Origin of the sequence: Streptomyces sp. NPDC001678, assembly GCF_042892945.1 — a bacterium.
Taxonomy (GTDB): Bacteria; Actinomycetota; Actinomycetes; order Streptomycetales; family Streptomycetaceae; genus Streptomyces.
Genome location: NZ_JBIAUP010000004.1, coordinates 277409 through 390367 on the forward strand (window position 1 = coordinate 277409; position 112959 = coordinate 390367).

98 protein-coding genes and 1 pseudogene (2 of these 99 only partly in view) are annotated in these 112959 nt (G+C 71.9%); 47 read left to right on the forward strand and 52 right to left on the reverse strand.

The window, feature by feature from the left end; genetic code table 11:
- The 3 genes from ACFYZR_RS10615 to ACFYZR_RS10625 all read right to left on the reverse strand — a co-directional run.
- Positions 1-682, reverse strand: partial view of a DUF1702 family protein gene (locus tag ACFYZR_RS10615; protein WP_391907940.1) — the 5' portion only. It extends 305 nt beyond the left edge of the window; only the first 682 of its 987 coding nucleotides appear in the window; it begins with the start codon at positions 680-682; its stop codon lies beyond the left edge, outside the window.
- A gap of 199 nt (positions 683-881) precedes the next feature.
- Positions 882-1646: an SDR family NAD(P)-dependent oxidoreductase gene (locus ACFYZR_RS10620; protein ID WP_391907942.1), complete on the reverse strand. Its 765-nt coding sequence runs from the start codon at positions 1644-1646 to the stop codon at positions 882-884.
- Positions 1647-1696: 50 nt separating this feature from the next.
- Positions 1697-2410 carry a winged helix-turn-helix transcriptional regulator gene (locus tag ACFYZR_RS10625; protein WP_391907945.1) on the reverse strand — a complete coding sequence of 238 codons (714 nt, stop codon included), beginning with the start codon at positions 2408-2410 and terminating at the stop codon, positions 1697-1699.
- Positions 2411-2526: 116 nt separating this feature from the next.
- Here ACFYZR_RS10625 and ACFYZR_RS10630 point away from each other — a divergent pair, with 116 nt between their 5' ends.
- The 4 genes from ACFYZR_RS10630 (at position 2527) to ACFYZR_RS10645 (ending at position 7851) form a co-directional block, all read left to right on the forward strand.
- Positions 2527-3603, forward strand: a complete 1077-nt coding sequence (locus tag ACFYZR_RS10630; RefSeq protein ID WP_391907948.1) for a methyltransferase — start codon at positions 2527-2529, stop codon at positions 3601-3603.
- Positions 3604-3725: 122 nt separating this feature from the next.
- On the forward strand, positions 3726-5144 hold the full coding sequence (locus ACFYZR_RS10635) for an alpha/beta fold hydrolase (protein WP_391907951.1): 1419 nt from the start codon (positions 3726-3728) through the stop codon (positions 5142-5144).
- A complete protein-coding gene (locus ACFYZR_RS10640; protein WP_391907954.1) occupies positions 5141-6586 on the forward strand; it encodes an alpha/beta fold hydrolase in 1446 nt (481 codons plus the stop codon). The genes ACFYZR_RS10635 and ACFYZR_RS10640 overlap by 4 nt, the downstream gene beginning before the upstream one ends.
- An 11-nt stretch (positions 6587-6597) precedes the next feature.
- A complete protein-coding gene (locus tag ACFYZR_RS10645) occupies positions 6598-7851 on the forward strand; it encodes a cytochrome P450 (RefSeq protein WP_391907957.1) in 1254 nt (417 codons plus the stop codon).
- Here ACFYZR_RS10645 and ACFYZR_RS10650 read toward each other — a convergent pair.
- Together ACFYZR_RS10650 and ACFYZR_RS10655 are read right to left on the reverse strand one after the other, a co-directional pair.
- Complete coding sequence (locus ACFYZR_RS10650; protein ID WP_391907960.1) at positions 7823-8833, reverse strand: Rieske 2Fe-2S domain-containing protein; 1011 nt, start codon at positions 8831-8833, stop codon at positions 7823-7825. The two genes, ACFYZR_RS10645 and ACFYZR_RS10650, sit on opposite strands and share 29 nt — an antisense overlap.
- Positions 8830-9804, reverse strand: a complete 975-nt coding sequence (locus tag ACFYZR_RS10655) for a Rieske 2Fe-2S domain-containing protein (RefSeq protein WP_391907963.1) — start codon at positions 9802-9804, stop codon at positions 8830-8832. Before ACFYZR_RS10655 ends, ACFYZR_RS10650 begins: the two co-directional genes overlap by 4 nt.
- A 153-nt stretch (positions 9805-9957) precedes the next feature.
- On the opposite strand from ACFYZR_RS10655, the gene ACFYZR_RS10660 reads away from it, so the two are divergent.
- The 4 genes from ACFYZR_RS10660 to ACFYZR_RS10675 are packed head-to-tail and all read left to right on the forward strand — an operon-like array spanning position 9958 to position 13329.
- Entirely contained in the window at positions 9958-10395 is a 438-nt protein-coding gene (locus tag ACFYZR_RS10660) for an ester cyclase (RefSeq protein WP_391907965.1), read from the forward strand.
- On the forward strand, positions 10392-10880 hold the full coding sequence (locus ACFYZR_RS10665; protein ID WP_391907968.1) for an ester cyclase: 489 nt from the start codon (positions 10392-10394) through the stop codon (positions 10878-10880). Before ACFYZR_RS10660 ends, ACFYZR_RS10665 begins: the two co-directional genes overlap by 4 nt.
- A complete protein-coding gene (locus tag ACFYZR_RS10670) occupies positions 10877-12034 on the forward strand; it encodes an FAD-dependent monooxygenase (protein ID WP_391907971.1) in 1158 nt (385 codons plus the stop codon). Before ACFYZR_RS10665 ends, ACFYZR_RS10670 begins: the two co-directional genes overlap by 4 nt.
- Positions 12035-12066: 32 nt before the next feature.
- Complete coding sequence (locus ACFYZR_RS10675) at positions 12067-13329, forward strand: ABC1 kinase family protein (RefSeq protein WP_391907974.1); 1263 nt, start codon at positions 12067-12069, stop codon at positions 13327-13329.
- A gap of 85 nt (positions 13330-13414) precedes the next feature.
- On the opposite strand, the gene ACFYZR_RS10680 is transcribed toward ACFYZR_RS10675, so the two are convergent.
- The 6 genes from ACFYZR_RS10680 to cutA form a co-directional block, all read right to left on the reverse strand.
- Positions 13415-13795, reverse strand: a complete 381-nt coding sequence (locus ACFYZR_RS10680; RefSeq protein WP_391907976.1) for a VOC family protein — start codon at positions 13793-13795, stop codon at positions 13415-13417.
- A gap of 40 nt (positions 13796-13835) precedes the next feature.
- Positions 13836-15425 (reverse strand): MFS transporter, encoded by a 1590-nt coding sequence (locus ACFYZR_RS10685; protein WP_391907979.1) that lies wholly within the window; start codon positions 15423-15425, stop codon positions 13836-13838.
- Positions 15426-15468: 43 nt separating this feature from the next.
- A complete protein-coding gene (locus ACFYZR_RS10690) occupies positions 15469-15876 on the reverse strand; it encodes a VOC family protein (RefSeq protein WP_391907981.1) in 408 nt (135 codons plus the stop codon).
- On the reverse strand, positions 15873-16442 hold the full coding sequence (locus ACFYZR_RS10695; RefSeq protein WP_391907983.1) for a helix-turn-helix domain-containing protein: 570 nt from the start codon (positions 16440-16442) through the stop codon (positions 15873-15875). Before ACFYZR_RS10695 ends, ACFYZR_RS10690 begins: the two co-directional genes overlap by 4 nt.
- Positions 16435-18057: an MFS transporter gene (locus ACFYZR_RS10700; RefSeq protein WP_391907986.1), complete on the reverse strand. Its 1623-nt coding sequence runs from the start codon at positions 18055-18057 to the stop codon at positions 16435-16437. Before ACFYZR_RS10700 ends, ACFYZR_RS10695 begins: the two co-directional genes overlap by 8 nt.
- Before the next feature lie 97 nt (positions 18058-18154).
- The gene (cutA, locus tag ACFYZR_RS10705) at positions 18155-18496 is read right to left on the reverse strand and encodes a divalent-cation tolerance protein CutA (RefSeq protein WP_391907989.1); all 342 of its coding nucleotides are present in this window, start codon (positions 18494-18496) and stop codon (positions 18155-18157) included.
- Positions 18497-18562: 66 nt separating this feature from the next.
- Here cutA and ACFYZR_RS10710 point away from each other — a divergent pair, with 66 nt between their 5' ends.
- Entirely contained in the window at positions 18563-18874 is a 312-nt protein-coding gene (locus ACFYZR_RS10710) for a hypothetical protein (protein WP_189451337.1), read from the forward strand.
- Positions 18875-18897: 23 nt separating this feature from the next.
- Here the strand turns inward: ACFYZR_RS10710 and ACFYZR_RS10715 are convergent, their stop codons facing one another.
- From ACFYZR_RS10715 to ACFYZR_RS10740, 6 genes are all read right to left on the reverse strand, one after another.
- Positions 18898-19110: an EF-hand domain-containing protein gene (locus ACFYZR_RS10715; RefSeq protein ID WP_391907991.1), complete on the reverse strand. Its 213-nt coding sequence runs from the start codon at positions 19108-19110 to the stop codon at positions 18898-18900.
- 37 nt (positions 19111-19147) lie between these two features.
- Positions 19148-19639, reverse strand: a complete 492-nt coding sequence (locus ACFYZR_RS10720; protein ID WP_391907994.1) for an N-acetylmuramoyl-L-alanine amidase — start codon at positions 19637-19639, stop codon at positions 19148-19150.
- A 311-nt stretch (positions 19640-19950) separates the two neighbouring features.
- Positions 19951-20466, reverse strand: coding sequence for an ATP-binding protein (locus ACFYZR_RS10725; RefSeq protein ID WP_391907996.1), 516 nt, complete (start codon positions 20464-20466; stop codon positions 19951-19953).
- A 277-nt stretch (positions 20467-20743) separates the two neighbouring features.
- Entirely contained in the window at positions 20744-21511 is a 768-nt protein-coding gene (locus tag ACFYZR_RS10730; protein ID WP_391907999.1) for an enoyl-CoA hydratase/isomerase family protein, read from the reverse strand.
- A 115-nt stretch (positions 21512-21626) separates the two neighbouring features.
- Positions 21627-22841, reverse strand: a complete 1215-nt coding sequence (locus ACFYZR_RS10735) for an Ig-like domain-containing protein (RefSeq protein ID WP_391908001.1) — start codon at positions 22839-22841, stop codon at positions 21627-21629.
- A gap of 312 nt (positions 22842-23153) precedes the next feature.
- Positions 23154-24359: an Ig-like domain-containing protein gene (locus tag ACFYZR_RS10740; protein ID WP_391908004.1), complete on the reverse strand. Its 1206-nt coding sequence runs from the start codon at positions 24357-24359 to the stop codon at positions 23154-23156.
- 183 nt (positions 24360-24542) lie between these two features.
- Between ACFYZR_RS10740 and glgX the strand changes: the two genes are divergently transcribed.
- From glgX to ACFYZR_RS10760, 4 genes are all read left to right on the forward strand, one after another.
- On the forward strand, positions 24543-26936 hold the full coding sequence (glgX, locus tag ACFYZR_RS10745) for a glycogen debranching protein GlgX (protein WP_391908006.1): 2394 nt from the start codon (positions 24543-24545) through the stop codon (positions 26934-26936).
- A gap of 34 nt (positions 26937-26970) precedes the next feature.
- Positions 26971-28866, forward strand: a complete 1896-nt coding sequence (locus ACFYZR_RS10750) for an ABC transporter ATP-binding protein (RefSeq protein ID WP_391908009.1) — start codon at positions 26971-26973, stop codon at positions 28864-28866.
- Positions 28863-30713, forward strand: coding sequence for an ABC transporter ATP-binding protein (locus tag ACFYZR_RS10755; RefSeq protein WP_391908012.1), 1851 nt, complete (start codon positions 28863-28865; stop codon positions 30711-30713). The genes ACFYZR_RS10750 and ACFYZR_RS10755 overlap by 4 nt, the downstream gene beginning before the upstream one ends.
- A gap of 259 nt (positions 30714-30972) precedes the next feature.
- Complete coding sequence (locus tag ACFYZR_RS10760; RefSeq protein ID WP_391908015.1) at positions 30973-33264, forward strand: M4 family metallopeptidase; 2292 nt, start codon at positions 30973-30975, stop codon at positions 33262-33264.
- A 177-nt stretch (positions 33265-33441) separates the two neighbouring features.
- Here the strand turns inward: ACFYZR_RS10760 and glgB are convergent, their stop codons facing one another.
- The 4 genes from glgB to ACFYZR_RS10780 all read right to left on the reverse strand — a co-directional run bounded on the left by glgB (position 33442) and on the right by ACFYZR_RS10780 (position 41205).
- Entirely contained in the window at positions 33442-35760 is a 2319-nt protein-coding gene (gene glgB, locus ACFYZR_RS10765; RefSeq protein WP_391908017.1) for a 1,4-alpha-glucan branching enzyme, read from the reverse strand.
- On the reverse strand, positions 35757-37151 hold the full coding sequence (locus ACFYZR_RS10770; RefSeq protein WP_391908019.1) for a maltokinase: 1395 nt from the start codon (positions 37149-37151) through the stop codon (positions 35757-35759). The genes glgB and ACFYZR_RS10770 overlap by 4 nt, the downstream gene beginning before the upstream one ends.
- Positions 37152-37513: 362 nt before the next feature.
- Positions 37514-39220, reverse strand: a complete 1707-nt coding sequence (gene treS, locus ACFYZR_RS10775) for a maltose alpha-D-glucosyltransferase (protein ID WP_391908022.1) — start codon at positions 39218-39220, stop codon at positions 37514-37516.
- On the reverse strand, positions 39217-41205 hold the full coding sequence (locus ACFYZR_RS10780; RefSeq protein ID WP_391908024.1) for an alpha-1,4-glucan--maltose-1-phosphate maltosyltransferase: 1989 nt from the start codon (positions 41203-41205) through the stop codon (positions 39217-39219). Before ACFYZR_RS10780 ends, treS begins: the two co-directional genes overlap by 4 nt.
- A 552-nt stretch (positions 41206-41757) precedes the next feature.
- Between ACFYZR_RS10780 and glgP the strand changes: the two genes are divergently transcribed.
- Entirely contained in the window at positions 41758-44385 is a 2628-nt protein-coding gene (glgP, locus tag ACFYZR_RS10785) for an alpha-glucan family phosphorylase (RefSeq protein ID WP_391908026.1), read from the forward strand.
- 40 nt (positions 44386-44425) lie between these two features.
- Here glgP and ACFYZR_RS10790 read toward each other — a convergent pair whose 3' ends face one another.
- Positions 44426-45196, reverse strand: a complete 771-nt coding sequence (locus ACFYZR_RS10790; protein ID WP_391908029.1) for a helix-turn-helix domain-containing protein — start codon at positions 45194-45196, stop codon at positions 44426-44428.
- Between the two features lie 235 nt (positions 45197-45431).
- On the opposite strand from ACFYZR_RS10790, the gene ACFYZR_RS10795 reads away from it, so the two are divergent.
- A complete protein-coding gene (locus tag ACFYZR_RS10795; RefSeq protein WP_391908032.1) occupies positions 45432-46097 on the forward strand; it encodes a DUF4097 family beta strand repeat-containing protein in 666 nt (221 codons plus the stop codon).
- Between the two features lie 56 nt (positions 46098-46153).
- Here ACFYZR_RS10795 and ACFYZR_RS10800 read toward each other — a convergent pair whose 3' ends face one another.
- The 4 genes from ACFYZR_RS10800 to ACFYZR_RS10815 form a co-directional block, all read right to left on the reverse strand.
- Positions 46154-46561: a hypothetical protein gene (locus tag ACFYZR_RS10800; RefSeq protein ID WP_391908035.1), complete on the reverse strand. Its 408-nt coding sequence runs from the start codon at positions 46559-46561 to the stop codon at positions 46154-46156.
- Positions 46530-46742: a helix-turn-helix transcriptional regulator gene (locus ACFYZR_RS10805; protein WP_391908037.1), complete on the reverse strand. Its 213-nt coding sequence runs from the start codon at positions 46740-46742 to the stop codon at positions 46530-46532. The genes ACFYZR_RS10800 and ACFYZR_RS10805 overlap by 32 nt, the downstream gene beginning before the upstream one ends.
- A 95-nt stretch (positions 46743-46837) precedes the next feature.
- On the reverse strand, positions 46838-47164 hold the full coding sequence (locus ACFYZR_RS10810) for a DUF397 domain-containing protein (RefSeq protein WP_391908040.1): 327 nt from the start codon (positions 47162-47164) through the stop codon (positions 46838-46840).
- A gap of 10 nt (positions 47165-47174) precedes the next feature.
- Positions 47175-48029, reverse strand: coding sequence for a helix-turn-helix domain-containing protein (locus ACFYZR_RS10815; RefSeq protein ID WP_391908042.1), 855 nt, complete (start codon positions 48027-48029; stop codon positions 47175-47177).
- Positions 48030-48196: 167 nt separating this feature from the next.
- Here ACFYZR_RS10815 and ACFYZR_RS10820 point away from each other — a divergent pair, with 167 nt between their 5' ends.
- The gene (locus tag ACFYZR_RS10820; protein WP_391908045.1) at positions 48197-48655 is read left to right on the forward strand and encodes an ATP-binding protein; all 459 of its coding nucleotides are present in this window, start codon (positions 48197-48199) and stop codon (positions 48653-48655) included.
- A 184-nt stretch (positions 48656-48839) separates the two neighbouring features.
- Here ACFYZR_RS10820 and ACFYZR_RS10825 read toward each other — a convergent pair whose 3' ends face one another.
- Complete coding sequence (locus ACFYZR_RS10825) at positions 48840-50231, reverse strand: cation:dicarboxylate symporter family transporter (RefSeq protein WP_391908554.1); 1392 nt, start codon at positions 50229-50231, stop codon at positions 48840-48842.
- Between the two features lie 146 nt (positions 50232-50377).
- Here ACFYZR_RS10825 and ACFYZR_RS10830 point away from each other — a divergent pair, with 146 nt between their 5' ends.
- From ACFYZR_RS10830 to ACFYZR_RS10845, 4 genes are all read left to right on the forward strand, one after another.
- Positions 50378-52030, forward strand: coding sequence for an ATP-binding protein (locus tag ACFYZR_RS10830; RefSeq protein ID WP_391908048.1), 1653 nt, complete (start codon positions 50378-50380; stop codon positions 52028-52030).
- Positions 52031-52089: 59 nt separating this feature from the next.
- Positions 52090-52809 carry a response regulator gene (locus ACFYZR_RS10835; protein WP_391908557.1) on the forward strand — a complete coding sequence of 240 codons (720 nt, stop codon included), beginning with the start codon at positions 52090-52092 and terminating at the stop codon, positions 52807-52809.
- A gap of 67 nt (positions 52810-52876) precedes the next feature.
- Complete coding sequence (locus tag ACFYZR_RS10840) at positions 52877-54253, forward strand: extracellular solute-binding protein (protein ID WP_391908051.1); 1377 nt, start codon at positions 52877-52879, stop codon at positions 54251-54253.
- Positions 54250-55122, forward strand: coding sequence for a carbohydrate ABC transporter permease (locus ACFYZR_RS10845; RefSeq protein WP_391908054.1), 873 nt, complete (start codon positions 54250-54252; stop codon positions 55120-55122). The genes ACFYZR_RS10840 and ACFYZR_RS10845 overlap by 4 nt, the downstream gene beginning before the upstream one ends.
- Here the strand turns inward: ACFYZR_RS10845 and ACFYZR_RS10850 are convergent.
- Positions 55105-55590, reverse strand: coding sequence for a hypothetical protein (locus ACFYZR_RS10850; RefSeq protein WP_391908057.1), 486 nt, complete (start codon positions 55588-55590; stop codon positions 55105-55107). The genes ACFYZR_RS10845 and ACFYZR_RS10850 overlap by 18 nt on opposite strands.
- Before the next feature lie 232 nt (positions 55591-55822).
- Here ACFYZR_RS10850 and thrS point away from each other — a divergent pair, with 232 nt between their 5' ends.
- Positions 55823-57043: a threonine--tRNA ligase gene (thrS, locus tag ACFYZR_RS10855; RefSeq protein WP_391908060.1), complete on the forward strand. Its 1221-nt coding sequence runs from the start codon at positions 55823-55825 to the stop codon at positions 57041-57043.
- A gap of 25 nt (positions 57044-57068) precedes the next feature.
- Here thrS and ACFYZR_RS10860 read toward each other — a convergent pair whose 3' ends face one another.
- Positions 57069-57860: a VOC family protein gene (locus ACFYZR_RS10860; protein WP_391908062.1), complete on the reverse strand. Its 792-nt coding sequence runs from the start codon at positions 57858-57860 to the stop codon at positions 57069-57071.
- 246 nt (positions 57861-58106) lie between these two features.
- Here ACFYZR_RS10860 and ACFYZR_RS10865 point away from each other — a divergent pair, with 246 nt between their 5' ends.
- The 4 genes from ACFYZR_RS10865 to ACFYZR_RS10880 all read left to right on the forward strand — a co-directional run bounded on the left by ACFYZR_RS10865 (position 58107) and on the right by ACFYZR_RS10880 (position 60924).
- Positions 58107-58556 carry a CBS domain-containing protein gene (locus tag ACFYZR_RS10865; protein ID WP_391908065.1) on the forward strand — a complete coding sequence of 150 codons (450 nt, stop codon included), beginning with the start codon at positions 58107-58109 and terminating at the stop codon, positions 58554-58556.
- A 39-nt stretch (positions 58557-58595) separates the two neighbouring features.
- Positions 58596-59018, forward strand: a complete 423-nt coding sequence (locus ACFYZR_RS10870; RefSeq protein WP_391908067.1) for a CBS domain-containing protein — start codon at positions 58596-58598, stop codon at positions 59016-59018.
- 64 nt (positions 59019-59082) lie between these two features.
- Positions 59083-59946, forward strand: a complete 864-nt coding sequence (locus tag ACFYZR_RS10875) for a hypothetical protein (protein ID WP_391908070.1) — start codon at positions 59083-59085, stop codon at positions 59944-59946.
- A gap of 120 nt (positions 59947-60066) precedes the next feature.
- A complete protein-coding gene (locus ACFYZR_RS10880; protein WP_391908073.1) occupies positions 60067-60924 on the forward strand; it encodes a carbohydrate ABC transporter permease in 858 nt (285 codons plus the stop codon).
- A 7-nt stretch (positions 60925-60931) separates the two neighbouring features.
- Here the strand turns inward: ACFYZR_RS10880 and ACFYZR_RS10885 are convergent, their stop codons facing one another.
- Positions 60932-61207 (reverse strand): hypothetical protein, encoded by a 276-nt coding sequence (locus tag ACFYZR_RS10885; RefSeq protein WP_391908076.1) that lies wholly within the window; start codon positions 61205-61207, stop codon positions 60932-60934.
- Positions 61208-61326: 119 nt separating this feature from the next.
- Positions 61327-61629: a hypothetical protein gene (locus ACFYZR_RS10890; RefSeq protein WP_391908079.1), complete on the reverse strand. Its 303-nt coding sequence runs from the start codon at positions 61627-61629 to the stop codon at positions 61327-61329.
- 230 nt (positions 61630-61859) lie between these two features.
- Here ACFYZR_RS10890 and ACFYZR_RS10895 point away from each other — a divergent pair, with 230 nt between their 5' ends.
- Together ACFYZR_RS10895 and ACFYZR_RS10900 are read left to right on the forward strand one after the other, a co-directional pair.
- Positions 61860-62642: an ABC transporter ATP-binding protein gene (locus ACFYZR_RS10895; protein WP_391908082.1), complete on the forward strand. Its 783-nt coding sequence runs from the start codon at positions 61860-61862 to the stop codon at positions 62640-62642.
- Positions 62643-62679: 37 nt separating this feature from the next.
- Positions 62680-65211, forward strand: a complete 2532-nt coding sequence (locus tag ACFYZR_RS10900; RefSeq protein ID WP_391908085.1) for an ABC transporter permease — start codon at positions 62680-62682, stop codon at positions 65209-65211.
- Positions 65212-65378: 167 nt separating this feature from the next.
- Here the strand turns inward: ACFYZR_RS10900 and ACFYZR_RS10905 are convergent, their stop codons facing one another.
- Positions 65379-66404 carry an ATP-dependent 6-phosphofructokinase gene (locus tag ACFYZR_RS10905; protein ID WP_391908088.1) on the reverse strand — a complete coding sequence of 342 codons (1026 nt, stop codon included), beginning with the start codon at positions 66402-66404 and terminating at the stop codon, positions 65379-65381.
- Between the two features lie 204 nt (positions 66405-66608).
- On the opposite strand from ACFYZR_RS10905, the gene pta reads away from it, so the two are divergent.
- The 3 genes from pta to pyk all read left to right on the forward strand — a co-directional run bounded on the left by pta (position 66609) and on the right by pyk (position 71477).
- A complete protein-coding gene (pta, locus tag ACFYZR_RS10910) occupies positions 66609-68705 on the forward strand; it encodes a phosphate acetyltransferase (protein WP_391908090.1) in 2097 nt (698 codons plus the stop codon).
- Positions 68706-68754: 49 nt separating this feature from the next.
- Positions 68755-69966, forward strand: coding sequence for an acetate kinase (locus ACFYZR_RS10915; protein WP_391908093.1), 1212 nt, complete (start codon positions 68755-68757; stop codon positions 69964-69966).
- An 83-nt stretch (positions 69967-70049) separates the two neighbouring features.
- The gene (gene pyk / locus ACFYZR_RS10920) at positions 70050-71477 is read left to right on the forward strand and encodes a pyruvate kinase (RefSeq protein ID WP_391908095.1); all 1428 of its coding nucleotides are present in this window, start codon (positions 70050-70052) and stop codon (positions 71475-71477) included.
- A gap of 89 nt (positions 71478-71566) precedes the next feature.
- On the opposite strand, the gene ACFYZR_RS10925 is transcribed toward pyk, so the two are convergent.
- On the reverse strand, positions 71567-72883 hold the full coding sequence (locus ACFYZR_RS10925; protein ID WP_391908098.1) for a hypothetical protein: 1317 nt from the start codon (positions 72881-72883) through the stop codon (positions 71567-71569).
- A 22-nt stretch (positions 72884-72905) separates the two neighbouring features.
- Positions 72906-73319 (reverse strand): annotated as a pseudogene (locus tag ACFYZR_RS10930) (DUF6114 domain-containing protein); the annotation flags it as partial.
- 54 nt (positions 73320-73373) lie between these two features.
- Between ACFYZR_RS10930 and ACFYZR_RS10935 the strand changes: the two are divergent.
- Positions 73374-73550, forward strand: coding sequence for a hypothetical protein (locus ACFYZR_RS10935; protein ID WP_391908101.1), 177 nt, complete (start codon positions 73374-73376; stop codon positions 73548-73550).
- Between the two features lie 40 nt (positions 73551-73590).
- Here the strand turns inward: ACFYZR_RS10935 and ACFYZR_RS10940 are convergent, their stop codons facing one another.
- Positions 73591-74238, reverse strand: a complete 648-nt coding sequence (locus tag ACFYZR_RS10940; protein ID WP_391908104.1) for a DUF6230 family protein — start codon at positions 74236-74238, stop codon at positions 73591-73593.
- Positions 74239-74821: 583 nt separating this feature from the next.
- Complete coding sequence (locus ACFYZR_RS10945; protein ID WP_391908106.1) at positions 74822-75784, reverse strand: tetratricopeptide repeat protein; 963 nt, start codon at positions 75782-75784, stop codon at positions 74822-74824.
- A 194-nt stretch (positions 75785-75978) separates the two neighbouring features.
- On the opposite strand from ACFYZR_RS10945, the gene ACFYZR_RS10950 reads away from it, so the two are divergent.
- Positions 75979-76617, forward strand: coding sequence for a TetR/AcrR family transcriptional regulator (locus ACFYZR_RS10950; protein ID WP_391908111.1), 639 nt, complete (start codon positions 75979-75981; stop codon positions 76615-76617).
- Positions 76618-76753: 136 nt separating this feature from the next.
- On the opposite strand, the gene ACFYZR_RS10955 is transcribed toward ACFYZR_RS10950, so the two are convergent.
- The 3 genes from ACFYZR_RS10955 to ACFYZR_RS10965 form a co-directional block, all read right to left on the reverse strand.
- Complete coding sequence (locus tag ACFYZR_RS10955; RefSeq protein WP_391908114.1) at positions 76754-77413, reverse strand: hypothetical protein; 660 nt, start codon at positions 77411-77413, stop codon at positions 76754-76756.
- A gap of 8 nt (positions 77414-77421) precedes the next feature.
- Positions 77422-81792, reverse strand: a complete 4371-nt coding sequence (locus ACFYZR_RS10960) for a polymorphic toxin-type HINT domain-containing protein (protein ID WP_391908117.1) — start codon at positions 81790-81792, stop codon at positions 77422-77424.
- Between the two features lie 185 nt (positions 81793-81977).
- Positions 81978-82853: an FG-GAP repeat domain-containing protein gene (locus ACFYZR_RS10965; protein ID WP_391908120.1), complete on the reverse strand. Its 876-nt coding sequence runs from the start codon at positions 82851-82853 to the stop codon at positions 81978-81980.
- Between the two features lie 642 nt (positions 82854-83495).
- Between ACFYZR_RS10965 and ACFYZR_RS10970 the strand changes: the two genes are divergently transcribed.
- The gene (locus tag ACFYZR_RS10970; protein WP_391908123.1) at positions 83496-83846 is read left to right on the forward strand and encodes a DUF6415 family natural product biosynthesis protein; all 351 of its coding nucleotides are present in this window, start codon (positions 83496-83498) and stop codon (positions 83844-83846) included.
- 530 nt (positions 83847-84376) lie between these two features.
- Here ACFYZR_RS10970 and ACFYZR_RS10975 read toward each other — a convergent pair.
- The 8 genes from ACFYZR_RS10975 to ACFYZR_RS11010 form a co-directional block, all read right to left on the reverse strand.
- Positions 84377-86077: a methylmalonyl-CoA mutase gene (locus ACFYZR_RS10975; protein WP_391908126.1), complete on the reverse strand. Its 1701-nt coding sequence runs from the start codon at positions 86075-86077 to the stop codon at positions 84377-84379.
- Between the two features lie 149 nt (positions 86078-86226).
- Positions 86227-86565, reverse strand: a complete 339-nt coding sequence (locus ACFYZR_RS10980) for a DUF3817 domain-containing protein (protein ID WP_126916123.1) — start codon at positions 86563-86565, stop codon at positions 86227-86229.
- 48 nt (positions 86566-86613) lie between these two features.
- Positions 86614-87162, reverse strand: coding sequence for a MarR family winged helix-turn-helix transcriptional regulator (locus ACFYZR_RS10985; RefSeq protein WP_391908129.1), 549 nt, complete (start codon positions 87160-87162; stop codon positions 86614-86616).
- Positions 87163-87256: 94 nt separating this feature from the next.
- A complete protein-coding gene (locus tag ACFYZR_RS10990) occupies positions 87257-87619 on the reverse strand; it encodes a hypothetical protein (protein ID WP_391908132.1) in 363 nt (120 codons plus the stop codon).
- Between the two features lie 25 nt (positions 87620-87644).
- Complete coding sequence (locus ACFYZR_RS10995) at positions 87645-88859, reverse strand: MFS transporter (protein ID WP_391908135.1); 1215 nt, start codon at positions 88857-88859, stop codon at positions 87645-87647.
- Positions 88860-88927: 68 nt separating this feature from the next.
- The gene (locus ACFYZR_RS11000) at positions 88928-89497 is read right to left on the reverse strand and encodes a Uma2 family endonuclease (protein WP_391908137.1); all 570 of its coding nucleotides are present in this window, start codon (positions 89495-89497) and stop codon (positions 88928-88930) included.
- Positions 89498-89592: 95 nt separating this feature from the next.
- The gene (locus ACFYZR_RS11005) at positions 89593-89886 is read right to left on the reverse strand and encodes an MTH1187 family thiamine-binding protein (RefSeq protein ID WP_229348214.1); all 294 of its coding nucleotides are present in this window, start codon (positions 89884-89886) and stop codon (positions 89593-89595) included.
- Positions 89883-90227 (reverse strand): DUF3817 domain-containing protein, encoded by a 345-nt coding sequence (locus ACFYZR_RS11010; RefSeq protein ID WP_311611957.1) that lies wholly within the window; start codon positions 90225-90227, stop codon positions 89883-89885. Before ACFYZR_RS11010 ends, ACFYZR_RS11005 begins: the two co-directional genes overlap by 4 nt.
- A 170-nt stretch (positions 90228-90397) precedes the next feature.
- On the opposite strand from ACFYZR_RS11010, the gene ACFYZR_RS11015 reads away from it, so the two are divergent.
- From ACFYZR_RS11015 to ACFYZR_RS11030, 4 genes are all read left to right on the forward strand, one after another.
- Positions 90398-91036 (forward strand): AIM24 family protein, encoded by a 639-nt coding sequence (locus ACFYZR_RS11015; protein ID WP_391908141.1) that lies wholly within the window; start codon positions 90398-90400, stop codon positions 91034-91036.
- Positions 91036-91686: an AIM24 family protein gene (locus tag ACFYZR_RS11020; protein ID WP_391908143.1), complete on the forward strand. Its 651-nt coding sequence runs from the start codon at positions 91036-91038 to the stop codon at positions 91684-91686. The genes ACFYZR_RS11015 and ACFYZR_RS11020 overlap by 1 nt, the downstream gene beginning before the upstream one ends.
- Positions 91683-92450, forward strand: a complete 768-nt coding sequence (locus ACFYZR_RS11025; protein ID WP_391908146.1) for an AIM24 family protein — start codon at positions 91683-91685, stop codon at positions 92448-92450. The genes ACFYZR_RS11020 and ACFYZR_RS11025 overlap by 4 nt, the downstream gene beginning before the upstream one ends.
- Positions 92451-92559: 109 nt before the next feature.
- Positions 92560-93033 carry a MarR family winged helix-turn-helix transcriptional regulator gene (locus tag ACFYZR_RS11030; RefSeq protein ID WP_391908149.1) on the forward strand — a complete coding sequence of 158 codons (474 nt, stop codon included), beginning with the start codon at positions 92560-92562 and terminating at the stop codon, positions 93031-93033.
- A 120-nt stretch (positions 93034-93153) separates the two neighbouring features.
- Here the strand turns inward: ACFYZR_RS11030 and meaB are convergent, their stop codons facing one another.
- Complete coding sequence (gene meaB / locus ACFYZR_RS11035; RefSeq protein WP_391908560.1) at positions 93154-94110, reverse strand: methylmalonyl Co-A mutase-associated GTPase MeaB; 957 nt, start codon at positions 94108-94110, stop codon at positions 93154-93156.
- 38 nt (positions 94111-94148) lie between these two features.
- Positions 94149-95366, reverse strand: a complete 1218-nt coding sequence (locus ACFYZR_RS11040) for an acetyl-CoA C-acetyltransferase (RefSeq protein WP_391908151.1) — start codon at positions 95364-95366, stop codon at positions 94149-94151.
- Positions 95367-95506: 140 nt separating this feature from the next.
- Between ACFYZR_RS11040 and mce the strand changes: the two genes are divergently transcribed.
- The 8 genes from mce (at position 95507) to ACFYZR_RS11080 (ending at position 107510) form a co-directional block, all read left to right on the forward strand.
- Positions 95507-95947 carry a methylmalonyl-CoA epimerase gene (mce, locus tag ACFYZR_RS11045; protein WP_189451386.1) on the forward strand — a complete coding sequence of 147 codons (441 nt, stop codon included), beginning with the start codon at positions 95507-95509 and terminating at the stop codon, positions 95945-95947.
- A 173-nt stretch (positions 95948-96120) separates the two neighbouring features.
- Positions 96121-101193: a polarized growth protein Scy gene (scy, locus tag ACFYZR_RS11050; protein WP_391908155.1), complete on the forward strand. Its 5073-nt coding sequence runs from the start codon at positions 96121-96123 to the stop codon at positions 101191-101193.
- Between the two features lie 124 nt (positions 101194-101317).
- Complete coding sequence (locus ACFYZR_RS11055) at positions 101318-102256, forward strand: cellulose-binding protein (RefSeq protein WP_311611975.1); 939 nt, start codon at positions 101318-101320, stop codon at positions 102254-102256.
- A 199-nt stretch (positions 102257-102455) separates the two neighbouring features.
- The gene (locus ACFYZR_RS11060; protein ID WP_391908158.1) at positions 102456-103457 is read left to right on the forward strand and encodes an ABC transporter ATP-binding protein; all 1002 of its coding nucleotides are present in this window, start codon (positions 102456-102458) and stop codon (positions 103455-103457) included.
- 3 nt (positions 103458-103460) lie between these two features.
- A complete protein-coding gene (locus ACFYZR_RS11065) occupies positions 103461-104231 on the forward strand; it encodes an ABC transporter permease (RefSeq protein WP_391908161.1) in 771 nt (256 codons plus the stop codon).
- A 109-nt stretch (positions 104232-104340) separates the two neighbouring features.
- Positions 104341-105267: a hypothetical protein gene (locus tag ACFYZR_RS11070; protein ID WP_391908163.1), complete on the forward strand. Its 927-nt coding sequence runs from the start codon at positions 104341-104343 to the stop codon at positions 105265-105267.
- Between the two features lie 132 nt (positions 105268-105399).
- On the forward strand, positions 105400-106623 hold the full coding sequence (locus ACFYZR_RS11075) for an ABC transporter ATP-binding protein (RefSeq protein ID WP_391908166.1): 1224 nt from the start codon (positions 105400-105402) through the stop codon (positions 106621-106623).
- Positions 106620-107510, forward strand: a complete 891-nt coding sequence (locus ACFYZR_RS11080; protein ID WP_391908168.1) for an ABC transporter permease — start codon at positions 106620-106622, stop codon at positions 107508-107510. Before ACFYZR_RS11075 ends, ACFYZR_RS11080 begins: the two co-directional genes overlap by 4 nt.
- Before the next feature lie 47 nt (positions 107511-107557).
- Here the strand turns inward: ACFYZR_RS11080 and ACFYZR_RS11085 are convergent, their stop codons facing one another.
- A complete protein-coding gene (locus tag ACFYZR_RS11085) occupies positions 107558-107890 on the reverse strand; it encodes an ATP/GTP-binding protein (protein ID WP_391908171.1) in 333 nt (110 codons plus the stop codon).
- A gap of 206 nt (positions 107891-108096) precedes the next feature.
- Between ACFYZR_RS11085 and ACFYZR_RS11090 the strand changes: the two genes are divergently transcribed.
- The gene (locus tag ACFYZR_RS11090; protein WP_391908173.1) at positions 108097-109134 is read left to right on the forward strand and encodes an LLM class flavin-dependent oxidoreductase; all 1038 of its coding nucleotides are present in this window, start codon (positions 108097-108099) and stop codon (positions 109132-109134) included.
- A gap of 83 nt (positions 109135-109217) precedes the next feature.
- Here the strand turns inward: ACFYZR_RS11090 and ACFYZR_RS11095 are convergent, their stop codons facing one another.
- Positions 109218-109610, reverse strand: a complete 393-nt coding sequence (locus ACFYZR_RS11095; RefSeq protein ID WP_391908175.1) for an SCO5389 family protein — start codon at positions 109608-109610, stop codon at positions 109218-109220.
- A 209-nt stretch (positions 109611-109819) separates the two neighbouring features.
- Between ACFYZR_RS11095 and nucS the strand changes: the two genes are divergently transcribed.
- Complete coding sequence (gene nucS / locus ACFYZR_RS11100; RefSeq protein ID WP_311611990.1) at positions 109820-110482, forward strand: endonuclease NucS; 663 nt, start codon at positions 109820-109822, stop codon at positions 110480-110482.
- A gap of 99 nt (positions 110483-110581) precedes the next feature.
- Here the strand turns inward: nucS and ACFYZR_RS11105 are convergent, their stop codons facing one another.
- A protein-coding gene (locus ACFYZR_RS11105; protein ID WP_391908179.1) for an ATP-binding protein crosses the window boundary here: on the reverse strand, positions 110582-112959 show its 3' portion. 289 nt of this gene lie beyond the right edge of the window; 2378 of the gene's 2667 nt are visible here — the last part of the coding sequence; its start codon lies beyond the right edge, outside the window; the stop codon is at positions 110582-110584.

Below are 112959 nucleotides of genomic sequence, written 5' to 3' on the forward strand. Positions count from 1 at the left end.
CGCCGCTCCACAGGTGGGAGCGGCGGTCCTCCGGGAAGGCGGCGACGGTCCCGGCGATGCGGTCGGGGTCGGCCGCCTCGACGAACCACAGGCTCCGGCCGATGCCCTGGTGGCGTACGGTGCCGCCGGGCCGGGGCGGGCGCTTGCGGGCGAGCCGGGCCACGGCGGTACGCCCGCCGAAGTAGCCGTGCGAGAAGCCGAGGCCGTCCAGCGCGAGCCAGCCCAGCAGTGGGTCGAGGCCGAGCAGCCGCCGCGCCCCGGGCAGCGGCGCCTTGGCCAGGGCCCAGCCGGCGCCCACGTGGACGAGGTGGACGTAGTCCCGGCCGGGCCCCCTGAGCAGGGCGCGGACGCGGCGCCCCCGGGTGAGGGCGACGGTGTCGAGCAGGGCGCAGGCCATGCCCGCGCCCTCGTAGGCGAAGCCGCGCTCGACGGCGTCGAGGGCCGTCAGCCGCTCCTGGACGGCGGCGGGGGCCGCCGTCAGGGCCGCGTTGAAGCCGGTGAGGAAGGAACGTCCGTGGCGTTCCAGGACGCGGCGGCTCTCCGGTCTGTCGCAGGGGAAGCCGCGGACCGCGAAATCTGCCGTCTCCTCTCGGAGACTCAGCCGACGGGCCCAGCGGGGGGCCGCCGGGCCGGGCCGGGCACGGGTGCGCGAGCGGGGCGGAGCTGAAGGCTTTCCGGGCATGTGCGACCCCCGTCCTGTCCTCAAGGGTGGTGCGCCGCCGGTGAGTTCTCGGGCGCGGGTCGGCGACCGGACTCGAACACAGTGCGTATTGCTATCAGTTGTGGAAGTGACGGTCAACACATCCGGTTCGCGGCTCCGGGGATTCGGCCGAAAAGCCCGCCCGGTCCCGGCCGCCCCGGCCGCCGTTCACTGGAGCCGTTCATTGAAGCTGTTCGGCCGGGCGGAGCAGCACCTCGCCGATCGCCATGTGGCGGGGCCGGGTGACGACGTGGACGATCGTCCCGGCGACGTCCTCGGGGCGCAGCGGGGTGCCGGGGTCGAAGCCGTCGGCGAGGGCGGCGAGCACCTCGGGCCGGGAGTGGGTGGGCAGTTCGGTGGCGACGAAGCCGGGCTCGACGACGCAGACCCGCACATGGCGGCGGGCGACCTCCTGGCGCAGGGCCTCGCTGAAGCCGTTCACCCCGAATTTGGCGGCGTTGTAGAGGGCCGTGTTCGGGGTGGCGACGCGGCCGGCCAGGGAGCTGACGTTGACGACGTCGGCGACGCGCCGGGGCCCGTCGGCGGCGGCGCGCAGCAGGTGCGGCAGGGCGGCGCGGGTGACGAGGGCGGTGCCCAGCAGGTTGACGCCGACCATGCGCTGCCACTCCTCGGTGGGCGCGCCGTCGACGGGGCCGAGGAGCAGCACCCCGGCGGCGTTCACGACGACGTCCAGCCGGCCGTGGGCGGCGAGGGCCGCCTCGACGGCCGTCGTCGCGCCGGCCTCCGTGGCGAGGTCGGCCTCGGCGACGAACGCCCGGCCGCCCAGCGCCTCGACGGCCTCGGCGACCTTCAGGAGGCGGTCGCCGCGCCGGGCGACGAGCGTCACGCGGGCGCCCTCGGCGGCGAGGGCCAGGGCGGTGGCCTCGCCGATGCCGCTGGAGGCGCCGGTGACCAGGGCGGTGGTGCCCGTCAGTGCGTCGCTCACGTCGGTGATCCCTTCCTCGGGGACGACCGGCCGTGCGGCCGCCCTGTCCGTCAGCCGGGCGGGGCGGCGGCCGCGACCGCCGGGGTGCTCCCCGCGCGGGGCCGGGCGGCGTCCAGCAGCCCCATGAACTCCACGCAGCGCCGGGCGGCCTCCGGATCGCCGTCGATCCGCAGCCGGCCGGAGATCAGCGCCTCGAAGGGCGTGCGCATCTCGGCGCCGATGCTCACGAACGTCTCGGCGTCCGTGACGACGACCAGGGCCGGGGCGACGGCGGGCCCGCGCCGGGTGACGGCGCGCCCGTCGGCCACCTCGATGTGGAACGTCTCGTCGGCCACGCGGAATTCGTAGCTCTCGTCGACCTCGGGCAGCGGACGCCCGTGGATCATCGCCTGGACGGCCAGGATGCCCCAGGCGGCACGGACGGCGCCGCCGCGCGCCTCCTCCTCGCCCAGGAACGCCATCCCCCACCGGGCCAGCGCCAGCAGGGGCTCCCTGAGCTGCTCGCCGCGCGCGGTGAGGCGGTAGCGCCTGCCCCGCCCGTCGCCGGGCACGGCCGCCGATTCCAGCACCCCGCGCGCGGCGAGCGCCCGCAGCCGGTCGGAGAGCAGATTGGGACCGAGGCCGGGCAGGTTGCCCAGGATCTCGTTGAAGCGCGCCGGGCCGATGAGGAGCTCCCGGACGATGAGCAACGCCCAGCGTTCGCCGACGACATCGAGCCCGGCGGCGAGTCCGCAGAACTGCCCGTAGTTCCGTTTGCCCTTCATGACGCACCCTCAGCTTCCGCCCCCATTACTACACTTCATGGTAGCAATGGGCCCGCCGCCGCGTGAGCAACCTGGGAGAAGGCGACCTTCCGGGCCGTTCACTACAGTCGGGCGCCATGGACGGATGCGACAGCACTGCCGTGCAAGCGTTCGCCGGCCGCTTCCTGGACGACGTCAGCGGCGGGATGACCAGCGTCCTCGTCGCCCTGGGCGACCGTCTGGGCCTCTTCCGCGCGCTCGCCGACGGCGGCCCGGCGACGGGCGCGGAGCTCGCCGCCCGTGCCGGCCTGGACGAACGCCCCGTCCGCGAATGGCTCCTCGGACTTCTCAGCGCGGGCTATCTGGACGTCCGGTACACCGGCGAGGACCCCGTCTTCTCGCTGCCCCCGGAGCACGCCGCGGTGCTGGCGCACGACGACTCCCCCTTCTTCCTGGGCGGCGCGGCCGGGCTCGTGCCCGCGCTCGCCGGGATGCTGGAACCCGTCGTCGAGACGTTCCGCTCGGGCGGCGGCGTCCCGCAGGAGGCGTACCCCGAGGCCCTCTACCGGACGATGTGGCGGATGAGCGCCAGCTGGCTGGGCACCCTGCTGCTGCCCCAGTGGATCCCGGCGGTCGACGGCCTGGCCGGACGGCTGGCGGCCGACGGCCGCGTGGCCCACCTGGGCAGCGGCGGCGGCCACGCCCTCGTGCTGATCGCCGGGGCCTTCCCTCGGGCCCGCTGCACGGGCTACGACCGGCTGCGGCTCCACGTCGACCGGGCGCGCCGGGAGGCGGCGGACGCCGGGGTGGCCGACCGCGTGGAGTTCGTCCACGGCGACGCCGCCGACCTGCTGCCCGGTACGGGCGACCACGCGCTCGTCCTCGCCCTCGACGTGCTCCACGACGCCCCCGACCCGGCGGCGGCCCTCCGCGCGGTCCGGGCCGCCCTCGCCGACGACGGGGTGCTGCTCCTCCTGGAGAGCGCGGGCGCGGAGCGCGCCACGGACAACCGCGGCGCGGCGGCGGCCCTGCTGTACGGGGCGAGCGTGCTGTACAGCGTGCCGGTCTCGCTCGCTGCGAAGGGGAGGGCGCCGGGGATGCTGGGGCTGCCGACGGGAGAGTTGCGCACGCTGTGCGCGGATGCGGGGCTGCGGTCGGTGCGGCAGTTGCCACCGCCTACGCCGCTCAACGCGCTGTACGAGATCAGGCCTTGAGAGTGCCCCGAGTCCCGCGCGAGATCAGCCCCGCCGGCGTTTGAGGCGCGGGGTCTGGGGCGGAGCCCCAGGAAACGGTGAAAGGGCGGGGCTGGGGCAAAACCCACCCGGAAGGGGAACCCGTGCGCCCCACCTGGCACCCCGCCACCGAGGAGGCCCTCACCGGCCTCGAAACCACGACGGTGGCCGTCCCCGTCGACCACGCCGACGCCGAAGGCCCGTCCATCGAGCTGACGCTCGCCCGCCACCCCGCCCCCACCCCCACCAGAACCGGCACCCTCCTCATCCCCCCCGACGACCCCGGCAACCGCGGCACCCTGCTCGTCCCCCAGCTCGTCGCCAAGCTCCCGCCCGCCGTACTCGACCAGTACGACATCGTCGGCTTCGACCACCGCTTCAGCGGCCGCAGCGCCCCGCTCTCCTGCGGGCTCACTCCCGACCAATGGCTGTGGATCTTCCACACCCCCGAGGACGCCGACACCGAGGCCCGCTACCAGCAGGACATCGTCGACCGCTGCTTCCGCGAGGCCGGCGATCTCCTCCCCCATCTCACCTCACGCGCGATCGCCCATGACATCGACGCGATCCGCCGTGCCCTCGGCGAGGAGCGGATCTCCTTCCTCGGCTACTCCTACGGGAGTTACCTCGGCGCGGTGTGGACCCAGCTGTACGGCGAGCACGCCGACCGGGTCGTCCTCGACAGCGTGATCGACCCGGATTCCGTGTGGCGGCGGATGTTCCTGGACTACGCGGCGAGCTGCGAGAACGCGCTCGGCCGGTGGGCGGCATGGGCCGCGCGGCGCCACGAGGAGCTCGCGCTGGGCACGACCGCGGCGGCCGTGCGCGAGGCGGTCGCGCGGCTCACCGCGCGCGCGGACCGGGAACGCCGCGTCGAGATGGCCGGCATGCCCGCCGACGGCACGACGCTGCGCCTGCTCACGATGGTGCTGCTCGGCGACGACCTGGCCTGGGGCTTCCTCGGCGACGTGCTGCGCGCCGCCGTCCACGGCGGGCAGGCCTCGGAGCCGACGCGCCGGGCGCTGGGCGCGATGTTCGGGCGCGGCAAGGGGGAGAGCGGGGCCGTCGCCCAGCTCGCGGTGCTCGGCGGCGACGCGGCGTGGCCGCGCGACCCCGCCGGCTACCGCCGGGACATGGCGGCGGCAGCCGTCCGCCACCCCTTCATCGGGCCGGCGATGGCCGCGCCCAAGGCCGGCGCCTTCTGGCCCCGGGAGCTCGACGGGCGCCGAGAGCCCGTCACCGTCTTCGGGCGGGACAACCACGCCGAGAGCCTGCTGCTCGTGCGCTCCGAGCACGCCATGTTCACCCCCGCGCGCGGGGCCGCGCGGCTGAGGGAACTGCTGGCGCACAACTCCCGGCTGGTCACCGCGGCCGGCACCGGCGCCCACCGGGTGTTCCCCTTCCACGGCCACCCCGGCGTCGACGGGACGGTCGCCGAGTATCTGCTCACCGGCAAACTGCCCGACACGGACCTCACCTTCACCGCCACCTTCACCGCCGACCACGGGAGGGACGCCTCGTGAACGACCCCGACCTGCGCGTCGACGCGATCCGGGACTTCCAGAAACAGTCCCTGACCTGGTACCCGGCCGACGAGGAGGCCCTCGCCGGCCTGGAGTGCGCCGAGCTGACCGTACCGCTGGACTACGCCGACCCCACCGGCCGCACCCTGACCCTGGGCCTCGTACGGGCCCCGGCGGCGGCCCCCGAGCGGCGGCGCGGCGTCCTGCTGATCGGGCCCGGCGACGACCTGGGCAACCGGGGCACACTGCTCGGCGCGCAGCTGGCGCGGGCGCTGCCCAAGGAGGTGCTGGCGCGCTACGACGTGGTGGCGTTCGACCACCGGTTCATGGGCCGCTCCAGCCCGGTCGTCGCCGGGCTGGAGCCGGAGGAGCGCTTCTGGGTCTTCCACCAGCCCCTCGACTTCGCCCACGAGGTCCGCTTCCAGGCCGAGGTCGCGGCGAAGGTCGCCGAACACGCCCTGGACGTGCTGCCGTTCGCGAACTCGCGGAACATCGCCCGCGACATCGAGGTCATCCGGGGCGCGCTGGGCGAGGAGCGGCTGTCCTACCTGGGCTACTCCTACGGCACCTATCTGGGCGCGGTGTGGACGCAGATGTTCGGCGAGCACGCCGACCGGGTGGTCCTGGACAGCCTGTGCAGCCCGGACTGGGTGTGGCGCGGGCTGTTCACCGACTTTCCGCCCAACGGCGAACGCGCCCTGGGCCGCTGGACCCACTGGGCCGCCCGGCACCACGACGAGCTGGCGCTCGGCGCCACGCCGCAGGAGGTCCGGGCCTCCTACGACCGGCTGCTGGCCCGGGTCGACGCCGACGAGACGGTGACGGTGAACGGCTTCCCGCTGGACCGCACCCTCGCCCGGCTCGTCGTCGTGGGAATGCTCAACAGCGACCTCAACTACGAGCACCTGGGCGACATCCTGCGCTCCGCCGTGCACGGCGCCCCGCTCACCCCCGCGACCCTCTCCTTCCTCGCGACGATGTTCGGGCAGCCGAAGGAGGAGAGCGGCACGGTGGCCCAGCTGGCCATCCTCGCGGGCGACTGGTCCTGGCCGCGCCGGCTGGGCCCGTACGAACGGGACATGGCCCGCGCGGCGCGGGAGTACCCGTTCACGGGGGCGGCCCTGTCGGGGATCAAGGCGACGGCGTTCTGGCCGGTGCCGCCGAGCGAGCCGGTGACCCGGCTGGGGGCGGGCAACCGCGCCCGGAGCATCCTGCTCGTCCAGTCCGCCGAGGACATGTCCACGCCGCACGCGGCCGCCGTGCGGATGCGCGAGGTGCTGCGGCACAACTCCCGGCTGGTCACCGTCGCCGACACCGCCCACCACCGGGTCTTCCCCTTCTACGGCAACCCCGGCGCCGACGAGCTGGCCACCGCCTACCTCATCGACGGCACCCTGCCGGACACCGACGTCGTCCGCACCGATCCCCGGCCCCGGGTCTGAGGGAGTCACCCATGCCCGAACCCCACGAGGTGTACGCGCCGGAGTCCCGCGTCGACCCCTACCCCGTCTACGCGCGGCTGCGCGCCGAGGCCCCCGTCCAGCCGATCCTCGACCCCAACGGCATCGAGCACTACCTGGTCACCCGCTACGAGGACGCCCGCGCCGCCCTCGCCGACCCCCGGCTCTCCCGCGACCCCAAGCACGCGTGGGAGGCGCTGCGCCGCTCCGGGCTCTACCCCGAGGGCGGGGAGGGCTCGGAGCCGCACATGCTCAACAGCGACCCGCCCGACCACACACGGATGCGCAGGCTGGTCGCCAAGGCGTTCACCCCGCGCCGGGTGGACGCCATGCTGCCGCGCGTCCAGGAGATCACCGACCATCTGATCGACGCCTTCGCCCCGTCCGGCACCGCCGACCTGATCACGGCGCTGGCGTTCCCGCTGCCCATCACCGTGATCTGTGAACTCCTCGGCGTGCCGGAGGCCGACCGGGCGCCGTTCCGCGAGTGGAGCACGGCAGCGCTCACCCCCAACTACACCGAGGGCGCGGCGATGCCGCCGCACGAGGCGAACCGGCTGCTGCGCGAGTACTTCACCGCGCTGGTCGGCGAGCGCCGCCGCGCGCTGCGCTCGGCCGGGGACGACACCGAGGCCCAGCCGGACCTGCTGAGCGCACTCGTCGTCGCCTCCACCGAAGAGGGCCGGCTGACCGAGCGTGAGCTGGTCTCCACGGCGGGGCTGCTGCTGGTGGCCGGGCACGAGACCACGGTGAACCTCATCGGCAACGGCATGCTGGCGCTGCTGCGCCACCGGGACCAGCTGGAGCTGCTGCGCTCCCGGCCGGAGCTGCTGCCGGCGGCCGTCGAGGAGTTCCTGCGCTACGACGGGCCGGTGGAGCGGGCCATGCTGCGGGTGGCCACGGAGGACCTGGAGATCGGCGGCACGCCCGTGCCCAGGGGCGCGATCGTCACCGTGGGCATGGCCTCCGCCCACCGCGATCCGGACCGGTACCCGAACCCCGACCGGCTGGACATCACCCGCGGCGACCGCTCCCACCTGGGCTTCGGGCACGGCATCCACTTCTGTGTGGGCGCGCCCGTGTCCCGGATGGAAGGGCGGGTCGCGGTGGGGACGCTGCTGCGGCGGCTGCCCGACATCGCGCTGGACGAGGCGGTGGGCCCGCTGCGCTGGCGGCCCACGGGCGTGCTGCGCGGCCTGGAGTCGCTCCCGGTGCGGTTCACACCGGAGAAGGAGGCTCTCGGCTGATGTCCTCGCGGGCGGGATGGGCCCGGGGGTGGCGGCAGACGTACTCCAGGAAGCGGGCCAGGGCACGATCGCTGCGGGTGAGCAGGCCGGGCCTGAAGTGGAGGCTGAGGAGGACGGGGGCGTCGTCGGCGAGCATGCCCATCATCACGCCCATGGCCCGGTCGAGGAACGCCGCGTCCGCCGCCTCGTCCGCGCCGCCCTCCGCCCGCCGCGCGCCGAGGACGAAGTACGGGCGGGAGACCCCGGGACGCACGGAGCGGAGCGCCGTGAGCCAGCAGAACCAGCGGCCGTCGAGGGTGCCCGTCTGCCGGAACACGCTGGTTCCGTGAATCTCGACGCGCAGGTCGAGCCGTTGCCCGTCCGGGGTGGTCAGGCGCAGCGGGTAGCCCATGGAGTGGGCGGTGGCGGTGACGGCGTCGTTGGGGTCGTCACCGTCGTCCAGGGCGAACTCGTGCTGGAGGAGGAAGTGCTGGACGTCCATGGTCTGGGCCGCCACCAGCCAGGGGTCGACGGGCGCCTCGTCGAGGACGGTGTGCCGCAGGAGGAGATCGTCAGGGGGGACGGGGAGGCCGGGCACGTCGAACAAGGGCCGCCGCCCGTTGAAGGCCCAGACGATGCCGTGCGATTCCCGCGAGGGAAAAGAGAAGAGCCGCGCACGCGGCGGCACCGGCTCGCCCGTACCGGTCGCCGTGCAGGCGCCACCACCGTCGTACCGCCAGCCGTGGTACCGGCATCGCAGTCGTTCCCCTTCCACGTCCCCCACGGACAGGTCGGCGCCCAGGTGGGCGCAGTAGCCGCTGACGACCCGGGCGGGCCCGCCGGCCGCGCCCCGGAAGACCGCCACGCGGCCGCCGAGGAAGTCCGCTCCCAGCACCCGCCCCGGGGGCAGTTCGGTGGACAGGCACAGCGGGAACCAGCTCTGGCTGTACGTCCCGTCCAGACCCTCGCCGGGGACGGGACGGCCGAGCGGGCGCGCGCTCATGTCAGGTACTCCCGGGCGGGGTTGGCCCGTGGATAGGCGCGGACGTAGTCGAGGTAGCGGGCGAGGGTGCGGTCGCCGTGGGTGAGGTGGCCGGGGCGGAAGCGGATGGTGCCGAGGACGGGTGTGTCGTCGTCGAAGAGGTTCATCATGGCCGTGCGGGCCCGGTCGAGGAAGGCCTCCGTCTCCTTGGGGTCCTCGCCGTCCTCCGGTCGGGCGCCGTAGACGAAGACGGCCCGGGAGCGGCCGGGGCCGGGGATGTTCAGCGGGGCGAGCCAGAAGAACCAGCGGCCGTCGAGGGTGCCGGTCTGCCAGAAGATATTGGTGCCGTGGATGTCGACGCGGACGTCGAAGCGCTCCCCGTCGCGCATCCGGGCCCGCAGGTCGAAGCCGACCGAGTGGGCGCCGATCCGCACCGAGTCGTTGGGGTCGTCGTCGAGGACGAACTCGTGGGGCAGGCACAGGTGCTGGAGGTCCATGGTGTGGGCCTGGACCAGCCAGGGCTCGACGGGCAGCTCCGGGAGGACGGAACGGCGGACGGTCAGCTCGTCCTCCCGGTAGGGCAGTCCGGGCACGCCGAAGAGCGGCTCCTCGCCGTTGAACGCCCAGACGACGCCGTGCCGTTCGACCGAGGGGAAGCGGAACAGCCGGGCCCGGGGCGGCACCGGGTCGCCGATGCCGGTGGCGGCGCACACCCCGCCGCCGTCGTACTGCCAGCCGTGGAAGCGGCACCGCAGATGCTCCCCCACCACCTCGCCCACCGACAGGTCCGCGCCGACGTGGACGCAGTAGCCGCTCAGCACCCGGGCGGGGCCGCCCTCGCGGCCCCGGAAGACCACGGCCTTGCCGCCGAGGAACTCCACGCCCAGGACCGCGCCCGCGGGTACGTCCTCGGACAGGCACAGCGGAAACCAGCTCTGGCTGTACAGGCCGTCCGCGCCCTCGGCGGGAAGGCCGGAGAATCCCTCGGTCATGACGACAACCCTCCGTTGTCCCTGCGGAATTGTTGCCACGGCCCTCCGTGGCGTCAACCCCGCCCGGAAGGGCGATCCGCACCGCAATCTGGGAGAAGTGACCGTCCTGGAATCCCACTAGCCTTTCTGCGAAACCGCGCGGAAGGAGCCGGCATGGGGTCCACCGAGCAGGCGAACAAGGCGCTGGTACGGGAGTTGATCGACACCTGGAACCGGGGCGACCTCGCGGGGATGACCCGGTTCTGGTCCCCGGAGATGGTCCACCACGGCCGCGACGGCGAGCCGCTGCCCGGCACCGACGTCGCCGCCGAGATGGGCCGCTTCATGAACGCCTTCCCCGACCTGCGGCTCACCGTCCACGCCATGGTCGCCGAGGGGGACCTCGTGGCCACCCGGCTGACGGTCGAGGCCACGCACAAGGGCGAGTACCTGGGCCTGCCGGCCACCGGCCGCGCCGTGCGCGTTCCGCTGCTGGGCCAGCTGCGGGTCGTCGACGGCGCCGTCGTGGAACACTGGGGCGTGGCCGACGGGCTGTATCTCCTGGAACAGCTCGGGCTGCTGCCCCCGGAATTACTGCGGGCCACGGCGTGACACGGCCGGACAGGAAATCCGCCTACGAGGAAACCGTCCGGAAATTCCGGGGCGCCGTGCTGTTCACACACGATTTCTCGGCGATTTCCGAAGTCCTCACCCCCGATTTCGTCGACCATTTCGCCCCGCCGTGGGATCCCCCGGGCCGCGAGGGAGTGGCCCACCGCTTCGGGCAGGCGGCCGAGGCGCTGACGACGCGCCGGGTGGAGGTGCTCACGTCGGTGTGCGAGGGCGACGTCCTCGCCCAGGCGATCCTGCTGCACTTCGAGCACACGGGCGCGTTCATGGGGCTGCCGCCCACGGGCCGGGCCTTCGCCATCGGCGGCTCCAACACCTTCCGCTTCCGGGACGGCCGGATCGCCGAGCACTGGGGCGTGTTCGACGTGGCGAAGATCCCCGACCTGCTGGGCGGCCCGATCCCCGGCGGCCCGGCCCCCGGCGGCGCGGGCGGCTGGTCGTCGATGTGGCCGGGCGCGCCCGCGTGAGGGCACGGCGGGCCCTGGTGGTCGGGGCCGGGCCCGCCGGCCTGGCCACCGCCGCCCTGCTGCGCCGCGCCGGGCTGGAGGTCCGCCTGCTGGAGCGCGCCCCGGACGACGCCGACACCGGCACGGCTCTCACCCTGTGGCCCAACGCCTTCTCCGCGCTGACCGAACTCGGCGCCGACGCGCCCGTACGGGCCCGCAGCGCGCCCGCGTCGGGCCTGGCGATGCGCTCGGCGCGCGGCGCCACACTGCTGTTCCTGCCGCCCGGGGTGCTGGACGCCCGGTGCGGGGGCAACGGACGGGCGCTACCGCGCGCCGCCCTGCTGCGGGCCCTCCACGACCTCCAGCCCCCGGACGCGATCCGCTTCGGGGCGCGCTGCGTCGGCGTACGGCAGGAGGGTGCCGTGGTGGCCGCCCGGCTCGTGGACGGCACCGAGGTGGAGGGCGATCTGCTGATCGGCGCCGACGGCGTCCGCTCCCGGGTGCGCGCGGCCCTCTTCGGCGCCCCCGGGGACACGGGCGGCGGCGATCTGCGCTACCTCGGCTACGCGGTGGCCCGGGGCGTCGCCGCGTACTCCTGCCCCGGCCATCCGGCGCTGCTGGCGCTGGGCGCGGGACGGCAGTTCGGGCTGTTTCCGCTGCCGGAGGGGCGGATGTACTGGTTCGCGGCCTTCGCCGTGCCCGAGGGCGGGGCCAGGGCGGGCCCGTCGTGGCTGCCGTTCCTCCGGCGGCACTTCGCCGGGTGGCACGACCCGGTCCCGGACGTGCTGCGGGCCACCGACCCGGCCGCCGTCACCGTCACCGCCATCCACGACCGCGCGCCCCTGCGGCGCTGGGGCCGGGGGGCGGTGGCCCTGGTGGGGGACGCCGCGCACCCCGCCGCGCCGGCCATGGGGCAGGGCACGTGCCAGGCGCTGGAGGACGCGGTGGTGCTGGCGCGGGCGCTGGCGGCGACCGATGACGTTCCGGCCGCCCTCCGCGCGTACGCGGCGCGGCGGCGGGGCCGGGCCCACGCCGTCACCCGCCAGTCCCACTGGGCGGGACGGGTGGGGCAGTGGCGGGCGCCGCTGCTGTGCGCGGTGCGGGACGGGCTGATCAGGGCGACGCCCCGCTCCGCTCTGCTGGGCGCGTTGCGCTCGTCGTTCACGTTCGAGTGAGGACAGGGGCCACCACCCAAAGGAGCAGCCCCATGGACCGAGTGCCCACCCACCGCCTCGCGCTCCGCGCGTGCACCCTCGCCCTGGCGATCCTCGCGGAAGCGACACTGACGTTTCCCGCCCTACTGGCCGTACGGCTACTGCACGGCCGCCAAGCCACCCACCACTTCCTCTACCGCCGCCTCACCCACCGCATCCAGTCCCTCGGCCCCACCTTCGTCAAGTTCGCCCAGATCGCGGGCGCGCGCCGCGACATGCTGCCCGCCGCCCTGTGCGACGAGCTGTCCCGTCTCCACGACTCCGTACGCCCGATCTCGCCGCAGCAGGCGACAAGCGCGCTGCGCGCGGCGTACGGGCGGGCCGTCCCGCCGTTCCTGGCGCGGCTCGACCCCGGCCCCGTGGCGGGCGGCAGCATCGCCTGCGTGTACCGGGGCGTGCTGCCGGACGGCGAGGTCGTGGCGCTGAAGCTGAAGCGCCCCGGCATCGACAGGACCATGCGGGCCGACCTGGCACTGATCCGCGCCCTGACCCGCCGCGCCGAGCGGCTGCCGCTGCTGCGCGGCATGCCGATGGCCGACCTCGTCGGCTACGTCAGCCGGGCCGTCCTCGGCCAGCTGGACTTCCGGCGCGAGGCGGAGAACATCGTCACGCTCCGCGCGAACCTCGCGGACGTCCCCGGCGTGGAGGTGCCCCGGCTGCGTCCCGAGTGGTCCCGGCCGACCTGTCTCGTCTTCGACTACGTCCCGGGGCTGGACACCCGGACGCCCGCGACGCTTCCGGACCCGGTGCGGGCGCGGCTCGCCTCGGCCGTGCTGGCGGCCGCGCACAAGATGATGTTCGTGGACGGTTTCGTGCACTGCGATCCCCACCCGGGCAATGTGTATCTGCTGCCGGAGGGCCGCGCGGCCGTGATCCTGGACGCGGGCTACAGCGTCCGGTTGCCCGACCGGGTGCGGGAGCTGATCGCCGGGTTCTTCGCGGGGCTCGCGACGGGCGACGGGCGGCGGTGCGGGGAGATCATGCTGGCGAGCATGGCCAACGCGGACGGCCGGACGGAGAACGCGGAGCCGTTCGTCGCCGACGTCGCCGAGCTGGTCGAACGATGCGCCGGCCCGGACAAGACCTTCGACATGGCGTCCTTCGGCAACGGCGTCTTCGAGGTGCAGAGCGCCCACCGGCTCTACGCCGCCTCGGACTTCGCCTTCCCCATCATGGCGCTGATGATCCTGGAGAGCACGGTCCGGGGCCTGTGGCCGGGGGCGGACTTCACACGGGTGGGTGTCGCGGCGACGTGAACCGCCGCGCACGCGGTGCTGCCGCCGGCCCCGGGGGAAGGCGGCGGCAGCACGTTCACGGGGGCCCGAGGGCCCGGGGGCCCGCTCAGCCGGCGGGCTGCACCAGGTTGAACTCGTTGCCGTCGGGGTCCGCGAAGGTCGCGGTCGAGCCGCCGAACGGCATCGGCTGGGGGTCGTGGGTGAAGCGCACCCCGCGCCGGACGAGTTCGTCATGGGTGGCCTTGATGTCCTCGGTGACGAACTGGATGTCCGTGAAGCGGCCGATGTTGCCCTCGCGGTAGACGGGGAAGTCCTTGGTGCACAGCACGATGCGGGTCTGGGAGCCCTCGGGGGCGACCTCGATCCAGCGCATGGGGCCGAACCGCAAGTCCTCGCGGAGCTCGAAGCCGAGGGTGTTGACGAAGAAGTCGACGGCCTTGTCCTGGTCGTTGACGAAGACGTCGACGGTACCGATGTGCGAGATCACTGGGTTCTCCTGTCGTCTGAAGGTGAACAGGTGGACGTGCTCAGTGCGTGGGCGCGACGTCCCCGGCGGGCGCGGTCGCCGGCCGCGGTGCCAGCAGGGCTACGGCCGCTCCGACGAGGACGACGACCGCGCCGCCGAGCATCGCCGTGTGGAAGCCGTCCATGAAGGCGGCGTGCCCGGCGCGTACGGCCGCCTCCGCAGCGGTGGGCGCGGTGCCGTCGGGCACGGGCACCACGCCCTGCGCGATGACCTCCGTCATCCGGCGCAGCCCCTGGGCCAGGGCGCCGCCGACGCCCTCGTCGGCGAGGTGTCCGGGCAGGACCCCGGAGACCCGGGACGAGATCAGTGAGCCGAGGACGGCCGTGCCCAGGACGCCGCCCAGCATCAGGGCGGTCTGCTGGAGGCCGGAGGCGACGCCGGCGAGTTCGTCGTGGGCGCTGCCGACGATCATCTCGATGGCCGTGGGCGCGATCATGCCCATGCCCACGCCGAGCGGGGCGAGGAACGGCCACATGGCCTGGTACGAGGAGTCCTCGGTCATCCGGGACAGGCCCAGCAGGGCGACGCTGATGAGGACCATGCCCGCGGCGAGCGGCACCCTGGGCCCGAACCGCTGACCGAGGGCCGCGCCGAGGGGGGCGCCGACCCCGAAGAGGACGGTGAAGGGCAGCAGCCCGAGCCCGGCCCGCATCGGGGAGAAGCCGTGCACCTGCTGGAGGTAGAGGGCGAGGTAGAACGAGGCGCCGAAGGTGGCGAAGCCCCCGATCAGCAGGGTGGCCGTGCCGGTGGAGACGGCCCGCATGCGGAAGAGCGCCGGTGGCAGCAGCGCCTCGCGGGCGCGGCGCTCGCGCAGGACGAACGCGGTGCCGATGACGAGCGCGGCGGCGAACGGGCCGAGGACACGGAACGCGGTCCAGCCGTGGCCGGGCACCTGGATGATGCCCCAGACCAGGGCGAACAGGGTGCCTGTGAGCAGCAGGACGCCGGGGGTGTCGAAGGCCCGGTCGGCGCCCTCGGGCCGGACCGCGCGGATCGCCGGGCCGCCGAGGGCGAGGGCGGCGGCGCACACCACGACGTTGATGAAGAACACCCAGCGCCAGCCCAGCTGGTCGACGGTGACGCCGCCGATGAAGGGGCCGGCGGCCAGCGCGAGGGCGCCGACGCCGCTCCAGACGCCGATGGCGATCTTCAGTTTGTCCTGGGGGAAGGAGGTCTTGAGGACCGCCAGCCCGCTGGGCGCGAGGACGGCGCCGCTGATGCCCTGGAGCACCCGCCAGAAGATCAGGAGGCCGATGCTGTGGGAGAGCCCCGCGAGGACGGAAGTCGCGGCGAAGCCCGTCATCCCGATGAGGAAGACCTTCTTGTGCCCGTAGCGGTCGCCGAGCTTGCCGGCGGTGATCAGGGCGCAGGCGACGGCGAGCATATAGCCGTTGGTGACCCATTGGAGGGTGGTGAGCTCGGTGTCGAGGTCGACGGCGATGACCGGGTTGGCGACCGCGACGACCGTGCCGTCGAGGGCCTCCATCATGGTGCCGAGGGCGACGGCGACGAGCACCACCCAGGGGTTCCCGGTGCCGGGCCGGTCCGGTAACGCCCCGCCGTCCGGGGCCGGTTGCGCTTGGTGAGCCATGGCTGGGCCTGCTCTCTTCTCGGTGCTCCTTCCGGCGTCCGGTTCAGCCGCGGGCGTCGGTGAGGCTGAACCAGTTGCCGGAATCGTCGCGGAAGACGGCCTCGGTGCCGTGCGGCCGCTTCACGGGCTCCTGGACGAACGTCACGCCCGCCGCCTTGAGCCTGCGGTGGAGGGCGCGGACGTCGTCGACGTGCAGCACCCCCACCCCGATCACGCCCTTCGCGACGAGGTCCCGCAGCTGGCCGGCGGTCTCCTCGTCGTACTCGGGCGGCCCCACCCTGCGCAGCACCAGCACCACGTCGGGCTGGTCCTTGGGGCCGACCGTGAGCCAGCGCAGCTCGCCGAGCGTCATGTCGTCGCGGACCTCGAAGCCCAGCTTTTCGGTGTAGAAGGCCTTCGCGGAGTCCTGGTCGAGGACGGGGACGGTGACGTGCGACAGACGCGTGCTCATGGATTTCCTTCCGCCGGTGAGCTGTGATCAGACGCTATCGACGGCTTCCCGGCGGTGACATCTCCTGGATTGCGGTCTTGCGTTCCGCTTCCGCCGGCCCGCCGGGCGCACATGAACAGGTAGCAGCCGGGAATGGGCGGGGGGCCGCCCTCGCGGGCGATCCGCTCGCGGTAGCGGGTGGGCGGCACCCCCATCACCTCGGAGAAACGGGAGCTGAAGGAGCCGACGCTGGAGTAGCCGACGAGGTGACAGATCTCCGCGACCGTCAGGTTGGTGGCGCGCAGCAGGTCGCGCGCCCGCTCGATACGACGCTGTGTCAGATAGCGGCCGGGGGTCTCGCCGAAGGCCGCCTGGAAGGAGCGCAGGAAGTGGAAGCGCGAGCAGCCCGCCTCGGCGGCCAGTGTCGCCAGGTCGAGGGGGTCGGCGTAGGAGCGGTCGATCAGGTCCTTCGCCCGTCGCAGGTACGGTAACAGCGCGGAGGAGAGCGGTTCCTGGCCCTGCGTGACCCCGGTACCGGCCGTCCGCCGGCGCCGCGACCGCCGGTAGGGGTGGTGGCGCTCAGGCACGGGCGGGCACCTGCTCGGGGACGATCTCGTCCAGCCGGCGGCCCCGGGTCTCGGGGCCGTAGAGGGCGAAGGCGACCGCCGCGAGGGCCAGCGGTACGGCCCCAAGCAGGGCCGTCACCCCGAGCGGGGGCACCGCCACGGCGGCCACGGACAGGGCGAGGATCGCCACGCCGCCGGCCTTGCTGGTGCCCGCCGCCCAGCTGGTGCCCAGGGCGCGCAGCGGGGTGGGGTAGGCCTCGGAGCTGTAGGCGGCCAGGACGGCGGCGGTCGCGCTGATGCCCCACAGCGGGACGAGGAGCAGCAGCCGCAGTGTCAGTCCGTGGCCGGCGGTGGTCTCCGCGAGCACCGCGAGGGCGACGAGGGCCGCGGCGGTCAGCGCGGCCAGCGCTATCACGGTGCGTCTGCTGCTCCACAGTCCGTAGAGCAGGGCGGTGAGGACGTTGAGGGGCAGGCTGATCAGGGCGCTGTCGCGCAGGACGCGGTCGGAGGAGACCTCGGCGATGCCGAGGCGGCCGAGGTTGGTGGGCAGCCACATCTGGAAGCCGTAGGTCATCAGCCCGGCGCCGACGGCGAGGACGGTCAGGGCGAGGGTGGGGCCCCGGAAGGAGGCGGCGAACAGTCCGCGGTAGCCGGAGCGGGCCGGGCCCCGGGCCGGCTCCGGTTCGTCCGGTGGCGCCGCCGCGTCCCGCACGACCGAGCCGTACTGGACGGTCGAGCCGTAGCGGGCCAGGACGCGGCGGGCATCCTCGGTGCGGCCGGTGGCCAGGAGGTAGCGGGGGGACTCGGGGATCCAGTGGTTGAGGGCGATCAGCAGCAGCCCGGTCGGCAGTCCGACGAGCCAGAGGATCCGCCAGCTGTAGGTGGGGGTGAGGGTGGCGGCGAGCCAGCTGGTGAGGATGTAGGCGACGGTGACGTTGCCGCCGATGAGCACCATCAGCCAGCCGCGGTGGCGCTGGGGGACGGTCTCCACCAGCAGGGTGAAGGCGATGGGGATCAGCCCGCCCGCCGCCGTGCCCATGAGGAAGCACATGGCGACGTTCCAGCTGAAGCTGGGCATCGCGCCGCAGACGGCGGTGGTAGCGAACAGCACTCCGGCCAGGAGGATGGAGCCGCGCCGCCCGATGCGGTCGCCCAGCCACCCCCAGAGGAACGAGCCGGTCATGGTGCCGGCGATGCCGGACAGCGGCAGCCAGGAGACGGGGACGTCGCCGCCGGGGTTCAGCGGCGAGGCGAGCCCGTACTCCTTGGCGACGCCGGGCACGACGAACGACAGCGTCATCGGTTTCATCACGTCGATGGTCACCGCGAGGGAGAGCACCGCCAGGAGCGCGGCATGGGCCGGGCGCAGCGGGGCGTCGTCGACGGCCCGGACGCGTACGGAGGAGACCTGCCGGCGCAGGGCGGCCGAGCGCCGGGGCAGCAGCCCGTGGACGACGGCGGCCACGCCGGTGACGATCAGCAGCATGCCGGTGAGCATGGGGGTGTCGACGGGCATTCCGGCCATGCGGTAGCCCATGTGGCGGGCGTGGAGGTACATGGGGAGGTGGAGCAGGGCGCCCGCGGTGCAGGCGGCGGCGCCGGCCCAGAAGAACGCGGGGCGGGCGAAGGAGCCCATCCGTTTCCCCTCCCTACGCCGCGTGGCGGACAACGGGGGTGAAGGTGTTGTGCGTTCGCACGACGTTCCTAGCAGCGGCGCGGGGCGGCGGCAAGGGCTACGGTGCGGTCTCCGCCCGCAGCCACGCGAGGTAGTCCGCGCTGCCGGCGGTGATCTCCGCGGCGACGATCTCGGGGACGTCGTAGGAGTGCTCGGCCTTGATCCGGGCCTCCAGCTCGGGGTAGCGGGCCGCGGTGGTCTTGAGGACGACGCGCCATTCGGCGGCGGACTCGATCGCGTCCTTCCAGTGGTAGACGCTGGTGACCGGGCCGTCGATCTGGGCGCAGGCGGCGAGGCGGCGCCCGACGACGGAGGCGACCAGGGCGCGCGCCGCCCGCTCGCTGTCGGTGGTGGTGATCACCATGAGGCAACGGTCGTCCTGCGGGGGCTGCTGCGGCATACCGCCGACCGTATCGCGCCGGGCGGCCGGGGGCCGGTGTCAGTGGTGGCGCGTAGGCTCGCGAGCATGAGTTACGCAGACCTGCGCGAACTCCAGAGCGCGCTGAACACCGCCTCGGACATCGCCTTCTCCCTCGACGCCGCCGCCCCTTCGCCCCATGAGGCCGAACAGCTCCTGGACGCGTTGCGCAGGGCGCTGGCGGCGGCCGGGGCGCTGGGTGCGGGGCTGGGCGCCACGGGGTGCGCGGAGCATCCCAAGGGGCCCGTCGACCCGCTGGCCGGGGACCGGGAGGATCCGCTGCCGCCGGGCTGGGGCCGCTGTCTGCTGTGCAACGACCGGCGGCGCCGGGCGGGCGCGCAGCGCAGGGGCTGGCGCTGACCCGGCGCACGGCCGCGGGGAGGTCAGTGGTCCAGGGAGGCCCAGAACTCCTCGAAGGACAGGACGCCGTCGCCGTTGCCGTCCTTCTTGTTGATGATGGCCTGGGCCACGGTCACGGTGACGTTGTGGTCGCCGAGCTGGGCCATGACGCTCTTGTACTCCTCGGCCGTGATGAACCCGTCGCCGTCGACGTCGAAACGGGCGAAAGCCGTGCGGGCTTCCTCGATGCTGGCCATGTGGGCCTCCCCTTGGTGCTTGGTGGACCGGCACAGATTAGCCGCCGGTCACCAACTCCAGGTAACGGTCCCAGTCCCAGTGCGGACCGGGGTCGGTATGGGTGGATCCGGGCACTTCGATGTGGCCGATGATGTGCTCGCGGGTCGGGGGGATGCCGTAGCGGTCGCAGACGGCGGCGGTGAGCTTCGCGGAGGCGCGGTAGAGGGCGTCGGTGAAGTACTCGGGGCGGTCGATCCAGCCCTCGTGCTCGATGCCGATGCTGCGGGTGTTGTAGTCCCAGTTCCCGGCGTGCCAGGCGATGTCCTTCTCGCGGACGAACTGCGCGATGTAGCCGTCCTGGGAGGCCACCATGTAGTGGGCGGAGACCTTGGAGCGCGCGTCCTGGAAGATTCTCCGCGCGTCCTGGAAGGTCTCCTGGGTGACGTGGACGACGACGAACTCCACGGGGTACGCGCGGGGTCGGTTCGAGACCGTGTAGTTCGCCCTGTTCGCCGGGATCCAGTGGGTGGGGGGATACGGGGCCGTCATGGGGACATCAGACCCGTGGGGGCGACGGTCCGCAAGGACCACAGCGCCACCGCATAAAGATAAGCCGCAACGGCATTTCATTCATGGATTTCAAGGCCAGTGTCACACATCACCTTGGATTGCCCTGGCCTCACTTTGGCCCCGGCACACCACGCGTGACATAGTCGAGGCCAACGACCCCCATTGACCCGGGCCAGGTCGTCATTCGCCGCGGGGGCACACCCCATTCTCCCCGCGGCCACCCGAAGAGGCCCCCGGCCCGTCGCAGGACGACGGATGGGGGCCTCTTCGCGTGCGCGGAACCCGGCGCGTCAGCGCTCGCCGCGCTCCCCGACCCGCATCTCGAACCAGGTCGTCTTCCCGCGCGCCAGCAGGTCCACCCCCCAGCGGTCGGAGAGCTTGTCCACCAGGAACAGCCCGCGACCGTTGATGTCCGTCTCCCGCACCGGCAGCAGACACGGCAGCCCCCGGGAGGGGTCGCGCACCTCGACGCGCACCCAGCCGCGCCGCCGGTCCATCCGCAGCCCGAAGTGGCGCGCCCCGGTGTGCCGGACGGCGTTGCCCACGAGCTCGGAGACCAGCAGCACGGCGTGCTCGGCGAGCTGGGCCGGCAGGCCCCAGTGACGCAGCATCACCGCCTGGGTCAGCCGGCGGGCGGCGGCGGCGGATTCGGGACGGGAGGGCAGCCGGACCTCACCGAGGGCCGGATCACCGAACAGCTCGAAGGCCTTGCGTGTCAGCTCGTCCTCTACCATCGGGGTCCACCGCGCGGGGGCCGCCGTAACGGCCCGCTGCCGCGACTGCTCCATTCCCTCCAGGCCCGCCATGACCCCCATCATGGCCGTCGCCGGAGCGCCAGGGAGTGGAACCCAGGGATTCGGTTCACCGGAGCATCCCGTTCCGGGACCCCGGGGCGACATATGCCAGCGGCCCCGGTCCACCCAGCGCACCCGGACTGACCTGCGCCGACATCCTGTGCGCAAAAGATCGCCGAGGGTGAGCACCGAGGCCCCGCACCCGGTGTCACGGAGCTCCGGGAATTCCCCCACAAGAGGCATGCCCGGGGAGCGGTTCCCCGGGCGCACCGGGCCAACCCCAGGCGGCTCAGACGAACTTGGCCTTGCCCGGACCGTCCTCCACGAAACTGCGCATACCGATCTCGCGGTCCTCGGTGGCGAACAGGCCCGCGAACCAGTTGCGCTCGATGGCGAGGCCGGTGTCGATGTCGGTCTCCAGCCCCGAGTCCACCGCCTCCTTGGCCGCGCGCAGCGCCATGGCGGGCCCGGCCGCGAGCCGGGCGGCCCACGCGTGCGCCTGCTCGTAGACCTCCGCCGCCAGGACCACCCGGTCGACGAGGCCGATGGCGAGCGCCTCGTCGGCCCTGACCTGGCGGCCCGTGAAGATGAGGTCCTTGGCCTTGGAGGGCCCGACGAGCCGGGCGAGCCGCTGGGTGCCGCCGGCGCCCGGGATCAGGCCCAGCAGGATCTCGGGCTGGCCGAGCTTGGCGTTGTCGGCGGCGATCCGGAAGTCGGCGCAGAGGGCCAGCTCGCAACCGCCGCCCAGGGCATAGCCGGTGACGGCGGCGACCACGGGCTTGGGGATGCGGGCCACGGCGGTGAAGGAGTCCTGGAGGCCGCGCGAGCGCGCCACCATGGCGGCGTGGTCGATGTGCTGCATCTCCTTGATGTCCGCGCCGGCCGCGAACACCTTCTCCCCGCCCCACAGGACGACGGCCCGCACGTCGTCGCGGCGGGTCACCTCGTCGGCGAGCTCACGGAGCCGGTCCTGGGTGGCGATGTCGAGGGCGTTCATGGGCGGCCGGTCCAGTCGTACGGTCCCGACGCCCTCGGCTACCTCAAGATGCACAGTCATGACAGCAGGTTAGCGGTGGGGGGGGTTCGGGAGTGTCCCCCGAGAATGCACAGCACGGAAAGCGGCCCGGCGCACTGTCAACCAGTGCGCCGGGCCGCTTCGTACGGGAGGGGCGTCAGGCGACGCTGTCCTTGGTCCACTCCGCCCAGGACAGGTTCCAGCCGTTGAGGCCGTTGTCCGGCTGGATCGTTTTGTCATGGGAGTTCTTGACGATGACGACATCGCCGATGAGGGAGTTGTTGAAGAACCAGGCGGCCGGCGTCGACGGGTCGCCCGCGCCCCGCTGGTCCTCCAGGCCCACGCAGCCGTGGCTGACGTTCTCGGAGCCGAAGGTGGACGAGCCCGACCAGTAGTTGCCGTGGAGGAAGGTGCCCGAGGTCGACAGGCGCATCGCGTGCGGCACGTCCGGGATGTCGTACTCGCCGCCGAAGCCGACGGTGCGGCCGTCCATGCGGGTCACTTCGAGCTTCTCGCTGATGACCATCTGGCCGTTGTACGTCGAGTGGCCCGGGCCTCCGGCGGAGATCGGGACGGTCTTCAGCGGCTTGCCGTCGCGCACGACCGCCATCTGGTGGGTCTCGGCGTCGACCGTGCTCACCTGGGAGCGGCCGACGGTGAACTTCACCGTCTTGTTCTGGGTGCCGTAGACGCCCTCACGGCCCTGGACGCCGTTGAGGTCCATCGTCATCGTCACCTTGGTGCCGGCCGCCCAGTACTTCTCGGGCCGGAAGTCGAGGCGGTCGTTGCCGAACCAGTGGCCCTTGATGTCCACGGCGGGCTCGGCGGTCACCTTGATGGCCTTCTCGACGGCCTTGAGGTCGGTGATGCCACGGCTGAAATTGAGCGACACCGGCATGCCGACGCCGACCGTGCTGCCGTCCTCCGGCGTGAAATAGGCCGCGAAGGTGTTGTCCGGGGTGAGGGTCGTGAACGTCGCGTGCTTCGCGGACGTACGCCCCTCCTTGTCCTTGGCGATCGCGTCGACCGTGTACTTGGTGGAGGAGCCCAGATGGGTCGTCGGCTCCCACACGGCGCCACCGTCGGCGATCTTGCCGTCGACGGTGTGGCCCTTGTCGTCGGCCACCTTGACGGAGGTGATGGTGCCCTTCTCCGCGGTCACCTTCAGGGCGCCGCTGGTGGCCACGTTCCCCGAGCCGTCCTTGGGCGCGATGTTCACCACGGCCTGTGAGGGACCGTCGGGAACCTTCCCGCCCTTCTTGCCGTCGTCGTCACCGCTACAGCCGCTGACCAGCGTCAGCACCGCTCCGAGCAGCAGAGCCGGCAGCGCGCCCCGGCGCACCCGGCTCCCCGATATCGGATGCACGTTCACTACGGATCGTCTCCCCTCGCACGGTCCGCGGCCACGCGGCACCCCGTGAGCACGCCACGCGCGCATTGTCGATAGATAACCACACGCCACCGACAACGCTGACCTCGTGAATGTCACCGTTCAGTCCCAAATGGGAGCGGTGATACGAACCGTGCGCCTGTGGTGAAGGCGGTGACCGAAGTGAAGCGCCTGATTCCAGCCAGGTCAAACTGGTGTTCAAAGGCCGGTTAAAACGCCGCGCCGGCCGGTCCGGAAACCGGCATTCGGGCCGGTTTCCGCTGGGGGATCCGGGGTTGGAATCCGGCGGTGGATTCAGCTCAGCGCCGAGCCCGCCTTCCACTCCTCCCACGTCATGTTCCAGCCACCCAGGCCATTGTCGGGAGCGACCACCCGCTCCGGGGAGCCGACCACCTCCACCACGTCCCCGACCAGGGAGGAGTCATAGAACCAGCCCGCCGGGGTCGACGGTCCGCCACCCTGCACATCGGGCAGCCCGATACAGCCGTGGCTGGTGTTCCGGGTGCCGAAAGCCCCCGGCGGCGCCCAGTAGTTGCCGTGGAGGAAGGTCCCCGAGCCGGTCAGCCGCATCGCGTGGGGGACGTCCGAGATGTCGTACTCGCCGCCGAAGCCGACTGTGTCCCCGTTCATCCGGGTCACCGCGAATTTCTGACTGATGACCATCTTGCCGCGGTAGGTGTCGTTGCCCTGGCCGCCCGCCGTGATGGGCACGGTCGCGAGCATCCTGCCGTCCCGGACCACCCGCATCGTGTGCCCGGCCGCGTCGACCCGGCTCAGCTGGCTCCGGCCGACCGTGAAACCGACCGTCTTGCGCTGGATCCCGTACACCCCGCGCGCGCCCCGGACGTCGCGCAGCCGGAGGTCCAGCGTCACCCGGGTGCCGGGCCGCCAGTACGTCCGGGGCCGGAAGTCCAGCCGGGTGGCGCCGAACCAGTGCCCGGCGATCTCGGCGGGCGGCGAGGAGGTGACCCGGACGGCGCGTTCGACCGCGGCCCGGTCAGTGATCGGCCGGCTGAAGCCGAAAGAAACGATCATCCCCGTGCCGACGACGCTCTCCGGCTCCGGGGAGAAGTAGCCGATGAACCGGTGCTCCGGCACATAGGTGGTGAAGCTCGTGTGGCGGGCCGTGCGCCGCCCGGAGGCGTCCACGGCCACCGCGTCCACGGTGTAGCGCGAGGCGAGCGTGAGCGGCGCGGCGGCGGGCCGCCAGGTGTGGCCGTCGGCGGAGATCCGGCCCGGCACGGCCAGCCGTTCGCCGCCGTGCGACGCGGCGGCGGTCACCCGTTCCAGCCGCCCGCGGGGCACCCGCACCTCGAACGGCTCCGTCGAGATCACGTCGCGCGCCCGGTCGGGCGGGCTGATGTGGATCAGCTCGCGCACCGCGGGGCGGGCGTCGTCCGTGAGCGCGGCCTCCGGGGTGACGGTGGCGCACCCGGAGAGCGTGAGCAGGGACGCCAGCACGACCAGACCCCGTACGGCACGCGAGAGGGCAAGTGTCACACCCGGCCCAACGACGGGCCTCCCCCGGGGAAACGTGCCTGCACTCGCTTGCTGCGGCCGATCACACGTGTGAGCGCATGCGTGGATGCGGGAAGAACGGGGAGAAGGACCCCATCGCCAGACACCCGGTCCCGGGACCCCGGGTGCCCGGCGCGCTACAAGAGAGCCGCCGGAGGCGACAACGTGTCGAGCGCATCCGAGCAAGAGGCACGGCAGCAGGGCGAGTTGGGCGCCGCCCGGACAGAACGGGCGCCGCGCCCCGGGGCCACCGGGCACGGCGGGGCACCCCAGGCGGCCCCGGGAGCCCCCGCGAGCGGCGTCAACGGCCGTCCGCGGCGCGTCCGGGCACCGGAGCCGGAGCCGTCACCCGTGTGGCCGGGTACCCCTGAGCCGCTCGGGGCACGGTTCAAGGACGCGGCCCACACCGTGGACGGCGTGGCGGGCACGAACTTCGCGCTGTGGGCGGGCGGGGCCGAGGCGGTGGAGCTGTGCCTGTTCGACGAGGACGGGCGGGAGACCCGCCACCCGCTGACCGAGCTGACGCACGAGGTGTGGCACGGCTTCGTCCCCGGCGTGCTGCCCGGCCACCGCTACGGCTACCGCGTCCACGGCCGCTGGGACCCCTGGACCGGCGCCCGCTGGAACCCCGCCAAACTCCTCCTGGACCCCTACGCCCGGGCCGTGGACGGCGACTTCCGGCTGCCCGCCGAGGTGTACGGGCATGTGCGCGACTGGCCGCAGCAGCACGTCGCCGACACCGTCCGCGACGAGCGGGACTCGGCCCCCCACGTCCCCAAGGGCGTGGTCGTCGCCGATGACGACGACTGGTCCGACGACCGCCGCCCCAAGACCCCCTGGCCGGACTCGGTCATCTACGAACTGCACGTCAAGGGCTTCACCATGCGCCACCCGGACATCCCCGAACGGCTGCGCGGCACCTACGCCGGCCTGGCCCACCCGGCGGCCGTCGGGCATCTGAGGCGGCTCGGCGTGACGGCCGTGGAGCTGCTGCCTGTACACCAGTTCGCCCACGAGGACCATCTGCTGCGCCGGGGCCTCGCCAACTACTGGGGCTACAACTCCATCGGCTACTTCGCCCCCCACTCCGGCTACGCGGCCTCCGGGACGCGCGGGCAGCAGGTGGGCGAGTTCAAACGGATGGTACGGGCCCTCCACGCGGCCGGCATCGAGGTCATCCTCGACGTCGTCTACAACCACACCGCCGAGAGCGGCGAACTCGGCCCCACGCTCTCCCTGCGCGGCATCGACAACCGCCGCTACTACCGGCTCCAGCCCGACCCCCGGCGCTACGCCGACTACACCGGATGCGGCAACACCCTCCACGTCGTCCAGCCGAACGTCCTGCGGCTGATAACCGACTCGCTGCGCTACTGGGTGACGGAGATGGGCGTCGACGGCTTCCGCTTCGACCTCGCGGCGGCCCTGGTCCGGACCATGCGCGCCGTCGACGGTCCGGACATGCTCTCCCCTTTCCTCGCCGTCATCGCCCAGGACCCCGTGCTGCGCCGGGTCAAACTGATCGCCGAGCCCTGGGACGTGGGCTCCGGCGGCTATCAGGTCGGCGCCTTCCCCCCGCTGTGGACCGAGTGGAACGACCGCTACCGCGACGCCGTGCGCGACTTCTGGCGCGGCGCCCTGCCCGACGTACGGGACCTGGGCTACCGACTGTCGGGCTCCAGCGACCTCTACGCCTGGGGCGGCCGTCGCCCCTACGCCTCCGTCAACTTCGTCACCGCGCACGACGGCTTCACCCTGCGCGACCTGGTCTCCTACGAGCGCAAGCACAACGAGGCCAACGGCGAGGGCAACCGCGACGGCACGAACGACAACCGCTCCTGGAACTGCGGGGTCGAGGGCGAGACGGCCGACGCCCGCGTCACCGCCCTGCGCCGCCGTCAGACGCGCAACCTGCTGACCACCCTGCTGCTGTCCACCGGGGTGCCGATGCTGGTCGCGGGCGATGAGATGGGCCGCACCCAGGGCGGCAACAACAACGCCTACTGCCAGGACAACGAGACCGGCTGGGTCGACTGGTCGCTGCTGGACGACCCCGGCTGGCGGAACCTGGCCGGGCTCTGCTCCCGGCTGCTGGCGCTGCGCCGCGCCCACCCCGTGCTGCGCAGCCGCTCCTTCTTCTCCGGCCGGCCCAGGGGCGCGGACGGCCTGCGCGACCTCGCCTGGTTCACCCCGGGCGGCACCGAGATGACCGAGGCCGACTGGTACGCCCCCACCGCCACCCTGGGCATGTACCTCTCGGGGCGGGACATCCCCCAGCGCGGCCGGCGGGGCGCGCCGGTGACCGACGAGAGCTTCCTGGCCGTGCTGCACGCCGGGCCACGCGCCCTGCGCTTCACCTTGCCCGGGCCGCCGTGGGCCGAATCCTACGAACTCCTCGTCAACACCGCCCTGGAGGACCAGCACACGGCCCCCGGCCTGCGCCGGGAGGGCGGCAGCCGGATCTCGGTCCGGGCCCGCTCGGTGCTGCTGTGGCGAGTGGTACGGGACGGCTCCGAACTCGCCTCGACCACCGAGGACTTACGCCTGAAAGACGAGTGAGCGATGTCGGTGGCTGGCCGTAGTCTCCCCACTGATGGACGTGACCAGTGAACCCTCCAGCACGCCGCCGCGCCCCGGGCGCCACTCCGCCGTGCGGTCCCTGCTGCGCCTGTGGCCGTATGTGCGCCCGGTGCGCGGGTGGCTCATGGCGGGCGCGCTGTCCGCCGTGGTGGGTTCCTGTCTGGGCCTGCTGATCCCGCTGACGCTCAAGTGGATCGTGGACGGGCCGGTGGCCGGCCGCGACCCCTCGGGGGTGTGGCTGGGCGGGCTGGCCCTGCTGGTGCTCGGCGCGGCCGAGGCCGGGCTGTTCGGGGTGCGCCGCATGATCACGGCAGGTCCGCTGGCGCGGGTCGAGGCGGACATGCGGGCGGCGCTCTACGCGCACCTCCAGCGGCTGCCCGTCTCCTTCCACGACCGCTGGCCCTCGGGCCAGTTGCTCTCGCGCGCCACGACGGACCTGATGCTGCTGCGCATCTTCCTGTCCTTCCCCCTGACCTTCTTCCTCGTCAACGGGGTGACGATCGTCGCGGGCTGCGTCATCCTGCTCCTGCAGCAGTGGACGCTGGGGCTGGTGCTGCTGGCGCCGGTCGTCCCGCTGGTGGTGCTGTGCTCCGTCTTCGAGGAGCGCTACGCGCGCACCGCGCGGAGGGCACAGGACCAGATCGGCGATCTGACCACGGTCGTCGAGGAGAGCGTGCTCGGCATCCGCGTCGTCAAGGGTTTCGGCCGGCACCGGGGCCAGGAGCGGGCGTTCCTGGCGCTGTCGCGGCGGCTGCGCGACACCGAGCTGCGCAAGGCGGGTCTGCTCGGCACCCTCTGGGCCCTGATCGTGATCCTTCCCGAGCTGGCCATCGGCGCGGCGCTGGTGCTGGGTGTGCTGATGGTCGGGGACGGCGAGCTGTCCGCGGGGACGCTGGTGGCGTTCCTGTCGACGGCGCTGGCGCTGCGCTGGCCGGTGGAGTCGATCGGTTTCCTGCTGGCCATCACGAACGAGTCGGCGACGGCCACGGACCGCTTCTTCGAGGTCATGGACACGGCCGAGGCGACGGACGCCCCCGGGGCGACGGCCTCGGACCACCCCGGCACCACGGGCCGCCCCCATGATGTCCACGCCGACGACGCCTTCCCGGCGTCTGCCGCGGCCCCGAAGGGCGCCGGCGCGACGCGGCCGAAGGATCCCGGACTCCGCCTGGAAGGCGTCTGGTTCCGCTATCCCGACGCGCCCGCGGACGCCCCGCCCGTGCTGCGCGGCGTCGATCTGCTCGTCCGCCCCGGCGAGACCATGGCTCTGGTCGGCGCCACCGGCAGCGGCAAGACCACCCTCACCGCCCTCATCCCGCGGCTCCACGAGCCGACCGCCGGACGGATCGTCCTCGACGGCCGGGACATCTGCGGGCTGCCCCGCGAGCGGCTGCGGGAGCTGGTGGCGGTGGCCTTCGAGGAGCCGACCCTGTTCTCCGCCGACGCCGCGGAGAACGTCCTGATGGGCGCGCCCGACGCCGGGGAGGCCCGGCTCCTGCGCGCCCTGGCCGTCGCCCAGGCGGAGTTCGTCCACGAGCTCCCCCAGGGCCGGCGCACCCGGCTCGGGGAGCAGGGGCTGAGCCTGTCCGGCGGGCAGCGGCAGCGCCTCGCGCTGGCCCGCGCGGTGATCGGCGACCCCCGCTTCCTCGTCCTGGACGACCCGCTCTCCGCGCTCGACGTCCACACCGAGGCCCTCGTCGAGGCCGCGCTGCGGGAGGTGCTGGCCACCACGACGGCCCTGGTCGTCGCCCACCGTCCCTCCACCGTGCTGCTCGCCGACCGGGTCGCCCTGCTGTCCCGGGGCCGCATAGCCGCGGTGGGCACCCACCACGAACTGCTGCACACCAACCGGGAGTACGCGTCGCTGATGTCCGGCCCGGCGGGGCCCGAAGGGGGCGATCCACGATGACCACCACCGTCTCCGGCCGCCCGGCCGCGGAGGACGACCGGCCGGAGGAGCCGTCCGGCGACCCCTTCGACCGGGACGTCCTGCCCACCCCCAAGGGCGCCTCCCGGGCGCTCCTGCGGTCCCTGCTCGCCCCCGCCCGGGGCCGGGTGCGGCTCGCGGCCGTCCTGCTGCTGCTCCAGCAGGCCGCCGTGCAGGCGGGCCCGCTGCTCGTCGCCTACGCCATCGACTCCGGTGTGCCCGCCGTCCGCCGGCACGACTACGGGCCGCTCACGGCCGTCGCCGTCGGCGCCGTGGTCTGCGCCCTGGCCGCCGGCCTGCTCCAGATGGCGTTCGTCCGGCTGGCGGCGCGGGTGGGCCAGGACGCGCTGCTGGAGCTGCGCGGCCGGATCTTCCGCCACTCCCAGGCGATCGGCATCGACTTCCACGAGCGCTACACCTCCGGGCGGCTGATCTCCCGCGCCACCACCGACGTCGAGTCGATCCGCGAGCTGCTCAACGACGGCCTCCAGGAGCTCATAGGCGTCGCCCTGTCGGTGTTCTACGTCTCCGTCACGCTGCTCTGGCTCGACCCGGCCACCGGGGGCGCGGCGCTACTGTCCTTCGCGCCGCTGGCCCTGCTCGTCCGGTCCTACCGGCGCCGCTCGCTGATCGCCCACCGCCGGCGGTCCACGGCGATCGCGGCGGTCATCGTGAAGTTCACCGAGACGATGAACGGCATCCGGCCCGTGCAGGCCTTCCGCCGCGAGCGGGCCAACGACGCCCACTTCGACGGGCTCAACCGCGTCCACCAGCGGACCAACACCGACACCGCGCTGGCCATGGCCCACTACGTGGTCTGCTCGCGGCTGGTGGCCAACAGCATGGTGGCGGCGATAGTGGTGTGGGGCGCCTACCGGGTCGCCGACGGGAGTCTGGCGCTGGGGGTGCTGGCCGCCTCGGTGCTGTACCTGCGGCGGCTGTACGACCCGATCGACCGGCTGGGGATGTTCCTCAACACCTACCAGTCGGCGGCCGCCTCCCTGGAGAAGATCGCGGGCCTGCTGGCCCGGCGCCCGTCCGTCCGCGAGCCGGAGGCGCCCCTGGCGCTGCCCGTCCGCGCGTCCGGGCGCCCGGGCCGCGAGGTGGTCTTCGACGGGGTGCGCTTCGCCTACCGCGCGGGCGTCGAGGTACTGCCCCGCCTCGATCTGACCCTGCGCGCCGGGGAGACGGTCGCGGTCGTCGGCTCCACGGGGGCAGGGAAGTCCACCCTGGCCAAGCTGCTGGCCCGGTTCTACGACCCCACCGAGGGCCGGATCCTGCTCGACGGCGTGCCGCTCTCCTCCCTGGCCGGGCCGGAGCTGCGGCGCGGGGTGGTGATGGTGACGCAGGAGGCGTTCCTCTTCTCCGGCTCGGTCGCCGGCAACATCGCCGTCGGCCGCCCCGACGCGAGCCGCGCGGAGATCGAGCGCGCGGCCAAGGCCATCGGCGCCCACGACTTCATCACCGCCCTGCCCGACGGCTACGACACGGACGTCCGCAAGCGCGGCGGCCGGATCTCCGCCGGCCAGCGCCAGCTGGTGGCCTTCGCCCGCGCGCTGCTGGCCGACCCGTCGGTGCTGATCCTCGACGAGGCGACGTCCTCCCTGGACATCCCGGGCGAACGGGCCGTGCAGCGCGCCATGCGCACGGTGCTGCGCGGGCGGACGGCCATGGTGATCGCCCACCGGCTGTCGACCGTGGAGATCGCGGACCGGGTGCTGGTGATGGCCGGCGGCAGGGTGGTGGAGGACGGAGTTCCGGCCGAACTCGCGAGAAGCGGCGGGCACTTCGCCGAGCTGCACCGGGCCTGGCGGGACAGCCTGGTCTGAACGCCCGGTATACGGACACCGATCTTTGGCCAACGAACAGTTTCCGGCCAACTTGTTGACGCGCCCCTGACATGCCACGGGCGGCGATGGCACTCTTCACCTCAACTGGCGCGGAGCACCCCCACATCCCCACCCCTCCGCGACGGCGATCTCCCCCCTCTCTCCATGTGTTCTGCCGCGCTCCGCCCGGACGGCCGGTTCGCCGTCCGGCGTTCCATCGGCCCACCCACCCCGTGGTGGCCCCGCAGAAGGAGTCAGAGTGAGACCCACCCCCCATCGCCGCGCCGTCGCCACCGGCGCGCTCGTCGCCGTCACGGCGATGCTCGCCGTCGGGGCCCAGACGGGCACCGCCAACGCCCGCCCCGACGACTCGGCCGCCACCGGCCAGCCCCGGCAGATCATCGCCAAGGCCTCCCCCGGCGCCCAGCCCGCGAAGCTCACGCCCTCCCAGCGCGCGGAACTGATCCGCGAGGCCAACGCCACCACGGCGCAGACGGCGAAGAAGCTGGGCCTCGGCGCCAAGGAGCAGCTGGTCGTCCGCGACGCCACCCGCGACGTCGACGGCACCGTGCACACCCGCTACGAGCGCACCTACGAGGGCCTGCCCGTCCTAGGCGGCGACCTCGTCGTCGACGCGGCCAAGAGCGGCACCGTCAAGTCCGTCGCCAAGGCGAACAAGGCCAAGCTGGCCGTCGCCACGACCGCCCCCTCGTTCGCGGCCGCCACCGCCGAGAAGGACGCCGTCACCTCCGCCCAGGCCAAGGGCTCGAAGGCCGCCAAGGCCGACCGCGCCCCGCGCAAGGTGATCTGGGCCGCGAACGGCACCCCGGTGCTGGCCTACGAGACGGTCGTCGGCGGCCTCCAGGAGGACGGCACGCCCAACGAGCTGCACGTCATCACCGACGCGAAGAGCGGCAAGAAGCTCTTCGAGTTCCAGGGCATCAAGCAGGGCACCGGCAACAGCCAGTACAGCGGCCAGGTCACCATCGGCACCTCCGGCTCGGCCGGCTCGTACCAGATGACCGACACCGGGCGGGGCGGCCACAAGACGTACAACCTCAACCACGGCTCGTCCGGCACCGGCACGCTGTTCACCAACTCCAGCGACGTCTGGGGCAACGGCACCACCGGCGACCCGGCCACGGCGGGCGTCGACGCCGCGTACGGCGCGCAGCTCACCTGGGACTACTACAAGAACGTCCACGGGCGCACCGGCATCAAGGGCGACGGCGCGGGCGCGTACAGCCGCGTCCACTACGGCAACAGCTATGTGAACGCCTTCTGGTCCGACTCCTGCTTCTGCATGACCTACGGCGACGGCTCGGGCAACGCCAAGCCGCTGACCGCGATCGACGTGGCCGCGCACGAGATGACGCACGGCGTCACCTCCGCCACCGCCAACCTCACCTACAGCGGGGAGTCCGGCGGCCTGAACGAGGCCACCTCGGACATCATGGCCACCGCCGTCGAGTTCTGGGCGAACAACCCCAACGACCCCGGTGACTACCTCATCGGCGAGAAGATCGACATCAACGGCAACGGCACCCCGCTGCGCTACCAGGACAAGCCCAGCCGCGACGGCCGGTCCAAGGACAGCTGGTACTCCGGCATCGGCAGCATCGACGTCCACTACTCGTCGGGCCCGGCCAACCACTGGTTCTACCTGGCGTCCGAGGGCAGCGGCCCCAAGGACATCAACGGCGTCCACTACGACAGCCCCACCTCCGACGGGCTGCCGGTCACCGGCATCGGCCGGGACAACGCCGCGAAGATCTGGTTCAAGGCGCTGACCCAGCGCATGCAGTCCAACACCAACTACGCGGGCGCGCGCGACGCCACGCTGTGGGCCGCCGGTGAGCTCTTCGGCGTCGGCAGCGAGACGTACAACAACGCCGCCAACGCGTGGGCGGCCATCAACGTCGGCAGCCGGCTGTCCACCGGGGTCTCCGTCACCAGCCCCGGCGACCAGACGTCCATCGTGAACACGGCCGTCTCCCTCCAGATCAAGGCGTCCAGCTCCACCACGGGCTCCCTGACCTACTCGGCCACCGGCCTGCCCGCCGGCCTCACGATCAACTCCTCGACCGGCCTGATCTCCGGCACCCCGACCACCACCGGCTCCAGCAATGTGACGGTGACGGTCAAGGACGCGGCCGGCAAGACCGGTACCGCCTCCTTCAAGTGGACCGTGAACACCTCGGGCGGCGGCAGCGTCTTCGAGAACACCACCCCCGTGGCCATCCCGGACGCCGGCCCGGCCGTGACCTCGCCGATCGTCGTCACCCGCAGCGGCAACGGCTCCTCGGCGCTGAAGGTCGACGTCAACATCAGCCACACCTACCGCGGTGACGTCCAGATCGACCTGATCGCCCCCGATGGCAAGACGTGGCGCCTGAAGGACGCCGACACGTGGGACTCCGCGGCGGACGTCAAGGAGACCTACACGGTCGACGCGTCCGGCGTCTCGGCCACCGGCACGTGGAAACTCCAGGTCCAGGACCTGTACGCCAACGACGAGGGCACGATCAACAGCTGGAAGCTCAGCTTCTAGCGGCCTTCTCGAACGAAGTCCGGCGCGGCTCGGCAGCGCCCCGAAGGGGCGCGGGGAACTGCGCGATCAGCCACGACGCACCCGCAGATGAAGTACCGAACAGGACCAGGCGCCGTCCGGGGTGAGCTCCGACTCCCCCGGGCGGCGCCTTACTCATGCGGCGGCGCGGCAGCGTCACTACCCCGGCCGCAGCCAAACCGTCGCCAGCGGCGGCAGCACCGCCACCACGCTGGACCGCCGCCCGTGCCAAGCCGTCGGCTCCGCCTTCAGCGGGTCGGGGTTGCCGACGCCGCTGCCGCCGTAGCCGGAGGCGTCGGTGTTGAGGACCTCCTGCCACACCGGTTCGCCGGCCGGCACCCCCAGCCGGTAGCCGTGCCGTACCACCGGGGAGAAGTTGCAGACCGCCAGCAGCGGCGAGCCCTGCGCGTCGTAGCGGGCGAACGCCAGGACGTTGTCGTCCGCCGCGTCGCCGGCGATCCACTCGAAGCCCTCCGGCGCGATGTCCCGCTGCCACAGCGCCGGTGTCGCCCGGTAGCGGGCGTTGAGGTCGCGGACCAGGTCCCGTACGCCCCGGTGGTCGGGCTCGGCGGAGTACGAGGGGTCCAGCAGCCACCAGTCGGGGCCGTGGGCCTCGGACCACTCCGCCCCCTGCGCGAACTCCTGCCCCATGAAGAGGAGCTGCTTGCCCGGGTGGGCCCACATGAAGCCGAGGAACGCCCGGTGGTTCGCGCGCTGCTGCCACCAGTCGCCCGGCATCTTGGAGACCAGCGCCCGCTTGCCGTGCACCACCTCGTCGTGCGAGATCGGCAGGACGTAGTTCTCGCTGTACGCGTAGACCATCGCGAAGGTCATGTCACCGTGGTGGTACTTGCGGTGCACCGGCTCCTTCGTCATGTACTCCAGCGAGTCGTGCATCCACCCCATGTTCCACTTCAGGCCGAAGCCCAGACCGCCGAAGCCGCCCGGGCCCGTGTGGTGGGTGGCACGGGTGACGCCGTCCCAGGCGGTGGACTCCTCGGCGACAGTCACGACACCCGGACAGCGGCGGTAGACCGTCGCGTTCATCTCCTGGAGGAAGGCCACCGCGTCGAGGTTCTCCCGGCCGCCGTGCTCGTTCGGGGTCCACTGGCCCGGTTCCCGCGAGTAGTCGAGGTAGAGCATGGAGGCGACGGCGTCCACGCGCAGCCCGTCGATGTGGAACTCCTCGCACCAGTAGACCGCGTTCGCCACCAGGAAGTTGCGCACCTCCTTGCGGCCGTAGTCGAACTCCAGCGTCCCCCAGTCGGGGTGGGCGGCGCGGACCGGGTCCTGGTGCTCGTACAGCGGCCGTCCGTCGAACTCCGCCAGCGCCCACTCGTCCCTCGGGAAGTGCGCCGGCACCCAGTCCATGATCACACCGATGCCGGCCCGGTGGAGGGAGTCGACGAGGTGCTTGAAGTCGTCCGGGGTGCCCAGGCGGGCCGTGGGCGCGTAGAAGCCGGTGACCTGGTAGCCCCATGAGCCGCCGAAAGGGTGCTCGGCCACCGGCATCAGCTCCACGTGCGTGAAGCCGAGGTCCTTGACGTAGGCGGGCAGTTGCTCGGCCAGCTGGCGGTAGGTCAGGCCCGGGCGCCAGGAGGGGAGGTGCACCTCGTAGACCGAGAACGGCGCCTCGTGGACCGGTCGTGCCGTGCGCCGCGCCATCCAGTCGCCGTCCCGCCACACATGGTGCGAGGCGTCCACGATCGACGCGTTCGCGGGCGGCACCTCGGCGCGCCGCGCCATCGGGTCCGCGCGCAGCGTGCGGGAGCCGTCGGGGCGGGTGATCCCGAATTTGTAGAGCGCCCCTTCGCCGACGCCCGGGAGGAACAGCTCCCACACCCCTGTGCCGCCCAGCGAGCGCATCGGGTGGACCGTCTCGTCCCACACGTTGAAGTCGCCCACGACGCACACGCCCCGGGCGTTCGGCGCCCACACCGTGAACCGGGTGCCCGCCACGCCCTGGTGCGTCATGGGCCTGGCACCCAGCGCCCGCCACAGCTCCTCGTGGCGGCCCTCCCCGATGAGGTGGAGATCCAGCTCCCCGAGGGAGGGCAGGAAGCGGTACGGGTCGTCGAGCGTCAGCTCCGAGTCCTCGTACGTGACGAGGAGGCGGTGGTCGGGCGGGATCCGCTGGAGGGGGAGGGTCGCGGCGAACAGGCCGTCGCCCTCGTCGAGGAGCTCCGCGCGCAGGCCCTTCGCGACGACCGCCACGCCCCTCGCCCACGGGCGCAGGGCGCGCACGACGATCCCGCCGGGCACGTGGTGGGCGCCCAGCACGCCGTGCGGGTCGTGGTGGGTGCCTTGGAGGAGGCGGTCGCGGGTGGTGGCGTCGAGGGGTGGGGCTTGGCGGATGCCGCTTCCCCTGCCGGGGGCTTCGGGGGTTTCGGGGGCTTCGGGGGGTGCGTTCTTGCCGGGGGCTTTGCGGGGTGCCGACGCTGGTAGGAACGTTGCCGGGATCGGTGGTCGCGCTGTCACAGGTGGTCCTCCGGGGGCGTACGGGGCGGGCGGGTCAAGCCGGCGTGAACGCCGGTCGCACGGTGTCCTCCGGCCAGGCGGTGGATCGCGGACATCGGCACGGACAGCCAGTCGGGGCGGTGCCGGGCCTCGTAGAGCACCTCGTAGACGGCCTTGTCCGTCTCGTGCGCCCGCAGCAGCCGGGGATCCTCGCGCGGGTCCTGGTGGACGGTCGCGTAGCCCTCGCAGAACGCGGCCCGGGAGCGCTCGGCCCAGTCCGTGCCGGCGGCGCGGCCCACCGCCGCCGCGTAGTCGAACGACCGCAGCATCCCCGCGATGTCCTGCGCGACCGGTTGCGGGCGGCACCGCTCCGGCAGCGGGCGGGCCGGCTCCCCCTCGAAGTCGATCAGCGACCAGCGGCCGTCGGCGGCCGTGCGCAGCGCCTGCCCCAGGTGGAGGTCGCCGTGGACGCGCTGGGCCCGGCGGGTGTGTCCGTCCCGGCCCAGCGCCGCCAGCTCGTCGTAGGCCTCGCCCAGCGCCCACCGGTACGGGCGCAGCGCCGGGACGGCCTCGGCCGCCGCTTCCAGGCGCTGGGTCATCGTGGCGGCGAGCCGTTCGAGCTGGGGGCGGCGCAGGACGACCGTGGGCAGCGCCTCGGCCAGGGCCAGGTGCACCTCGGCGACGGCGTGGCCGAGGGCGCGCGCGGAGGCGGTGAAGTCGGCCTGGACGGAGAGGGCGCCCAGCGCCAGCTGCCAGCCGTCGGCGGAGCCGGACAGGAAGGGTTGCAGCACGCCCAGGGTCATGGGCGTGGCTCCGTGGAGCTCCGCCTCGAACCAGGCCGCCGGCGCGGGGACGCGGGCGCAGCCGGCCTTCGCCAGCGCGCGCGGCAGTTCGAGATCGGGGTTGGTGCCGGGGCCCACGCGACGGAAGAGCTTGAGGATATACGTTTCGCCGTATACCGCCGAGGAGTTGGACTGCTCGGCGCCCAGGAGGCGGGGTGTCAGGTCCGGTGGGATCTTCGCGTCCGGTTCGCGGCTGAAGCGGAGCGGGCCCAGGCGGCCCGGGATCCTCAGTCGCTCCAGGAGGAGTGCCGCCAGGCGGGGGTCGGCCAGGCCCTCGTAGACGGTGCGGCCGTGCAGGGGGCCGCCCGCCGGGCGGCCGATGCGGGCGGGGGCGAGCTGGGGCGGGAGGACGTCCTGGACGCCGAGCAGCAGCTGGTAGCAGTCGTCGGGGGTGGGGGTGGGCTGGCGTGTTCGTACGAGCAGGTGCAGGAGTCCCGGGGCGAGTTCCGTCACCGCCACCGGTGTGAGGCCGTCGATGGGACGGCCCTTGCCGGCGAACCAGCGCTGCCGGGGCAGCCATTCCGTGAGCAGGGGGGCGAGCGAGGCGAGCAGCGGTGCGGCTTCCGACATGCGTCGCGTCCTTTCCCCGGGGCACACGACGGATGGGGCAAAGTGTCCCGGATGACGGCTTTGGCCAGGGTGTGGTGCGGGACGTGTCGGGCGGGAATCGTCCGGTTGCGGGTGCGCCTTTCGCTTGCGCTTGCGGGGTGGGGCGGGGCCGGGGTGGGACGGACGGGCCCTTATGGGGCTGAGCTCTTCGCGGTGCCTGGTATCGCGTTGCGGGTGCCCTGGATTTGGCACTAGCGGCGAAGAGCTCTTTACGCCCCTGCCAGGGCCCATCCGCCCCACCCCGGCCCCTCCCGTCGGATCTGCGGGTGCGGGCCGGTTCCTGTGGGGCGCCTGCCCCGTCGGTCGGCCGGGAAACGACGCCGTCAGGCGACCGGTGCTGTTCGGCGCAGGCGGAACCAGTAGAAGCCGTGGCCCGCCAGGGTGAGGAGGTAGGGGAGCTCCCCGATCGCCGGGAAGCGGACCCCGCCGATCAGCTCCACCGGGTGACGGCCGCTGAACGCCCTCAGGTCCAGCTCGGTCGGCTGCGCGAACCTTGAGAAGTTGTTCACGCAGAGGACCAGGTCGTCGCCGTGCTCCCGGAGGAAGGCGAGTACTGCCGGGTTGCTCGAGGGGAGTTCCGTGTAGGAGCCCAGGCCGAATGCCGGGTTCTGCTTTCGGATTTCGATCATTCGGCGGGTCCAGTGGAGCAATGAGGACGGCGATGACATCGCCGCTTCCACGTTGGTCACCTGGTAGCCGTAGACCGGGTCCATGATCGTGGGGAGGTACAGCCTTCCCGGGTCGCAGGAGGAGAAGCCCGCGTTGCGGTCGGGGGTCCATTGCATCGGCGTGCGGACCGCGTCCCGGTCGCCCAGCCAGATGTTGTCGCCCATGCCGATCTCGTCGCCGTAGTACAGGATCGGGCTGCCGGGGAGGGAGAGGAGGAGGGCCGTGAAGAGTTCGATCTGGTTGCGGTCGTTGTCCAGGAGGGGTGCCAGCCGGCGGCGGATGCCGATGTTGGCGCGCATGCGGGGGTCCTTGGCGTACTCCGCCCACATGTAGTCGCGCTCTTCGTCCGTCACCATTTCGAGCGTCAGTTCGTCGTGGTTGCGGAGGAAGATTCCCCATTGGCAGCGGGAGGGGATCTCCGGCGTTTTCGCCAGGATTTCCGAGACCGGGTAGCGGGATTCACGGCGGACGGCCATGAAGATGCGCGGCATGACCGGGAAGTGGAACGCCATATGGCATTCGTCCCCGCCGTGCTCGTACGACCCGAAGTAGTCGACCACGTCCTCCGGCCACTGGTTGGCCTCGGCCAGCAGGACCGTGTCCGGGTAGTGGGCGTCGATCTCCGCGCGGACGCGCTTGAGGAATTCGTGGGTGCGGGGGAGGTTCTCGCAGTTCGTGCCCTCCTCCGCGAAGAGGTAGGGCACGGCGTCCAGCCGGAAGCCGTCGATGCCCAGGTCCAGCCAGAAGCGGAGGGAGGCCAGGATCTCCTCCTGGACGGCCGGGTTCTCGTAGTTGAGGTCCGGCTGGTGGGAGAAGAAACGGTGCCAGTAGTACTGCTTGCGCACCGGGTCGAAGGTCCAGTTCGACGTCTCCGTGTCCACGAAGATGACGCGCGCGCCCTGGTACTGCTTGTCGTCGTCGGCCCAGACGTAGTAGTCGCCGTAGGGGCCGTCGGGGTCGGCGCGGGACTGCTGGAACCAGTCGTGCTGATCACTCGTATGGTTCATGACAAAGTCGATGATGACGCGCATGCCGCGGGTGTGAGCGGCGTCCACGAACTCGACGAAGTCGGCCAGGTCACCGAATTCCGGCAGCACCGAGGTGTAGTCGGAGACGTCGTAGCCGCCGTCGCGCAGGGGCGACTGGAAGAACGGCGGAAGCCAGAGGCAGTCGACGCCGAGCCACTGGAGATAGTCCAGTTTCGCGGTCAGCCCCTTGAGGTCGCCGATGCCGTCGCCGTCGCTGTCCTGGAACGAGCGGACGAGGACTTCGTAGAAGACGGCCCGCTTGAACCAGTCGGGATCCAGGTCCTTGGCCGGAGTGTCCTCGAAGGTGTCCTGGACGGGCTCATTGACGATCATGGTGTGGGTGACCCTCCGATCTGTGAGGACGGTCGCAGCGAGAACACGTGCGCGGGCGGGCGGCCCGGCTCCAGGCGCACATAGTTGTCCCTGCCCCAGTGATAGGTCTCCCCGGTGAGCTCGTCGCGCACCGGGACGGTCTCGTGCCAGCCGAGGCCGAGCTCCGGCATGTCCAACGAGACCGTGGCCTCCTGGGTGTGGTGGGGGTCGAGGTTGACGACCGTGAGGACGCAGGAGGGGCCCGAGCGCTTGGAGTAGGCGATGACCGCGTCGTTGTCCGCGTGGTGGAACCGCAGATTGCGGAGGTGCCGGAGGGCCGGGTGACGCCTTCTGAGCCGGTTGAGGGTGGTGATCAGGGGGGCGATGCTTCTTCCTTCGCGCTCCGCGGCCTCCCAGTCCCTGGGGCGGAGTTCGTACTTCTCCGAGTTCAGGTACTCCTCGCTGCCCGCGTGGGCCGGGATGTTCTCGCAGAGTTCGTAGCCGGCGTACATCCCCCAGGTGGGGGCCAGCGTCGCGGCCAGGATCGCGCGTGCCTCGAAGGCCGGGCGGCCGCCCTCCTGGAGGTACGCGTGGAGGATGTCCGGGGTGTTGACGAAGAGGTTGGGGCGCATGTGCGCGGCGGAGGGGCCCGACAGCTCGGTCAGGTAGTCGGTGAGTTCCTGTTTGGTGTTGCGCCAGGTGAAGTACGTGTACGACTGCTGGAAGCCGATCGCCCCCAGGGTGGCCATCATCGCGGGCCGGGTGAACGCCTCGGCCAGGAAGATCACGTCCGGGTCGGTGCGGCCGATCTCGGAGATCACCTTTTCCCAGAAGACGACCGGTTTGGTGTGGGGGTTGTCGACGCGGAAGATCCGTACGTCGTGGGACATCCAGTGGCGCAGGACGCGCAGGGTTTCCGTGACCAGGCCGTCGAAGTCCGCGTCGAAGGCCAGGGGGTAGATGTCCTGGTACTTCTTCGGCGGGTTCTCGGCGTACGCGATGGAACCGTCCGCGCGGTGGTGGAACCACTCGGGGTGTTTGCCGACCCAGGGGTGGTCCGGGGAGCACTGGAGGGCGAAGTCGAGGGCCACCTCCAGGCGCAGGTCGCGCGCCCGGCGGACGAAGTCGTCGAAGTCCGCCAGCGTGCCCAGATCGGGGTGGATCGCGTCGTGGCCGCCCTCCGGGGAGCCGATGGCCCAGGGGCTGCCCACACCGTAAGTACCCGCGCTCAGCGCGTTGTTGGGGCCCTTGCGGTAGGAGGTGCCGATGGGGTGGACCGGGGGGAGGTAGACGACGTCGAATCCCATCGCCGCGATGGCGGGAAGGCGGCGGGCCGCCGTGCGGAGGGTGCCGCTGCGGGGTGGCTGACCAGGAATCAGCCGGGCGCCCTCCGAGCGGGGGAACATCTCGTACCAGGAGCCGAAGAGGGCCCGCTCGCGCTCCACCAGCACCGGCACCGGACGGGAGCTGGTGACCAGCTCACGGAGCGGGTGGCGGGCCAGGGCGGCCTCGGTCTCGGGCGTCAGGGCGGCCGCGAGCCGCGCCGCCGCCGGGCGGGTGGTGTCGCGCAGGGCGTCGACGGCGGACAGGACGGCCTCCCTGCCGTCATTCTTGGGGACGCCCGCTGCCGCCCGTTCATGGAGCCGGGCGCCCTCCTCCAGCACCAGCTCGGTGTCGATGCCCGCCGGGATCTTGATGGAGGCGTGCTCCCGCCAGGTGGTGACCGGATCGCTCCACGCCTCGACCGCGTAGGTCCAGCGGCCCGTCGCGTCCGGGGCGACCGTCGCCCCCCAGCGGTCGGTACCGGGGGCCAGCTCCCGCATCGGCGTCCAGGGCCCGGACCGGCCCGCCGGGCCGCGCAGCACCACATTCGCCCCGACCGCGTCGTGCCCCTCCCGGAAGACCGTGGCGGAGACCTCGAACTCCTCGCCCACCACGGCCTTGACGGGCCTTCGGCCGCAGTCGACGAGCGGGCCGGGGTCCAGGACGGGGATGCGACCGATCATGGGATCACCTGGGGAGTCTCAAGGGTCTTGGGCGAGGGTTCCGTATGTTCTATCTGTTCCGTCGGCGGTCGGGAGGGTGCGGGCATGACTGCTCCTGTCCGCGTTCACTCGGGCGGGCGGAAGAAGGGACGGCGGCCGTCAGCAGGGCGATGGACGGTCGTCCCGGTACACCGGGTGAGCTTTCCCACCGGGTCCGCCCGGGCATGCCCGGACTGTATGAACTACTCGTGCGTAGTTCCCCTGACCCCGCGCACGGAGGGCGGCCTTTCCCCCGTCACCCGTAGGGAGTCTGCTCGATGCTCCGATCGCGTGCAATGTGGCGAAACGGCGCTGTTGAGGGCCGGACGGGGGAACGGACGCCTCGCCGCGACCTTCGAAGGCCGTAGCGGCTTTTGGCCTTGGAGAGTGCTGCTGTACGCGGGGCGTAAATCCGCCTAGTACTAATCGTCTAGTGCGAAGACATCAGTCGGTCTGCGCGCGGGCTCGCCCCGGTGCGGTGGAACCGGTCCATTGCCCCCTCCCGTGCCGACGCCTGCCGCTACCGTCGGATCCGTGAAGGCCATTCGTCGATTCAGCGTGCGTCCCGTCCTTCCGGAACCCCTACGACCGCTCAGCGAACTGGCGCGCAATCTGCGCTGGTCCTGGCATCCCGAGACCCGCGAACTGTTCCAGTCCGTCGACCCCGAGGGCTGGCGGGCCGCCGGGGGCGACCCGCTGCGGCTGCTGGGTTCCGTCTCCGCCGACCGGCTGGCCGCCCTGGCCGAGGACCGCCGGTTCCGGCGGCGGCTGGCGGCGGCCGCCGACGATCTCCACGACTACGCCACCGGCCGGCGCTGGTACCAGGAGCAGCCCGCCGGGCTGCCGGCCGCCGTCGCCTACTTCTCCCCCGAGTTCGGCATCACCGCCGCCCTCCCGCAGTACAGCGGGGGCCTGGGCATCCTCGCCGGCGACCATCTGAAGTCCGCGAGCGATCTGGGTGTTCCGCTCATCGGCGTCGGGCTGCTGTACCGCCACGGCTATTTCCGTCAGTCGCTCTCCCGCGAGGGCTGGCAGCAGGAGCACTATCCCCTGCTCGACCCCAACGAGCTCCCGCTGTCCCTGCTCCGCGAGCCCGACGGCACCCCCGCCCGGGTCACGCTCGCCCTGCCCGGCGGCCGCTGCCTGCGCGCGAACGTCTGGCAGGCGCAGGTCGGCCGGGTGCCGCTGCTGCTCCTCGATTCGGACGTGGAGGACAACGGCTCCGGGGAACGGGATGTCACCGACCGGCTCTACGGCGGCGGCAGCGAGCACCGGCTGCTCCAGGAGATGCTGCTGGGCATCGGCGGGGTACGCGCGGTGCGGGCCTATTGCCGGATCACCGGGCATCCCGAGCCGGAGGTCTTCCACACCAACGAGGGTCACGCGGGCTTCCTGGGGCTGGAGCGGATCCGTGAACTGGCCGAGCAGGGCGCCGACTTCGACTCGGCGCTGGAGTGCGTCCGCGCCGGCGCGGTCTTCACCACCCACACCCCCGTGCCCGCCGGCATCGACCGTTTCGAGGCCGCGCTCGTCGCCCGGCACTTCGCCGACGGCGCGGAGCTGCCCGGCATCGACGTCGAACGGATCCTGGCGCTGGGCCGGGAGGACTATCCCGGCGGCGAGCCCAACCTCTTCAACATGGCCGTGATGGGCCTGCGGCTGGCCCAGCGCGCCAATGGCGTCTCCACGCTGCACGGCAAGGTCAGCCGGGAGATGTTCGCCGGGCTGTGGCCCGGCTTCGACCCGGAGGAAGTGCCCATCGCCTCCGTCACCAACGGGGTCCACGCCCCCACCTGGGTGGCCCCCGAGGTCTTCCGGCTCGGCGCCCGGCAGATCGGCGCCGGGCGCGCCGAGGACGCCCTGGCCGTCGGCGGCTCCCAGCGCTGGGACACCGTCGCCGACATCCCCGACGCCGCCATCTGGGAGCTGCGGCGCACCCTGCGCGAGCAGCTGGTGGAGGAGGTGCGGGAGCGGCTGCGGGCCTCCTGGCGGGAGCGCGGCGCCGGGACGGCCGAGCTCGGCTGGATCGACGGGGTGCTGGACCCGGACGCCCTCACCATCGGCTTCGCCCGGCGCGTGCCGTCGTACAAGCGGCTGACACTGATGCTGCGCGACCGCGAGCGGCTGACCGAGCTGCTGCTCCACCCGCAGCGGCCGGTGCAGATCGTGGTCGCGGGCAAGGCGCACCCGGCCGACGACAGCGGCAAGCGGCTGGTCCAGGAGCTCGTCCGCTTCGCCGACGACCCGCGCGTACGCCATCGCATCGTCTTCCTGCCGGACTACGGCATGGCGATGGCCCAGAAGCTCTATCCCGGCTGCGACGTCTGGCTGAACAACCCCCTGCGCCCGCTGGAGGCCTGTGGTACGTCCGGGATGAAGGCGGCGCTGAACGGCTGTCTCAATCTCTCCGTTCTGGACGGCTGGTGGGACGAGTGGTACGAGCCGGACTTCGGCTGGGCCATCCCCACCGCCGACGGCGCGGCCATGGACGAGGACCGCCGCGACGACCTGGAGGCGACCGCCCTCTACGACCTGCTGGCCCAGCGGGTGGCCCCGCGCTTCTACGACCGGGCCGCGGGCGGGCTGCCGGGCCGCTGGATCGAGATGGTCCGGCGCACGCTGGCGACGCTCGGGCCGAAGGTGCTCGCCGGGCGGATGGTCCGCGAGTACGTCGAGCGGCTCTACGCGCCCGCGGCCGAGGCCCACCGGGCCCTGGACGCCATCGCCGCGCGGGAGTTGGCCGCGTGGAAGGCACGGGTGCGGGCGGCGTGGCCGTCCGTCGCCGTGGACCACGTGGAGGCCGTCTCGGACGGCCCGCTGAACGGCACGGCCGAGCTGGGCTCCACGGTCTCGCTGCGGGTGAGCGTGACCCTGGGCGAGCTCGACCCCTCGGACGTCGAGGTGCAGGCCGTCGCGGGCCGGGTGGACTCGGCCGACCGGCTGGACCGGGCGACGGCGTTCCCGCTGAAGGCGACGGGAGCGGTCGGGCTGGACGGTCGCCGTCTCTACGAGGGTCCGCTGACGCTGGACCGCACCGGCCCCTTCGGTTACACGGTCCGCATCCTGCCCGCGCACCGGCTGCTGGCGGACGGTGCGGAGCTGGGGCTGGTGGCGGTGCCGTCGGAGGGGACGGGGGAGGCGGCGGGGGTGCTGATGCGGTAGCGGGCGGGCCCGTTGGTGGGTGCCGGTGGGGCCGGCCGGATCAGGTCGAGGGATCCGGCGCGGGCCCCGCCGGCTTCCCGGCAGCGCTGCCCGGGGTCGTTTCGTACGTCATGTAGAGGATGTCGCGGGCCTGCTCCGCGGCGCGGGCCATGCTCTCGCTGACGAAGTCGACGAAGCGGGCGATGTTCTCCAGGCGGACGGCGGCCTGGGTGTCGCGGCCGAGGATGCCGACGCCCTGCCGTGCGGTCTCGGCGAGCAGGGCGTTGGAGCGGGCGGCCGCGATCATCCCCTGGTAGAAGACGTCGTTGTCGACGACGTAGCGCTCACGGCGGCGCTCGTCGCGTTCCCGGCGGATGAGGCCCTGGCTGTCGAGGAGCGTCACCGCCTTGGAGACGGACGCGGGGCTGACCTGGAGGCGCTGGGCGAGCTCGGACGCGGTGAGGCTGCCCGCGTCGGTGGTGTAGAGGCAGGTCAGCACGCGGGACACCATCTTGGGCAGGCCCTGTTGCATCAGGAGGGTGGTGAACGCCTCCTCGTACTCGCGCACGGCCTCGGTGTCGCGCCCGTCGGCCTGCGGCGGCACCTGCGCCCCTCGGGGCACGGCCTGCCTGCGCCGGTGGGCGCGGCGTTCGGTGGCACGGTGGGCCAGGTCGGCACGGTAGGCGGTGGGGCCGCCGTTGCGCATCACCTCGCGGGTGACCGTCGAGGTGGGGCGGTCGAGACGCCGGGCGATCTCCGCGTAGGCGAGCCCGTCGGCCACCCCCAGCGCGATCTGCTGGCGTTCCTGCTGGGTGAGTCTGCCTCCCGGCATCGCGGGGCTCCCTTCGCGCGTGCTTGACGCCTCCAGTGTAGCGTTCGATTCCATTTCATTGCAACGGAGGGGATGACTGACGTTGCGTTAAGCACAGAACCGCTGCAACGATTTCTAAGCTGTGACCTGCATAGCTGCACATACTTCGCAACGAACTCGTTGCCAGAGACACAAACGCAACGTAGCGTTTCTGGAGTCGGAAACATCGAGCAGAACGAACAGCCAGGAGCTCATCATGCAGAAGTTCGCCACCGTCGCCCCCATCTCCGCCGTCCTCGACATCCCTGCGGGGCGCGTGCAGTTCATCGCCACCGACCAGGCCGTCACCACCGTCGAGGTCCTGCCCGCGAACGCCTCCAAGAGCCGCGACGTGAAGGCGGTGGAGCAGACCGAGGTCGCCTACGCGGACGGCGTCCTGCGGATCGAGACCCGGGCGGCGAAGAACCAGTACTTCGGCCCCTCCGGTTCCATCGAGGTCACGGTCCAGCTGCCCGCCGGCTCCCGCGTCGACGCGAAGACCGCCTGCGTGGAACTCCGGGGCGTCGGACGACTCGGCGACGTCACCTTCGAGGGCGCGTACCGCCAGATCAAGATCGACGAGGCCGCGAGCCTCCACCTCACCGCGATCGACGGCGACGTCGAGGTCGGCCGGCTCAACGGCCCCGCGAGGATCAGCACCGCGCGGGGCGACATCCGGATCGCCGAGGCCGTGCGCGGCGCGGTCGTGCTCCGCACCCAGTCCGGCAACATCTCGGTCGTCGCCGCCCCCGGCACCTCGGCCGCCCTGGACGCCCGCACCGACTACGGCCGCATCAGCAACGCCCTCAAGAACGACGGCACCGCCGGACTCGACATCCGCGCCACCACGTCGCAGGGCGACATCACCGCCCGCAGCCTGTGAAAGGAACGCCATCCTGGCCGGACATACGGCGGCAAGCCGTTCGAGGTGATGGCGTCTCAGGTACGCCGGGACCAGAAGGCGACGAACGCGATGTAGGAGATGGCGGCGATGGCCACGAACCAGAAGTACGGATCGCCGCTTCGTCCGGATGCCAGCTCACCGATGAAGGCGTAGAGATTCCCCGCGGTGAGCACCACGCCCGTGCCGGCCCAGGCTCGCCCCGAGATCCGGGCGAAGCGCTCGTCGGGAGCCTTCTCGGTGAGGCCCTGATAGGTCTCGTTCCGGCGCCCCAGCAGCACTAAGGCGAGACCGCAGACCGCCAGGATCCCGAACGCCACCAGGCCGAGAGCGAGGCGCCCTCCGAAAGTCGCGGCCACGAGGCAGGCGCCTCCGAGGGCGAGGAAGAAACCGGGGACGGACCACCTGGCCGGGTTACCGGTCGTCCGCAGGGCTCTCATCGGCATGGAACATCTCCTCAACGCTGACCTCGAAGAACTTGGCCATGGACAGGGCGAGCGGCAGGGAAGGTGTGTACCGCTCGGTCTCGATGGCGTTGATCGTCTGCCGTGAGACCCCGAGGGCTGCGCCCAGTTGGCCCTGGGAGAGCCCTAGCGACGACCGCAGTTTCCTGACGCTGTTTCGCACATGTAAAGCCTACTTGTCACCCCTCGGCGACTGTCAAGCTTGCTTTACAGGCGGGGCAAGGCAGGGCTCGCGCAGCGCCTTGGCCGGCGTGTCACCTACGGCCGCGCGTCGGCCTTGAGGGCGGCCAGGAGCGCCCGCAGGCGGGGTGGGGTGGTGGCGAGGACGGTGGTGGGGGCGTCGCTCTCACGGATGGCTATGCGGTCGCCGCGCTTGCGGAGTTCGACGCAGTCGTCTTGATTGCTCGAGAAGGACGACTTCTGCCAGTCGATAAGCGCGGCGACGCTTCGCTTGCGGGCCTGTAAGACCGTCGCTGGCGCGTCGCTCTCACGTAGGGCTACGCGGCCGTCGACGCGGGCCAGCTCGACGCAGTTGCCTTCCGAGTCGGTCGAGAACGAGGACTTACGCCATGGAGTTTCCACCATCGTCACGCCTTCACAACTGTCGTACTACGTCACGGATGAAGTCGCGCGAGCGCCTCGGGCTGAGCGACTGTTCCTCGGTCCGCTCCAGAACGCTCCTGTAGTTGGCGAGGCGCGACTCCGCGTCGATGAAAGCCGACCCTGCGGGCGTATCCAATTGAACGGTGTCGAGCTGTGGAACGGGACCGGACACGTACAGCGTCGAACTGCCCGCGTGCGGAAAGCCACCCACGGAGAACGGAATCACCTTCACGGTGATGTTTTCGCGCTCCGATTCCTTCAGCAAGTGCTCCAACTGGCCTTGCGCGACTCTGCGCCCTCCGAACAACATGCGCAGCGCAGCCTCGTGAATCAAGAAAGTGCAGTCTGGCGCTGCCGGGTGTCGGTCCAACACGTCGCGCCGCCTCATCCGGTGCGAGAGTCTGCGCCGCAGGATCTCGGGGCCGAGAGGCGGTACGGCCTGGCTGAACACGGCACGGGCGTATTCCTCGGTCTGCAATAGCCCAGGCATATGCATGATCTGCACCGCGCGAAACGCAAGCGCATGGTGTTCGAGCTCGGCGAGGTCAAGCGCGCCGCTCGACAACGTACCCCGGTATTCCTCCCACCATCCCTTGCCGCGCTCCTCGGTCATGGCGACCAGCGCGTCGACGTAGGCCGCGTCCGGGCAGCCGTAGTGCGAGGCCCACGCCCGGACCCGCTCGCCGCTCACGCCATGGCGGCCGGATTCGGCGTTGCTGATGTTGGTGCGGTCGGTGCCCAGCAGGGCGGAGGCCTGTACGAGTGACAAGCCCGCTTGCTCACGCATCCTGCGGAGTTCCGTACCCAGCCGCTGCTGACGGGCGGTTGGGGCCTTTCTCGGTGGCATCCGTTCCCCTCCTGTCGGGACTCAGTGTGGCCCGTGTCCGGACGGCGGTCCACTCGTTCCAGTGATTGGACGGAATGAGTAACACACGTTGTACCGCATGCCCTACCGTCGAAGGCACAAAGGCGCCTGCCTATACGGCAGTTGCGCGCTCCCGCCTGGAGGTAACCATGGCCACCGCATCACTCCTCGCCCCCCGCACGGGGATCGATCCCCACCCCGCCGAGCGGTACGAATTCACCGCCCCGGCCACCGCCACAACCGCCCGCGTCGCGCGCGAGTTCGTGACCGCAGTGCTCGTCGCGGCGGAGCGATGCCCGCTGATCGAGAACGCGCGGATCTGCGTGTCCGACACCGTCGCGAACGTCGTGCAGCACGCCCGCGTGGCCGTGCTCTCCGTCGAGGTGGCCGTGCACGGTGACCGGGTCGTCGTCGCCGTGCGCGACGACGACCCGGTGCGGCGGCCGTACCGCCGACAGGGCCAGGCCCCCGCCGGCGACGAGCGCGGCAGGGGCCTGGCCCTCGTGCGCGACCTCGCGTCCGCCTCCGGCGTGACGCTGGTCTGGGACGACCTCCGCGTCGTCGGCAAGCAGGTCTGGTTCGAACTCCGCGAGAGCAGCCACGCGTGAACGAAGCGAAGGTCGACGCCGACGCGGCGGGAGGAGGGTGGGGGGTGGGGATTGCCCCGGGCGGGCCCGGGGCCCTCCTCCCGCCGCGACGGCGGGGAACCCCCACGGCGCGCCCGGTGGTGCCGTTCCGGGCCTGGGGCCGCCGGTTGGGGAGTAGCGGCCACGCCGTGGGGGTGGTCTGGGGTCAGGAGGCCGCGACGGCCCCCATCGCTCCTGGCGCCGGCGGCGCCTCCGGCGCCTGCGGCGCCGCGCCGTGGGCGCCGTCGGCGGCCAGGGCCGCCTCGTCGAACGGCAGCCGCCCCGCGAGGACCTCGCGGGCGCGGGCCGTGTCGATCTCCTTCGTCCACGTCCCGACGAGGACGGTCGCGACCGCGTTGCCCGCGAAGTTCGTCATGGCGCGGGCCTCGCTCATGAAGCGGTCGATGCCGACGATCAGGCCGACCCCGTCGACGAGCTCGGGGCGGTGCGACTGGAGGCCACCCGCGAGGGTGGCCAGGCCCGCGCCCGTGACGCCCGCCGCGCCCTTCGAGGCGACGATCATGAACAGCAGCAGGGAGATCTGCTGGCTCAGTGACAGCGGATTCCCCATCGCCTCGGCCACGAAGAGCGAGGACATCGTGAGGTAGATGGCCGTCCCGTCCAGGTTGAACGAGTAACCCGTCGGCACCGTGATGCCGACCACCGGCTTGCTGACGCCCAGGTGCTCCATCTTCGCGATCAGGCGCGGCAGCGCCGACTCCGACGACGACGTCGACAGGATCAGCAGGAACTCCCGCCCCAGGTACTTCAGCAGGGCGAAGACGTTCACCCCCGCCACCAGCCGCAGCAGGCTCCCGAGCACCACGACGACGAAGATCAGGCACGTCACGTAGAAGCCGAGCATGATGACGGCCAGGGACTTCAGCGCGTCCACGCCCGTCGCCCCGACCAGCGCGGCGATCGCGCCGAACGCGCCCACCGGCGCCGCCCACATGATCATGGAGAGGATTCGGAAGACCAGCTTCTGGATGTGCCCGATCCCTCGCAGCACCGGCTCGCCCACGGGTCCCAGCGCCTGGAGGGCGAAGCCGGTGAGCAGGGCCACGAGGAGCGTCTGGAGCACCTGGCCGCCGGTGAAGGCGGACACGATCGTGGTCGGGATCATGCCGAGCAGGAAGTCCGGCGTGGACTCGTGGGCGCCCTTGGCCTGGGCCTCGCCCGCGTGCCGCAGGGCGTCCGTGAGGTGCAGTCCGCTGCCCGGCTCCAGGATGTTGCCGACCACCAGGCCGATGGCCAGCGCCACCGTGGACATCAGCAGGAAGTACCCCAGCGCCAGCCCGCCGACCGCGCCGACCTTGGCGGCCTTCCGCACGGATCCGATGCCGAGCACGATCGTGCAGAAGACGACCGGCGCGATCATCATCTTGATGAGGTTCACAAAGCCCGTGCCCAGCGGCTTGAGCTCCACGGCCGTGCCCGGCGCGGCGAAGCCGACCACGACACCGACGAGCACCGCGCCGATCACCGCGAGATACAGATAGTGGCTCCGGTCCCGACGGGCCGGTTCGTCAGGTGGCGGGGGTGACTGCGCTCTCACTGTGCTCACGGTGGGTCTCCTCAAAGGTGATCGTGGGGTTCTCCCGAGGAAAAAGTGGGGTCGCGGAGACTATGCATGGCCCTGTGACGGTGGTCACGCTTATGTGCATTACGTTCATGAACCGGCCAACAGGCACACTGTCGGCCATGCGCAGACCTCGCATCCGTCTCCCCCACAGCCTGGCCGGCCGGCTCTTCGCGACACAGATCGCGCTGGTCGCGGCCGTGGTGGCCGGGTGCGCGATCTTCGCGTACCTCGCCGACCGGGACCAGGCCGTGGAGTCCGCACGCCGCCAGGTGACGGCGACCGCCGTCGCCGTCGCCGCCTCCCCGTCCGTACAGACGGCCGTGCGGGAGCGGGACCCGGCCGTCCGTCTCCAGCCGTACGCCGAGCAGGTCCGCAGGGACACGGGCGTCGACTTCGTGACCATCATGAGTCCCGACGGCGTCCGCTGGACCCATCGCGACCCCCTGCGCATCGGCGAGCGCTACCTCGGCCACACCGAGGCCGCCCTGGAGGGCCATACGTTCTCGGAGACGTACACGGGCACGCTCGGCCCGTCCGTACGGACCGTCGCGCCCGTACGGGACGAGGACGGCCGGGTCGCCGCGCTCGTCAGCGCGGGCATCACCGTCGACGCGATCAGCGCCCAGGTGCGCCGTCAGCTCCTGGTGTTCGTCGGCGTGGCCCTGACCGCGCTGGCGTTCGGCGGCGCGGGCACGTATCTGCTGATCGCCCGGCTGCGCCGGCACACCCACGGCATGAACGCCGCCGAGCTCGGCCGGATGCGCGACTACCACGAGGCCGCGCTGCACGCGGTCCGCGAGGGGCTGCTGATGCTCGACGGGCGGCACCGGGTCGCGCTGGTCAACGACGGCGGCCGGGAACTCCTCGGACTGCGCGGGAACGTGATCGGCCTGCCCGTCACCGAGCTGGGGCTGCCGCCGGGGCTGACCGAGGCCCTGCAGGCCCCCGGGCCGCGCGTCGACGAGGTGTACCTGACCGACGAACGGGTCGTCGTCCTCAACACCAAGCCGGTGGCCGGCGGGGAGCGGCACGGCACGGTCGTCACCCTGCGCGACCACACCGAACTCCAGGCGCTCGCGGGCGAGCTGGACTCCGTGCGCGGCTTCACCGAGGCGCTGCGCTCGCAGGCGCACGAGGCCGCCAACCGGCTGCACGCCGTGGTCTCCCTGATCGAACTGGGCCGCGCGGAGGAGGCCGTGGAGTTCGCCACCGCCGAACTCGAGCTCGCCCAGGCCCTCACCGACCGGGTCGTCGCCGCCGTCGCCGAACCGGTCCTCGCCGCGCTGCTGCTGGGCAAGGCCGCCCAGGCCAACGAGCACGGCGTGGAGCTCGTCCTCACCGACGACAGCCGTGTCGACGACGGGCTGCTGCCGCCCGGCCTGTCCGCGCGCGACCTGGTGACGATGCTGGGCAATCTGATCGACAACGCGGTGGACGCGTCCGGCGCGAGCGGCACCCGGCCGCCCCGGGTCACCGTCACGGTCCGGGCGGACGGCGCCGAACTGCTGCTGCGCGTCGCCGACACGGGCCCGGGCGTACCGCCGGAGGCGGCGGACGAGATCTTCCGCCGGGGCTGGTCGACGAAGGACGCCGTGGGCGGCGCGGGCCTCCCCCAAGGCCACGGCCGCGGCCTCGGCCTCGCCCTCGTCCGGCAGGCCGCCCGTCGCAACGGCGGCACCGTCGCCCTGGCCGACGCCCCCGCCGGCGGGGCCGAGTTCACCGTCCGGCTGCCGCTTCAGCACGTCCGCACCACCGAAGGAGTCCCCGTATGACCACCGTGAGCCCGATGGGGCCAATGGGTTCGATGGGTTCGATGGGCCCCATCGGTTCGATGGGGCCCAGCCCAGCGGACCCCGTGAGCCCCCCGCAGGCGATCCGTGTGCTGATCGTCGAGGACGATCCCGTCGCCGCCGACGCCCACGCGCTGTACGTGGGCCGGGTGCCGGGGTTCAGGGTCGCGGGGGTGACCCACTCGCGCGGGGACGCCTCGCAGTTCCTCAAGCGGACGCCGGTCGATCTGCTGCTGCTCGACCTCTACCTCCCCGACGGCCACGGCCTCCAGCTGCTGCGGTCGCTGCGCGCCGCCGGGCACACGGCGGACGTCATCGCGGTGACGTCCGCGCGCGATCTCGCGGTCGTCCGGGAGGGCGTCTCGCTGGGCGTCGTCCAGTACGTGCTCAAGCCCTTCACCTTCGCCACCCTCCGCGACCGCCTCACCCGGTACGCGGAGTTCCGCGCCGCGGCGGGCGAGGCGAGCGGTCAGGAGGAGGTGGACCGCGCCCTCGCCGCCCTGCGTGCCCCGCAGCCCGCCGCGCTGCCGAAGGGACTGGCCGGGGACACCCTCCAGGCGGTCATCGACTCCGTCCGGGCGGCCGGTGCCGAGGGCGTCTCGTCGGGGCAGACCGCCGACGCCGTGGGCGTCTCGCGGATCACCGCCCGGCGCTATCTGGAGCACCTCGTGGAGACCGGCCGCGCCGCCCGCGCCCCGCAGTACGGCCAGATCGGCCGGCCCGAACTGCGCTACCGCTGGCTGGCGTCCACGCCACGCTGAGGGGTTCCGCGCGGCGGCCCGGGGAACGCAGTACTCGACAGGTGCCGTAGGTGCAGGAGGTCGAGCCGTGCGCCCCACCACCCCCGCTCATGCCCCCGTAGTCCTGGTCTCCCTGACCGCTCTCGCCGCCGCGTCCCTCGTGTCGTGCGGGAGCGGTTCCGGTGACGACGACCCGAACACGGTCAAGGTCGCCTACCAGCGCAGCACGGACAACAAGGTCCGGATCATGGACGACTACCTCGCCATGGTCAAGAAGCGGTTCGAGCGGGAGAACCCCGGGAAGAAGCTGCGGCTGCTGCCCGTCCAGGCCTCCCAGGAGGACTACTACGCCAAGATCCAGCAGATGATGCGGTCCGCGAAGACCGCCCCGGACGTCGTCCGCGAGGACACCTTCCTCATCAACTCCGACATCACCAGCGGCTATCTCAGACCTCTGGACGACAAGCTGGCCGGCTGGAAGGACTGGGACCGCTTCGTGCCGGCCGCCAAGGCGTCCGCGCGGGGCGCCGACGGGAAGACGTACGGGGTGCCGGACGGCACCGACACCCGCGCCCTGTGGTTCAACAAGGAGATCTTCGTCAAGGCCGGGCTTCCCGCCGACTGGCGGCCCCGGACCTGGAACGACGTCCTCGACGCCGCCCGCGCCGTCAAGCGCGCCGTCCCCGGTGTCATCCCCCTCAACGTCTACACCGGCAAGGGCGCCGGCGAGGCCGCGGCGATGCAGGGCTTCGAGATGCTGCTGTACGGCACGGGCCCGGACCCGCTGTACGTACCGGCCGAGAGGAAGTGGGTCGCCGGGAGCAAGGGCTTCCGGGACGCCCTGGACTTCGTCCGCACCGTCTACGCCGAGAAGCTCGGCCCGGAGCGCTCCGACGCCCTCGACCCCAACATCTCCACCCACGTCACCACCGAGTGGCTCCCCGCCGGCAGGCTCGCCATCGACCTCGACGGCAACTGGCTCGGCAAGTACTGGATCGCCTCCGGGGCGAAGCCCTGGCCGCGCTGGACGGAGGTCATGGGCCGCACCCCCTTCCCCACCCGGAGCGGCGGCGCCCCGGGGCGGGTGAGCCTCTCCGGCGGCTGGACGTGGTCGATCGGCGCCAAGTCCGCCAAGGCGGACCTCGCCTGGCAGGCCATCGCGTCCATGCAGACGCCGGACAACGCGGTGGAGTGGGACGTGCGCGACGGCGGGATCGCCGTCCGGGACGACGTGGCCGCCTCCGCGAAGTACCGGGCGTCCATGCCGGGCATCGAATTCTTCACCGACCTGGTCAAGGACACCCACTGGCGCCCCGCCCTCCCCGTCTACCCCCGGGTGTCGAACGCGATCCAGGAGGCGATGGAGTCCGTCACGACGGGCGACGCCGACGCGGCGAAGGCGGCGCGGGCCTACGACGAGCGGCTGCGGTCGATCGTGGGCGGGCAGGGTGTGACGACGCGATGACGCGTACGCATCGTGTGCACCGGGCGGCGCGCTGGCTCCCCCTGGCCCCGGCCACGACGCTGCTGCTCCTCTTCCTGGCGGGCCCGGTCGCGTACTGCGTCTGGCTCGCCTTCACCGACACCCAGCTGACGGGCCAGGCCGCCGCGTCCTTCGTGGGCCTCGCCAACTTCCGCCGGGCGTTCGGGGATCCGGACTTCCGTAACGCGGTGGTGCTGACGCTGGTCTTCACCGTGGTTTCCTCCCTCATCGGGCAGAACTCCTTGGGATTCGCGCTGGCGGCTCTGATGCGGCATGCGTCGAAGGCCGTACGGACGGCGACGGGCACGGTCGTCGTCGCGGCCTGGGTGGTGCCGGAGATCGTCGCGGGGTTCCTGCTGTACACGTTCTTCAACCGGCGCGGCACGCTCAACGCGGTACTGGAGTTCCTCCATCTCCCGCAGCAGAACTGGCTGTTCACGCTGCCGATCCTGACGGTGTCGTTCGCGAACGTGTGGCGCGGCACGGCCTTCTCGATGCTGGTCTACTCGGCGGCGCTGGCGGAGATCCCGCAGGACGTGACGGAGGCGGCGGAGGTCGACGGCGCGCGCGGCCTCCGCCGCTTCTGGCACATCACCCTGCCGCTGCTGCGGCGTTCGATCGGCACGAACCTCATGCTCAACACCCTGCAGACGCTGTCGGTCTTCGGCCTGATCTGGGCGATGACGCGCGGCGGCCCGGGGAACCGCAGCCAGACGCTGCCGGTGTTCATGTACGACCAGGCGTTCCTGAAGTCGCTGATCGGCTACGGCACGGCGGTGGCGCTGTTGCTGCTGGTGGTGGGCGCGCTGTTCGCGGCGGTGTACGTACGGCTGCTACGGGAGGAGGTCTGAGGCGGGCGTGGCGTAGTAGTCCTCGTCGGCGACGAGGACGGAGGTGGAGCACAGGGGCAGGCCGTCGCGGTCGCGCGGGACCTCCTGCGAGGTCATGCGCGTGAAGCCCAGGGACACGCCGGTGACGCAGGGGTATTCGTCCTCGGAGTCGTCGACCGTCCAGCCCCGGGCGGCCGCGCGGCGCAGGATGTCCCGGGCCGGGGTGGTGAAGACGTCGTCGCCGTCGAGGAGGACGCGCGTGCTCGACACCCGGACCTCCCCCGGCCACCACAGCTCGACGGCGGTGACGCGGTCGCGCTTCTCCAGCAGCACCTGGAAGCCGATGCCGTCCAGGTCGGCGGCGATGAGCCCCTCACGGGCCTGTCGCGGTGCCCCGAAGGCCTCGGTCACGGCCGCCAGGGCCTCGTCGTAGGTCATGCCGAGGCGTATGGGCGCGACGCCGTGCGGCGGGTCGAGTACGAGATCCATGAGGGGCAAGGGTAATGGGCGGCCGAGGGGAGAAAGTCCGTGTACCGGGAGGCCGGTGCGGTGCTACGCTCCCGGCCATGAAGCGCGCTGGTCAGTTCATGACGACGACGCCGGAGAGTGTCCCGGCGCGCTGACAGCTGTTCTGTCCGAAGCCCCGGGGCGAGTGCCCCGGGGCTTCGCCGTGTGGTCACTCGCCTCACCGGACGCCATCACCGTTCACGAGGAGACCACGATGCACGACCACCGCAAGCTCGGCCGCGAGCTCGAACTGTTCGACACCGACCCGCTGATGGGCGCGGGCCTGCCGTACTGGCTGCCCGACGGCGCCACCGTCCGCCACGCCCTGGAGGAGTACATCCGCGACGCCGAACGCCGGGCCGGCTACCAGCACGTCCACTCGCCCGTACTGGGCAAACGCGAGCTGTACGAGATCTCCGGGCACTGGTCCCACTACAGCGACGACATGTTCCCGCCCATGGACCTCGGCGGCGAGCAGGTCGTCCTCCGTCCGAGCCTCTGCCCCCACCACGCCCTGATCTACCGCTCACGCGCCCACAGCTATCGCGAACTCCCCCTGCGCATGGCCGAACTGGGCGGCATGTACCGCTCGGAGCTCTCCGGCGTCCTCGGCGGCCTCACCCGCGTCCGCGCGATCCAGCTCAACGACGGCCATGTCTTCTGCACCCTCGACCAAGTGGCCGACGAGGCCCGCGCCGCCCTGGAGCTCATCCGGCAGGCGTACGAAGTCCTGGGCATCCGCCCCGCGCGCTACCGGCTGTCCCTGGCCGGCGCGGGCGGGAAGTACGTCGCCGCCCCGGAGATGTGGCGGCGCGCGGCGGACCTGCTGGCCGGGGTCCTGGACGAACTGGGCCTGGAGTACGAGGCCGTCGAGGGCGAGGCGGCCTTCTACGGCCCGAAGATCGACGTCCAGATCACCGACCCGGCGGGGCGCGAGGCGACCCTGTCGACCGTCCAGGTCGACTTCCACCAGCCGGAACGCTTCGGCCTCGAATACGTGGGCGCCGACGGCGCGAAGCACCGGCCGGTGATGGTGCACCGCGCCATCATCGGCAGCGTGGAGCGGCTGGTCGCCCACCTCGTCGAACTCCACGGCGGGGCGTTCCCGGCGTGGCTGGCACCGACCCAGGTGGCGATCCTCCCGGTGTCGGACGAGCAGTGGCCCCGGGCCGAGGAGCTGCGGCGCCGGTGCCTGGACGCGGGCCTGCGGGCCCGGATCGCGGGCCCGCAGGAGGGCACCCTGGGGGCGAGGATCCGCGCGGCACGGCTGGTGCCGTACCAGGCGGTGATCGGCGCGAAGGAGGCGGCGGCCGGCGAGGTGGCGATCCGCCTGCGGGACGGGCGTCAGCTGGCCCCCCGGCCGGTGGACGAAGCGGTCGCGGGGGTGGCCGCGTCGGTGGCGTCCCGCGGCGGCGAACTCTGGGACGGGCGCTGAGCGCTCAGCCGGTGACCGGGGGGGGTTACCCCGCCACCTGCACCGGCGGGTTGGGCTTGATGACGGCGTAGGGCGCCCCGAAGGGGTCCGCGAGCCAGGCCATGCGGCCGACGTCGGGGACGTCGGAGGCGGGCATCAGCACCGTGCCACCCGCACCCTGCGTGTTGGTGACGACCTCGTCGACGTCGGCCACCGCGAAGTACGGGATCCAGCGCGGGATTTCCGACTCGTCCCGCAGGGGGACGACACCGCCGAAGGAGGCGTCCTGGAGCTCGCCCTCCGCCGTGGACAGGACCGTGTACGTCATGCCGGGGACCTTCATGTCCTCGGAGCGCCAGCCGAACAGGCCGCGGTAGAAGGCCTTCGCCGCCGTGGGGTCGCCGGTGTGGAGCTCGGTCCAGCACAGGGCGCCCTCGTCGGAGGCCTTCTCCAGGCCGTCGACGGCCGCGGGCTGCCAGACGGCGAACTCGGCGCCGCCGGGGTCGGTGAAACAGCCCATCCGCCCGGCCTCCATCACGTCGAACGGCGCCACGCGGACCGTGCCGCCGCCCTTCTCGACGGCCTGGGCCGTGGCGTCGGCGTCGGGCGTATGGAAGTAGACCGTCCAGGCGGAGCTCGCGGCCTCGTCGGTGAGGGGGCCGAGGGCGGCGACGGTGGCGCCGCCGAGTTGGAAGAAGCCGTATCCCCCGGACTCGGGGCCGGCCGACTCGAAGGACCAGTCGAAGACCCGCCCGTAGTAGGCGGCGGCCGCCTCCGTGTCGGGGCTGCCGAGGTCCAGCCAGTTGGGGGCGCCGGTGACAAAGTTCGTGGTGAGCATGGTGGCGTGCTCCTTCGGGAGTCCGGGAGACCTCCACCGGGTTTCCCCGGCCGGATCCCAGTCTCGCACCGGCCACTGACACTCGCCCGGCACCGGCGTGCGCACGGGGATCACCCCGGGGGCGGCGGGGCCGGGCCTCACCCGAACGGAGTAACCCTCCGATCGCCGGGCGGCGCGGTGAGGGAGACGATGGAGGTGCCGGGCACACCGGCCGGTCGTGCCCGGGGCGACGAAGGGAGTCCGGTCATGGCCCGTACCGGCGACGAACGACCGCTCAAGTGCCGCGACATCATGCACGAGGGTGTGCGGTGCGTCGGGGCGCACGAGTCCCTCTTCGCGGCCGCCAAGCTGATGCGCGAGCTGAACGTGGGCTCGTTGCCCATCTGCGGCGACGACAACCGGCTCAAGGGCCTGGTCACCGACCGCGACATCGTCGTGGAATGCGTGGCCACCGGGCGCGACCCGGCGTCCGTCGAGGCCGGGGCCCTGGGCGGCGCGCTGCACTGGATCGACGCGGACGCGAACGCCGCGGAGGCGCTGGAGACCATGGAGATCCACCGGATCAAGCGACTGCCGGTGATCGACGTGGCGGACGGTCACCGTCTGATCGGCATGATCAGCGAGTCGGAGCTCGCCAAGAACCTCACGGACGAGCAGATCGCGGAGTTCGCGGGGCGGGTCTACGCGGCCGCCTGAGGACACAAGCATCGGGGAAGTCGATGGAGGCGGGTCATCATGACCAGAGCCAAGGACATCATGCACGAGGGCGCCCAGTGGATCACGCGTGACGAGACGCTGTCCCGGGCCGCCCAGGTGATGCAGATGCTCGACGTGGGCGCCCTGCCCGTCAGCGACGACAACGGGCGGCTGTGCGGCATCATCACCGACCGCGACATCGTGGTGAAGTGCCTCGCCCAGGGACGGGACCCGGACAGGACCACGGCCGGCGACCTCTGCGAGGGAACGCCCCGCTGGATCGACGCCAACGCGGATGTCGAGGACGTCCTCCACGAGATGGAGAGCCACCGGATCCGCCGGCTGCCGGTGATCGACAACAAGCGGCTGGTGGGCATGATCAGCGAGGCGGACGTGGCCCGGCACCTGCCGGACAACCAGGTCGCCGAATTCGCGGGGATGATCTACTCGACGGCCAAGTGACGCTCCGCGCCTTTACGTTCCCGCGTCTCTGTGCAGCGGTGACGGCACGTTCTAGCCTTGGCCCATGAGACGCGAACCGGGCCTGGAAGGGCAGCGGCGGCGCTTCCGGCTGGGCCGGACATGGGCGTTGACCGGGGCGGTCGTCTCCTGCGGTGCGCTCGCGGTGGCCGTGTGGACGGACCCGGACGCCTCTCCGGAAGCTCCCGCGTGGATCGCGGGGCTGGCCGTGGGAGCGGGAACCGTGGCGTTGCTGCTGGGGCGCTCCTTACCCCGGCCTGCCCGGCCGCCCATGGCGCCCGCGCAGCCCCCTGCGCCGCAAGGGCCCGCACCGGCGCCGCCGCCCCGGCCCGCGGCGCCGCGCCGCTCGCGTGCGATACCGCTGACTGCGGTGCTGCTGGCGGCGGCACTGCTGTCAGTCGCCGTCTGGGCGGCCCTGGTCCTCCCCGGCACCACGGGCCCCGGGGAAGGGGCTCCCGCTCCCTCGTCGACGGGCGCCCCGACGCCGGGAGGCCCGGCGTCGGGAGGCCCGGCGTCGGGAGGCCCGGCGTCGGAGACGCCCCCCGCTGACCGCACCGGTCCGCCCCGCACGAAAAAGCCCATGCCGCCGGGTGCCACGTCACCGGACGGCAACGGCACCTCCTCGCCGAGCGCGAATCCGAGTCCGAGCCCGAGTGCCGCCCCCGTCACCGTCACCCCGACGATCGTGCCCGCACAGCCCGTCCCGCCCGTCCCGCCGGACACCGCCACGTCCCCGACCCCCAAGGACACCGGCGCGGACCCGGCCGCGCTGATCACCGCCATGGGCGGTCTGCTGACAGCGGTCAGCGGCTGTGTCACGGCGGCCGCCGCGTTGATGCAGGCCCGCGCGGCGGCGCGGCAGACCGCTCCCGGGACACCGGGAACGCCCCCGGAGCCACCCTCCCCGTAGACCCTCCCCGTAGACCGGCCCCGGGCACGCCCTCTGCTGTCCGGCCCGTGCGCGCGCTACGCTCCGAGCGGCCGACCGCGCGGTTCCGCGCTCGTCGCGCCCGTCGCGCACGGAGGTGCCATGCGCCCGTCCCCCGCCGCCCGAGCCCCCCGCCTCGCCCGCCGGCTCCGCCGGCGGCTGGCCGCCGACGCCGCGCTGCTGGTGCTGCTGGCCGCCTTCGCCGCCCCGCTCGTCTGGCTGCTGCTGGCGTCCGTCGACGCCGAGGCCGGGCTGCGGGTGCGGACGCCCACCGGGCCGACGGCGGAGAACTTCTCCGCCGTCCTCACCGACGAGATCACCTTCACGCCCATGCTCAACAGCCTGCTGCTGTGCGGCGGGGCGACCCTGCTGACGATCGTGTGCGCCGCGCTCGCCGCGTACCCGCTCTCGCGTCACCGGTCGCGCCTCACCAGGCCCTATCTGCTCGGCGTGCTCTTCGCGACGTGTCTGCCGATCACGGCGGTCATGGTGCCGGTGTACGGGCTGTTCGTACGGATCGACCTGATCGACACCATCCAGGGCACCGCGCTCTTCCTCGCCACCGCGCAACTCCCCTTCGCCATCTGGCTGATGAAGAACTTCATGGACGGTGTGCCGGTCGTCCTCGAAGAGGCGGCGTGGACCGACGGCGCGGGCCGCCTCCAGACGCTCGTACGCGTCATCCTGCCGCTGATGGGGCCGGGGCTCGCGGTCGTCACCATCTATTGCTTCATCATGATGTGGGGCAACTTCTTCGTCCCCTTCATGCTGCTGCTCACCCCGGACCGGCTGCCCGCGTCCGTCAGCATCTTCACGTTCTTCGGGAACTACGGTCAGGTGGCCTACGGGCAGCTGGCGGCCTTCTCGATCCTCTACTCGACGCCCGTCGTCCTCCTCTACGCCCTCATCGCCCGCCGCCTGGGCGGCGGCTTCGCGCTGGGCGGGGCGGTGAAGGCGTAGGCCGGGGTCAGTAGAAGCCCAGCATGCCGGGCGAGTCGATGTCCACGGTGACCACACCGGGCGGGTAGGCGTCCTCGTGACCGGTCAACAGGATGGACATGCCGGTGAATTCGGCTCGCGGCAGGGCGCAGTAGAGGGCGTGGCAGGTGTCGGGGCCGCCGTAACCGTCGCGGATCATCTTGCCGACGCTGACAGAGGCGACGGTGTCGAGGGGGTCCACGACGACGGAAGAGTACGAGAGCGCTTGACGGGAGGCGTTCTCCTCGTCCGCTTCAGCCTGCATGAGACACAGCGCAGGAATGATCAGACGGTCGCCAGGCGTGCGGGCCATATTGCCCGCGAGCATGTTCAGCGTCTTATGACCTCGGAAGACCGCCCTGACCGCGCTGGTGTCAAGGATGATCACGCGGCAGTTCCCCGGTCCTCCCGGGTGTTTCCGGCGGCTCGGGCCTTCTCGGCGGCGATCTTGTAGATGTTGCCGAGAATGTCGGGCGCCTGATCGAACTCCTCGTCGCTGATGTCGATGCCGATCAGCTTGCGTGCGTGTTCACGGTCGGCGGCGAGTCGCTCGGCACGCTGCGCGGCGGTCGGCTGCTCGGCGGCCAGGGCCTCGACCAGCTGCCCCAGGGTGATCCCGCGTTCTTTGGCGAGTTCCGCGAGATGATCGCGGGTCTCTCGTGTGACTTGAATCGTCGTGACGGCCATGGTTGCACCGTAGTCCGCCCGTAGCGGTGGACGCGACCCCGTTCACCCCCAAGGGGGCCCGCTGCATCCCCGGGATGACGCCGTCCGTCTGAAGTACTACGCACCCGTGCCACCACGGGACCCCAGACCGACCCCGTATTCCGGTCATTCGGCTGACGTTTCGCGAATGGGCCGCGGAAAGAATTGGAGTCGCTGATTCCCCCCTTTCCCCACCCCTCCGGAGGAGACCCGTGTCCCACACGGCCGCTTACGCCGTCCCCCGCTCGTCCGCCGGCGCCGTCGCCGCCCGTGCCACCGGGCTGAGCAAGGTCTACGGGCAGGGCGAGACCCGGGTGGCCGCCCTGGACTCGGTCTCCGTGGAGTTCCGGCGCGCCGAGTTCACCGCGATCATGGGGCCGTCCGGTTCCGGCAAGTCGACGCTGATGCACTGCATGGCGGGCCTGGACGCCATCTCCTCGGGCTCCGCCCGGATCGGGGACGTCGAGCTCGGCTCGCTCGGCGACCGGCAGCTGACCCGGCTGCGCCGGGACCGGGTGGGCTTCGTCTTCCAGGCGTTCAATCTGCTGCCCACGCTCTCCGCGCTGGAGAACATCACGCTGCCGCTGGACATCGCCGGCCGCAAGGCCGACCCCGAGTGGCTGGAGCGGATCGTCACGACGCTGGGTCTGTCCGGGCGGCTCGCGCACCGGCCGAGCCAGCTGTCCGGCGGGCAGCAGCAGCGCGTGGCCGTGGCCCGGGCGCTGACCGCCAGGCCCGAGATCGTCTTCGCCGACGAGCCGACCGGCAATCTCGACTCCCGCTCCGGCGCCGAACTGCTGGGCTTCCTGCGCGAGTCCGTCCAGGCGCTCGGGCAGACGATCGTCATGGTCACCCACGACCCGGTCGCCGCCTCCTACGCGGACCGCGTGATCTTCCTGGCCGACGGCCGGATCGTCGACGAGCTGCGCCGGCCCACCGCCGACGCCGTGCTGGACAAGATGCGGCGCTTCGACGCCAAGGGCCGTACGAGCTGATCCCCGCCGGAACCGACCTCCAGGACTAGACCACTCCATGTTCCGTACCGCCCTGCGCAATCTCCTCGCGCACAAGACCCGGCTGATGATGACCGCCCTCGCGGTCCTCCTCGGCACCGCCTTCGTCTCCGGCACCCTCGTCTTCAGCGACACCGTCGGCGGCGCCTACCGCGACCGGCTCTCCAAGAGCCTCGACGACGTCGCCGTCTCCGTGACGGCGGGCGGCCCCAGCACCGACGCCAAGGACAAGAACGCCCTCGACGACGGGATGGCACGGCGGATCGCCGCCATTCCGGGCGTCGCGTCCGTACGGCCGTCCGTCTCCGGCATGCCGGTGATCGCGGACCGGCACGGCGACCCCGTCGGCGGCGACTGGGGCAGCGACGGCGCCAACTACGTCCCCGGCAAGGACGGCAAGGACAGCCGCTATCCGCTGGTCAAGGGCCGCGGCCCGGCCGCCGAGGGCGAGATCGCCCTCGATGCGAAGACCGCGAAGAAGCTCGGCGCCACGCTCGGCGGCACCGTACGGCTGGCCGTCGACGGCCCGGTCATGACCAAGAAGCTCGTCGGCGTCGTCACGACCGACAACCCCCGGGTGAGCGCGGGCGCCGGACTGGCGCTCTTCGACACCGCGACCGCGCAGAAGCTCTTCGGCAAGCCCGGCGAGTTCACCGAGCTCGTCGTCTCCGCGACCCCCGGCACCGACCAGACCGCGCTGACCGCGAAGGTCCGCGCGATGCTCCCGAAGTCCTTCGAGGCCCGGAGCGGCCAGGAACTCGCGGCCTCCCAGGCCAAGATGATCGACCAGCAGACGAGCTCGATCCGCAAGACCCTGCTGATCTTCGCGGGCATCTCCCTCTTCGTCGGCGTCTTCATCATCGCCAACACCTTCACCATGCTGATCGCCCAGCGCACCCGTGAGATCGCGCTGCTGCGCGCCGTGGGCGCCTCCCGCCGCCAGGTGGTGCGCTCGGTGCTGATCGAGGCCGGGCTGCTGGGCCTGGTCGCCTCCGCCCTGGGCTTCGTCCTCGGCCTCGGTGTCGCCAAGGGTCTCCACCCGGTGCTCAATCAGACCGGCGGGAGCCTGCCCGACGGCCCGCTGGTCATCGAGCCCTCGGCCGTGCTGTCCGCCCTCGGGGTGGGCGTCGTGGTGACCGTGCTCGCCGCGTGGCTGCCGTCCCGGAAGGCCGCGCGGATCGCCCCGGTCGAGGCGCTGGCCTCCGTCGAGGCGGCGCCGGCCGCCCGTGGCCTGGTGGTGCGCAACTCCATCGGCGCGGCGCTCACCGCCCTGGGCGTGGGCCTCATGCTGTACGTCACGAAGTTCAAGGACAGCGACGGCATCAGCTTTGCGATGGCGGGCTCGGCGCTCACCCTCGCGGGTCTGATCGTCCTGGCCCCGCTGCTCTCCCGCCCGGTCGTGCGGTTCTTCGGCCGCCTCGCGATCCGGCTCGCCGGCGTCAGCGGCAAGCTCGCCCGGGAGAACGCCCTGCGCAACCCGCGCCGCACCGCCGCCACCGCCTCCGCGCTGATGATCGGCCTCACCCTGATCACCGGCCTGACCGTGGGCGCCGTCTCCGCCGACCGGGGCATGTCCACGATGGGCGCCCCGGACATGACGGCCGACTACAAGGTCAGCTCCACCAGTTACCTCGGGCTCTCCCCCGACATCGCCCGGACGCTCGCCGGGCAGCCCGGCGTCGCGGCGGCCGTGCCGCTACGGACGACGGGCTTCCAGCTGGACACGAGCCCGGGGTCGGTCACGGCGACGGACGTCCGGGCCCTCCCCAAGGTGGTCACCGTGACCGTCGTCAGCGGCTCGCTCGCCGACGTCCGGGGCACGACCGGCGTCGCCGTCTCGGACAAGTTCGCGAAGGAACACCGGCTGACGGTGGGATCCACGCTGCCGATGGCGTTCTACGACGGCAAGAAGGCCGCCCCGCGCGTCGTGGCCGTCTACAAGGACAGCAGCATCCTGTCCTCGGTCCTCTCCACCCCCGCCCTCGTCGACCCCCACCAGGACAAGGCGCGCGACGACCAGGTGCTGGTGAAGGCCGCGCCGGGCAAGGCGAAGGAACTCCCCGGGAAGATCAAGGAGACGCTCGGCAACCCGATCATCAAGGTGCAGAGCCAGGACGACCTGCGCCGCAGCGAGGCCGGGAGCGTCGACGACATCCTCTACCTGATGTACGGGCTGCTGGGCATGGCCGTGGTCATCGCCGTCATCGGCGTCGTCAACACCCTCGCCATGTCGGTCTTCGAGCGGACCCGGGAGATAGGGATGCTGCGCGCGATCGGTCTGGACCGGCGCGAGGTCAAGCGGATGGTCCGGCTGGAGTCCGTGATGATCGCGATGTTCGGCGCGGTGCTGGGCGTCGGGGCCGGTGTCTTCCTCGCCTGGTCGGGCGGCCACATGCTGCGCTCGTCCTTCCCGCAGTACGAGATGGTCGTGCCGTGGGGCCGGATCGCGGTGTTCCTGCTGCTGGCCCTCGCGGTCGGTGTGCTGGCCGCGGTCTGGCCGGCCCGCCGCGCGGCGAAGCTCGACACGCTGGAGGCGATCGGGGCGCAGTGAGCCCCGGGACCCCATGAACGAGGGCCCCCGTCCGACTCGGTCGGACGGGGGCCCTCGTTCATACGCGGGGGGGACTAGGGTCTGTCCGGCGGATCTTCGCTCGTGGGTGCGGCGCGCCCCGTCAGGGGCGCCGTGGTGCCGCGTGACGAAGACCCGTCGGACGCGCCCTAGAAGACGGACTCGGCCTCGTCCATCCGGTCCTCCGGCACCCGCTTGAGCTCGGTGACGGCGTCGGCCAGCGGCACCATCCGGATGTCGGTGCCCTTGAGCGCCGTCATCTTGCCGAAGTCGCCCCGGTGGGCGGCCTCGACGGCGTGCCAGCCGAAGCGGGTGGCGAGGACACGGTCGTACGCGGTGGGCGTGCCGCCGCGCTGGACGTGGCCGAGGATGACCGGGCGGGCCTCCTTGCCCAGGCGCTTCTCCAGCTCCACGGCGAGCTTGGTGCCGATGCCGGCGAAGCGCTCGTGGCCGAACTGGTCTATGGCGCCCTTGGCGTAGTCCATGGAACCCTCGACCGGGTGGGCGCCCTCGGCGACACAGATGACGGCGAACTTCTTGCCCCGGGAGAAACGCTCCTCGACCATCTTGACGAGGTCGGCCGGGTCGAAGGGACGCTCGGGCAGGCAGATGCCGTGGGCGCCGCCGGCCATGCCGGACTCCAGCGCGATCCACCCGGCGTGGCGACCCATGACCTCGACGACCATCACCCGCTGGTGGGACTCGGCGGTGGTCTTGAGGCGGTCGATGGCCTCCGTCGCGACGCCGACGGCGGTGTCGAAACCGAAGGTGCGGTCCGTGGAGGAGATGTCGTTGTCGATGGTCTTCGGGACGCCGACGACGGGCAGGCCCGCGTCGGAGAGCATCTTGGACGCGGTGAGCGTGCCCTCGCCGCCGATCGGGATCAGCACGTCGATGCCGAGGTCGCGGGCGAGCTCCTTGGAGCTCTCGCAGGCCTCGCGCAGCCGGGCGCGCTCCAGGCGGGAGGAGCCGAGGATGGTGCCGCCGCGGGCCAGGATGCCGCTGACGGCGTCCAGGTCGAGCTTGCGGTGGCGGCCGTCCAGCAGGCCCTTGAAGCCGTCCTCGAAGCCGATGACCTCGTCGCCGTGGCCGACGAGCGCCCGGTGTACCACCGAGCGGATGACAGCGTTCAGGCCGGGGCAGTCGCCGCCCGCCGTGAGGACTCCGATGCGCATCGTGCTGTGTCTCCTGCTCGCTACTGGTACCTGTGAGCCAGGCCGATTGTTTCATGGGCCGACGTCCTGCGTCGCATTCCGCCGTCACCCTCCTGACGGGCGCTTTATCCACGAGCGCAGGTATTGTCAAGAGGTCAAGCCCACCCTAACGGGTTTATTTTCAGTCGAGAACTAGCCGAGAACTAGCCGAGTAGGAGAGCACGCGTGACGCGCAGCGTGTACGTGACCGGGACCGACCGGGGCGACGGGCGCCAGGTCATCGAGCTGGGAGTCATGGAGCTCCTCACCCGCCATGTCGAGAAGGTGGGTGTCTTCCGCCCGCTCTTCCACGGCGACGGCCCCGACCGCCTCGTCGACCTGCTGCGGTCGCGCTACCGGATGGCACAGTCCCCCGAGAGCGTGGTCGGCATGACCTACAACGAGGCGGCCGCCCTCCAGGCCGAGCGGGGCACGGACGAGCTGGTCTCCCAGCTCGTCGAGCGCTTCCACGCGGTCGCCCGCGACCACGAGTACGTGCTCGTCCTCGGCACCGACTTCGTGGGCACCACCCTCCCCGACGAGCTGGCCCTCAACGCCCGGCTGGCCAACGAGTTCGCCGCGTCCGTGATCACGGTCGTCGGCGGCCAGGAGCAGTCGGCCGAGTCGGTGCGCTCCGAGGCCCGCAACGCCGTCCGCGCCTACCAGTCGCTGGGCTGCGACGTCGTCGCCCTGGTCGTCAACCGGGTGGCCCCGGCCGACCGCGAGGCCGTCGCCCAGCGACTGTCCGCGAGCCTGCCGGTGCCCTGCTACGCCCTCCCCGAGGACAGCGCGCTGTCCGCGCCGACCGTGCGCCAGATCGTCCAGCAGCTGGACGCCGAGGTGCTGCTCGGCGACGACTCCGGGCTCGCCCGCGACGCCAAGGACTTCGTCTTCGGCGGCGCCATGCTGCCGGTCTTCCTGCCCGCCCTGACCGAGGGCTGCCTGGTGGTCACCCCCGGCGACCGCGTGGACCTGATCGTCGGCGCGCTGGCCGCGCACAGCGCGGGCGCCCCGGCCATCGCCGGTGTGCTGCTGACCCTGGACGAGCGCCCGGGCCCGGACATCCTGGCGCTGGCCGGCCGGCTGGCCCCGGGCACTCCGGTGGTCTCCGTGCCGGGCGGGTCCTTCCCGACCGCCGCCGAGCTCTTCGCCGTCGAGGGCAAGCTGGAGGCGTCCTCGCCGCGCAAGGCGGAGACCGCCCTCGGCCTCTTCGAGCGCCACGTGGACACCGCCGAGCTGACGAACCGTATCTCCGTGGCCCGCTCCGAGCGCGTCACGCCGATGATGTTCGAGCACGAGCTGATCGAGCGCTCCCGCTCCGCCCGCCGCCGGGTCGTCCTCCCCGAGGGCACCGAGGAGCGCGTGCTGCGCGCCGCCGACGTGCTGCTGCGCCGGGACGTCTGCGACATCGTCCTGCTGGGCGAGGAGGACGCGATCCGCAAGCGCGCCGCCGAGCTGAGCATCGACCTGGCCGACGCCCAGCTGATCGACCCGGCGACCTCGCCGCTGCGCGAGCGCTTCGCCGAGCTCTACGCCAAGGTCCGCGCCCACAAGGGCATGACCGTCGAGCTGGCCCACGACGTCGTCGCCGACGTCTCCTACTTCGGCACCCTGATGGTCCAGGAGGGCCTGGCCGACGGCATGGTCTCCGGCGCGGTGCACTCCACCGCCGCCACCATCCGCCCCGCCTTCGAGATCATCAAGACGGCGCCGGGCGCCCAGATCGTCTCCTCGGTCTTCTTCATGTGCCTGGCCGACCGGGTCCTGGTCTACGGCGACTGCGCGGTCAACCCCGACCCGAACGCCGAGCAGCTCGCGGACATCGCCATCCAGTCCGCCGAGACCGCCGCGCAGTTCGGCGTCGAGCCGCGCGTGGCGATGCTGTCGTACTCCACCGGCACCTCCGGCTCCGGCGCGGACGTCGACAAGGTCCGCAAGGCCACCGAGCTGGTCCGCGAGCGCCGCCCCGACCTCCTGGTCGAGGGCCCGATCCAGTACGACGCCGCCGTCGACGCCCGCGTCGCCGCGACCAAGCTGCCCGGCTCCGAGGTCGCGGGCAAGGCCACGGTGCTGGTCTTCCCCGACCTGAACACCGGCAACAACACCTACAAGGCCGTCCAGCGCTCGGCCGGCGCGGTCGCGGTGGGCCCGGTCCTCCAGGGCCTGCGCAAGCCCGTCAACGACCTGTCGCGCGGCGCGCTGGTCCAGGACATCGTCAACACCGTGGCGATCACCGCCATCCAGGCCCAGGGCGAGCAGCGCGGCGAGCGCGTCGAGCCCTGATCCGCCCCGCGCCCGTACCCCCCTCGGAACCCCCACACGGAAAGCCCAGATGACTTCCAACGCCACCCGAGTCCTCGTCCTCAACTCCGGTTCGTCCTCGCTCAAGTACCAGCTGCTCGACATGGCCGACGGTGCCCGGCTGGCCGTCGGTCTGGTCGAGCGCATCGGCGAGGAGACCTCGCGGCTGGCGCACACCCCGCTGGCCTCCGGTGGCGCCAAGCGCGAGCGCACCGGCCCGATCGCCGACCACGACGCCGCGCTCCAGGCCGTCGCGGCGGAGCTGGCCGCCGACGGGCTGGGCCTGGACTCCCCGGAGCTGGCCGCGATCGGCCACCGCGTCGTCCACGGCGGCAGCGAGTTCACCGAGCCGACCCTGATCACCGACGAGGTCGTCGCGGAGATCGAGCGCCTGATCCCGGTGGCACCCCTGCACAACCCGGCCAACATCACCGGCATCCGCACGGCGCAGCACCTGCGCCCCGACCTGCCGCAGGTCGCGGTCTTCGACACCGCCTTCCACACCACGATGCCGGAGTCGGCCGCGCGCTACGCGATCGACACCGAGACGGCCGACGCGCACATGATCCGCCGCTACGGCTTCCACGGCACCTCCCACGCCTACGTCTCCCGCGAGACCGCCAAGCTGCTGGGCAAGGCCCCTGAGGAGGTCAACGTCATCGTCCTCCACCTGGGCAACGGCGCCTCGGCCTCCGCGGTCAAGGGCGGCCGCTGCGTCGACACCTCCATGGGCCTCACCCCGCTGGAGGGCCTGGTCATGGGCACCCGCTCCGGCGACCTGGACCCGGCGGTGCTGCTGCACCTGTCCCGCAACGCGGGGATGTCCGTCGACGAGATCGACTCGCTCCTCAACAAGAAGAGCGGTCTGATCGGACTGTGCGGCGACAACGACATGCGCGAGATCCGCCGGCGCATCGACGAGGGCGACGAGCGGGCGGCGCTCGCCTTCGACATCTACGTCCACCGGCTGAAGAAGTACATCGGCGCCTACTACGCGGTCCTGGGCAAGGTCGACGCCGTGGCCTTCACCGCCGGCGTGGGCGAGAACGCGGCCCCGGTGCGCGAGGCCGCCGTGGCGGGCCTGGAGGAGCTGGGCCTGGTCGTGGACGCCGGGCTCAACGAAATCCGTTCGGGCGAGCCGCGGCTGATCTCCCCCGAGTACGCGCGGGTGGCGGTGGCCGTGGTCCCGACGGACGAGGAGCTGGAGATCGCCACGCAGGCGTACGCGCTGGTCAGCTCTTGATCGGCGGATCGTCATGATCCGTTCCTTGGTCTTTCCCACAGCTCGAATATTCCGCTCCGAAACAAACCGATAGGATCTGCCCCATGCGCCGTTCCAAAATCGTCTGCACCCTGGGCCCTGCCGTCGACTCCTTCGACCAGCTGAAGTCGCTGATCGAGGCCGGTATGAACGTGGCCCGTTTCAACATGAGCCACGGGTCCCACTCGGAGCACGAGGAGCGGTACAACCGCCTCCGCAAGGCCTCGGAGGAGACCGGCCGCGCCGTGGGCGTCCTGGCCGACCTCCAGGGCCCCAAGATCCGCCTGGAGACCTTCGCGGACGGCCCCGTGGAGCTGGTGCGCGGTGACGAGTTCGTCATCACCACCGAGGACGTCCCGGGCGACCGGACGATCTGCGGCACGACCTACAAGGGCCTGCCCGGCGACGTCGTCAAGGGCGACCAGGTCCTGATCAACGACGGCAACGTCGAGCTGCGGGTCACCGAGGTCGACGGCCCGCGCGTGAAGACGATCGTCATCGAGGGCGGCGTCATCTCCGACCACAAGGGCATCAACCTGCCCGGCGCGGCGGTGAACGTCCCGGCGCTGTCCGAGAAGGACATCGAGGACCTGAAGTTCGCGCTCGCCATGGGCTGCGACATGGTGGCGCTGTCCTTCGTCCGCGACGCCAAGGACGTCCAGGACGTCCACCGCGTCATGGACCAGGTCGGCCGCCGGGTGCCGGTCATCGCCAAGGTCGAGAAGCCGCAGGCCGTCGAGAACATGCACGAGGTCGTCATGGCCTTCGACGGTGTGATGGTGGCCCGTGGCGACCTGGCGGTGGAGTACCCGCTGGAGCGCGTCCCGCTGGTGCAGAAGCGCCTGATCGAGATGTGCCGCCGCAACGCCAAGCCGGTGATCGTCGCGACCCAGATGATGGAGTCGATGATCACCAACTCCCGTCCCACGCGCGCCGAGGCGTCCGACGTCGCCAACGCCATCCTGGACGGCGCGGACGCGGTCATGCTCTCCGCCGAGTCCTCGGTCGGCGCGTACCCGATCGAGACCGTCAAGACGATGTCCCGCATCGTCGAGGCGGCCGAGCAGGAGCTGCTCTCCAAGGGCCTCCAGCCGCTGGTCCCGGGCAAGAAGCCGCGCACGCAGGGTGGTTCCGTCGCCCGCGCCGCGTGCGAGATCGCGGACTTCCTGGGCGGCAAGGCGCTGGTCGCCTTCACCAAGTCCGGTGACACCGCCCGCCGCCTGTCCCGCTACCGCACGGCGCAGCCGATCCTGGCCTTCACCACGGACGCCGCGACCCGCAACCAGCTCACGCTGAGCTGGGGCGTCGAGACCTTCGTGGTCCCGCACGTGGACAACACGGACGCGATGGTCGACCTGGTCGACGCCGAGCTGCTCAAGCTCAAGCGCTACACCGAGGGCGACATCATGATCATCACGGCGGGCTCCCCGCCCGGCATCCCCGGCACCACCAACATGGTGCGGGTGCACCACCTGGGCGGCGAGAACCGCTAGGTTCCGGCGCGCCGACAGGCGTACGACGGCGGCCGTCGCTCCCGGTTTCCCGGGGCGGCGGCCGCCGTCGTCGTACCGGCCCGCCCGGCCTACGGATACGTGCCGTCGGTCACGTACTGGTGGAGGTTCGGGATGTGCAGCGTCCCCCCGAACTGCCCTGCCTGCCGGATCTTCACATGGGTGAAGAAGATCGGGATCGGCAGCTTCAGCCCTGGGATCAGCGGCGGCAGGCTGGTCGGCGACTGGGTCGACGGAATGATCCCGAGGAGATTCCCCTTCAACTCCTCCGTGTACATGGTGACCTTGCCGCCCTTGAGCGTCGAGGTCGTTCCCATCCCCGCCACGTGGTACTGCTTCCCCTGGCTGTTGACGATCTGGTGGAGATCCCTGATCTCCAGGGCGTCCGCGGTGAACTTGAGCACGGGCTTCTGCTGACCGTTCGCCGTCGTGATGCGCTTGACGCCCTCGTAGGTGAGACCGGTCAGGGTCAGCTTGCTCGCCTCCAGATACCAGGGGTTGCTGGGGAAGGCGCGGTGCTCGTTCTCGTCGACGACCGTGCCCTTGGGGCAGGGGCCGGGCTGCTTGCCGCCGGTCTCGCCAGTGGGCGAGGGAGTGGGCGAGGGCGATTCCGAAGCGGAAGCGGAAGGCGAAGTGGTCACGGACGCGGAAGGAGTCGCGGACGGCTTCGGCTCGGCCGTCGGCCCCGACGCGGCCTTGTCCGAACTCGGCGGCCCCGGCGGCTTCGGCTGCTTCGGCGGCGTCCGCCGCTCCGACGGCGAGGGTGAGGGCGAGGGCGACGTCGACGGGCCGGTCCCGGCGGTCGGCCCGGCCGGCTGCGTCCCGCTCTTCCCGCCGGTCAGGATGTCGGTGAGCTTCTTGCCGAGACCCAGCGGATCCAGCGGGTCGACCGTCCCGGAGGGCGGGGTGACCGGTGCCGGATCGCGGTCCGGTACGGGCGGGGTCTTCGCGGGCCGCGGGCCGGACGACGGGGTGGGGGGCTCCTGGCCCCGGTCCGCCGGTGCCGACGACTTCTCCTCGGCGCCGGGCGTGGTCTTCGGCCGGGGCGTGCCCCCGGCCCCGGGGCGCTCGTTCGCGGCCGGGTCCGTACCGGGACTCGCGGCCGGCGGCGCCGGCGAGGGCGTCCCGCTCCGCGCCGCGTCCGGCTCCGGAACCGTGTCCGGCGCGATCACGCACCCCGCGTCCCCGAAGGGGTTCAGCGGCTGTGCGGGCTTGGCCTGCGCCAGTGTCGGCGTGAGGCCCATGCCCATCAGTACGGCGCCCGGCATCGCCGCGAGGGCGACCGCCTTGCCGGCCGGCATGTTCAGCCGGGCCAGCAGCGGCTTTCTCGGCGCGGCATGGCGCGGGCCGCTCCCGCCGCCGCGGCCGCCCGTGTGGTCAGTCGGCACGGTGCCTCCCCGCGGGCTCGTCGGCCGGCGCGGGCTGCGGCTGCCCCGGTGCCCAGGACACTCCCAAGCCACCGCCGATCAGCGCCAGCAGGAATCCCACCAGGAAGGCGCCGAAATTGGAGACGACGAGGGAGACCAGCGCGAGGAGGATCGCCGCGACACCGGCGAAGACCCTCGACTGCGGCTGGTACCACATGGTCAGGCCCAGCACGATCAGCAGCACGCCGATGATCAGCGATCCGGCGCCGGCCGTCGTGGCCATCCGGAACTGGAGATCGCCCAGCGAGACCGTCTGGTACGGGATGTACATGACCGGGACACCGGCCAGGATGCACAACAGCCCGCCCCAGAAGGGGCGTCGGCCCCGCCAGTCCCAGAACGAACGGCGGATGCGGCCGAGCGTGTCGATCAGCCGTGGTCGCGTATCGGCGCTCATGGTGTACAGCTCCTCGGGACTGGCGAATCGGTGGTGCGTGGCGCTCAGTGACGCGTGGCGCGCACGGGCGCGGTCGTGCTCACGGGCGCGGTCGTGGTCGCGGGCGCGGTCATGGTCGCGGGCGCGGTCATGGTCGCGGGCGCGGTCATGGTCGCGGGCGCGGTCATGGTCGCGGGCGCGGTCATGGTCGCGGGCGCGGTCGTGGTCGCGGTCGCGGAAGGCGGCCGGTGACGGGCGTGGGGCCGGGCGGCCCGGTCCCACGCCCGTCCCGTCAGTCGAGCTCCGAGTCCTTGAAGCACTCGTCCTTGCCGAAGCCGACCTTCATCTTCAGGCCCTTGAGGGTGAAGGTGCCCGCGGTGGTCGCCCACGCCCGCTGCTTGGCGTCGGTGAAGGTGACCCGCCTGGCCTGCTGGGCGAACGAGCCCGGCACATACTTGTCGCCGGCGTGCGGGCCGGGGCCCTTGCCGGCACCCTTGCCCTTGAGGGTGTCGTCCACCGAGACGCCGATGTCGATGTCCTCGAACACCGCGTCGGCCTTGAGGGCTTCCGCGTCGATGTAGAGCTGCTTGGCGTCGACGGCTTCCTTGTCGCCCGCCTTGAGCACCATCGACACGTCCCCGATGCCCGGGACGGGCACGACGACGGACTGGCAGAGGTTGTTGATCGTCGCGTGGTTCACGCCGACGACCGCCACCGGGTGGGCACCCTTCGAGTTCTGGTCGAGGGCGCCGTACTGGACGAAGTCCTCGCCCACCATCTTCCCGGCCTGGACCTTGAACTGCTGGCCCGAAACACTGAACGACGCCGCGAGGGCGCCCTGCGCGACGGCCACACCGACCGCGGCCGACGCCGCGACACCGGGCACCATCACGACGGCGAACCTGCGCCATCTGGTCCCGCCACGAGTCCGGTCCTTCACGACTGTCCTCCTTCTCGGACGTACATCCCCGGTACGGGCCGGCTGCCCGTGCGGGGATGGGAGAAGAGCTACGTCCTCGGGAAGAAGAGCGCCGTCGCATCCGCTGGCGCCTGCCGCGCCCGTCACACACCGGCGATCACCCCCGAGCGACAACCACTGGCCACGCCTTCGCGCAACCTCCGGAACAGGCCCCGCCGTTGACGCACGGGGACCCCCCTGTCCCAGGACCGGCGGACGGTGCCGCCGGCCCGCCCGGCGGGGACCCGCGACCCGCGCACGACCGATGGCCGGGCGGGGAGCGGACCGGGCTGGCCCGATCGTGGTCCATCGGGGGCCGGGGCACAAGAGGTTGATTACTTGCGAGTAACGAGCGGATAACCAACGAGCGGCCGGTATGTATCGCCACCGGACCGCCCGGCGCCGGAACGTGATCGCGGCCGAGGGGGCACAACAGAAAAACCCGGGCGAAAGCCCGGGTTTTCCTTACCGCGCGTAACAGGGACCACGTTTACCAAGTTTTGGTAAAGCGCGGTCGCCCGTTCCGCATGTGACGCGGGAGGGACGAGTGCCCGTCGAGCGTCTGTCAGAACAGGGCGCGCGACAGCGCGGTACGCGCCGCCGTCACCCGGGGATCGTCAGGGCCGATCACCTCGAAGAGCTCCAGCAGCCGCATCCGCGCGGCGTCGCGGTCCTCCCCGGCCGTCCGCTTCACGGTGTCGATCAACCGCCCGAAGGCGTCCTGGACATGGCCGCCGACGAGATCGAGGTCGGCCGCCGCGATCTGCGCGGCCGCGTCGCCCGGCGCGTCGGCGGCGGCCTTGCGCACCGCCTGCGGGTCCACGCCCTGGACACGCTGGAGGAGCCGCGCCTGGGCGAGGCCCAGCTTGGCCTCGGCGTTGGCCGGGTCGTCGGTCAGCACGTTCTCGTAGGCACGGACGGCACCGCCCAGGTCACCCGCGTCCAGCGCGTCGTGCGCGGCGGACAGGGCGGCGTCATGCGGGCCGGCGGGCACCTTCGGGGCGGCCGCCTCTTCGCCCTCACCCGGCGCGACGGGCGCGCCCACGATGCCGAAGCGCTGCTCCGCCACCGCGATCAGCTGGTCCAGCACCTGACGGATCTGGGCCTCGGGCGCCGCGCCCTGGAACAGCGGCAGGGCCTGGCCGGCCACCACGGCGAAGACGGCCGGAATGGACTGGACGCCGAACTGCTGGAAGAGCAGCTGGTTGGCCTCGACGTCCACCTTGGCGAGGACGAAGCGCCCCGCGTACTCGTCGGCCAGCCGCTCCAGCAGCGGGCCCAGCTGCTTGCACGGCTCGCACCAGTCGGCCCAGAAGTCGATGACGACGGGCACCTCGGCGGACCGCTGGAGGACCTCCGTCTCGAAGCCGGCCTCGTCGACGTCGAAGACGAGGCGGCCCGCGGCCGGGGCCACGCCGTGGCGCGCCGCCTCCGCGCGCGCCTGCTCCGCCTTCTGCCTGGCTTCTCCGGCCGCCTTCACCGCGGCGAGGTCGACCACTCCACTCATGGACATGTTCCGTGGCTGCATGGCCCTATCCTCCCCCCTCGGCACGGCGAACCGGAAAACCGGCGGACGGCGGCTGACTGTTCCGCGCCGGGTCCCCACCCGGCGCCAGTGGCTGTCGCTCTTACGCTACGACCCGTAGCGTAACCGCAACGCCCCCTCCCCAACCCTGTGATCTGCCTCATACCCCGGCGCCTACTCGGCGGTAAGGTCCCTCCATGAGCTCCGCCGCCCCTCCCCCGGCCCGCCGCACGGGCCGCCCACGCAGCGCCGAGGCCGATCGCGCCATCCTCGACGCGACCCGCGCGGCCCTGGTCGAGCTGGGCTGGGGCAAGCTGACGCTCGGCGACGTCGCGACCCGCGCCGGGGTCGCCAAGACCACCCTCTACCGCCGCTGGGCGGGCAAGAACGAACTGGTCGTGGACGCGGTGGCCGCCCTCTTCGACGAGCACCTGGAGCTCCCCGACCGCGGCAGCCTCCGGGCGGACATCGAGGGCGTCGTCCTGCAGTTCGCCTCGCTCCTGGAACGCCCGGAGACCAGGACGGCCCTGATGGCGGTGGTGGCCGAATCCACCCGCGACGACGCGCTGCGGAGGCGCATCCGCTCCGCGATCGTCGACCGCCAGAAGTCCCTCGTCCTCCTCGGCCGAGCCCGCGCCCAGGCCCGAGGAGAGCTCCCCCACGAACCCGACCCCGCCTCGGCGGCCCGCAACGCCGACCTCATCTTCGACGTCATCGCGGGCGCGGTCGTCCACCGCACCCTGGTGAGCGCGGAGCCGGTGGACGACGAATGGGCGCGGGGGTTTGCGGCGATCCTGATCGGCGGCCTGATGGCGGCTGCGACCGGCCCAGCCTGAACGAAGCGCCGCCCCATCCAAACAGCAACGTCGGTCTTCACGACCACAACCACGTCATGAAGACCGACGTCACACCAGAGCCCGAATTAACCCACTGCACCCCGTAATGGGTGCAAGCCGTGGCTAGAAGCTACGGTCAGCCCCGGGGCAGGTCCCTCAGCCAGTCAGTGTCGGAAACGTGAAATTCACCGTACCCAAAACGCTCACCGAGGGCTTCGTACCTGGAGTACTGAGCTTCACTGATCGGCACCCGGTACACGATCAGGGTCCGGAGGAAGAGCCGGAACCCAAGATCCGGGTCGACCTGAGTGACGACCTGCTCGAGCGCCGGCACCACTCCCTCGATCTCGTAGCCCTTCCGGCTTGCGACCTTGGCCGTCAGCTCTGGCGCTACCAGCCTGAGTTCATCCAGGACAGCACTGGCTGCCGTATCCGGGGCGGGCTCCGGAGCGGCCACCGTGTATGCCGGATCAACCTGTCGCAGCCGTTCAACGGAGACGTCGATGATCTGGCGCAGCCAGTCCCGGGTATCGATCCCAAAGTACGGCAGGTTGTAGCCGCGACCTGACGCCGCCAGCCAGATTGTGGTGAGCGCTTCGGTGGAAAGAGGCGACTCCAGCAGCCGCAGCGTATCCTCCAGGATCGCCTCGGCTGCGGCACCCGGAGGATCGTCAAGATGGCCCTCGGCTGCGTCCCCGACGGTTTCGAGCGCAGTCCGTTCGTGCCGCCAGGGGCCATAGAAGAACTTGGTCAGACTGCTGAACCCAAAGTCCCAGTCGGATCGAAACCGTGTCATGTTCCCTCTCAGTTCGGATACGCCGTGTAGACGAGGAATCCGCCCCGGCCCTTATGCGGCCACTTCTTGAGGAGAACCGTCACCCCATTTCCGGCCGTCGTCACGCTACCGTCCGGATGGTATGTCTTGCCCAGTGAGGGGTAGGCATCCCATGAGCCTTCAATGGGGAAATAGTCATTCGTCCCAGCCGTTTTCCGCCAGTTCAGGAACTTGTTCCACCGAGCCGTGTCCAGGGCGCGGCCCCGGCCCGGCTTGTAGGGGTAGAAGTAGTCCGAGACGACCCGGTCCACCGCTTGCTGGGCGATCTCCGCGCTGCTCCAGACGCCGTTGGGCTTGCCGGTGCCGCCAGCGATCCGGGCTGCCTCGGTGGGCGTCACATTGACGTGCTTGGACAGCGTGTGAGCGCCGCTCGACGGCATCGCCGTCTCGTCGGACAGGTTCAGACAGTTGTGTACCAGCACGTCCTGCGGGCGGGCACCCTCGGTGCTCACATAGAAGGTGTGGAACTGATCTACCGTGAGGTCGAACACCAACTCCGGCGCGAGACCCGAACGGTCGCGCAGATCGCTCACGGCGTGCAGGGCTCCGTCAGGGCCGCGCAGCCGATCCCCGGTGCGGAGCTCCGAGACGAGTGTCCAGCCGTGCTCAACGGTGTAGACCCGGTGCCCCGCGGTGCTGGTCAAGCTGGAACCACCGGTGAACGAGATGTCCACCAGCCGCTCGGTGTCGTGCTTGAAGGCAGCGGTCACCGGCTCGGCCCTCCGCTCACCGGTCTCCGGGTCGGTCGCGAGGACCACGTCGCCCACCCGGAGCGACCTGATCGGGCGGTGCGAGCCGTCAGCCATGAGCACCCGCGTACTCCCAGGGAAGCTGTTCCTGGTGCAGGTTGTGAGGACGTCCTCGGCCATATTGGCCTCGCGCTCGACTGTAGCTATCACCTCGGCGTCGAGGCCGAGGGCCTTCAGCGCCTTGTAGGCGTCGCCGACGCCCACACCAGTACGCAGTGAGGCGTCCAGGGCGCGGAACAGATCTACGGCTTCGACGATCTTGGCCGGCGGCACGAACCAGCTCGCCGCCCAGGCGCATCCACTGACGCTGCCCCTGGAGCATTCGACGAAGTCATGCGTGAGACCGTCCCACAGACCTATCAGGAACGCCTTGTCCACAATCTTGGTGACGTCCCAGTTGCTGAAGTGTTTGGTGACATACGTGGTCCGTTCACTGGTGTCACGACCGAGCCAGAGGATGCTCGCAGCCGGACAGGTGGCTGCCGTGACGTTCTCCGAGGCATTCGCGTCGTTGCACAGGTAGAAGTCGACGGTCAGCTTGAAGCGCAGCCGGAATTTGACGTCGCATCCGCTGTTGCCCATACCGAGCACGCAGTCGTTCTCGGGCTTCGGGTCCTCCAGGGGCACAACCTCCTGCTTGGTGAACATGTGCGCAATACCGGTAGCACCGCCGGTGTCGACAGCCCTGCGTGCCTCTTGATCTTCCGCACGGGTGGCGGCCTCCTGCGCCTCCTTGGCGTCTTGCTGGGCGCGGGCAGCGGCCTTCTCCGCTGTCGTGGCATCCCTCTCGGCCTGGTCGGCCACGCCGCGCGCGGCGGACGCGTCGCCTTCGGCGGCCGACGCTGCGCTGCGGGCCGAGGATGCATTCTGCTCGGCTTGATCCGCCGAACTGCGTGCATCGGACGCGTAGCCGCCCGCTTCCGTGGACGCGGAGAGTGCCACTGCCGCATCTTCGGTCGCCCGACGGTCGTACTCGACCGTGTTGGCCTCAGCTCTCTTCGCTGCCTTCGCCGCTGCCACCGCCTCGTCGGCCGATGTCTGGGCCCTGGCGAGCGAGGTGGCGGCCTGGGATGCGGAGTCAGCCGCCTGGGCCGCCGAGGTAGCGGCCGCCTTGGCGTCGGCATCTGCCCGTGCGGCGAGCGTGGCGGCCTCGGCCGCCGCCTTCGCTGCCTGCTCGGCCTTGGCCCTGGCGACGGACTGCTGCTGCTCGGCTGCGGTCTTCGCGGCCTGACCGGTCAGTACGGCGAGCCCCGCCGAAGAATCGATCTCCTTGTACGGGGCCCCCAACTCAATGGCGTCGTTGGCTGGTTTGACCACCTGGGCCGCCGAATCACGCGCGGCGAGCGACGCCTGGGCCGTTGCATAGGCGAATCCGGCAGCTTGAATCGACGTGGCCGCAGCCGCGTTGGCCTCGGTCCGGGCAATGCCCGCGTCGGCCTTGGCCTCATTGGCCTTGGCCTGAGCAGTATCCGCCAGAGCCTTGGCCGTGCGGACGTTCTGCGCGGCCGCCTCAGACGCGACGATCGCGTCGGCAGCGGCGGCATGGGCCTTCTGAACGGCCGCGTTGGTAATCACGACGTCTCGCTGGGCTGCATCCGAAGCCGCCTTGGAACGTGCCGCCGCAGCCCCGGCCTTCGTAGCCGCCTCACGGGCATTCGCGGCAGCGGTCGTGGCCTCGTCTGCTGCGGCACGCGCGTTGGTGGCTGCGGTGGTGGCCTCATTCGCAGCAGTACGCGCTCGGGTCGCCGCTGCGCGCGATGCCCCCGCCGCATCACTGCTGTCGTCGGCTTCGGCCTTGGCTTCGAGGGCATCAGCCTTCGCCGACAGGACGTCTCGGTTGCTCTCGGCCTGCAATGCCTTGTCACGCGCCGAGGCCGCCTTGCCCTCGGCCGCCACCGCCGCATCCTTTTTCTCAAGTGCAGTCTTACGAGCCGCCTGCGTCTCGCTCAGCTTGCTGGCAGCGACAGCCCGTTGACTCTGAGCCTCCTTGTCAGCGGTCGCGGCCTTGGCCTGCTCGGCCGCTGCGATTTCCCTCTGTTCCTTGGCTTTATCACGCTCGGTCTCCGCAGTTACCCGCTTGCTCGCGGCGTCTTCAGCCGCAGTCTTGGCAGTCTTCTCAGCAGCCTCAGCCCTGACCTGAGCCGCCTTGGCCTTGGATGCATTCTGCGCTGCCTCGACGGCCTGTGCTGCTGCACCTTCTGCAGCTGCCTTGGCCTGAGCAGCGGCCTCCTGCGCCGCAATGCGTCGGAACGCCGCCTTTGCAGCGTGCGCCTGCGTCATTGCCAGAGCGTCGAGGGTCTTACTGTCCGCAGCCGACGCACGGGTAGCATTGGACGCCGTCTCCGTTGCCTTCGCAGCGGCTTGGGCGGCAGCAGCCGAAGCCTTGGCGATCTGCGCCGCCTGCTGGCCATACATCAGGCCGCGCCCGCGCGGCACCTTCGCTCTGTCCGCGATGGCATATGCGTCCTGCTGCGCCACAGTGACTTTGTCCGCTTGTGCTTGGGCGTGGAGTGCCGCTCGGGAGGCCACGTAGAGCCGGCCGGTGGCGCGTGCTTGAGCCTGAGCCATACGCCCCTTGACCAGATCCATATCGGCTTGCGAGACATGCCAAGGCTGGTCGGGATCGGGGTGAACCCAGTACGCCATCCAGTGGCTCAGACGGCTAGCGATCATGGACTGCCCCAGCGCTTCTCCCAGCGCCTGTGACGCCACTATCAGATCAGCGTTTGCCTCTGCTTCGGCTCGGAGGATGATGCCCCTCTGAGCCTTCTGGCTGCTAAGTTCAGCCTGCCATTCGAGGGAAGCCGTGGTGAGCTCGGTGCCGAGTACGTTGTGGGGGTCCGGCGGGTTGTGACTGACGCAGGAAGCAAAGCGCGCCTTCAGGTTCTCGACATCGATGCGAAATTCCATCGAGGACGGATCCGGTGCGCTGGTAGGGAACCCACCGTTCTGTAGGAAGATCCGCGCGTCGTCGGCGTACATGGGATGCGTGAGCCGCATCTCCCATTCCCACGCCTTCCAGTCTGCCTGGTCCTCGATACGATCCTTGGAGTACCGGGTAGTCGCTATTTTTGTGACCGCGTCAACGGACTCCTTGTTCGCCGGTTGAGGGAGCGGGTCATAGAAATCACTCTGCGAGGTCCAGAAGCGACCATAAATCCAGTCACGAAATCCTGTCTGTGCGAATATGTTTTCTTCTTTATCGCCAGGAGAGCCAGGGGGCCAACTCTTGTATCCTGGGGTCCAACCACCCTGCGGTACTTCCAAAATTTCTTGCCAGACAGGGTTGCGGCCAGACAGCTCTCCCACCTTGGCAGCCGACCAGTCTCTATCCTTCTCGAACGCCCCGGAGAGAGGAGTCGTCTGCCAGTACTGAGGGTTGGCGGCCGTATGCAGCTCCGCCTCACTACCAGCCAGTCCAGCACGAGCGACAGCCTTCATGTTGGCGCCGCCTTTGCGCAAGACATAGTCGAGACGACACTGGTCTTCCCGAACTTGTGCCGCATTGCTGAGGTCGTAGCCACCAGACGACTCATCAGCAGCAGCTACTGGCCGGGCGCGGTTCAACGGCTGGAGCTCGCTGCCGGCCACGCTGACCGCCATAGTGGTCGCCACAGCGGTTGCGGTAATGAGCCGTGGCCATCTGCCAGTCAGTCTGCGTCTTACGGGTGGTGCTTTCGTGCGCATGCTGAATTACCCGTTCTGCTGAGTGCACACCCGCCCCCGCAAGGCAGAGACCTGGGCGTGAAGATGACATCGAAGGCGAAGAACTGGGGTCAGAAGAGAGCGTTGAAGGCTCCCCAGCCGCCGTTACCTATCTGCACGCGCGGCGCGAAGGGAGCCTTCGGGTCACCGGTACCCTTGAACAACCAGAGCAGACCGGCCTTGTCGGTCCCGATCAGGTCGGGCTTACCATCACCGTCGTTGTCTCCGGTGGATACCAGAATCCTGTAATCTCCCCACCCCGAGCTGACCGTGATTCGTGTACTCAGCGCGGCTTCGGCCGCAGCATCGCCTGTGCCCGGATAGATGTAGAGCGTGCCGCTGGCGTCACGGGCGATCAAGTCACCCTTGCCGTCGCCCGTGAAGTCGCCACGTCCGCCGATGCAGTCGAACCTGTTCCAGCCGCTGTTCCCAATCTTGACTCGTGTGGTCAACGTGCCATCCGATCTGGTCTCGTAGACCCACAAGGCACCCGCAGCATCACGGCCAACGAGCTCGGGCCGGACAGTACTACCACGCTTCACAATGGCCAGCAGATTGTAGGTGTCCCAGCCGCCACCAATGAGCTTGGTATCGTTTCCGCGTTCAGCTGTGTAGTAGAGGAAATCTCCCATTCGGTGGTACAGGTCGTTACCCGACCCGTTCTCCGAGACGTTGGCCTGCACTATGGCGGAGGCATCGCCGAAGCCGCCGCCCAGATTCACCGCAGCTTTGACTCCGCCATCGCCCTTGGGCTCGTAGTCGTACAGGTTCCCGTCGGCCTTCCTGCCGAACAGGGGAAACATTGGGGACTCACTTGCTGCGGCCCGTGCTTTGCCAGAGTCAGCCGTCGTGACTGTCGTCCTCATGCCCCAGGGGAATGGCACGGCCCCTGCCGTCATCACAGTCAAGGTGACCGCCGCAGCCAATCCCACGGCGATCGCCGCCACTCGGCGAGCCGAGCGGCTGAAAAGTCTTCGCATGGTGGTCCTCACCGATGAACCAGCGCGAGCTCGCTCGCGGGCGCGCCAAGCCCCCGGCTCGGTTCCCCCCACAGATGCCCGCGCGCCGCGTCCTCGACCACGGCATGCGGCACTCTATGTATAGGAGTGATCAGTTGTGAAGAACCTGTAAGTAAAGTTGGCTGGACTCATCGCACGCGGCTGGGTCCAACTGGCATGACAGAACCGCGATCTGACCGCCCTCCTGCCGGGCAGCCGCCTCTGCCAACAGGGACACGTAGACGATGAAGTCCATCCATACAGTCTTAGGTACGGCTAGGCAAGGACCACGTTTACGCCTTGAATTTCGGATGTGGACGGTTCGGAGGCTGGTGGCGACTTCCACGAGTTACCGCCCGCAGTACCGCTGTAGCTCGACTTGAACCATAAGAGGTCAGCAATCAACGTGCCGAGCCCTCGGGCTGATCTTCGACTTCATCGCCGGCGCGGTGGTCCACCGCACCCTGGTGCACGCGAAGCCGGTGGGCCCGGAGCGGACGCGCGGGTTTGCGGGGCTACTGGTGGGCGGGTTGGAGCGATGGCGGAGCCGGGGGCTCAGGCACCGGGTCATGGGCCTGCCCCATATAGGGGGTGTGTGCTGCGACCGGTCGCGCCCCATCCCGCGCGAGGGCTGGGGCGGACTGCGGCGCGTCTAGCGGGCAGCCGACATGTTGCCGTGCCGCCAGTCGTCCACGCGCTTCCGGGTGCTGGGAACCAGACGTACTGGGCGAACGTCTCATCGCCTACATCCGCGTCACGGCCGCCGCCGTCGAGGCGGCCGTGAGCGGCCGTCCGGTCGGTGACCCGATCCGTAAAGACGCCCTGGCGGTCGTAATGGACGCCCGCGCCCAGCTCGGGCTGCAGGCCGGGGACGGCTACATGTCAGCGATCGTCCGCACCGGAAGCCTCGGACGAAGAGCCGAAGCGCTGCTGGAACAGTAGAAGTTGCTACAACCAGCCGGGATGGGGGCAATCGTCTCCGTGCCGCACACCTCCGGCCCCGGCTTCATCGTCCCTCCCGCCGACGGAAACCTGCACGACATGCCACGAGCTGGTTGAGGAACGGCATGACTTGGAGGTGCGGAACGACTGGCGGGCCGTACGCGAGGCAAGCGCCCGCCTCGAAGAACACCGTCGCGCCAACCACACGCCCCGGTAGCCGTCCTCGCTGAATGAGGCGGCGTGCTGGTCGTCTGGTGGGATCCCGGGGACTTCCCACAGTCCGTCGCGCTCGATGTGGTCCTGGACGGCGACGGTCCCACTGGGCGGAGCGGCACCCTGACCAGGAGCATTGATGTGTCGCGCGTCCGGGCGGTGTACTGGCGTCGTCCGAGCCCTACACCGCCCGGCGCAGTCTTTTTGTCCGACTCTGCTCAGTCCGGACGGTTTGGATTGTAAGGTCTGCCAGAAGTCACGGCCCGGTGACGTGATCACGACGGTGTAGAGGGGGCATTCGAGGGGTAGCTGACGATTCAGAAACCCGCCGGTTCCGTGTACGTCCCCCACTCGTTCCGCAGCGCGTCGCAGATCTCCCCCAGCGTGGCCTCGGCGCGTACGGCCTCCAGCATGGGGGCGATCATGCCGGAGCCGTCGCGCGCGGCGGTCAGCATCGCCTCCAGGGAGGCGCGGACGCGGGCGTCGTCGCGGTGCGCCCTGCGGTCGGCCAGGACGCGCACCTGTTCGCGCTCCACCTCGTGGCTCACCCGGAGGATCTCCAGGTCGCCGGTGACCGAGCCGTGGTGGCAGTTGACGCCCACGACGCGCTTGGCGCCCTTCTCCAGGGCCTGCTGGTAGCGGAAGGCGCTCTCGGCGATCTCGCCGGTGAACCAGCCGTCCTCGATGCCACGCAGGATGCCGGAGGTCATGGGGCCGATGGGGTGCCGGCCGTCGGGGTGGGAGAGCAGGCCGCGTTCCTCGATCCGCTCGAAGATCTCCTCGGCGTCGGCCTCGATGCGGTCGGTGAGCTGCTCGACGTACCACGAACCGCCCAGCGGGTCGGCCACGTTGGCGACGCCCGTCTCCTCCATCAGCACCTGCTGGGTACGCAGGGCGATCTCGGCGGCCTGCTCGCTGGGGAGGGCCAGGGTCTCGTCCAGGGCGTTGGTGTGGAGGGAGTTGGTGCCGCCGAGCACGGCGGCGAGGGCCTCGACGGCCGTCCGTACGACGTTGTTGTACGGCTGCTGGGCGGTGAGGGAGACACCGGCGGTCTGGGTGTGGAAGCGCAGCCACTGGGCCTTCTCGGTGCGCGCCCCGTAGACCTCCTTCAGCCGGCGGGCCCAGATCCTGCGCGCCGCGCGGAACTTGGCGATCTCCTCGAAGAAATCGACGTGGGCGTCGAAGAAGAAGGACAGGCCGGGGGCGAAGGCGTCGACGTCGAGGCCGCGGGCGATCCCCAGCTCGACGTAGCCGAAGCCGTCGGCGAGGGTGTAGGCGAGCTCCTGCGCGGCCGTGGCCCCGGCCTCGCGGATGTGGTAGCCGGAGACGGACAGCGGCTTGTAGGCGGGGATGGCGCGGGCGCAGTGCTCCATCAGGTCGCCGATCAGGCGCAGATGGGGCTCGGGCGGGAAGAGCCACTCCTTCTGGGCGATGTACTCCTTGAAGATGTCCGTCTGGAGCGTGCCGTTGAGGACGCCCGGGTCGACGCCCTGGCGTTCGGCGGCGACGAGGTACATGCAGAAGACGGGGACGGCGGGGCCGCTGATGGTCATCGACGTGGTGACGTCGCCCAGGGGGATGTCCTTGAAGAGGATCTCCATGTCGGCGGCGGAGTCGATCGCGACGCCGCAGTGGCCGACCTCGCCGAGGGAGCGGCCGTCGTCGGAGTCGCGGCCCATGAGGGTGGGCATGTCGAAGGCCACGCTCAGCCCGCCGCCGCCGTTGGCGAGGATCTTCTTGTAGCGCTCGTTGGTCTGCTCGGCGTTGCCGAAGCCGGCGAACTGGCGGATGGTCCAGGTGCGGCCGCGGTAGCCGGAGGCGTACAGGCCGCGGGTGAAGGGGTACTCGCCGGGCCAGCCGATCCGCTCGAAGCCCTCGTAGACGTCGCCGGGGCGGGGGCCGTAGACGGGGGCGACCGCGGCGCCGGAGAGGGTAGTGAAGTCGGCGTCGCGCTTGCGGGCCGCGTCGAACCGGGCCTGCCAGCGGCGGCGCCCCTCCTCGATGGCGTGTGCGTCCATGGTGGCCTCCGCCGCCTTTCCGAGCGCCGTTGCGCGAAAATTTAGTAGGACGTCCTAGTAAATTCTGGCGCAAGAACGCCCCGGACACAAGGGACGTGTCCGGGGCGCGCCGAGGTGCCGAGAGGTGGGGCGGGGCGGGGCCGGGGGCGTCAGGCCCGTACGGGGCCGGCCGCCTCGTCCGTGACGAGCGGCTCCAGCTCGCGGGAGACCTTGCGCTCGACCACGAACGCGGCGCCCGGGATGGTGCCGGCGATCAGCACCCACGCCAGCTTGCCGAACGGCCAGCGGGCCTTGGAACCCATGTCGAAGGCGAAGACCAGGTAGAGGACGTACAGCCAGCCGTGCGCGATGGCCACGACCCGGGTCGGGCCCGCGGCGCCGTCCATGTCCAGCAGGTACTTGGCGATGACGCCGATCGTCAGGAGGACCAGGAGGACACCGGTGACGTACGCCATCACGCGGTAGCGGGTCAGCACGCTCTTCTTCATGCAGGCGAGCGTAACGGCATCTTCCGGGGCGATCTTCGCCGCCCCGCCCTACGCGTTCTCGTCGGCGGCGGCGTCGCCGCCCTCCTCCGTCTCCTCGGTGAAGTCGTCCGCCGCCACGCGCAGCGGCCGCAGCACCCGGAAGATCTCCGCACACGCCTCGGCGTCGTACGCGCCCAGCCCGAACTCCATCGCCATCAGGTCGCGGGTGGCCGCGTCGACGACCTCCCGGCCCTTGTCGGTGATCGAGGCGAGCGTGCCCCGGCCGTCGTTGGGATTGGGGCGCTTGTCCACGAGACCGGCCGTGACCAGCCGGTCCACGGTGTTGGTGACCGAGGTCGGGTGGACCATCAGCCGCTCGCCGATCTTCGACATCGGCAGCTCGCCCGCCTTGGAGAAGGTCAGCAGCACCAGCGCCTCGTAGCGCGCGAAGGTCAGCCCGTACGGCTTGACGACCGCGTCGACCTGGCCCAGCAGGATCTGGTGGGCGCGCATGATCGAGGTGATCGCGGCCATGGACGGCACGGACCCCCAGCGCTGCTTCCAGAGCTCGTCGGCGCGGGCGATGGGATCGAAGGGGAGGCTGAGCGGCTTCGGCACGGCATCGAGCGTACCCGCCGGCCCCGCCCCGGCCGGGCCTGTTCCGGATTCCGGACATCCCCGAACCGAAGGGACACGGGGAACCGCGACCGCGCTACGCCGCTTCCGCGGCCTCGCGCACCAGCAGCACCGCCGCCTTCAGGCTCAGCCCGCGCTCGGCACGGCGCAGCGCCCGTACCGCGTGGACCTCCTGCTCCCGGGGGTCCACCCCGGCCGCCTCGAGGATGCCGCGCGCCCACTCGGCCCGGATCTCGCGCTCGGGGCGGGCGGCGTGGAGCGCGATCAGCCCGGCGGCCCGCTCCAGGCCCGGCCGCTCGGCGTCGCTCGCCGTCTCCAGGGCCTCGCGCACGGCGTCGGCCAGGGCCTGCGAGTCGCGCAGCACGACGACGCCGGGATCCAGGTCCCCGCCCTTGTCGCCGCCCTTTTCCCGGTCCTTGCCCTTGCCCCTGCCGAACATCTGCTCCCCCTACGGTTGCCGTTGATCAGCGAGATCGTACGACCTCGCGGACGACCGCCGTGACGGCCACCGTCCCGACGAACCCGGACCCGGCGACCACCATGCGCGCGGGCGCGAACTCGGCCGCCGCGCCCGCCAGGGCCATGCCGAGGCCCTGGACGGTCATCGTCCCGGCCGACAGCACCGTCATGGCGCGGCCGCGCAGCTCCTCGGGGACGGCGGCGATGAACCACTGGTCCGCGCCCAGCGTGTACGCCGTGCCGGCCCCGGCCACCGCGGCGAGCAGCAGCGACCAGCCGAGCGAGGGCCGCAGCGCGTACAGCGGGAACGGCAGGAGCAGCGCGGCCGCCAGCGGCAGCGCGATCCGCTCCCGCGCGGACGGCCGGAGCAGGGCCCCGGCGAGCACCTCGCCGGTGATGGCGCCGACCGGCATGGCGCACAGCAGCAGCCCGGTGGCCGTGGCCCCGGCGCCGAGGTCGTGCGCGTAGGGCGCGGCGAGGGACTCGGGGGTGACGAGGAAGAACGGGGGGACCCAGGAGAGCAGGATCAGGGCGCGTATCCGGCGGTGCGCGAACAGCTCGCGTATCCCGGCCAGGGAGGCCGTCATCAGCCCGCCGTCGCCGGTGGCGGAACGGGCGGGGCGCCGCCGGGTGCCGAGGCGCAGCAGCGCGGCCGAGGCGAGGAAGCCGACGGCCGTGGCGACGAGGGCGGTCCGGGGCGGGACGACCGTCAGCAGCACTCCGCCGGCCGCGAAGCCGACGAGCTGGGCGCCCTGCGAGACGACGCGCAGCAGTGAACGTCCCAGGACGAAGAGGTCGCCCTCGCCGAGGATGTCGCCGAGCGTCGCGGCCCGCGTCCCGGCGAAGACGGGCGCGACGGCGGCGTTGAAGCACCGCAGGGCGAGCAGCGCGGCCACCGGCGTGCCGGGCAGGGCCATGGCGACGGCACCGGCGGCGCACAGCAGATCGCAGGTGACGAGGACGCGCCGGGCGGGACGCCGGTCGGCGATCCCGGCCAGCAGGGTGCCGCCGAGGACGTACGGCAGGAACCCGAGCGCGAACGTGAGCGCGCTGAGCAGCGGCGAGCCGGTCATCCGGTACACGAGGACGGACAGCGCGATCTCGCCGACGACGATGCCGAGCAGGGACAGCGTGTGCGCGGCGAACACGGCGCGGAACTCGGCGACGGCGAAGACGGCGCGGTAGGGGGAGCGCGGGGGCGAGCTGGACGTCGTGGACATGCCCAACAGGGTGCTGGGCGCGCTGCGGCCCTTCCAGGGGGTTGACGCCATGTGCGGCGGCGTCGGCGTCACCTGTCGTAGCGCGCCAGGCCCTCAGTGGTGATCTTCACTCCGAGATCGGGCAGCTCGACGTCCTCGCCGTAGAGGCCATGCCTCCTCGCCTGGAACTCACCGTCCCGGGGCAGGGTGTACAGCGTCCAGCTGCCGTCGCGCGGATCAATGAGGAGGTAGACGGGAATCCCCGCGTCGGCGTACCAGCCGACCATGTCGCGCGTGTCCTTGGTGCTGTTGCCCTTGGACACGACCTCCACCACGAGCTCGACGTCACCCGGGTCCGCCAGCCAGTCGTCGGAGTCCGCGAAGCCCGTGTCGCACACCAGCAGGTCCGGGGTGGCGTAGTCGTCCGGATCACCGGGCATCGGGACTGAGGCCACCGGGAACGGGCTCAGCCGCTCAGGCAGCGCCGACCGCAACTGGTCGTAGAGATTATTGACGATTCCGGCGCACTTGCCCGTGCGCCTGGGCGACATCGTCAGGACGCCTCGGATGATCTCGGCCCGCAGGCCCGTGGCCGCCTCGGCGGCTTCAGCCGCTTTGCGCAGCGGGGTCATCTCATACTCGGGGTCGGCGAGGGCCACGTGGCGACTCTATCGAGGCCGCATCCGCCCGCCCGGAAAACGGAAACGCCCTCCCCCACACGGGAAAGGGCGCCCAATGAGCAGCGGACCGCCGGTCAGGACGACAGGTACCGCTCCACCGTCTCCACCTTCGACGTCAGTCCGTCCGTCACTCCCGGCCGGATGTCGGCCTTGAGGACGAGCGAGACGCGGCCGCAGCGGGCCTCGACCGCGGCGACGGCGCGCTTGACGACGTCCATGACCTCGTCCCACTCGCCCTCGACGGAGGTGAACATCGCGTCCGTACGGTTCGGCAGCCCGGACTCGCGGACGACGCGGACGGCGTCGGCGACGTATTCGCCGACGTCCTCGCCGACGCCGAGCGGCGTCACGGAGAAGGCGACGATCATGCGTTGATCACGCTTTCCTTGCGGGCGCGGGCGGCGATGACCGTGGCCTCGGCCTCGCGGCGCAGCATGCGGTCGGCGAAGAAGCCGCCGGTCGGCAGGACGGAGAGGACGAAGTAGAGGGCGGCGGTCTTCAGCTCCCACTTGGTGCGCGACCAGGCGTCGATCCAGAAGACGACGTAGATGATGAAGAGGATGCCGTGGACGGCGCCCATCACCGGCACCGCGTTGAAGTCGGTGGTCCGCTTGAGCACCGAGCAGAGCATCAGGAGGAGGAAGGAAACACCCTCCGGCACCGATACCAGGCGGAGCCGACGCAGGGCGGAGGCGGTCTTGAGGTCCACGGGGCACACCTTCGGTCGCTAGTGGCGGGACGGTCACAGCTTGTGATGGCGTTCACAAGCCGCTCCATTGTCGCAGTACTGCAACGGATCAACGGCTCCGGGTCCGTTCCGGGCGTTCCGAGGGCCCTGGGGCCTGTTGGAGCCGTATGTCCGCCCGCTAGCGTCGGGGCGTGGCTCAGTTTCGGCTCCACGGGAGCAAAGTCCTCGCCGTCGACATGACGGGGGACGCGGTCAAGGCCAAGAACGGCTCGATGGTCGCGTACGAGGGCGAGATGGCATTCAAGAAGATGACGGGCGGCGGTGACGGCCTGCGGGGCATGGTCACTCGCCGGCTCACGGGTGAACAGATGGAAGTCATGGAGGTGAAGGGAAACGGCACCTGCTACTTCGCCGACCGGGCGAGCGAGATCAATCTCGTCACGCTGCGCGGGGAGACCCTCTACGTCGAGTCGAGCAACCTCCTGTGCACCGACTCCGCCCTGCGCACCGGCACCACCTTCACCGGTCTGCGCGGCGCCTCGCAGGGCAACGGCCTGTTCACGACCACCGTGGAGGGCACGGGCCAGGCGGCGATCATGTCCGACGGCACGGCGATCGTGCTGCGCGTGACCCCGCAGACGCCCCTCCAGGTCGACCCGGGCGCGTACATCGCGCACACCGGCCGGCTCAAGCAGCACTTCCAGTCGGGCGTCAATTTCCGCACCTTCATCGGCGAGGGCTCCGGCGAGGCGTTCCAGATCCGCTTCGAGGGCGACGGGCTCGTCTACGTCCAGCCCAGCGAGCGCAACACCATCGGGGGTGACATCTGATGCCCTTCCGGCTTCTCAATTCACGCATGGTCGAGGCCCAGGTGATCCCCGGGCAGCGGCTGTTCAGCCAGCGCGGCGCGATGCTCGCCTACAAGGGCGAGGTCTCCTTCACCCCCAGCATCACCGGCGGCCAGGGCGGCGTCATGGGGATGATCGGCCGCCGGATCGCCAACGAGGCCACGCCGCTGATGTCCGTGGAGGGCAGCGGCACGGTGATGTTCGGCCACGGCGGGCACCACGTCCACGTCATCGAGCTCACCGGCGACACCCTCTACGTCGAGGCCGACCGGCTGCTCGCCTTCGACGGCACCCTTCAGCAGGGCACGATGTTCATGGGCTCCCAGGGCGGTGTGATGGGCATGGTGCGCGGCCAGGTGACCGGGCAGGGCCTGTTCACCACCACCCTCAAGGGACACGGCGCGGTCGCCGTGATGGCCCACGGCGGTTTCATCGAGCTGCCGATCACCGGCGGACGGCCCGTCGTCGTCGACCCGCAGGCCTATGTCGCCCACCGCGGCGAGGTCCGCAACAAGCTCTCGGCCGCCCTGGGCTGGCGCGAGGTGGTCGGCCGCGGCAGCGGCGAGGCCTTCCGGCTCGAGCTGTCGGGCCACGGCACGGTGTACGTCCAGGCGTCGGAGGAGAAGCTGTGACCGGCCCCGTCATCCACGACGCGTCGACTCTCCCGAGCAACGACAACGTCAACTCCTACACCTTCAGCGTCGACCTCAAGGGGCAGTGGTTCCTCCAGAAGGGGAAGATGATCGCCTACTACGGTCAGATCAACTTCCATGGCATCGGCCACGGCCCCCTCGACCGGCTGATCGCCGGCAGCTTCCACTCCCCCCTCCACGCGGCGGACTGGGTCGTCGCCGAGGGCCACGGCAAGATGCTGCTCGCGGACCGCTCCTTCGACGTCAACTCCTACGACCTCGAGGACGGCAACCTCACCGTTCGCTCCGGCAATCTGCTGGCCTTCGAGCCCTCGCTCTCGCTCAAGCAGTCGATCATCCCGGGCTTCCTCACCCTGATCGGCACGGGGAAGTTCGTGGCCGCGTCCAACGGCCCGGTCGTCTTCGTCGAGCCCCCGATCCGTGTCGACCCGCAGGCCCTGGTGGGCTGGGCCGACTGCCCGTCCCCCTGTCACCACTACGACCACCAGTACCTCAAGGGCGTCATGGGTGGCGTCCGGAGGCTGACGGGGCTGGGCGGCGCGTCCGGCGAGGAGCACCAGTTCGAGTTCGTCGGCGCGGGCACGGTGCTGCTCCAGTCCACCGAGCGGCTGATGGACGAGATCGCCACCGGCGACGGCCCGCCCGACGAGGCGGGTATTCCCCGGGGCACCTCCGGGAATCAGTCAATGTCCCCGCGTTTGCCGGGCCAGCTGGGCGACCTCCAGCGCCGCTTCGGGCTGTGAGCGGTACCCTGCGGAGTGTGACGGGTCGAACAAACGACCTCCGTACCACCCGCTTACACCACCGCACCTTCATTAGTTAATCTTTCAACTTCTTAGGTAGACTCCCTCTATGGACACCGAGAACGGCACCCGCTGGCTCAGCGACGAGGAGCAGGCCGCCTGGCGTGCCCACCTGTACGTGAGCCGGCTGCTGATGCACCAGCTCGAACGGGATCTCCAGCCGTTCGGCCTCACCAACAACGACTACGAGATCCTGGTCAACCTCTCGGAGTCGAAGGACCACCGGATGCGGATGAGCGACCTCGCGACCGCCACGCTCCAGTCGAAGAGCCGCCTCTCCCACCAGATCACCCGCATGGAGAACGCGGGCCTGGTCCGCCGCGTCAACTGCGAGTCCGACCGGCGGGGCCTCTTCGCGGTCCTCACCGACCACGGCTGGAAGACCATGCGCGAGGTCGCCCCGCACCACGTGGCGTCGGTGCGCGAGCACTTCATCGACCTGCTCTCGCCGGAGGAGCTCAAGGCGCTCCACGAGTCCCTGGCCCCGGTCGCCAAGCACCTGCGCACCACGCGCGGCAAGTAGCGCCGGCGGGCCGTAGTCGGCGGACCGTCCCGGACGTTCCGGCAGCGCGGGCGTTCCGCTCTCCCTGTGGAGAGCGGAAGGCCCGCGCTGTCTTGGCATACGGTCGCGGCCGACGCGGCGTCAGCCCGCCGTCAGACCCGCCACCAGTTCGTCCGCCGCCGCGTACGGGTCCAGCGCCCCGCCGAGCACCCGCTCCGCGAGCGCGCCCAGGCGGCGGTCGCCGCTCAGGTCGCCGATGCGCTCGCGCAGCGCCGTGACGGCGATGGTCTCCACCTCGTGCGCGGCGCGACGGAGGCGGCGTCCGGTGAGGGCGTCCCGCTCCGCCATCCACGCGTGGTGCTTCTCCAGCGCCTCGACGAGCTCGTCCGTGCCCTCGTTCCGCGCGGCGACCGTCTTCACGATCGGGGGCCGCCAGTCGCCGGGGGCGCGGGACTCGCCCAGGCCCAGCATGTGGTTGAGCTCGCGGGCCGTGGCGTCGGCGCCGTCGCGGTCGGCCTTGTTGACCACGTAGACGTCGCCGATCTCGAGGATGCCGGCCTTGGCGGCCTGGATGCCGTCGCCCATCCCGGGGGCGAGCAGCACCACGCACGTGTCCGCCTGGGAGGCGATCTCCACCTCCGACTGGCCGACGCCCACCGTCTCCACCAGGATCACGTCGCAGCCCGCCGCGTCCAGGACGCGGATGGCCTGCGGGGCGGCCCAGGCGAGGCCGCCCAGATGGCCGCGGGTGGCCATGGAGCGGATGTAGACGCCGGGGTCGGAGGCGTGCTCGGACATCCGGACGCGGTCGCCGAGCAGCGCGCCGCCGGAGAACGGCGAGGAGGGGTCCACCGCCAGGACGCCCACCCGCCTGCCCTGCCGGCGGTACGCGCTCACCAGCGCGGACGTCGACGTGGACTTGCCGACGCCCGGGGAGCCCGTCAGGCCCACCACGTACGCGCCGCCGGTCAGCGGGGCGAGTGCCGCCATGACCTCGCGGAGCTGCGGTGACGCCCCCTCCACCAGGGAGATCAGCCGGGCCACGGCACGCGGCCGCCCTTCCCGGGCCTGCTCGACCAGTGCGGGGACGTCCACCATCACGGCTCCCTCCTCGGGGGACCTGCCTCGGGCCTACCTCACTTGTTGTTGCCCGGCACCCGGAGGATCAAGGCGTCGCCCTGGCCGCCGCCGCCGCACAGCGCGGCGGCGCCCACACCGCCGCCCCGGCGCTTGAGCTCCAGCGCGAGGTGGAGCACGATCCGGGCGCCGGACATGCCGATGGGGTGGCCGAGCGCGATCGCTCCGCCGTTGACGTTCACCTTTTCAGGGGATACGCCCAGATCCTTCATGGACTGCACGGAGACCGCCGCGAAGGCCTCGTTGATCTCGATCAGGTCGAGGTCGTCGACGCCGAGGCCCTCCTTGCGCAGGGCGTGGCGGATGGCGTTGGACGGCTGGGACTGGAGGGAGTTGTCGGGGCCGGCGACATTGCCGTGGGCGCCGATCTCGGCGATCCAGTGGAGGCCCAGCTCCTCGGCCTTGGCCTTGCTCATCACGACCACGGCGGCGGCGCCGTCGGAGATCTGCGAGGCCGTACCGGCCGTGATCGTGCCGTCCTTGGCGAACGCGGGGCGCAGCTTGCCCAGCGACTCGGCGGTGGTCTCGGCGCGGATGCCCTCGTCCTTGTTGAAGAGGACCGGGTCGCCCTTGCGCTGGGGAATCTCCACGGGGGTGATCTCGGCGTCGAAGAGGCCGTTCTTCTGGGCGGCGGCGGCGCGCTGGTGGGAGAGGGCGGCGATCTCGTCCTGCTCGGGGCGGCGGATGCCCAGCCGGGTGTTGTGCTTCTCGGTGGACTCGCCCATGGCGATGCCCTCGAAGGAGTCCGTCAGCCCGTCGTGGGCCATGGCGTCGAGCATCTCGACCGCGCCGTACTTGTAGCCCTCGCGGGACTTGGGGAGCAGGTGCGGGGCGTTGGTCATGGACTCCTGGCCGCCGGCCACGACGACGTCGAACTCGCCCGCGCGGATGAGCTGGTCGGCCAGGGCGATGGCGTCGAGCCCGGAGAGGCAGACCTTGTTGATGGTGAGCGCCGGGACGGACATGGGGATGCCGGCCTTGACGGCGGCCTGGCGGGCGGGGATCTGGCCCGCGCCGGCCTGGAGCACCTGACCCATGATCACGTACTGGACCTGGTCGCCCCCTATCCCGGCCCGGTCCAGGGCGGCCTTGATGGCGACCGCGCCCAGCTCGGCGCCGGAGAAGCTCCGCAGCGAGCCCAGCAGGCGGCCCATGGGCGTACGGGCGCCCGCCACGATGACGGAGGTCGTACCGGTGTTTCCGTTCCTACCAGGCATGGGCTCTGCCCCTTCGAGCGGAGAGGGATGTTAACGGTCGTTGCCGTCAATGTACTGAGCGGTACGGCACCCGGTCACCGGGCGGAAGGTGTGATCGCGCGCACGTTGCGTAACCGGGCGCGCGGCGGTGCACTGGACGCATGCTGACGCGAATCGACCACATCGGGATCGCCTGCTTCGACCTCGACAAGACTGTCGAGTTCTACCGTGCCACGTACGGCTTCGAGGTGTTCCACACCGAGGTCAACGAGGAGCAGGGCGTGCGCGAGGCGATGCTGAGGATCAATGGGACGTCGGACGGCGGCGCCTCCTATCTCCAGCTCCTGGAGCCCACCCGGGAGGACTCCCCCGTCGGCAAGTGGCTCGCGAAGAACGGCGAGGGCGTCCATCACATCGCGTTCGGCACCGCCGACGTGGACGCCGACGCGGCAGCCGTCAAGGACAAGGGCGTAAGGGTCCTCTACGACGAGCCGCGAACCGGATCGATGGGTTCCCGCATCACCTTCCTCCACCCCAAGGACTGCCACGGGGTGCTGACCGAACTGGTCACCTCGGCACCTTCCGTACACAAGGAGCACTGACCCTCCCCTGCCCCGGCCGGTAGAGTGCAGGTTCGGCCGGGGTACCACGGGTTCGCCCATGGGTCCCGGGCCGGGCTGTACCGATGATCTGACACCATTTCTTCGGAAGGGCGGGCTCCGGGTTCACCACCGACGCAGTACGGGGCCGGCCGCCGACGCGATACAGGGGACGGATGGACCGCGCTGTGCGGGGCTACGAGCGCCAGGAGAGTCAGCTGGAGGAAGCCGACCACCTCTCGCGGTTCGAGGCCGAGATGAAGCGGCTGAAGACCGAGCGGGAGAAGGCGGTCCAGCACGCCGACGACCTCGGCTACCAGGTCGAGGTTCTGCGCGCCAAGCTCCACGAGGCGCGCCGCAATCTCGCCCACCGTCCCGCCTACGACTCGGCGGACATCGGCTATCAGGCCGAACAACTGCTCCGCAACGCCCAGATCCAGGCCGAGCAGCTGCGCAGTGACGCCGAGCGCGAGGTGCGCGAGGCGCGGGCGCAGACGCAGCGGCTGCTCCAGGAGCAGGCCGAGCGCCAGGCCCGGATGGAGGCGGAGCTCCACGCCGAGGCGGTGGCCCGCCGCCAGCGCCTGGACGAGGAGCTGAACGAGCGTCGGCGCACCGTCGAGTCGCACGTCAACGAGAACGTGGCCTGGGCCGAGCAGCTGCGGGCCCGTACCGAGGCACAGGCCCGCCGGCTGCTGGACGAGTCCCGGGCCGAGGCGGAGGCCTCGCTGGCCGCCGCGCGCGCCGAGGCCCAGCGGCTGACCGAGCAGGCCAGCGGCCGGCTCGGGGCGGCGGCCGAGGAGGCCCGTGCGGAGGCCGAGGCGATCCTGCGCCGGGCGCGCACGGACGCCGAGCGGCTGCTGACGGCCGCCTCCGCGCAGGCGCAGGAGGCCACCGCCCACGCCGAGCAGCTGCGGACGGCCACGACGGCCGAGGCCGACCAGGCCCGTAGCTCCGCGTCCGAGCTGACGCGTACCGCCGAGGCGCGGATCCAGGAGGCCGACACGGCCCTGCGCGAGGCGCGGGCCGAGGCGGAGAAGCTGGTCGCGGAGGCGAAGGAGGCCGCGGCCCAGCGGCTGTCCGCCGCCGAGACGGACAACGAGCAGCGCACGCGCACGGCGCGGGCGGAGATCGCCCGGCTGGTGAGCGAGGCGACGAAGGAGTCGGAGGCGCTGCGGGCCGAGGCCGAGCAGCTGCGGGCCGACGCGGTCGCCGAGGCGGAGCGGATGCGCACGGAGGCGGCCGCGGAGGCGCGCAGCGCCGTCGCCGAGGACTCCGCCGCCGCGCTGGCCAAGGCCGCCCGCACGGCCGAGGAGGTGCTGGCCAAGGCCACCGAGGACGCCCAGGCGGCGACGAAGGCGGCGGCCGCCGAGGCCGAGCGGATCCGCAAGGAGGCGGAGGCCGAGGCCGAGCGGCTGCGGGAGCAGGCGGCCGACACGGCCGAGCAGCTCAAGGGCGAGGCGAAGGACGACACCGCCGAGTACCGCAAGAAGACCGCCGAGCTCCAGGAGGAGGCGCGCCGGCTGCGGGCCGAGGCCGAGCAGCTGCGGGCCGACGCGGTCGCCGAGGGCGAGCGGATCCGCGGTGAGGCGCGCCGTGAGGCGCTGCAGCAGATCGAGGAGGCCGCGAAGACGGCCGAGGAGCTGCTGGGCAAGGCCAAGGCGGACGCCGAGGAGACCCGGAGCGGCGCGGCCGCCGAGAGCGAGAAGACGCGGGCGGAGGCGGCCGAGCGCGCCGCGACGCTGCGCAAGCAGGCCGAGGAGGCCCTGGAGCGGGCCCGTACCGAGGCCGAGGAGATGGCCGAGGAGGCCGAGGACCACGCCGAGCGGGTCCGTTCCGAGGCCGCCGAGGCGGCGAAGGCGACGCGCGAGGAGGCCGAGCGCGCGGCCCAGGCGCGGGCCGAGGAGGCCGCCGGCGAGCTGGAGCGGCTGCGGAGCGAGGCCGAGCAGCGGGTGGAGGCGGCGGAGACCGCCCTGCGCGAGGCGCGCACGGAGGCGGAGAAGCTCCGCCGGGAGGCCTCGGAGGAGACCGAGCGGCAGCGTACGGAGGCCGCGGAGCGGGTGCGTACGGTCACCGCGCAGGCCGAGGCCGATGCCGAGCGGCTGCGCGGCGAGGCGCAGGCCGAGGCGGCGGAGACCCGCGCCGAGGGCGAGGCCGCCGGCGCACGGCTGCGCGAGGAGGCGGAGGCCGAGGCGGAGCGGCTGCGCACGGAGGCCCAGGAGGCCGCCGACCGGGTGCGTGCCGAGGCGAACGCCGCGGCCGAGCGGACGGCCGCGGAGGCCGCCGAGGCGCTGGCCGCCGCGCAGGAGGAGGCCGCCCGGCGCCGCCGGGAGGCCGAGGAGCTGCTCGGTGACGCCCGTACGGAGGCGCGTACCGAGCGCGAGGCGGCGCACGAGCAGAGCGAGGAGCTGCTGGCCTCGGCGCGCAAGCGGGTCGCCGAGGCGCAGGAGGAGGGCCGGCGCCTGGTCGAGGAGGCGGAGGCGCGGGCAGCCGAGCTCGTGGCCGCCGCCGAGCAGACCGCCCAGCAGGTGCGGGAGTCCGTGGCCGGGCTGCACGAGCAGGCCGAGGAGGAGATCGCCGGGCTGCGGTCGGCGGCCGAGCACAACGCCGAACGGACCGTCACCGAAGCCCAGATCGAGGCGGACCGGGTCCGTGCCGACGCCTACGCCGAGCGCGAGCGCGCCGATGAGGACGCGGCCCGGACGCGGAGCGAGGCCAAGGCCGCCGCGGACGAGGTGCGGGCCGAGGCCGAGCGGCTGTCGGCCGAGGCGTCGCGGGCCCTGGACGAGGCCCGGGAGGCCGCGAACAAGCGCCGTTCCGAGGCCGCCGAGCAGGCGGACGAGCTGCTCGCCGAGGCCATGGCCGAGGCGGAGACGATGGCCACGGAGGCCACGCGCGCCCTGGACGAGGCGCGCGAGACGGCGAACGCCCGGCGTACCGAGGCCGCCCTCCAGGCCGACGAGCTGATCTCCGAGGCGACCGCCGAGGCCGAGAAGATCGTCGCCGAGGCCGCGGAGCTGACCGAGACCGCGAAGGCCGACGCCGTTCGTTTCGAGGAGCGGGCCCGCCAGGCGGCGGACGCCCATCGCGCCGAGGCCGAGGCCGACGCCGACCGGCTGCGCGCCGAGGCCGCCCGTACCGTCGACGAGGCCCGGGAAGCGGCCAACAAGCGCCGTGCGGAGGCCGCCGGGCAGGCGGACAAGCTGATCGCCGAGGCCACGGCCGAGGCGGAGAAGATGGCCGCCGAGGCCGCCCGTACGGTCGAGGAGGCCCGTGAGGCCGCCAAGACCCACCGGGCCGAGGCGGCGGCGGACGCGGACCGGCTGATCGCCGAGGCGGCCGAGATGGTCGAGGCGGCGCGCGCGGAGGCGGCCCGTTTCGAGGAACAGGCGCGGCAGGCGGCGGACGCCCATCGCGCGGAAGCCGAGGCCGACGCCGACCGGCTGCGCGCCGAGGCGGCCCGCACGGTCGACGAGGCCCGGGAGGCGGCGAACGCCCGCCGGGCGGAGGCCGCGCTCCAGGCCGACGAGCTGATCTCCGAGGCCGTCGCGGAGGCGGAGAAGCTGGCGGACGAGGCCACGCGGACGGTCGAGGAGGCCCGTGAGGCCGCCGACGCCGAGCGGGCCGCGGCCAAGGCGGAGGCGGAGCGGCTGCGGGCCGCCGCGGCCGAGAAGAAGGCCAAGGCGGACGAGCAGGCGGACGCCGTGGTCGCCAAGGCGACGGCGGAGGCCGAGCGGCTGGTCGCGGACGCGTCCGCGAAGGCGCAGCAGATGCGTACCGACGCCTCCGACGCCCTGGCGTCGGCGGAGCAGGACGCGGCCCGGACGCGCGCCGAGGCCCGCGACGACGCGAACAAGATCCGCGGCGAGGGCCGGGCGGAGGCGGAGCGGATCGTCAACGAGGCGGCCGAGCTGACCTCCTCCGCGCAGGACGACGCCGACCGGATCGTGGACGAGGCCCGTGAGGCCGCGAACGCCCGCCGGGCGGAGGCGGCCGAGCAGGCCGACGAGCTGATCGCCAAGGCCACGGCCGAGGCGGAGAAGATGGCCGCCGAGGCCGCCCGTACGGTCCAGGAGGCCGGCGAGGCCGCCGACGCGCATCTGTCGGAGGCCGTCGAGCAGGCCGACCGCGTCGTCTCCGAGGCGAACGCGGAGGCGGACCGGCTGCGCGCCGACGCCGACGCGGTGCTGGAGAACGCCCGCGCCGAGGCGACCCGGACCACCGACGAGGCCCGTGAGGCGGCGAACGCCCGCCGGGCGGAGGCGGCCGAGCAGGCGGACACCCTGATCGCCGAGGCGACGGCGGAGGCCGAGCTGATGGCCGCCGAGGCCGCCGAGGCGCTGGCGGCCGCCCAGGAGAACGCCAACAGCACCCGTGCGGACTCCGCGCGGATCAAGGCGGACGCGGTCCAGGAGGCCGAGCGGCTGCGTGCGGAGGCGCGGGCCGAGGGCGAGCGGACCGTCGACCAGGCGCGGGACGCCGGGGCCAAGAAGCTCGCGGACGCCGCCGAGCAGGCGGACGCGCTGATCGCCAAGGCCCAGGAGGAGGCCGTGCTCTCGGCGACCGCCGCCGAGGAGCAGTCGGACGCCATGGTCGGCGCTGCCCGGAAGGAGGCCGACCGGATCGTCAAGGAGGCCGCCGCCGAGGGCAACGCGCTGGTGGAGCAGGCCCGTGCGGACGCCAACACGATGCTCGCCGAGGCCCGTGGCGACGCCACGGCCATAAGGGACCGTGCCGACGAGCTGCGCGGCCGGATCGAGAGCGAGGTCGAGAAGCTCCACGAGCGGGCGCGCCGGGAGGCGGCCGAGGCGATGCAGTCGGCGGGCGAGCGCTGCGACAAGCTCGTCGCCGCCGCCACCGAGCAGCTGGCGAACGCCGAGGAGAAGGCGGAGAAGCTCCTCTCGGACGCCCAGAGCGAGGCCAGCAAGGTGCGGATCACCGCCGTGAAGAAGGCGGACGGGCTGCTCAAGGAGGCGGAGCAGAAGAAGACCGCCGCCGTACGCGAGGCCGAGCGCCTGCGCACCGAGGCTCAGGAGGAGGCCGCACGCCTTCTGGAGGAAGGAAAGCGGGAGTTGGAGGTACTCGTCCGCCGTCGTGAGGACATTCAGGCGGAGATTTCCCGTGTCCAGGACGTGTTGGAGGCGTTGGAATCATTTGAGTCCCCGGGGGCGGGCGGCTCCAAGGACGGTGGGGTGAAGGCGACGGCCGGTGCCGGAGCTACTCGATCGGGTGGCAAGCAGGACCGAAAGTAGCCACTCAATCGAGGGGACATTTTCCGGATTCCCCAACTGTCTTAAACCATCTGCCGGATGACACGCCGCTCACGCCCCTAGGATTCCTCTATCACCTCACCGGTTCTCCAATGACAGGAACCCCATGAGCGACACTTCCTCCCCCTTCGGCTTCGAGTTGGTGCGGCGTGGATACGACCGCGGCCAGGTGGACGACCGCATTACGAAGCTCGTAGCGGACCGTGACAGCGCACTGACCCGGATCACCTCCCTGGAAAAGCGCATCGAGGAGCTCCACCTCGAGACGCAGAACGCTCAGGCACAGATCAATGACGCGGAGCCGTCGTACGCGGGGCTCGGCGCGCGCGTCGAGAAGATCCTCCGGCTGGCCGAGGAAGAGGCCAAGGATCTGCGTGAGGAGGCCCGGCGCGCCGCCGAGCAGCACCGCGAGCTGGCCGAGTCGGCCGCCCAGCAGGTGCGCAACGACGCCGAGTCGTTCGCCGCGGACCGCAAGGCGAAGGCGGAGGACGAGGGCGCCCGGATCGTCGAGAAGGCGAAGGGCGACGCCGCCTCGCTGCGCGCCGAGGCGCAGAAGGACGCGCAGTCCAAGCGGGAGGAGGCCGACGCGCTCTTCGAGGAGACCCGCGCCAAGGCCGCCCAGGCCGCCGCCGACTTCGAGACCAACCTCGCCAAGCGCCGTGAGCAGTCCGAGCGCGACCTCGCCTCCCGCCAGGCCAAGGCGGAGAAGCGGCTGGCGGAGATCGAGCACCGCGCCGAGCAGCTGCGCCTGGAGGCGGAGAAGCTGCGCACGGACGCGGAGCGCCGGGCGCGCCAGACGGTGGAGACGGCCCAGCGCCAGGCCGAGGACATCGTGGCCGACGCCAACGCCAAGGCGGACCGTATCCGCAGCGAGTCCGAGCGGGAGCTGGCGGCGCTCACCAACCGCCGCGACAGCATCAACGCCCAGCTGACCAACGTCCGCGAGATGCTGGCCACGCTGACGGGCGCGGCGGTGGCCGCGGCCGGCGTCCCCGGCGACGACGAGCCGATCAGCCGGGGCGTACCGGCGCAGCAGAGCCGCTGATCGGATACCGCTTCACGCCCGCTGCCGGGTTTTACGCACGCTGTCGGGTTTACGCACGCTGTCGGGGGACCCTGTGCTCAGCGCGCCCTGTGCCGCCCACCCGTGGTACGGGGCGCGTCGTGTGCCCGGGGGACGGCTGCGGCCGGGTACGCCTCCGACTGCGGTGGCGGGGCCCGACGGGCGCCCTTACCGTGGCTGAATGATCGAGCTCGAGGGGCTGACCAAGCACTACGGCGACGTCCGTGCCGTCGATCACCTCACGTTCACGGTCCGGCCCGGCATCGTCACGGGCTTTCTGGGCCCCAATGGCGCGGGCAAGTCGACGACCATGCGGATGATGCTCGACCTGGACAATCCGTCCGGCGGCACGGTCCGTATCGACGGCCGGCACTACCGGGAGCTGCACGACCCCTTGCGGGTCGTGGGCGCCCTGCTGGACGCCAAGGCCATGCACGGCGGTCGCAGCGCCTACAACCACCTGCTGTGCCTGGCGCAGAGCAATGGCATCCCCCGGGCCCGGGTGCGGGAGGTCCTGGACACGGTCGGTCTCACCTCGGTGGCCGGGAAGCGGACCAAGGGGTTCTCGCTGGGCATGGGCCAGCGGCTGGGCATCGCGGCGGCCCTGCTGGGCGATCCGCGGATCCTGATGTTCGACGAGCCGGTCAACGGCCTGGACCCCGAGGGCATCCACTGGATCCGCAATCTGATGAAGAGCCTCGCCACCCAGGGCCGTACGGTCTTCGTCTCCTCCCATCTGATGAGCGAGATGGCGCTGACCGCCGATCACCTGGTCGTCATCGGCCAGGGCAAGCTGCTGGCCGACACCAGCATGGCCGACTTCATCAAGGAGAACTCCCGCTCCTACGTCCGGATGCGCTCCCCCGAGCAGGAGCGGCTGCGGGAGGTCCTGCGGGGCGCCGGGATCGACGTCGTCCCCGGTGAGGAGGGCGCGCTGGAGGCAGAGGGCGAGGACGCGGCGCACCTGGGCGAGCTGGCCGCGCGGCACCGGATCACCCTCCACGAGCTGAGCCCGCAGTCGGCCTCGCTGGAGGAGGCGTTCATGCGGCTGACGGCCGGCTCGGTGGAGTACCACGCCCATGAGAACCACCGCCCGCCGGATTCCCGGCCGGAAACCCAGCCGGAATCTCCGGCGCGGTCCGGCGCGGGCTGGGGAGCCGACTGGCGGAAGAAGGGATCCTGACCCATGGCGGTGGTGACGCAGGTCCTCCGGTCGGAATGGACGAAGATCAAATCCGTCCGGTCCACGGTGTGGACGCTCGGCCTCGCGATCGTGGTGACGGTCGCCCTCGGCGCGTTGATCAGCGCGCTCACCAAGAAGGACTTCGGCAATCTGTCGCCCCGGGACAGGATCGCTTTCGATCCGACGTTCATCAGCTTCGCCGGGATGGGCCTCGGTCAGCTCGCATTGATCGTTTTCGGTGTGCTCGTGGTGTCGAATGAATACAGCACGGGAATGATCCGCACCTCGCTCGCCGCCGTTCCCCAGCGCGCCACGTTTCTCTTCAGCAAGATCATTGTCGCGGCGCTGCTCGCATTCGTGGTCGGCATGATCACGAGCTTTGTGGCGTTCTTCGTCGGCCAGACGATGCTCGGCGACTACGGCGCCGCGCTGGGCGATCCCGGAGTACTGCGCGCGGTGATCGGCGGCGGCCTCTATATGACGCTGATCGCCGTCTTCTCGATGGGCGTCGCGACGATGCTGCGCAGCCCGATGCTCTCGCTGGGCATCCTCATGCCGTTCTTCTTCCTGATCTCCGCGATCCTCGGCAATGTCTCCGCGACGAAGAAGGTCGGGCAGTACCTGCCGGACCAGGCAGGGCAGAAGGTGATGCAGGTGGTCACGGTGGGCAGCGACACTCCGTACGGGCCCTGGGGCGGCTTCACGATCATGGTGTTGTGGGTGGTCGCGGCGCTGATCGGCGGCTATGCGGTGCTGAGCCGGCGCGACGCGTAGCCCTCGGCCGGGCGGGCACCGAGGTTCCGGCAGCGCCTGCCGGCGCGATGCCGCAGCCGGAGTGCGGATTTCGCCGGTCTCGGGAGGGGACACGGAGGACAATCGACCCATGACGCGGTGGACCCTGCGCGCCCTCGGGCTGGACGTCGTCCCCGCCCTGTGTCCGCTGGCCTACCCCGGCCGCCCGGCGACCGAGCCCGCCCTGCTCACCGGCCCGGAGCTGCTGCCGCTCACGCCGGGGCCGGCGCCGCTGGGCGACTGGCGGCCGGTCGGGGCGGACACCCAGGACGCACCCGGCGGGCCGTCGCTGGACGGCGTCCTGGCCGCCCTCGGCCGGGACCCCGCCGACCGGCGCCACCCGGTGCTGGCCGTCGGCTCCAACGCCTCCCCCGCCCAGCTGGCCCACAAGTTCGCCACCGCCGGTCTGTCCGCCGCCGTGCCGCTGGTGCCGGTGCGGGTGGGCGGCGTCGCCGTGGGCTGCTCGGGGCACATCGGGCGGCACGGCTATGTGGCGGCCGCGCCGTACGCCGCGCCCGGGGCGCGGACCACGCTGGTCGCGGGCTGGCTGGACGGCGAGCAGCTGACGGCCGTCGACGCCACGGAGTTCAACTACCGGCGGGTCCTGCTGCCCGGCGACCGTTTCCCCGTGGCCCTGCCGTCCGGGGAGCGGCTGCGGGGCGCGTATCTGTACGTCAGCAAATGGGGCGTCCTCACCGGGCCGGCCGGCGGCCCGCCCCGGCCGGGCGGCGGCGACCAGAGCGCGCTGCTCGCCGCGCTGCTGGCGGGCTCGGCCAGGCTCCGCGCGCTGCTGGGGCCCGGCCCCCGCGACTGGGTCGAGCGCGCGGCGGCGGACCCGGAGCGCAGGGCCGAGGGCACCCGGATCCTCGCCGAGGAGGGCTGGGTGGCGCGGGAGACGGGCCTCCCGGCGTACGAGCCCTCGGAGCCGGCCACCCTCACCTACGCCGACCTGCGCGAACGCCGGCCCCACGGGACCGGCGAGGCCCCCGGCGGAGCCGCCCGGGGCGTCCCGCTGTAACGCCCGGCACACCGGGAACCGTCAACGACTCGTCTATCCTCCTAACCTTTACGAGGGCTTTGCGCTTGTACAAAGCCGAACGAACCGAAGTACGCACGAACCGAAGCACGCCGGAGCTCCGAGGGGCGGAGAATGATCGAGGCAGTCGGCCTGACAAAGCGCTACGGCGCCAAGACGGCCGTACACAATCTGACGTTCCAGGTGCGGCCGGGGGCCGTCACCGGGTTCCTGGGACCGAACGGCTCCGGCAAGTCGACGACCATGCGCATGATCCTCGGACTGGACCGGCCGACCGCCGGGTCCGTCACGATCGCCGGGCACCCCTTCCACAAGCTGCCCAACGCCCCCCGTCAGGTGGGCGCCCTCCTCGACGCGAAGGCCGTGCACGGCGGCCGCAGCGCCCGCCACCACCTGCTGTCCCTCGCCCAGCTCGCGGGCATCCCGGCCCGTCGCGTGGACGAGGTCCTCGGCGTGGTCGGCCTCCAGGACGTGGCGCGGAAGCGCTCCGGCGGCTTCTCCCTCGGCATGGGGCAGCGCCTCGGAATCGCCGCGGCGCTGCTCGGCGACCCCCAGGTGCTGCTCTTCGACGAGCCCGTCAACGGGCTGGACCCCGAGGGCATCCTCTGGGTCCGCAATCTGATGAAGCGGCTGGCGGCGGAGGGCCGCACGGTCTTCGTCTCCTCGCATCTGATGAGCGAGATGGCGCTGACCGCCGACCATCTGATCGTCATCGGGCGCGGGCAGCTGATGGCGGACATGAGCGTCAAGGACTTCATCGCCGCGAACTCCGCCGACTTCGCGCGCGTCCGCACCCCCGACGACGACCGGGAGGCCCGCGACCGGCTGAAGGAGGCGCTGGTCGCGGCCGGGGCGCAGGTCCTGCCGGAGCCGGACGGCGCCCTGCGCGTCACCGGCCTGCCGCTCCCCCGCGTCAGCGACGTCGCGCACGGCGCGGACGTCCGCCTCTGGGAGCTCTCCCCGCACCAGGCCTCCCTGGAGGAGGCGTACATGCGCATGACTCAGGGCGCGGTCGACTACCGCTCGACGGCGGACCAGCGCTCGGGCTTCCAGGCCCCGGCGCAGCAGCCGGCCGGCCCCTGGGACCGGCCCGCGGGGCAGCTCCAGGACGGCTGGGCGGAACAGGCCTACCCGGTCCTCCCGGGCGAACGCCCGAACCGGTACGGGACGCCGCCGACGGCGGGCACGGCGGCGCCGGGCGCCGGGCAGGCCGTACCGCACGCGGCGAGCGCACCGGCCCCGGGCGCCGGGCGGACCGCCGCGGCGCCGCAGCCCACCGCCCCGGTCGCGGCGGCCGACGCCGACCCGACCAAGCGCGACAGCGAGGACGCCCGATGACCACCCCCCAGTCCCAGCCCACGCCCGCGCCGCAGGCACAGAGCGCCCCGCAGGGGCAGGCGCCCTGGCCCGGTCAGGCGCCCGTCGGGGGCTACGTGTCGCCGATCCCGATCCGGAAGGCGACCCTCGGCGACGCGCTCGCCGCCGAGTGGACGAAGATCCGCTCGATCCGGTCCACGGTGTGGACGCTCGGGACCACGGTGCTGCTCATCGTGGGGATAGGGCTGCTCGCCGCCTCCGTCGTCAGCGCGGTGGACTCCACCTCGGCCACGCACGAGACGCCGGTCCTCGTCCTCGGCATCTACGGCACGATGCTCTCGCTCATCTGCGTCATCACCCTCGGCGTGCTCACGATGTCGTCCGAGTACGGCACGGGGCTGATCCGGACCACCCTGACCGCCTGCCCGGACCGGGCACGGGTGCTGACGGCGAAGGCCGTCGTGTTCTTCCTGCTCACGTTCGTGACCACCACGGTCGCGACGACCCTGGTGGCCGTGGCCACCGAGGGGATCGCCGGCCGGCTGGGCACCGTGCCGACCGCCGCGCAGTGGCTGAAGGCCACGGTCGGGGTGAGCCTGTTCATGTCGCTGGTCGGGGTGCTCGCGCTCGCCGTCGGCGCGATGCTGCGCCACTCGGCGGGGGCCATCGCCGTGATGCTCGGCCTGGTGATGATGCCGCTGGTGCTGGCGATGTTCCTGGTGGCGTCGGACCTGAACGAGGTCCGGTCGTGGCTGCTGCTCTACTCGATCCCCAACCAGCTGGGCGTCTTCTACGACGTCTCGGCCGGCGACGGACCGAGCGGCTGGGACCCGCTGTGGATCATGACGCTGGTGACCGGCGCCGCCCTGGGCGGCGCGTACCTCTCGCTGGCCAAGCGGGACGCCTAGGCGCTCCGCCCGAGAGGCCCGGTACGCGCCCCTTCGGGGCGCTGCCGCTAGTGCCTCGGCGCGTTACGGGACCGCTGGAGCCGCGCGCTCCGGCGGTCTCTCGCGTTCCAGCAGGCCTTGTGCCAGTGCCGCCGGTCGTCGACGCCGGCGCCGTGGCGCGGCCAGGCGACCAGGTGCGGCACCCCGGGCGGGATCTCCTGGTCGCAGCCCGGGCAGCGGTAGTGCTTGGCGGCCGCGCCGCCGCCGACGGCCCGGACCGCCCACTCCTCGCCCTGCCACTGCTCCGTGCTCTCCAGGCCGTAGCGCTCGCCGCCCTCGGCGCGCGGGAACGGGCTCTGGCTGGCGGCGCCGCCTCGCGGGCGGTTTCGGCGCGGGGACACAGGGCACCTCGGCAGGAATTCGGCTACGGGGGTCGTGACCAGCCTACGCGCCAAGGTCACCCACCCGGCCCGGAGTCGCCCCGGCGCTATGACGCTTGCGCTCCGATCATCATGAAAACTTCACGCGCAGCCGTGCCTTCGGCACATGTCCGGCCGTTATTGCCACCAGGGGGATACCGCGTCGGTCGCTAGGAGGTACAAGAGCGATGCGCGTAGGAACGTTTGTCCTCGCCGCCCAGTTCCCGGGCCAGGGCCACGGCGAGGCGCTGTACCGGGCGGTCCGCTCGGCCGAGGTGGCCGAGGAGGCGGGGCTGGACGCGGTCTGGCTGGCGGAACACCACTTCGTGCCGTACGGGGTGTGCCCGTCGGCGGTCACCCTGGCCGCCCTGCTGCTCGGCCGCACCCGCTCCATCCAGGTCGGCACGGCCGTGAGCGTGCTGCCCACCACCCACCCCGTGGCGCTGGGCGAGCAGGCGGCGCTGCTCCATCTCACCTCGGGCGGACGGTTCGTGCTGGGCGTCGGCCGCGGCGGGCCGTGGGTCGACCTGGAGGTGTTCAACTCAGGCCTGGGGGCGTACGAAGAGGGGTTCCCGGAATCGCTCGAATTGCTGATGCGGTGGCTGCGGGAACCCCGGGTCGGCTCGGCCGGGGAGCGGTTCGCCTTCCGGGAGGTCCCGGTCGTGCCCCGCCCCGACGAACTCCTGGGCGCGGGCGGGGACTCCACCGGCCCGGGGGTGATCGTCGCCTGCACCTCGCCCGCGAGCGTCCGGCTGGCGGCCGGGCACGGGCTGCCGATGCTGCTGGGGATGCACAGCACGGACGAGGAGAAGGCGGAGATGGTCGCCCTGTGGCGCAAGTGCGCGCTGGAGGCGGGGCGTTCACGGGAGGAGGTCGCGGCGGCCGGTCATGTGGCGGCGGGCGTCGTCCAGGTCGGGGACCGGCGGGAGGAGGCGGCGGAGACGCTGCTGAAGGCCATGCCGGGCTGGTTCCACCACGGGCTCTCGGCGCATGTGACGGTCGACGGGCGGCAGCGCCGGATGCGGGACCCGCTGGCGTACACGGAACTGCTCTGCGCTCTGCATCCGGTGGGCCCGCCCCGGCTGTGCGCCGACCGGCTGTCGGCCACCGCCGAGCGCACGGGCATCCGCCGCTTCGCGCTCCTGGCCGAGGGCTCCGGGGATCTGGCCGCCACCGAGGAGAACCTCCGCAGGCTGGGCTCGGACGTGCTGCCGCTGCTCGGCTGAGCCGTCCCCCGGTCCGCCCCGCCGGAGCTGCCGCTCCCCTTCGTTCGCACCTCCCCGCGCCCGGAGCGGCAGCACGGAACGCGTCAGCAGTCGCGGAGCTCCGGCGACTGGTTCAGCAGCTGGCCCCTGATCGAGGTGAAACGGGCCAGCCGCTCGTCCGCCGCGGGGGTCACCGGGAAGACCGCCACCCGGTGGCAGTTCTGGAACGCCAGGCGCACCCCGAAGTGGCGCTGAAGGGCACCGCGGATCGCGTCACTCGCCAGCGCGCGCAGCAGCTGGCCGCGCGCCTGCTCGTCCGGCGGCGGCGTACGGTTGTCGGCGAACTCGCCGCCTTCTACCGAGAGCCGGTCCACCAGGGAGCTGATCATCTCCCACGCGTAGGGCAGGGAGGTCCGGACGCAGTCGACGAACTCTGCTTCGTCGACCTCGCCTCGCTCGGCCTGTTCGAGGAGGGCCGGTGAGACGTCGAGCGACATGGGTTCTCCTCTCGCGACCCCCCTCGTGGGGGATCTCAGGGATGGGCGAGCGGACGACGACGCCCCGTGCCCGTACGGCGACCGCCCGGTTCAACGGTAATCCGGCCACTGCGGCCCCACCAGGAGAACACCGACAACTGGCCGAAGCCGTAGGGCCCCTTCCTGGGCGAATCGCGTGAAGTGGCAGGAGTCGAGTAGCGTGGCCCACCATGCGTCTCGTCATCGCCCGTTGCTCCGTGGACTACGCGGGCCGGCTCACCGCCCATCTGCCCTCCGCCCCCCGTCTGATCCTGGTCAAGGCGGACGGGAGCGTCAGCATCCACGCGGACGACCGGGCCTACAAGCCCCTGAACTGGATGTCGCCGCCGTGCACCCTGAAGGAGGGTGACGACAACGTGTGGACGGTGATCAACAAGGCGGGCGAGAAGCTGATCATCACCATGGAGGAGATCCTCCACGACTCTTCGCACGAGCTGGGCGTCGACCCGGGGCTGATCAAGGACGGTGTCGAGGCGCACCTCCAGGAGCTGCTGGCGGACCGCATCGAGACGCTCGGCGAGGGCTACACCCTGATCCGCCGCGAGTACCCGACGGCGATCGGCCCCGTGGACATCCTCTGCCGGGACGCCGAGGGCAACACGGTGGCCGTCGAGCTCAAGCGGCGCGGCGAGATCGACGGTGTGGAGCAGCTCACCCGCTATCTGGAGCTGCTCAACCGCGACCCGCACCTGGCGCCCGTGCGCGGCGTCTTCGCCGCCCAGGAGATCAAGCCCCAGGCACGGGTGCTCGCCACGGACCGCGGCATCGGCTGCCTCGTGCTGGACTACGACGCGATGCGCGGCATCGAGGACGACAAGCTGCGGCTGTTCTGAGCCTTCTCGCATAACTTTCTCGCGTATAGCGCGTACAGAACGACGGACGGGCCGGGGTCATCACCCCGGCCCGTCCGTCGTTCCGGCTCGTCGTTCCGCCTATGCCACCGGCGTCCCGCCCGTCGGCTTGCCCGCGGTCGGCTTGCCGCCGGGGGCCGGGCCGCTCGCCGAGTTGGTGCCGCCGGCCGTCGGCTGGGACGGCTTGCTCGGCTCCTTCGACGGCTCGGAGGGCTTCTCGGTGGGCGTCTTGTCGCCACCGCCCTGCGACTTCGACGGCGTCGGATCGACCGGCGGCGTCTTGGTCCCGTCGCCGCCCGGCGTCTTCGTCGAGGCGCCGGACGAGGGCTCGCCGGTGGGCGTCCGGCTGGACGAGGCGCTGGGCTCCGGGTCCGCGGACGACGAGGCGGAGCCGGACGGCCTGGGCGAGGCGGACCCGTCGCCCCAGTCGCCCTTCTTCTCCCCCTGCCTGCCCCGCCGGGCGGGCACCTGCGGCGCCCCCGGCTCCCCCGCCGCCGGCTCGTCGGCGCTGAGCCCGCCGTCGCCGTCCTGCTGGGAGGCGGACTGGCCGGGCTTGACCGGGCCGGTGGGCGGGGCGTCGCCGCCCGAGGCGGCGCCGAGGGTGACGACGGTGCCCAGGACGGCGGCGAGCAGGGCGCCCGCGCCGGCCGCGAGGAGGTTGCGGCGGTTGCCGCCGGACATCAGCTTCTGCGCCCACGAGCCCTTGCGCGCCCCCGCCGGGCGCGGGGCGCCCGGGGCCGCCTTGGGCACGGGCGGCACGGCGGCCGCCGCGACAGCGCCGGCACCGCCCGGCACCGCCCGGCCGATGATCGCCGTGGTGTCCTCGCCCGCGGCCGTGGCCGCGACCTTGGCCTTGGCGGGCGGCGCGGCCGACTGCTCGCTGCGCGCGTCCGGGATCTCCTCACCGGCGGACGTGCGCCCGTCGGCGAGGCGCCCGTCGACGCCGGTGCGCGGCGGCGGCAGCGGCGGGATCGCGCCCCCGGGGCGGGCCGGGGTGCTCCCGGGCAGCGCGCGGGCGCCCAGGGCCAGGCCGGAGCGGTCGGCGACGAGCGCGAGCGCCCGGCGGCCGGCGACCGTGCCGCGCTTGTCCGCGAGGACGCCGCGCAGCCCGATGGAGGCCTCCAGCTCGGACCGGGCCCGGTCGAGATTGCCGGTGCACAGCGCCAGTACGCCCAACTCGTGGTGGAAATACGCTTCTTCGCCGACCTCGCCGGCGATCCGCGCCGCCTCCTGACCGTGGCGGAGGCTGCGCTCCCAGGCACCCCAGTGGAGCGCCGCGGCGAACGCGGGCGCCGCCGTACGGGCCAGCAGCACGGCGGCCGCCCGGTGCCCGGAGTCCTCCTCGCCGGTCAGCGCGGCCAGCGCGGCGAGGATCGCGTCGGCCTCGACGGCGATCCGCTCGGGCGAGACGGACGGGTGCCCGGCCCACCAGGCATAGTGCTGGGCTGCCGTGTGGGCCGTGGCGGCCGCCTGCCGGGCCCACTCCTCGCCGTATCCGGCGATCAGCTGGTCGGCGACGCCGGCGGCCAGCCGGTAGTGCCCGGCGACGGGCGTGATCAGGCCGCAGGCCAGGAGTTCGCCGACGGCCGCGTCGGCGTGGGTGTCCCCCACGAGGGCGGGCAGGTGCGCCTGGTGGGGCAGCTCGCCGCCGAGGGCGACGGCGAAGCGCAGGGTCTCCCGCGCGGCCTCGCCGAGCGCGGCGGCCAGCAGCGTGGCGGGGGCCGCGGCCTGGGCGAGGGTGGGCAGCGGTGCGGGGCTCTCCCCGTCCGTCCCCTCCGTCCCCTCCTTGTCGGCGGACCGCTCGCCGAAGGCGTCGAACGCATCGGTCGCGGTCGTGCCGGCCGTCGCGCCCAGCCGCAGCAGCGCACCGGCCTGGACGAACCGCAGCGGCAGCCCCTCGGACTCGAACCACAGGTCGGCGACCCAGTCGGCCTCCTCGTCCGTCAGCGCCCGGTCCACGGCGCGCTCCAGCAGCTCCAGGCAGCCGGTGCGGCCGAGCCCGCCGAGGAAGACCTCCTCGACGTGCGAGTCGGCCGACGGGGCGGGGACGTCGGGCGTCGCGGAGAGCAGGAAGGCGCACTCGGGCGTGGCGTCGAGGAGCTCGTCGAGCGCGACCCCGCCGAACTCCAGGTCGTCCAGGACGACGACGGCGCCGATGTTCTGCACGGCGGCCATCAGCCCGGCCCGGTCGGGCCGGTGCAGCGGGGCGTGGTGGACGGCGGCGAACAGCTCGTGGAGGAGGTCGCCGGGGGTGCGGCGGTAGCCGCTGAGCCGGACGACGCCGTCGGGCGCGAGGCCCGCGCAGTCCTCGGCGACGGCGTCGAGCAGGACGCTGCGCCCGGAGCCGGAGGGTCCGGTGAGCCGTACGGACCGGCCGCGCGACAGCAGGCGGCCCAGTCTCTCCCGCTCCTCCTCGCGGTGCAGGAGGGGCAGCTGGGGGCCGGCCTGGCGGGCGGGCG

Excerpts from the sequence above, each read along its gene's own strand:
- ACFYZR_RS10810 (WP_391908040.1), bottom strand. The coding sequence starts at position 47,164 with ATGGTGGAAACTCCATGGCGTAAGTCCTCGTTCTCGACCGACTCGGAA.
- ACFYZR_RS10820 (WP_391908045.1), top strand. The coding sequence starts at position 48,197 with ATGGCCACCGCATCACTCCTCGCCCCCCGCACGGGGATCGATCCCCAC.
- ACFYZR_RS11030 (WP_391908149.1), top strand. The coding sequence starts at position 92,560 with ATGGACACCGAGAACGGCACCCGCTGGCTCAGCGACGAGGAGCAGGCC.
- ACFYZR_RS10770 (WP_391908019.1), bottom strand. The coding sequence starts at position 37,151 with ATGTCGGAAGCCGCACCGCTGCTCGCCTCGCTCGCCCCCCTGCTCACG.
- treS (WP_391908022.1), bottom strand. The coding sequence starts at position 39,220 with ATGATCGTCAATGAGCCCGTCCAGGACACCTTCGAGGACACTCCGGCC.
- ACFYZR_RS10715 (WP_391907991.1), bottom strand. The coding sequence starts at position 19,110 with ATGGCCAGCATCGAGGAAGCCCGCACGGCTTTCGCCCGTTTCGACGTC.
- ACFYZR_RS10980 (WP_126916123.1), bottom strand. The coding sequence starts at position 86,565 with ATGAAGAAGAGCGTGCTGACCCGCTACCGCGTGATGGCGTACGTCACC.
- ACFYZR_RS10900 (WP_391908085.1), top strand. The coding sequence starts at position 62,680 with ATGTTCCGTACCGCCCTGCGCAATCTCCTCGCGCACAAGACCCGGCTG.
- ACFYZR_RS10870 (WP_391908067.1), top strand. The coding sequence starts at position 58,596 with ATGACCAGAGCCAAGGACATCATGCACGAGGGCGCCCAGTGGATCACG.
- ACFYZR_RS10890 (WP_391908079.1), bottom strand. The coding sequence starts at position 61,629 with ATGGCCGTCACGACGATTCAAGTCACACGAGAGACCCGCGATCATCTC.
- ACFYZR_RS10790 (WP_391908029.1), bottom strand. The coding sequence starts at position 45,196 with ATGCCGGGAGGCAGACTCACCCAGCAGGAACGCCAGCAGATCGCGCTG.
- ACFYZR_RS10660 (WP_391907965.1), top strand. The coding sequence starts at position 9,958 with ATGGGGTCCACCGAGCAGGCGAACAAGGCGCTGGTACGGGAGTTGATC.
- ACFYZR_RS10795 (WP_391908032.1), top strand. The coding sequence starts at position 45,432 with ATGCAGAAGTTCGCCACCGTCGCCCCCATCTCCGCCGTCCTCGACATC.
- ACFYZR_RS10905 (WP_391908088.1), bottom strand. The coding sequence starts at position 66,404 with ATGCGCATCGGAGTCCTCACGGCGGGCGGCGACTGCCCCGGCCTGAAC.
- ACFYZR_RS10645 (WP_391907957.1), top strand. The coding sequence starts at position 6,598 with ATGCCCGAACCCCACGAGGTGTACGCGCCGGAGTCCCGCGTCGACCCC.
- ACFYZR_RS11040 (WP_391908151.1), bottom strand. The coding sequence starts at position 95,366 with ATGCCTGGTAGGAACGGAAACACCGGTACGACCTCCGTCATCGTGGCG.
- ACFYZR_RS10800 (WP_391908035.1), bottom strand. The coding sequence starts at position 46,561 with ATGCCGATGAGAGCCCTGCGGACGACCGGTAACCCGGCCAGGTGGTCC.
- nucS (WP_311611990.1), top strand. The coding sequence starts at position 109,820 with ATGCGTCTCGTCATCGCCCGTTGCTCCGTGGACTACGCGGGCCGGCTC.
- ACFYZR_RS11080 (WP_391908168.1), top strand. The coding sequence starts at position 106,620 with ATGACCACCCCCCAGTCCCAGCCCACGCCCGCGCCGCAGGCACAGAGC.
- ACFYZR_RS10990 (WP_391908132.1), bottom strand. The coding sequence starts at position 87,619 with ATGTTCGGCAGGGGCAAGGGCAAGGACCGGGAAAAGGGCGGCGACAAG.
- ACFYZR_RS10690 (WP_391907981.1), bottom strand. The coding sequence starts at position 15,876 with ATGAGCACGCGTCTGTCGCACGTCACCGTCCCCGTCCTCGACCAGGAC.
- ACFYZR_RS10720 (WP_391907994.1), bottom strand. The coding sequence starts at position 19,639 with ATGACGGCCCCGTATCCCCCCACCCACTGGATCCCGGCGAACAGGGCG.
- ACFYZR_RS11075 (WP_391908166.1), top strand. The coding sequence starts at position 105,400 with ATGATCGAGGCAGTCGGCCTGACAAAGCGCTACGGCGCCAAGACGGCC.
- ACFYZR_RS10850 (WP_391908057.1), bottom strand. The coding sequence starts at position 55,590 with ATGGATCTCGTACTCGACCCGCCGCACGGCGTCGCGCCCATACGCCTC.
- ACFYZR_RS10630 (WP_391907948.1), top strand. The coding sequence starts at position 2,527 with ATGGACGGATGCGACAGCACTGCCGTGCAAGCGTTCGCCGGCCGCTTC.
- ACFYZR_RS11055 (WP_311611975.1), top strand. The coding sequence starts at position 101,318 with ATGAGCGACACTTCCTCCCCCTTCGGCTTCGAGTTGGTGCGGCGTGGA.
- ACFYZR_RS10845 (WP_391908054.1), top strand. The coding sequence starts at position 54,250 with ATGACGCGTACGCATCGTGTGCACCGGGCGGCGCGCTGGCTCCCCCTG.
- ACFYZR_RS11070 (WP_391908163.1), top strand. The coding sequence starts at position 104,341 with ATGACGCGGTGGACCCTGCGCGCCCTCGGGCTGGACGTCGTCCCCGCC.
- ACFYZR_RS10865 (WP_391908065.1), top strand. The coding sequence starts at position 58,107 with ATGGCCCGTACCGGCGACGAACGACCGCTCAAGTGCCGCGACATCATG.
- ACFYZR_RS10950 (WP_391908111.1), top strand. The coding sequence starts at position 75,979 with ATGAGCTCCGCCGCCCCTCCCCCGGCCCGCCGCACGGGCCGCCCACGC.
- cutA (WP_391907989.1), bottom strand. The coding sequence starts at position 18,496 with ATGCCGCAGCAGCCCCCGCAGGACGACCGTTGCCTCATGGTGATCACC.
- ACFYZR_RS10780 (WP_391908024.1), bottom strand. The coding sequence starts at position 41,205 with ATGATCGGTCGCATCCCCGTCCTGGACCCCGGCCCGCTCGTCGACTGC.
- ACFYZR_RS11095 (WP_391908175.1), bottom strand. The coding sequence starts at position 109,610 with ATGTCGCTCGACGTCTCACCGGCCCTCCTCGAACAGGCCGAGCGAGGC.
- ACFYZR_RS10725 (WP_391907996.1), bottom strand. The coding sequence starts at position 20,466 with ATGGCGGGCCTGGAGGGAATGGAGCAGTCGCGGCAGCGGGCCGTTACG.
- ACFYZR_RS10750 (WP_391908009.1), top strand. The coding sequence starts at position 26,971 with ATGGACGTGACCAGTGAACCCTCCAGCACGCCGCCGCGCCCCGGGCGC.
- ACFYZR_RS10685 (WP_391907979.1), bottom strand. The coding sequence starts at position 15,425 with ATGGCTCACCAAGCGCAACCGGCCCCGGACGGCGGGGCGTTACCGGAC.
- ACFYZR_RS10710 (WP_189451337.1), top strand. The coding sequence starts at position 18,563 with ATGAGTTACGCAGACCTGCGCGAACTCCAGAGCGCGCTGAACACCGCC.
- ACFYZR_RS10835 (WP_391908557.1), top strand. The coding sequence starts at position 52,090 with ATGGGGCCCAGCCCAGCGGACCCCGTGAGCCCCCCGCAGGCGATCCGT.
- ACFYZR_RS10700 (WP_391907986.1), bottom strand. The coding sequence starts at position 18,057 with ATGGGCTCCTTCGCCCGCCCCGCGTTCTTCTGGGCCGGCGCCGCCGCC.
- ACFYZR_RS10875 (WP_391908070.1), top strand. The coding sequence starts at position 59,083 with ATGAGACGCGAACCGGGCCTGGAAGGGCAGCGGCGGCGCTTCCGGCTG.
- mce (WP_189451386.1), top strand. The coding sequence starts at position 95,507 with ATGCTGACGCGAATCGACCACATCGGGATCGCCTGCTTCGACCTCGAC.
- ACFYZR_RS10880 (WP_391908073.1), top strand. The coding sequence starts at position 60,067 with ATGCGCCCGTCCCCCGCCGCCCGAGCCCCCCGCCTCGCCCGCCGGCTC.
- ACFYZR_RS10860 (WP_391908062.1), bottom strand. The coding sequence starts at position 57,860 with ATGCTCACCACGAACTTTGTCACCGGCGCCCCCAACTGGCTGGACCTC.
- ACFYZR_RS10885 (WP_391908076.1), bottom strand. The coding sequence starts at position 61,207 with ATGCAGGCTGAAGCGGACGAGGAGAACGCCTCCCGTCAAGCGCTCTCG.
- ACFYZR_RS10955 (WP_391908114.1), bottom strand. The coding sequence starts at position 77,413 with ATGACACGGTTTCGATCCGACTGGGACTTTGGGTTCAGCAGTCTGACC.
- ACFYZR_RS11060 (WP_391908158.1), top strand. The coding sequence starts at position 102,456 with ATGATCGAGCTCGAGGGGCTGACCAAGCACTACGGCGACGTCCGTGCC.
- scy (WP_391908155.1), top strand. The coding sequence starts at position 96,121 with ATGGACCGCGCTGTGCGGGGCTACGAGCGCCAGGAGAGTCAGCTGGAG.
- ACFYZR_RS11065 (WP_391908161.1), top strand. The coding sequence starts at position 103,461 with ATGGCGGTGGTGACGCAGGTCCTCCGGTCGGAATGGACGAAGATCAAA.
- ACFYZR_RS10995 (WP_391908135.1), bottom strand. The coding sequence starts at position 88,859 with ATGTCCACGACGTCCAGCTCGCCCCCGCGCTCCCCCTACCGCGCCGTC.
- meaB (WP_391908560.1), bottom strand. The coding sequence starts at position 94,110 with ATGGTGGACGTCCCCGCACTGGTCGAGCAGGCCCGGGAAGGGCGGCCG.
- ACFYZR_RS10945 (WP_391908106.1), bottom strand. The coding sequence starts at position 75,784 with ATGCAGCCACGGAACATGTCCATGAGTGGAGTGGTCGACCTCGCCGCG.
- ACFYZR_RS10755 (WP_391908012.1), top strand. The coding sequence starts at position 28,863 with ATGACCACCACCGTCTCCGGCCGCCCGGCCGCGGAGGACGACCGGCCG.
- thrS (WP_391908060.1), top strand. The coding sequence starts at position 55,823 with ATGCACGACCACCGCAAGCTCGGCCGCGAGCTCGAACTGTTCGACACC.
- ACFYZR_RS10730 (WP_391907999.1), bottom strand. The coding sequence starts at position 21,511 with ATGACTGTGCATCTTGAGGTAGCCGAGGGCGTCGGGACCGTACGACTG.
- ACFYZR_RS11090 (WP_391908173.1), top strand. The coding sequence starts at position 108,097 with ATGCGCGTAGGAACGTTTGTCCTCGCCGCCCAGTTCCCGGGCCAGGGC.
- ACFYZR_RS10830 (WP_391908048.1), top strand. The coding sequence starts at position 50,378 with ATGCGCAGACCTCGCATCCGTCTCCCCCACAGCCTGGCCGGCCGGCTC.
- ACFYZR_RS10655 (WP_391907963.1), bottom strand. The coding sequence starts at position 9,804 with ATGACCGAGGGATTCTCCGGCCTTCCCGCCGAGGGCGCGGACGGCCTG.
- ACFYZR_RS10650 (WP_391907960.1), bottom strand. The coding sequence starts at position 8,833 with ATGAGCGCGCGCCCGCTCGGCCGTCCCGTCCCCGGCGAGGGTCTGGAC.
- ACFYZR_RS11020 (WP_391908143.1), top strand. The coding sequence starts at position 91,036 with ATGCCCTTCCGGCTTCTCAATTCACGCATGGTCGAGGCCCAGGTGATC.
- ACFYZR_RS10625 (WP_391907945.1), bottom strand. The coding sequence starts at position 2,410 with ATGAAGGGCAAACGGAACTACGGGCAGTTCTGCGGACTCGCCGCCGGG.
- ACFYZR_RS11005 (WP_229348214.1), bottom strand. The coding sequence starts at position 89,886 with ATGATCGTCGCCTTCTCCGTGACGCCGCTCGGCGTCGGCGAGGACGTC.
- ACFYZR_RS10975 (WP_391908126.1), bottom strand. The coding sequence starts at position 86,077 with ATGGACGCACACGCCATCGAGGAGGGGCGCCGCCGCTGGCAGGCCCGG.
- pyk (WP_391908095.1), top strand. The coding sequence starts at position 70,050 with ATGCGCCGTTCCAAAATCGTCTGCACCCTGGGCCCTGCCGTCGACTCC.
- ACFYZR_RS10675 (WP_391907974.1), top strand. The coding sequence starts at position 12,067 with ATGGACCGAGTGCCCACCCACCGCCTCGCGCTCCGCGCGTGCACCCTC.
- ACFYZR_RS10815 (WP_391908042.1), bottom strand. The coding sequence starts at position 48,029 with ATGCCACCGAGAAAGGCCCCAACCGCCCGTCAGCAGCGGCTGGGTACG.
- ACFYZR_RS10915 (WP_391908093.1), top strand. The coding sequence starts at position 68,755 with ATGACTTCCAACGCCACCCGAGTCCTCGTCCTCAACTCCGGTTCGTCC.